Source organism: uncultured Psychrobacter sp., assembly GCF_947495825.1.
Taxonomy (GTDB): Bacteria; Pseudomonadota; Gammaproteobacteria; order Pseudomonadales; family Moraxellaceae; genus Psychrobacter.
Window position 1 is genome coordinate 56,577 of sequence record NZ_CANMAH010000002.1, and the last position, 115,343, is coordinate 171,919.

96 protein-coding genes, 6 tRNA genes and 1 pseudogene (2 of these 103 cut by a window edge) are annotated in these 115,343 nt (G+C 42.5%); 38 read left to right on the forward strand and 65 right to left on the reverse strand.

Annotated features, from left to right (window positions below):
- From rpsC to Q0895_RS03090, 13 genes are all read right to left on the reverse strand, one after another.
- Nucleotides 1-13, reverse strand: the beginning of a protein-coding gene (gene rpsC, locus Q0895_RS03030) for a 30S ribosomal protein S3 (RefSeq protein WP_299185429.1). The gene continues 710 nt to the left of window position 1, outside the view; the window shows 13 of its 723 coding nt (coding positions 1-13); its start codon is at nucleotides 11-13; its stop codon lies beyond the left edge, outside the window.
- Nucleotides 14-16: 3 nt separating this feature from the next.
- Nucleotides 17-346: a 50S ribosomal protein L22 gene (gene rplV / locus Q0895_RS03035; protein ID WP_021813373.1), complete on the reverse strand. Its 330-nt coding sequence runs from the start codon at nucleotides 344-346 to the stop codon at nucleotides 17-19.
- A 10-nt stretch (nucleotides 347-356) separates the two neighbouring features.
- The gene (gene rpsS, locus Q0895_RS03040) at nucleotides 357-632 is read right to left on the reverse strand and encodes a 30S ribosomal protein S19 (RefSeq protein WP_058368265.1); all 276 of its coding nucleotides are present in this window, start codon (nucleotides 630-632) and stop codon (nucleotides 357-359) included.
- Nucleotides 633-644: 12 nt separating this feature from the next.
- Nucleotides 645-1,475: a 50S ribosomal protein L2 gene (gene rplB, locus Q0895_RS03045; RefSeq protein ID WP_299185430.1), complete on the reverse strand. Its 831-nt coding sequence runs from the start codon at nucleotides 1,473-1,475 to the stop codon at nucleotides 645-647.
- An 11-nt stretch (nucleotides 1,476-1,486) separates the two neighbouring features.
- The gene (gene rplW, locus Q0895_RS03050; RefSeq protein WP_058368263.1) at nucleotides 1,487-1,837 is read right to left on the reverse strand and encodes a 50S ribosomal protein L23; all 351 of its coding nucleotides are present in this window, start codon (nucleotides 1,835-1,837) and stop codon (nucleotides 1,487-1,489) included.
- Nucleotides 1,834-2,436 carry a 50S ribosomal protein L4 gene (rplD, locus tag Q0895_RS03055; RefSeq protein WP_058368262.1) on the reverse strand — a complete coding sequence of 201 codons (603 nt, stop codon included), beginning with the start codon at nucleotides 2,434-2,436 and terminating at the stop codon, nucleotides 1,834-1,836. The genes rplW and rplD overlap by 4 nt, the downstream gene beginning before the upstream one ends.
- A gap of 14 nt (nucleotides 2,437-2,450) precedes the next feature.
- Complete coding sequence (gene rplC, locus Q0895_RS03060; RefSeq protein ID WP_058368261.1) at nucleotides 2,451-3,089, reverse strand: 50S ribosomal protein L3; 639 nt, start codon at nucleotides 3,087-3,089, stop codon at nucleotides 2,451-2,453.
- 49 nt (nucleotides 3,090-3,138) lie between these two features.
- Nucleotides 3,139-3,450 (reverse strand): 30S ribosomal protein S10, encoded by a 312-nt coding sequence (gene rpsJ / locus Q0895_RS03065; protein WP_010196670.1) that lies wholly within the window; start codon nucleotides 3,448-3,450, stop codon nucleotides 3,139-3,141.
- 388 nt (nucleotides 3,451-3,838) lie between these two features.
- Entirely contained in the window at nucleotides 3,839-5,434 is a 1,596-nt protein-coding gene (locus tag Q0895_RS03070; RefSeq protein WP_299185434.1) for an Rne/Rng family ribonuclease, read from the reverse strand.
- 167 nt (nucleotides 5,435-5,601) lie between these two features.
- Nucleotides 5,602-6,285, reverse strand: a complete 684-nt coding sequence (locus tag Q0895_RS03075; protein ID WP_299185436.1) for a Maf family protein — start codon at nucleotides 6,283-6,285, stop codon at nucleotides 5,602-5,604.
- Between the two features lie 59 nt (nucleotides 6,286-6,344).
- Entirely contained in the window at nucleotides 6,345-6,830 is a 486-nt protein-coding gene (mreD, locus tag Q0895_RS03080) for a rod shape-determining protein MreD (protein WP_299185437.1), read from the reverse strand.
- 22 nt (nucleotides 6,831-6,852) lie between these two features.
- The gene (gene mreC / locus Q0895_RS03085) at nucleotides 6,853-7,719 is read right to left on the reverse strand and encodes a rod shape-determining protein MreC (RefSeq protein ID WP_299185439.1); all 867 of its coding nucleotides are present in this window, start codon (nucleotides 7,717-7,719) and stop codon (nucleotides 6,853-6,855) included.
- 196 nt (nucleotides 7,720-7,915) lie between these two features.
- Nucleotides 7,916-8,944, reverse strand: coding sequence for a rod shape-determining protein (locus Q0895_RS03090; RefSeq protein WP_058368256.1), 1,029 nt, complete (start codon nucleotides 8,942-8,944; stop codon nucleotides 7,916-7,918).
- Between the two features lie 511 nt (nucleotides 8,945-9,455).
- On the opposite strand from Q0895_RS03090, the gene gatC reads away from it, so the two are divergent.
- From gatC to Q0895_RS03115, 5 genes are all read left to right on the forward strand, one after another.
- Complete coding sequence (gene gatC, locus Q0895_RS03095; protein ID WP_299185442.1) at nucleotides 9,456-9,770, forward strand: Asp-tRNA(Asn)/Glu-tRNA(Gln) amidotransferase subunit GatC; 315 nt, start codon at nucleotides 9,456-9,458, stop codon at nucleotides 9,768-9,770.
- A gap of 67 nt (nucleotides 9,771-9,837) precedes the next feature.
- On the forward strand, nucleotides 9,838-11,334 hold the full coding sequence (gene gatA / locus Q0895_RS03100; protein WP_299185444.1) for an Asp-tRNA(Asn)/Glu-tRNA(Gln) amidotransferase subunit GatA: 1,497 nt from the start codon (nucleotides 9,838-9,840) through the stop codon (nucleotides 11,332-11,334).
- Nucleotides 11,334-12,863, forward strand: a complete 1,530-nt coding sequence (gene gatB, locus Q0895_RS03105; RefSeq protein ID WP_299185446.1) for an Asp-tRNA(Asn)/Glu-tRNA(Gln) amidotransferase subunit GatB — start codon at nucleotides 11,334-11,336, stop codon at nucleotides 12,861-12,863. Before gatA ends, gatB begins: the two co-directional genes overlap by 1 nt.
- A 114-nt stretch (nucleotides 12,864-12,977) precedes the next feature.
- Nucleotides 12,978-13,054: transfer RNA gene (locus Q0895_RS03110), tRNA-Pro, on the forward strand.
- Nucleotides 13,055-13,641: 587 nt separating this feature from the next.
- Nucleotides 13,642-15,438 (forward strand): acyltransferase family protein, encoded by a 1,797-nt coding sequence (locus Q0895_RS03115; protein WP_299185447.1) that lies wholly within the window; start codon nucleotides 13,642-13,644, stop codon nucleotides 15,436-15,438.
- 80 nt (nucleotides 15,439-15,518) lie between these two features.
- Here the strand turns inward: Q0895_RS03115 and Q0895_RS03120 are convergent, their stop codons facing one another.
- A complete protein-coding gene (locus Q0895_RS03120; protein WP_299185448.1) occupies nucleotides 15,519-15,821 on the reverse strand; it encodes a monooxygenase in 303 nt (100 codons plus the stop codon).
- A 153-nt stretch (nucleotides 15,822-15,974) separates the two neighbouring features.
- On the opposite strand from Q0895_RS03120, the gene Q0895_RS03125 reads away from it, so the two are divergent.
- Complete coding sequence (locus Q0895_RS03125) at nucleotides 15,975-16,937, forward strand: DUF1853 family protein (protein ID WP_299185449.1); 963 nt, start codon at nucleotides 15,975-15,977, stop codon at nucleotides 16,935-16,937.
- A 7-nt stretch (nucleotides 16,938-16,944) separates the two neighbouring features.
- Here the strand turns inward: Q0895_RS03125 and Q0895_RS03130 are convergent, their stop codons facing one another.
- The 10 genes from Q0895_RS03130 to Q0895_RS03175 form a co-directional block, all read right to left on the reverse strand.
- On the reverse strand, nucleotides 16,945-18,252 hold the full coding sequence (locus Q0895_RS03130; RefSeq protein WP_299185450.1) for a hypothetical protein: 1,308 nt from the start codon (nucleotides 18,250-18,252) through the stop codon (nucleotides 16,945-16,947).
- Between the two features lie 91 nt (nucleotides 18,253-18,343).
- Nucleotides 18,344-19,864, reverse strand: coding sequence for a hypothetical protein (locus Q0895_RS03135; protein ID WP_299185451.1), 1,521 nt, complete (start codon nucleotides 19,862-19,864; stop codon nucleotides 18,344-18,346).
- A 288-nt stretch (nucleotides 19,865-20,152) separates the two neighbouring features.
- A complete protein-coding gene (locus Q0895_RS03140; protein ID WP_299185452.1) occupies nucleotides 20,153-20,698 on the reverse strand; it encodes a DUF2726 domain-containing protein in 546 nt (181 codons plus the stop codon).
- 286 nt (nucleotides 20,699-20,984) lie between these two features.
- Entirely contained in the window at nucleotides 20,985-22,157 is a 1,173-nt protein-coding gene (locus tag Q0895_RS03145; protein ID WP_299185454.1) for a LysM peptidoglycan-binding domain-containing protein, read from the reverse strand.
- A 193-nt stretch (nucleotides 22,158-22,350) separates the two neighbouring features.
- Nucleotides 22,351-23,709, reverse strand: a complete 1,359-nt coding sequence (locus Q0895_RS03150; protein WP_299185456.1) for a folylpolyglutamate synthase/dihydrofolate synthase family protein — start codon at nucleotides 23,707-23,709, stop codon at nucleotides 22,351-22,353.
- A 223-nt stretch (nucleotides 23,710-23,932) separates the two neighbouring features.
- On the reverse strand, nucleotides 23,933-24,883 hold the full coding sequence (accD, locus tag Q0895_RS03155; protein ID WP_299185775.1) for an acetyl-CoA carboxylase, carboxyltransferase subunit beta: 951 nt from the start codon (nucleotides 24,881-24,883) through the stop codon (nucleotides 23,933-23,935).
- A 254-nt stretch (nucleotides 24,884-25,137) separates the two neighbouring features.
- Nucleotides 25,138-25,962, reverse strand: a complete 825-nt coding sequence (gene trpA, locus Q0895_RS03160) for a tryptophan synthase subunit alpha (RefSeq protein ID WP_299185457.1) — start codon at nucleotides 25,960-25,962, stop codon at nucleotides 25,138-25,140.
- A 33-nt stretch (nucleotides 25,963-25,995) separates the two neighbouring features.
- Complete coding sequence (locus tag Q0895_RS03165; RefSeq protein ID WP_299185459.1) at nucleotides 25,996-26,961, reverse strand: hypothetical protein; 966 nt, start codon at nucleotides 26,959-26,961, stop codon at nucleotides 25,996-25,998.
- Nucleotides 26,951-28,225: a tryptophan synthase subunit beta gene (gene trpB / locus Q0895_RS03170; protein ID WP_299185461.1), complete on the reverse strand. Its 1,275-nt coding sequence runs from the start codon at nucleotides 28,223-28,225 to the stop codon at nucleotides 26,951-26,953. The genes Q0895_RS03165 and trpB overlap by 11 nt, the downstream gene beginning before the upstream one ends.
- A 139-nt stretch (nucleotides 28,226-28,364) precedes the next feature.
- Complete coding sequence (locus Q0895_RS03175) at nucleotides 28,365-29,036, reverse strand: phosphoribosylanthranilate isomerase (protein ID WP_299185462.1); 672 nt, start codon at nucleotides 29,034-29,036, stop codon at nucleotides 28,365-28,367.
- A 237-nt stretch (nucleotides 29,037-29,273) separates the two neighbouring features.
- On the opposite strand from Q0895_RS03175, the gene Q0895_RS03180 reads away from it, so the two are divergent.
- Nucleotides 29,274-30,878 carry an FAD-binding domain-containing protein gene (locus tag Q0895_RS03180; protein WP_299185464.1) on the forward strand — a complete coding sequence of 535 codons (1,605 nt, stop codon included), beginning with the start codon at nucleotides 29,274-29,276 and terminating at the stop codon, nucleotides 30,876-30,878.
- 156 nt (nucleotides 30,879-31,034) lie between these two features.
- Here Q0895_RS03180 and Q0895_RS03185 read toward each other — a convergent pair whose 3' ends face one another.
- A complete protein-coding gene (locus Q0895_RS03185; RefSeq protein ID WP_299185466.1) occupies nucleotides 31,035-31,802 on the reverse strand; it encodes a DUF4230 domain-containing protein in 768 nt (255 codons plus the stop codon).
- A 543-nt stretch (nucleotides 31,803-32,345) separates the two neighbouring features.
- On the opposite strand from Q0895_RS03185, the gene Q0895_RS03190 reads away from it, so the two are divergent.
- Complete coding sequence (locus Q0895_RS03190) at nucleotides 32,346-34,064, forward strand: proline--tRNA ligase (protein WP_299185468.1); 1,719 nt, start codon at nucleotides 32,346-32,348, stop codon at nucleotides 34,062-34,064.
- Nucleotides 34,065-34,274: 210 nt separating this feature from the next.
- Here Q0895_RS03190 and queF read toward each other — a convergent pair whose 3' ends face one another.
- The 4 genes from queF to Q0895_RS03210 form a co-directional block, all read right to left on the reverse strand.
- Complete coding sequence (queF, locus tag Q0895_RS03195) at nucleotides 34,275-35,126, reverse strand: NADPH-dependent 7-cyano-7-deazaguanine reductase QueF (RefSeq protein ID WP_299185469.1); 852 nt, start codon at nucleotides 35,124-35,126, stop codon at nucleotides 34,275-34,277.
- A gap of 120 nt (nucleotides 35,127-35,246) precedes the next feature.
- Nucleotides 35,247-36,020, reverse strand: a complete 774-nt coding sequence (locus Q0895_RS03200; protein WP_299185777.1) for an ABC transporter permease — start codon at nucleotides 36,018-36,020, stop codon at nucleotides 35,247-35,249.
- Nucleotides 36,021-36,049: 29 nt separating this feature from the next.
- Nucleotides 36,050-37,012, reverse strand: a complete 963-nt coding sequence (locus Q0895_RS03205) for an ABC transporter ATP-binding protein (RefSeq protein ID WP_299185471.1) — start codon at nucleotides 37,010-37,012, stop codon at nucleotides 36,050-36,052.
- Between the two features lie 237 nt (nucleotides 37,013-37,249).
- Nucleotides 37,250-37,927 (reverse strand): c-type cytochrome, encoded by a 678-nt coding sequence (locus Q0895_RS03210; protein ID WP_299185473.1) that lies wholly within the window; start codon nucleotides 37,925-37,927, stop codon nucleotides 37,250-37,252.
- Between the two features lie 372 nt (nucleotides 37,928-38,299).
- Between Q0895_RS03210 and Q0895_RS03215 the strand changes: the two genes are divergently transcribed.
- A tRNA-Arg gene (locus Q0895_RS03215) sits at nucleotides 38,300-38,376 on the forward strand.
- 570 nt (nucleotides 38,377-38,946) lie between these two features.
- Here the strand turns inward: Q0895_RS03215 and Q0895_RS03220 are convergent.
- A complete protein-coding gene (locus Q0895_RS03220; RefSeq protein ID WP_299185474.1) occupies nucleotides 38,947-39,315 on the reverse strand; it encodes a hypothetical protein in 369 nt (122 codons plus the stop codon).
- A 35-nt stretch (nucleotides 39,316-39,350) separates the two neighbouring features.
- Between Q0895_RS03220 and Q0895_RS03225 the strand changes: the two genes are divergently transcribed.
- Entirely contained in the window at nucleotides 39,351-40,154 is an 804-nt protein-coding gene (locus Q0895_RS03225) for an NAD-dependent deacylase (RefSeq protein ID WP_299185475.1), read from the forward strand.
- A gap of 109 nt (nucleotides 40,155-40,263) precedes the next feature.
- On the opposite strand, the gene Q0895_RS03230 is transcribed toward Q0895_RS03225, so the two are convergent.
- From Q0895_RS03230 to Q0895_RS03245, 4 genes are all read right to left on the reverse strand, one after another.
- Nucleotides 40,264-41,262 carry an adenosine deaminase gene (locus Q0895_RS03230; protein ID WP_299185476.1) on the reverse strand — a complete coding sequence of 333 codons (999 nt, stop codon included), beginning with the start codon at nucleotides 41,260-41,262 and terminating at the stop codon, nucleotides 40,264-40,266.
- 44 nt (nucleotides 41,263-41,306) lie between these two features.
- On the reverse strand, nucleotides 41,307-41,837 hold the full coding sequence (locus Q0895_RS03235; RefSeq protein WP_299185477.1) for a TPM domain-containing protein: 531 nt from the start codon (nucleotides 41,835-41,837) through the stop codon (nucleotides 41,307-41,309).
- 116 nt (nucleotides 41,838-41,953) lie between these two features.
- A complete protein-coding gene (locus tag Q0895_RS03240; RefSeq protein WP_299185478.1) occupies nucleotides 41,954-43,120 on the reverse strand; it encodes a YgcG family protein in 1,167 nt (388 codons plus the stop codon).
- 117 nt (nucleotides 43,121-43,237) lie between these two features.
- Entirely contained in the window at nucleotides 43,238-43,867 is a 630-nt protein-coding gene (locus Q0895_RS03245; protein ID WP_075103697.1) for a LemA family protein, read from the reverse strand.
- A 950-nt stretch (nucleotides 43,868-44,817) separates the two neighbouring features.
- Between Q0895_RS03245 and Q0895_RS03250 the strand changes: the two genes are divergently transcribed.
- Entirely contained in the window at nucleotides 44,818-46,365 is a 1,548-nt protein-coding gene (locus tag Q0895_RS03250) for an alanine/glycine:cation symporter family protein (RefSeq protein WP_299185480.1), read from the forward strand.
- Between the two features lie 233 nt (nucleotides 46,366-46,598).
- Here Q0895_RS03250 and Q0895_RS03255 read toward each other — a convergent pair whose 3' ends face one another.
- Both Q0895_RS03255 and Q0895_RS03260 read right to left on the reverse strand, forming a co-directional pair.
- Nucleotides 46,599-47,216 (reverse strand): fasciclin domain-containing protein, encoded by a 618-nt coding sequence (locus Q0895_RS03255; protein ID WP_299185481.1) that lies wholly within the window; start codon nucleotides 47,214-47,216, stop codon nucleotides 46,599-46,601.
- Between the two features lie 96 nt (nucleotides 47,217-47,312).
- A complete protein-coding gene (locus Q0895_RS03260) occupies nucleotides 47,313-47,897 on the reverse strand; it encodes a fasciclin domain-containing protein (protein ID WP_299185482.1) in 585 nt (194 codons plus the stop codon).
- Nucleotides 47,898-48,534: 637 nt separating this feature from the next.
- Between Q0895_RS03260 and metH the strand changes: the two genes are divergently transcribed.
- The gene (gene metH, locus Q0895_RS03265) at nucleotides 48,535-52,335 is read left to right on the forward strand and encodes a methionine synthase (protein WP_299185483.1); all 3,801 of its coding nucleotides are present in this window, start codon (nucleotides 48,535-48,537) and stop codon (nucleotides 52,333-52,335) included.
- A gap of 190 nt (nucleotides 52,336-52,525) precedes the next feature.
- On the opposite strand, the gene Q0895_RS03270 is transcribed toward metH, so the two are convergent.
- From Q0895_RS03270 to Q0895_RS03295, 7 genes and pseudogenes are all read right to left on the reverse strand, one after another.
- Entirely contained in the window at nucleotides 52,526-55,357 is a 2,832-nt protein-coding gene (locus Q0895_RS03270; RefSeq protein ID WP_299185484.1) for an SIR2 family protein, read from the reverse strand.
- 129 nt (nucleotides 55,358-55,486) lie between these two features.
- Nucleotides 55,487-55,552 (reverse strand): annotated as a pseudogene (locus tag Q0895_RS13450) (DUF2256 domain-containing protein); the annotation flags it as partial.
- 676 nt (nucleotides 55,553-56,228) lie between these two features.
- On the reverse strand, nucleotides 56,229-56,888 hold the full coding sequence (locus tag Q0895_RS03275) for a class I SAM-dependent methyltransferase (protein ID WP_299185486.1): 660 nt from the start codon (nucleotides 56,886-56,888) through the stop codon (nucleotides 56,229-56,231).
- Between the two features lie 40 nt (nucleotides 56,889-56,928).
- On the reverse strand, nucleotides 56,929-57,072 hold the full coding sequence (locus Q0895_RS03280; protein WP_299185488.1) for a DUF2256 domain-containing protein: 144 nt from the start codon (nucleotides 57,070-57,072) through the stop codon (nucleotides 56,929-56,931).
- Nucleotides 57,073-57,102: 30 nt separating this feature from the next.
- Nucleotides 57,103-58,044 carry a Xaa-Pro aminopeptidase gene (locus Q0895_RS03285; RefSeq protein WP_299185489.1) on the reverse strand — a complete coding sequence of 314 codons (942 nt, stop codon included), beginning with the start codon at nucleotides 58,042-58,044 and terminating at the stop codon, nucleotides 57,103-57,105.
- 360 nt (nucleotides 58,045-58,404) lie between these two features.
- Entirely contained in the window at nucleotides 58,405-58,893 is a 489-nt protein-coding gene (locus Q0895_RS03290) for an META domain-containing protein (protein ID WP_299185491.1), read from the reverse strand.
- Between the two features lie 428 nt (nucleotides 58,894-59,321).
- Nucleotides 59,322-59,444: a hypothetical protein gene (locus Q0895_RS03295; RefSeq protein WP_299185492.1), complete on the reverse strand. Its 123-nt coding sequence runs from the start codon at nucleotides 59,442-59,444 to the stop codon at nucleotides 59,322-59,324.
- Between the two features lie 314 nt (nucleotides 59,445-59,758).
- Here Q0895_RS03295 and map point away from each other — a divergent pair, with 314 nt between their 5' ends.
- Complete coding sequence (map, locus tag Q0895_RS03300; RefSeq protein WP_299185493.1) at nucleotides 59,759-60,553, forward strand: type I methionyl aminopeptidase; 795 nt, start codon at nucleotides 59,759-59,761, stop codon at nucleotides 60,551-60,553.
- 227 nt (nucleotides 60,554-60,780) lie between these two features.
- On the forward strand, nucleotides 60,781-63,510 hold the full coding sequence (glnD, locus tag Q0895_RS03305; protein WP_299185494.1) for a [protein-PII] uridylyltransferase: 2,730 nt from the start codon (nucleotides 60,781-60,783) through the stop codon (nucleotides 63,508-63,510).
- A gap of 59 nt (nucleotides 63,511-63,569) precedes the next feature.
- On the opposite strand, the gene Q0895_RS03310 is transcribed toward glnD, so the two are convergent.
- Nucleotides 63,570-64,271, reverse strand: coding sequence for a hypothetical protein (locus Q0895_RS03310; RefSeq protein WP_299185495.1), 702 nt, complete (start codon nucleotides 64,269-64,271; stop codon nucleotides 63,570-63,572).
- 248 nt (nucleotides 64,272-64,519) lie between these two features.
- Between Q0895_RS03310 and dapC the strand changes: the two genes are divergently transcribed.
- The 8 genes from dapC (at nucleotide 64,520) to Q0895_RS03350 (ending at nucleotide 73,606) form a co-directional block, all read left to right on the forward strand.
- On the forward strand, nucleotides 64,520-65,773 hold the full coding sequence (gene dapC, locus Q0895_RS03315; RefSeq protein WP_299185496.1) for a succinyldiaminopimelate transaminase: 1,254 nt from the start codon (nucleotides 64,520-64,522) through the stop codon (nucleotides 65,771-65,773).
- Nucleotides 65,774-66,025: 252 nt separating this feature from the next.
- Nucleotides 66,026-68,038, forward strand: a complete 2,013-nt coding sequence (locus Q0895_RS03320) for a DUF294 nucleotidyltransferase-like domain-containing protein (protein ID WP_299185498.1) — start codon at nucleotides 66,026-66,028, stop codon at nucleotides 68,036-68,038.
- Between the two features lie 30 nt (nucleotides 68,039-68,068).
- Nucleotides 68,069-68,674 carry a 3'-5' exonuclease gene (locus Q0895_RS03325; protein ID WP_299185499.1) on the forward strand — a complete coding sequence of 202 codons (606 nt, stop codon included), beginning with the start codon at nucleotides 68,069-68,071 and terminating at the stop codon, nucleotides 68,672-68,674.
- 59 nt (nucleotides 68,675-68,733) lie between these two features.
- Nucleotides 68,734-70,749 (forward strand): D-alanyl-D-alanine carboxypeptidase/D-alanyl-D-alanine-endopeptidase, encoded by a 2,016-nt coding sequence (gene dacB / locus Q0895_RS03330; RefSeq protein ID WP_299185500.1) that lies wholly within the window; start codon nucleotides 68,734-68,736, stop codon nucleotides 70,747-70,749.
- A gap of 116 nt (nucleotides 70,750-70,865) precedes the next feature.
- Nucleotides 70,866-71,381 carry an ABZJ_00895 family protein gene (locus tag Q0895_RS03335; protein WP_299185501.1) on the forward strand — a complete coding sequence of 172 codons (516 nt, stop codon included), beginning with the start codon at nucleotides 70,866-70,868 and terminating at the stop codon, nucleotides 71,379-71,381.
- Nucleotides 71,382-71,525: 144 nt separating this feature from the next.
- Complete coding sequence (locus tag Q0895_RS03340) at nucleotides 71,526-72,056, forward strand: YetF domain-containing protein (RefSeq protein ID WP_299185502.1); 531 nt, start codon at nucleotides 71,526-71,528, stop codon at nucleotides 72,054-72,056.
- A 71-nt stretch (nucleotides 72,057-72,127) separates the two neighbouring features.
- Complete coding sequence (rlmH, locus tag Q0895_RS03345; RefSeq protein WP_299185503.1) at nucleotides 72,128-72,616, forward strand: 23S rRNA (pseudouridine(1915)-N(3))-methyltransferase RlmH; 489 nt, start codon at nucleotides 72,128-72,130, stop codon at nucleotides 72,614-72,616.
- A 108-nt stretch (nucleotides 72,617-72,724) separates the two neighbouring features.
- Nucleotides 72,725-73,606, forward strand: a complete 882-nt coding sequence (locus tag Q0895_RS03350; RefSeq protein WP_299185504.1) for a class III extradiol ring-cleavage dioxygenase — start codon at nucleotides 72,725-72,727, stop codon at nucleotides 73,604-73,606.
- Nucleotides 73,607-73,637: 31 nt separating this feature from the next.
- Here the strand turns inward: Q0895_RS03350 and Q0895_RS03355 are convergent, their stop codons facing one another.
- Together Q0895_RS03355 and Q0895_RS03360 are read right to left on the reverse strand one after the other, a co-directional pair.
- Nucleotides 73,638-75,131 (reverse strand): amidase, encoded by a 1,494-nt coding sequence (locus tag Q0895_RS03355; protein WP_299185505.1) that lies wholly within the window; start codon nucleotides 75,129-75,131, stop codon nucleotides 73,638-73,640.
- 183 nt (nucleotides 75,132-75,314) lie between these two features.
- On the reverse strand, nucleotides 75,315-78,674 hold the full coding sequence (locus Q0895_RS03360) for a DNA translocase FtsK 4TM domain-containing protein (RefSeq protein WP_299185507.1): 3,360 nt from the start codon (nucleotides 78,672-78,674) through the stop codon (nucleotides 75,315-75,317).
- A 611-nt stretch (nucleotides 78,675-79,285) separates the two neighbouring features.
- On the opposite strand from Q0895_RS03360, the gene trxB reads away from it, so the two are divergent.
- The 3 genes from trxB to Q0895_RS03375 are packed head-to-tail and all read left to right on the forward strand — an operon-like array spanning nucleotide 79,286 to nucleotide 81,601.
- Complete coding sequence (gene trxB, locus Q0895_RS03365; RefSeq protein ID WP_299185509.1) at nucleotides 79,286-80,314, forward strand: thioredoxin-disulfide reductase; 1,029 nt, start codon at nucleotides 79,286-79,288, stop codon at nucleotides 80,312-80,314.
- Nucleotides 80,315-81,106 carry a leucyl/phenylalanyl-tRNA--protein transferase gene (aat, locus tag Q0895_RS03370; protein WP_299185511.1) on the forward strand — a complete coding sequence of 264 codons (792 nt, stop codon included), beginning with the start codon at nucleotides 80,315-80,317 and terminating at the stop codon, nucleotides 81,104-81,106.
- Between the two features lie 57 nt (nucleotides 81,107-81,163).
- Nucleotides 81,164-81,601, forward strand: a complete 438-nt coding sequence (locus tag Q0895_RS03375) for a MerR family transcriptional regulator (protein ID WP_299185512.1) — start codon at nucleotides 81,164-81,166, stop codon at nucleotides 81,599-81,601.
- A 64-nt stretch (nucleotides 81,602-81,665) separates the two neighbouring features.
- Here the strand turns inward: Q0895_RS03375 and rimI are convergent, their stop codons facing one another.
- From rimI to Q0895_RS03425, 10 genes are all read right to left on the reverse strand, one after another.
- Nucleotides 81,666-82,160 (reverse strand): ribosomal protein S18-alanine N-acetyltransferase, encoded by a 495-nt coding sequence (rimI, locus tag Q0895_RS03380; protein ID WP_299185513.1) that lies wholly within the window; start codon nucleotides 82,158-82,160, stop codon nucleotides 81,666-81,668.
- A 254-nt stretch (nucleotides 82,161-82,414) separates the two neighbouring features.
- Nucleotides 82,415-83,605 carry an elongation factor Tu gene (gene tuf, locus Q0895_RS03385; protein ID WP_299185514.1) on the reverse strand — a complete coding sequence of 397 codons (1,191 nt, stop codon included), beginning with the start codon at nucleotides 83,603-83,605 and terminating at the stop codon, nucleotides 82,415-82,417.
- A 415-nt stretch (nucleotides 83,606-84,020) separates the two neighbouring features.
- Nucleotides 84,021-84,095, reverse strand: a tRNA-Thr gene (locus Q0895_RS03390).
- A gap of 106 nt (nucleotides 84,096-84,201) precedes the next feature.
- Nucleotides 84,202-84,275 (reverse strand) — tRNA-Gly (locus Q0895_RS03395).
- A gap of 111 nt (nucleotides 84,276-84,386) precedes the next feature.
- A tRNA-Tyr gene (locus Q0895_RS03400) sits at nucleotides 84,387-84,470 on the reverse strand.
- A gap of 66 nt (nucleotides 84,471-84,536) precedes the next feature.
- Nucleotides 84,537-84,612 (reverse strand) — tRNA-Thr (locus Q0895_RS03405).
- Nucleotides 84,613-84,898: 286 nt separating this feature from the next.
- Entirely contained in the window at nucleotides 84,899-86,395 is a 1,497-nt protein-coding gene (trpE, locus tag Q0895_RS03410; protein WP_299185516.1) for an anthranilate synthase component I, read from the reverse strand.
- Between the two features lie 274 nt (nucleotides 86,396-86,669).
- Nucleotides 86,670-87,668, reverse strand: a complete 999-nt coding sequence (locus Q0895_RS03415) for an FHA domain-containing protein (RefSeq protein WP_299185518.1) — start codon at nucleotides 87,666-87,668, stop codon at nucleotides 86,670-86,672.
- A 64-nt stretch (nucleotides 87,669-87,732) separates the two neighbouring features.
- Nucleotides 87,733-88,605 carry an RsiV family protein gene (locus Q0895_RS03420; protein ID WP_299185519.1) on the reverse strand — a complete coding sequence of 291 codons (873 nt, stop codon included), beginning with the start codon at nucleotides 88,603-88,605 and terminating at the stop codon, nucleotides 87,733-87,735.
- A 201-nt stretch (nucleotides 88,606-88,806) separates the two neighbouring features.
- On the reverse strand, nucleotides 88,807-90,429 hold the full coding sequence (locus Q0895_RS03425) for a peptide chain release factor 3 (protein ID WP_299185520.1): 1,623 nt from the start codon (nucleotides 90,427-90,429) through the stop codon (nucleotides 88,807-88,809).
- A gap of 348 nt (nucleotides 90,430-90,777) precedes the next feature.
- Here Q0895_RS03425 and Q0895_RS03430 point away from each other — a divergent pair, with 348 nt between their 5' ends.
- Nucleotides 90,778-92,130 carry an MBL fold metallo-hydrolase gene (locus Q0895_RS03430; RefSeq protein ID WP_299185522.1) on the forward strand — a complete coding sequence of 451 codons (1,353 nt, stop codon included), beginning with the start codon at nucleotides 90,778-90,780 and terminating at the stop codon, nucleotides 92,128-92,130.
- 74 nt (nucleotides 92,131-92,204) lie between these two features.
- On the opposite strand, the gene Q0895_RS03435 is transcribed toward Q0895_RS03430, so the two are convergent.
- Entirely contained in the window at nucleotides 92,205-93,125 is a 921-nt protein-coding gene (locus Q0895_RS03435; RefSeq protein ID WP_299185523.1) for a hypothetical protein, read from the reverse strand.
- Between the two features lie 317 nt (nucleotides 93,126-93,442).
- On the opposite strand from Q0895_RS03435, the gene Q0895_RS03440 reads away from it, so the two are divergent.
- The 4 genes from Q0895_RS03440 (at nucleotide 93,443) to Q0895_RS03455 (ending at nucleotide 98,730) form a co-directional block, all read left to right on the forward strand.
- Nucleotides 93,443-93,859 carry an Ohr family peroxiredoxin gene (locus Q0895_RS03440; RefSeq protein WP_058368204.1) on the forward strand — a complete coding sequence of 139 codons (417 nt, stop codon included), beginning with the start codon at nucleotides 93,443-93,445 and terminating at the stop codon, nucleotides 93,857-93,859.
- Between the two features lie 198 nt (nucleotides 93,860-94,057).
- Nucleotides 94,058-97,012, forward strand: a complete 2,955-nt coding sequence (gene polA, locus Q0895_RS03445) for a DNA polymerase I (RefSeq protein WP_299185525.1) — start codon at nucleotides 94,058-94,060, stop codon at nucleotides 97,010-97,012.
- Nucleotides 97,013-97,188: 176 nt separating this feature from the next.
- Entirely contained in the window at nucleotides 97,189-97,722 is a 534-nt protein-coding gene (locus tag Q0895_RS03450) for a hypothetical protein (RefSeq protein WP_299185527.1), read from the forward strand.
- 219 nt (nucleotides 97,723-97,941) lie between these two features.
- Nucleotides 97,942-98,730 (forward strand): SDR family NAD(P)-dependent oxidoreductase, encoded by a 789-nt coding sequence (locus Q0895_RS03455; RefSeq protein ID WP_299185528.1) that lies wholly within the window; start codon nucleotides 97,942-97,944, stop codon nucleotides 98,728-98,730.
- A 43-nt stretch (nucleotides 98,731-98,773) separates the two neighbouring features.
- Here Q0895_RS03455 and Q0895_RS03460 read toward each other — a convergent pair whose 3' ends face one another.
- Entirely contained in the window at nucleotides 98,774-100,063 is a 1,290-nt protein-coding gene (locus Q0895_RS03460; protein WP_299185529.1) for a right-handed parallel beta-helix repeat-containing protein, read from the reverse strand.
- Nucleotides 100,064-100,336: 273 nt separating this feature from the next.
- On the opposite strand from Q0895_RS03460, the gene Q0895_RS03465 reads away from it, so the two are divergent.
- The gene (locus Q0895_RS03465) at nucleotides 100,337-100,654 is read left to right on the forward strand and encodes a hypothetical protein (protein ID WP_299185531.1); all 318 of its coding nucleotides are present in this window, start codon (nucleotides 100,337-100,339) and stop codon (nucleotides 100,652-100,654) included.
- A 101-nt stretch (nucleotides 100,655-100,755) separates the two neighbouring features.
- Here the strand turns inward: Q0895_RS03465 and hemH are convergent, their stop codons facing one another.
- A complete protein-coding gene (gene hemH / locus Q0895_RS03470) occupies nucleotides 100,756-101,775 on the reverse strand; it encodes a ferrochelatase (RefSeq protein WP_299185532.1) in 1,020 nt (339 codons plus the stop codon).
- 361 nt (nucleotides 101,776-102,136) lie between these two features.
- Between hemH and Q0895_RS03475 the strand changes: the two genes are divergently transcribed.
- The 3 genes from Q0895_RS03475 (at nucleotide 102,137) to Q0895_RS03485 (ending at nucleotide 105,017) form a co-directional block, all read left to right on the forward strand.
- Nucleotides 102,137-103,435 (forward strand): homoserine O-acetyltransferase, encoded by a 1,299-nt coding sequence (locus Q0895_RS03475; RefSeq protein ID WP_299185778.1) that lies wholly within the window; start codon nucleotides 102,137-102,139, stop codon nucleotides 103,433-103,435.
- Complete coding sequence (gene metW, locus Q0895_RS03480; RefSeq protein WP_299185534.1) at nucleotides 103,432-104,049, forward strand: methionine biosynthesis protein MetW; 618 nt, start codon at nucleotides 103,432-103,434, stop codon at nucleotides 104,047-104,049. Before Q0895_RS03475 ends, metW begins: the two co-directional genes overlap by 4 nt.
- Nucleotides 104,050-104,435: 386 nt before the next feature.
- On the forward strand, nucleotides 104,436-105,017 hold the full coding sequence (locus Q0895_RS03485) for a tetratricopeptide repeat protein (protein ID WP_299185536.1): 582 nt from the start codon (nucleotides 104,436-104,438) through the stop codon (nucleotides 105,015-105,017).
- 99 nt (nucleotides 105,018-105,116) lie between these two features.
- On the opposite strand, the gene Q0895_RS03490 is transcribed toward Q0895_RS03485, so the two are convergent.
- Nucleotides 105,117-105,737 carry a peroxidase-related enzyme gene (locus Q0895_RS03490; RefSeq protein ID WP_299185537.1) on the reverse strand — a complete coding sequence of 207 codons (621 nt, stop codon included), beginning with the start codon at nucleotides 105,735-105,737 and terminating at the stop codon, nucleotides 105,117-105,119.
- Between the two features lie 349 nt (nucleotides 105,738-106,086).
- Here Q0895_RS03490 and Q0895_RS03495 point away from each other — a divergent pair, with 349 nt between their 5' ends.
- Nucleotides 106,087-107,085 carry a rhodanese-related sulfurtransferase gene (locus Q0895_RS03495; RefSeq protein ID WP_299185780.1) on the forward strand — a complete coding sequence of 333 codons (999 nt, stop codon included), beginning with the start codon at nucleotides 106,087-106,089 and terminating at the stop codon, nucleotides 107,083-107,085.
- A gap of 73 nt (nucleotides 107,086-107,158) precedes the next feature.
- Here the strand turns inward: Q0895_RS03495 and uraH are convergent, their stop codons facing one another.
- Together uraH and serA are read right to left on the reverse strand one after the other, a co-directional pair.
- Nucleotides 107,159-107,587 (reverse strand): hydroxyisourate hydrolase, encoded by a 429-nt coding sequence (gene uraH, locus Q0895_RS03500; RefSeq protein ID WP_299185538.1) that lies wholly within the window; start codon nucleotides 107,585-107,587, stop codon nucleotides 107,159-107,161.
- Nucleotides 107,588-107,948: 361 nt separating this feature from the next.
- Nucleotides 107,949-109,175, reverse strand: a complete 1,227-nt coding sequence (gene serA, locus Q0895_RS03505) for a phosphoglycerate dehydrogenase (protein WP_299185539.1) — start codon at nucleotides 109,173-109,175, stop codon at nucleotides 107,949-107,951.
- Nucleotides 109,176-109,506: 331 nt separating this feature from the next.
- Between serA and Q0895_RS03510 the strand changes: the two genes are divergently transcribed.
- The gene (locus Q0895_RS03510; protein ID WP_299185540.1) at nucleotides 109,507-110,949 is read left to right on the forward strand and encodes an FAD-binding oxidoreductase; all 1,443 of its coding nucleotides are present in this window, start codon (nucleotides 109,507-109,509) and stop codon (nucleotides 110,947-110,949) included.
- A gap of 137 nt (nucleotides 110,950-111,086) precedes the next feature.
- Here the strand turns inward: Q0895_RS03510 and Q0895_RS03515 are convergent, their stop codons facing one another.
- Nucleotides 111,087-111,716 (reverse strand): BLUF domain-containing protein, encoded by a 630-nt coding sequence (locus tag Q0895_RS03515; protein WP_299185541.1) that lies wholly within the window; start codon nucleotides 111,714-111,716, stop codon nucleotides 111,087-111,089.
- A 370-nt stretch (nucleotides 111,717-112,086) separates the two neighbouring features.
- Here Q0895_RS03515 and Q0895_RS03520 point away from each other — a divergent pair, with 370 nt between their 5' ends.
- Together Q0895_RS03520 and Q0895_RS03525 are read left to right on the forward strand one after the other, a co-directional pair.
- Complete coding sequence (locus Q0895_RS03520; protein ID WP_299185542.1) at nucleotides 112,087-113,727, forward strand: bifunctional GNAT family N-acetyltransferase/carbon-nitrogen hydrolase family protein; 1,641 nt, start codon at nucleotides 112,087-112,089, stop codon at nucleotides 113,725-113,727.
- Between the two features lie 157 nt (nucleotides 113,728-113,884).
- Nucleotides 113,885-114,430 (forward strand): protein disulfide oxidoreductase, encoded by a 546-nt coding sequence (locus Q0895_RS03525; RefSeq protein ID WP_299185544.1) that lies wholly within the window; start codon nucleotides 113,885-113,887, stop codon nucleotides 114,428-114,430.
- A gap of 94 nt (nucleotides 114,431-114,524) precedes the next feature.
- On the opposite strand, the gene Q0895_RS03530 is transcribed toward Q0895_RS03525, so the two are convergent.
- Together Q0895_RS03530 and ald are read right to left on the reverse strand one after the other, a co-directional pair.
- Complete coding sequence (locus tag Q0895_RS03530) at nucleotides 114,525-115,118, reverse strand: glutathione S-transferase family protein (RefSeq protein ID WP_299185545.1); 594 nt, start codon at nucleotides 115,116-115,118, stop codon at nucleotides 114,525-114,527.
- Nucleotides 115,119-115,288: 170 nt separating this feature from the next.
- Nucleotides 115,289-115,343, reverse strand: partial view of an alanine dehydrogenase gene (ald, locus tag Q0895_RS03535; RefSeq protein ID WP_299185547.1) — the 3' end only. The gene runs 1,061 nt beyond the window's last position; 55 of the gene's 1,116 nt are visible here — the last part of the coding sequence; its start codon lies beyond the right edge, outside the window; it ends in the stop codon at nucleotides 115,289-115,291.

A 115,343-nucleotide genomic window follows, 5' to 3' on the forward strand; every position in this document is an offset into this window, starting at 1 on the left:
CTTTTTGACCCATAACTTATTCTCCTACCTTTATAGTGATGTGACAGGTACGCTTACTGATACGATCAGCACGACCTTTAGCACGTGGTAGGATACGCTTTAGCGTAATGCCTTCATCAACGTAGATAGTAGCGACTTTTAGGTCGTCAATATCTAAGCCATGATTATGTTCGGCATTGGCGATGGCTGAATTAAGGCATTTCTTAACAAACACAGCGCCTTTTTTATTGCTATACGTTAGGATATCCAAAGCACGCTCAATAGATTTGCCGCGAACTTCATCAGCAACGAGTCTAACTTTTTGTGCCGATATGGCGGCACCGCGTAATTTTGCAGTTACTTCCATGGTAAGCACCTTATCTCTTAGCTTTTTTGTCAATGCCATGACCACGATATGTACGAGTCGGGGCAAATTCACCTAGTTTATGACCAACCATCTGCTCACTTACGATAACCGGTACATGAGTACGGCCATTATGAACAGATAAAGTTAGGCCAACCATTTGTGGCAGAATCATCGAGCGGCGCGACCAAGTTTTAATGGGTTTGCGTGAGTTGGTGTCGATAGCATTTTCAACTTTAGCAAACAGATGCGCGTCTATGAATGGACCTTTTTTCAATGAACGAGGCATGAGATTCTTCCTTTATTTCTTCTTGGCGCGACGGCGACGGATGATCATATTGTCAGTACGCTTATTGTGACGCGTTTTAAGTCCTTTAGACTTCTGACCCCAAGGGCTAGTTGGATGGCGCCCTTTATTACGACCTTCACCACCACCATGTGGGTGATCAACTGGGTTCATCGCAACACCACGAACCGTAGGACGAACACCACGCCAACGTGAAGCACCGGCTTTACCAAGTGATTTTAGGTTGTTTTCGGTGTTAGAAACTTCACCGATAACTGCACGGCAGTTAACGTGTACACGACGAGTTTCGCCAGAACGCATACGAAGAATCGCATAAATGCCATCACGACCTAGTAACTGTACGCTTGCACCCGCAGAACGAGCCATCTGTGCACCTTTACCGATTTTAAGCTCGATATTGTGAATCACAGTACCCAATGGGATGTTTTTAAGCGGTAGGCAGTTACCTGGACGAATTGGTGAAGTTTCACCTGACATTACTGTGTCACCAACTGCTTGTTTTTTAGCAGCGATGATGTAACGACGTTCGCCATCAGCGTATTTAAGTAATGCAATATGTGCAGTACGGTTAGGATCGTATTCGATACGCTCAACCACAGCTGGAATATTGTCTTTAGTACGCTTAAAGTCAATAATACGATAATGATGCTTATGACCACCGCCAACGTGGCGAGTCGTTATGCGACCATTATTGTTACGACCACCTGACTTACTTTTTGATTCGACAAGTGCTGCATAAGGACGACCTTTGTAAAGGTGTGGATGCACCACTTTTTCAACAAAACGACGGCCTGGTGATGTTGGCTTTGCTTTTACGATAGGCATGATTGTAATCCTTATTCGTTGTTCGCTGTTTCACTAGTAGATTCAGTCGCGCTTGCAACTTCTTCACCAGCATCAGCCATTTGTACATCTTGACCAGCTTTTAAGGTAACATAGGCTTTTTTATAGTCATTACGACGGCCAATACTCTTACCAAAACGCTTTGTCTTACCTTTAACATTCAAAGTGTTCACTTTAGTAACTTCAACACCTTCAAACATCAACTCAACTGCTTTTTTGACTTCAAGCTTAGTAGCGTTAGAGTCAACTTTAAATACCTGTACACCAAGTGAGTCACCAAGCATTTGAGATTTTTCTGAGAAGACAGGCCCTCTTAAGACCTGATAAAGTCTTGCGTTATTCATGCTAGTGCTTCCTCAAATTGTTTCGCAGCTTCAACTGACATGACCACTTTATCAAATGCGATCAAACTCACTGGATCCACTTCAGATGTACCTAGTACATTGACATGTGGAATGTTGCGAGCGGCTAAGTATAAGTTTTCGTCAACTTCTTTAGTAACGATAAGTGCACGAGGTGCATTTAGTTCACTTAACTTTGCAATCAGCTCTTTGGTCTTAGGAGCAGAGATACTTAATTCTTCAACCAAGATCAGACGCTCTTGACGTACCAATTCGGCTAAGATGCACTGCATAGCACCGCGATACATTTTGCGGTTAACTTTTTGTGACCAGTCTTGTGGTTTTGCAGCAAATGCACGACCACCAGAACGCCAGATTGGACTACGAATAGAACCTGCACGAGCGCGACCAGTACCTTTTTGGCGCCATGGCTTGATGCCACCGCCAGAAACTTCGGCACGGGTCTTTTGCGCACGTGTACCTTGACGAGCACCTGCAAGATATGCAGTGACGACTTGATGCACTAATGCTTCGTTGAATTCACGACCAAAAGCCGTATCAGAAAGCTCAACCGCCGCACCTGTAACTGTTTTTAAATCCACGTTAATCCCCTTGCTTAGGCTTTGATTGACGGACGTACGATAACGTCGCCACCGGTGGCACCTGGGATAGCACCCTTGATGACAAGTAACCCTTTTTCGGCATCAACCGAAACCACTTCTAGGCCTTGAACGGTGACACGTTTGTTACCCATCTGACCTGGCATCTTCTTGCCTTTGAATACTTTACCTGGTGACTGGTTTTGACCAGTTGAACCAAGGGCGCGATGAGATACTGAGTTACCATGAGTGGCATCTTGCATGCTAAAGTTGTGACGCTTTACGCCGCCTTGAAAGCCTTTACCTTTACTCTGTCCTGTGACATCAACCATCTGACCTTGTTCAAACAAGTCAGCTAGGATCTCACCACCAATCTCACGACCTTCAAGATCGCTATCATTGGCACGAAATTCCCAAACACCACGACCAGCTTTAACGCCAGCCTTTGCGAAGTGACCTTTCTGTGCGGCTGTTACGCGGCTGTCACGACGGGTACCTGTGGTGATTTGAATGGCTTGATAGCCATCTACATCAGTATTTTTTAATTGAGTAATGCGGTTTGCACTAACCTCAATCACTGTTACAGGGATAGAGGCACCTGTTTCAGTGAAGATACGGGTCATGCCGCATTTTTTACCGACTAAACCGATCGCCATTTTAGACCTCTTTATATCTTATATTAATGAGTTGGGCGTTTAATATGCATTAACCCAAAGCAATTTGAACGTCAACGCCCGCCGCTAAGTCTAACTTCATTAACGCGTCCACAGTTTTGTCAGTAGGCTGAACAATATCAACCATACGCTTGTGAGTACGAATTTCGTACTGATCACGAGCATCTTTGTTGACGTGTGGCGAGGTTAGAACGTTGAAGCGCTCAATGCGAGTCGGCAACGGTACAGGACCACAAACTTGCGCACCGGTGCGCTTTGCAGTATCGACGATCTCTTGTGCAGATTGATCAATCAAACGATGATCAAAAGACTTAAGACGGATACGGATTCTCTGGTTAGCCATGCCAGCAAGCTCCTAATATGTGCCTTGATCATTCTTGCTTTGCAAGTAAATGAGCAAAAGCCGTTTGGTTAAATATTCACTTAAAGCGGCCTTCTGTTCTTAACCAGAATGAGTTCTTTAATGGAACTTATAGCGTGCTAAAAGCAAAATAGTTTAAAGCCCCGCCAATCCTCCTATTCGTATAGAGGTCAGCAAAGGCATAATGAAATAGTGCTAGAAACGATGCTCTAGCTGTCATAGCGCCAGCTGTTTTATGGGCTGCGCGTATATAATTCAGTGGTGTGTATTATACAGAGTATTTATCTGATTGCAAGCTCTTATAAAAACGTCTTTTATGAGAATAACGTTTTTAAATTATGGAAAGCTAAAATAATATTTTAGACAATGCTTAATCTAAAACAATGTCATATTGCTCTTGGGTATATAGGTTTTCTACTTCAAATGTAATCACTCTCCCTAGCAAATACTCAAGATCTGCAACAGTATCTGCTTCTGAGGTCAACAGTAAATCAATAACTGCTGCATGAGCGACGACGGTGAATTTCTTTGGTGAGTTATAAGTACGAGCGCAGCGCATCATCTCGCGAAATATCTCAAAACAAACGGTTTCAGCCGTTTTGACAAACCCGCGACCTTGACAAGTAGAGCAAGGCTCGCACAGTTGCTGTCCTAAAGATTCACGCGTACGCTTACGTGTCATCTCTACCAGTCCAAGCTCACTAACTTGGGTGATATTGGTTTTGGCATAATCTTCGGTCAATTGCTGCTGCAAGCTGCTTAGGACATCATCCTTATGCTCTTGCTCCAGCATATCGATAAAGTCGAGAATGATAATACCACCTAGGTTACGCAGGCGTAATTGGCGGGCGATGGCATGTGTGGCTTCAAGATTGGTCTTATAGACGGTATCTTCTAATGAGCGTCCCCCAACAAAAGAGCCTGTATTGACATCGATGGTGGTCATCGCTTCTGTCTGATCGATGATTAAATAGCCACCCGATTTAAGATCAACACGGCGTTTGAGGGCGTCGCGTAGATCGTCTTCGACACGGTGCACATCAAATAATGCTGGCTCAGCGGTATAATGTACAATACGATCATAAATAAAAGGCACAAACTCTTTAGCAAAGTACCGTACCTGCTCATAAACTTGGGCATTATCAATAATGACTTTTTCAGTATCAGCATGTACCAGGTCACGTATGGAGCGCAGCGGTAACGATAACTCTTGATAAATAAGCTCAGAGCTTTGATGATGATTTATCTCTTGGCGGCGCGCGCAAATAGTCCGCCACAACTGGACAAGATAATAAATATCTTCTTCGAGCTTATTTAAAGGTACGCGCTCAGCGGCGGTACGAGCAATTAACCCCCCTTTTAAACTGACTGTCTGCATTAAACTTGTCAGCTCAGTTTTTAAGCGAGTACGCTCGTCTTCGCTATCGATACGCTGAGAGATACCAACGTGATCGCTTGATGGCAGATATACAAGATAACGTGATGGTAGTGAGATATTGGTCGTTAAGCGGGCGCCTTTACTGCCTAGTTGATCTTTGGTCACTTGTACGAGGATACGCTGTCCTTCGTGTAGGCGATGTTGGATCAGAGTCTTATTAGATACGGGTACGATTTCGGTAGTCTGAGCACTGACAATAGGTGGCGTCATACCCAAACTATCAGCCGGAGTTGCGCTACTATCTGCGATGACTTCTGTCTCTACAAAAGATTGATTTTTGCTCTTTGGCGTAGGTTTTGGCTCACGCTGCATATCATTGACATGTAAGAACGCGGTTCGTGATTGACCGATATCAACGAATGCTGCTTGCATACCAGGTAATACGCGTACTACCGTTCCTAAGTAGATATTACCAACCAAACCCAATTTATGATGACGCTCTATATAAATCTCACCGAGCACACCGTTATCTAAGACAGCCACGCGGCATTCCATCGGACTGACATTAATTAGCAGCTCTTCAGACATATTTTTTCTCTTATTTATTACTTATGGTACTTATTAATCATAAATGGCTTTACAATAAAAAGCAGTCTTTTAAAATCACAGTCTAACAAATGTCCCATCCCCCTGCCCACTATCCTGCCGTGTCATTATGTGACTGCTCACTTTTTCGTTTATTTCATAAACAGTATTTATATTTGTTTGTGATTGTTTTCATAGGCTTTAGTTGCCTCCTCAATCAATGCTAGCGTTTGCGCTAATGGCAAGCCTACGACATTGGTATAGCTGCCATTGATACGTGTCACCCACGCAGCCGCTAAACCTTGAATAGCATAACCACCCGCTTTATCAGTTGGCTCACCACTGTCCCAGTAATCACGCATCATATCTTGTGTTAAAGGAACAAAGGTCACATCTGTAGACTCAATGATTTGCTTTTGCCAGACCGCTTTTAATGATCTGTCATATAGCTCTTTTCCTTTGTCAGTAAACGACACCAAAGTTGCTTGGACAGCAGTCCATACTTGATGAGTGCTATCAGACATTTGCTGCCACATGTGATAAGCATGAGCGCGATCTGCCGGCTTGACAAGAACTGTGTGACCATCTGGCAACACTCCAATAGTATCAGCCGTTAGAATAATAACCGATGTCGCAGATTGAGAAGATTCAAAAACCTTATTCTGATAGTCTGTCTTTAATTGCACAATAGCCGCATCGGCCTTAGCTGCAATCATGCGTTGAATATACTCTTTTGGAGACTCATTATCATCGGGAGTTTCATCAATATCAACACTCATGATATTGAGCTCAAGCTTAGCATTGGTTAGAAGCTTACGACGACGCGGTGAACCAGAAGCCAATATAATATTCATTACTACCCTCTTATTATTGTTAAGACTTTACTATGCTTGAGCTATAGGCTAACTAAAAATTAACGCGCAAATCCACGCAATATTAACAGTATGAGAGGCCAACTTAAGATACTCATTAATAAAGACAATCCTGATTGTGCAACGAATAAGCCTTGGGTCATTAGCTGCAACACCCATAGAGTAAGCTGAAATACAATCAAGCCTACAGCCGCTAAAAACCAAGCGCTAAGCGTATTCAATTGTTTGATTTGAAGACTACCGACTCTAAGTGCTAATACCATGACGACCGCTGCAAATGCTTGCTGCCCAAGATGAGTATCCATCAATAAGTCGGCAATGATTCCAATCGTAAAAGCGGTAAAAATACCAACATAACGTGGCTGAAACAACAACCAAAATATCAGCACCATCATCATGATCATGGGACGTAATGTTGCCATGCTTGGGCTTAATGGGTAAACACTAGGTGATGAGGCAACCACAAAGCTTAATACGATTGCAATAAGTATCTTGCTAGATGAATGCTCAGAATTCGAAAACGCCATGAATGCTTGCCTTAACGATTATTTAGCGACTGGCAGGTATTGGTAATTCAGTGTTAGGATGCACTACCTTATCTTGCAAGATGAGTACATAAGCATTATCAACAAAATTGGCAGTAGGTGACACCTCGATAATTCTAAAGTTGTCAGCTTGGGTGTCTTTAATGCGAGTAATACGGCCAACGCGGTAGCCTGCTGGTATACGGCCGCCCAAACCAGAGGATACTAGCTCGTCACCGATACGTACATCTGAGGTTTTGAACACGTAATTAAGACTCAGTGAAGTTGGGATGCCCGCACCTGTGACGATGGCACGTTGACCAGTACGCTTGATGGTGACAGCAACTGATTGCTGCTCGTCTGTGATAAGCAATAAGCGACTGGTATTGGGATAGGCATTGATAATTTGTCCCAAAATACCATTTTCATCAATCACCGTTTGGCCAACTTGAACACCGTCTTTGGCGCCTTTATTGAGCACTACGATTTGTTTGAGTAAATTGGTATCTGTGCCAATCACTTGTGCTAAGTTCAGGTCAAATAAGTCGGGCTTGGTCGTTGACAAAATACCTTGTAAGCGAGCGTTTTGCGCCAAAATATAATCTTGCTGCTGAAGCTTTGCTTTTGCATGAATCAGTTGCGACTTTAACTGTACGTTTTCGCGGCGTAAAGCTTCTTTTGATTGTATGCTACCGCGCGCCCAGTGTTCAGCATAGCTTGGTAATAAAGAAAACTCATAGATAGGCTGCATGGCAGCGTGACTGATACTACGGACAGGTTTAAACAACTCTGGATTTTTGCTATCAAACCACATGATGATTAGCGCCACTATTAATACAATAGCAGTCCTACGAAGTGCGAGTGGTTGGCGAGCAAAAATACTTGGAATCATAGGGCATCTAATTTGATCGGTACCCAGCGCGGGGTATAAAGCCATTATGCGTGAACACAATGGCATATGCTAGTTGTTGATGCGACAAAGGCAGCCATATTGACCGCCTTTGTTCAGTTATTTATTTTAGCTCAGATTTATCATCTACCAGTAACCAAAATTACTATTACAAGTAACTAAAGTTACTATAAAAGCTTTATACAAAAATCATGTTTAAGCTTTTGTTATTGATAAAATCGAGCGCAATACCGCCACCGCGACTGACACAGGTAAGTGGGTCTTCTGCAACAGTAACTGGTAGACCAGTCTCTTTTGAGATAAGTTTGTCCAAATCGCGTAGCAGTGCCCCACCACCAGTTAGGACGATACCGCGCTCAGCGATATCTGATGACAACTCAGGCGGGGTTTGTTCAAGTGCCGCTTTTACAGCGCTGACAATACCACTTAGCGGATCACTTAATGCTTTTTGGATCTCTTCTGAATTAATACTAAACGTCTTGGGTACGCCTTCTGCCATACTACGGCCTCGAACTTCCACCTCTAAGTTGCTCTCTTCGTTGAGCGCCGAGCCCACTTCTTGCTTGATACGTTCAGCAGTTGTTTCACCAATCACACAACCATGGGTACGGCGTACATGAGTAATAATCGCATCATCAAACATATCGCCGCCGATACGAATTGACTCAGCGTACACACAGCCAGATAGTGCGATAACAGCAATCTCAGTAGTACCGCCACCGATATCGACGACCATTGAACCACTGGCCTCGTGAACAGGCATTCCTGCGCCAATAGCCGCCGCCATTGGTTCTTCTAATAATAATACTTTATTAGCGCCCGCCGATGACACCGCTTCACGAATAGCTTTTCGCTCAACCAAAGTCGACTTGCAAGGTACGCAAACCACGACATTAGGCTGTGCCATAAAACGCTTGGCTTTTACTTTGGTAATAAAATGCTTTAGCATCTTTTGGGTTACTTCAAAGTCAGCGATAACCCCATCTTTTAATGGGCGAATGGCGGTAATGTTGGCAGGTGTGCGACCAAGCATTTGCTTGGCATCAATACCGACAGCCGCGACGGTCGGGTTTTGCGTACGGTTGCTACGTAAAGCGACCACTGTAGGCTCATCGAGCACTACGCCTTTATTAGGAATAAAGATTAAGGTATTCGCAGTACCAAGGTCGATAGCGATATTATTTGATAAAAATCCAAACGGGTTCATTAATATATCCAGCGGCTTACAAATGAGAGGACTGAGACGATGCTTGTCAGTATCGAGTAGATTATAATTAAAGACTCAGACGAGCAAAAACGTATCTTTGCGACAGATCTTAACCATACAATACTGACTAGAAACTAAAAGTGAGATAAATTATACCGATATAGTCTCAAAAAAAACATCGTTATTTACACTGTAAAGTAAGTATTCTTTAATCAAAAAATAGAATTTGATGGTTAGATATCAGTGGCTTTATAAATAGCACTTATCGCTATATTATACTTTTGCTAAACAATGTGGGGCTACTTTACCGTATTTAGCAAGTTAATTGTTAAGCAATTGAAAATAAATCAATAACTGTAACGTCACTGTGCTACTTGTTTGTGTTTGTGCAGCAATCTCACACCCTACTCTGTAAACTTAAGCCAGATGCTTTATAATAAGCCAACTCCACATACGATCTTATCTTAGTAATCACTTACTCCAACAAAAACTGTCCTTAACTGGAGAAACTATGTCACAGCAGCCATTAACGTCCGACAGCAATGTTAGTCGTGAAGAAATCCTAGAAGTTGCCAACCTTGCACGCTTAGGTGTGGATGAAAGTACGGCAAGTAGTTATGCCGACGATATCAGTAAGGTATTAACCCTTATGGAAACCCTTGGCAATGTCGATACGGAAGGTGTCAAACCACTATCAAATATTCATGAAGCTTGCCAAGAGTTGCGCGCTGACGTCGCCAAGCATGATATCAATCGTGCACGCAATCAGTCGGTTGCGCCTGCGGTCGAAGAAGGCCTATATTTGGTACCACAAGTAATTGAATAATTGGTTTTATTATTTGCGCTTATTTTATCTTATTTTATGCTATTAACATTTTGACGGACGACACCTTATGTCTGAGATTCATCTATTAAGTACCGAGCAGTTGATTACGGGCTTACAAGACAAACAATTTAGCAGCCTTGAGCTGACCGAACATTATCTTAAACGCATTGACGCGCTAGATGGCAAGATTAATAGTTTTATCACCCACACTTCTGAGACAGCGCGCGCACAAGCGCAAGCAGCTGACGAGATGCGAGCACAGGGCGATAAAAGACGCTTGCTTGGTGTGCCAATGGCTCATAAAGACATCTTTTGCACCCAAGGCGTGCTGACGACTTGTGGCTCAAAAATGCTACACAACTTTGTCTCACCTTATAACGCCACTATCGTCTCAAATATCGACAAAGCGGGTATGATTAGCTTAGGTAAGCTCAATATGGACGAGTTTGCAATGGGCTCAGACAACAGTAGCTCATACTACGGCACAGTACAAAACCCATGGAATTTAGAACGTGTACCTGGTGGCTCATCTGGTGGTAGTGCCGCCGCTGTCGCCGCAGGTTTTGTACCAGTTGCAACGGGTAGTGATACGGGCGGTTCAATTCGTCAGCCTGCATCATTTTGTGGCTTAACAGGTATCAAACCCACTTATGGCCGCGTATCACGCTTCGGTATGATCGCCTACGCCTCAAGCCTTGACCAAGCCGGTAGCATGGGCAAGAGTGCTAAAGACTGCGCGTATCTATTACAACCTATGATCGGTCATGATCCACGCGATGCAACCTCTATCAAGCATGACATACCCGATTACGTACAAGACCTTAATGACGCAGAAGCTGCTGCTGGTGACAAGCCATTTGAGGGTCTGCGTATCGGCGTCGCTAAAGAATACTTTAGTGAAGGACTTGATAGCGAGGTCGAACAAGCGGTCCGTACTGCTCTTAAACAGTATGAAGATTTGGGTGCCACCATCGTAGAGGTGAACATCACTGATCCTGAGATTACGCTTGCCACTTACTATATGCTAGCACCTGCAGAAGCATCATCTAACCTATCGCGCTTCGATGGCGTGCGCTTTGGTTATCGCTGTGAAAACCCAGCCGATCTAGTCGATCTATATACACGCTCACGCTCTGAAGGTTTTGGTCCTGAAGTACAACGTCGTATCTTGACCGGCACCTATGCACTGTCTGCTGGTTATTTTGATGCTTATTATACAAAAGCACAAAGAATACGCCGCCTAATCGTAAAAGACTTCGATGAAGCTTTTGCTGATTGTGATGTGATTGCTAGCCCAACTTCACCAACAGCAGCTTACAAACTTAGTGAAGACCTCGATCCTGCATCGATGTACTTAGGTGATGTCTATACCATTGCGGTCAATTTGGCCGGCTTGCCTGCGCTCAGTCAACCAGTTGGTCTGACATCAGATGGCCTACCTATTGGCTTACAACTGATTGGTCAGTATTGGCAAGAAAGCAAGCTGCTATCTACAGCGCATCTTTTCCAGCAGCACACAGATCATCATCTACAGCACTCACTCATCGCAAAGGAGACGGTATAATGAACACAGCAACGACTACTGATAACAATGCCGCTCACCAAGAGATTGTTCGTAAAGAGCTGTTCGTCGATGGCTATGAAGTGGTCATCGGGATTGAGATTCATTGTCAGCTAAATACTGAAAGTAAAATATTCTCAAGCGCGCCAACTGACTTTGGTCACGAACCTAATAGCCAAGCGAGTATCGTCGATTTAGGTCTTCCTGGTGTCCTACCTGTTCTTAATACTGGCGTGGTAGATCGTGCCTTAAAGTTTGGCATTGGCGTCAATGCTGAGCTTGGTTTATTTAACACCTTTGATCGTAAAAACTACTTTTACCCCGACTTACCTAAAGGTTATCAGATTACCCAGATGGTCAACCCTATCGTTGGTAAAGGTTATATCGATGTGGTGGTGAATGAAGGCGAGAAAAACGAATATCCCAAACGCATGGGCATCACCCGCGCGCATCTAGAAGAAGACGCTGGTAAGTCCGTACATGATGCCGTCGATGGCATGACTGGTGTCGATCTGAACCGTGCGGGTACGCCACTGATCGAAATCGTCTCCGAGCCAGACATGCGCTCAGCCCATGAGGCACTTGCCTATATCAAAGCCATTCATCAGCTGGTTACATGGCTTGGTATCTCAGATGCAGTCATGGCAGAAGGCTCCTTCCGCTGTGACTGCAACGTCTCTGTACGTAAGCCAGGCGACGAGCTGGGTACGCGCACTGAACTCAAAAACCTAAACTCATTCCGCTTTATCGAACGTGCCATCAACCGCGAAATCGAGCGTCAAATTGACATTATCGAAGACGGTGGTCAAGTTGTGCAAGCGACAATGCTCTACGATCCAGAGCGCGATGAAACTCGCACCATGCGCACCAAAGAGGATGCCAACGACTATCGCTACTTCCCTGACCCTGACTTGCTGCCAGTACGTATTGAGCAGCATACGATTGATGAGATTAAAGAGGCAATGCCTGAGCTACCTGTGGCTCGACGCGCGCGCTTTGAAGAGGCACTCGGTCTATCAGAGTACGATGCTCGTATCCTAACTGGTAGCCGTCAGCTTGCCGATTACTTTGAAGATGTTGTGTCTGAGATCGGACAGCAAGATGCGAAGATAGCAGCCAACTGGGTCATGGGAGAGTTGCTGGGTGCGCTCAACAAAGATGATAAAGACATCATAGACTCTCCTATCAGCGCCAAGCAATTGGCTGGCCTGCTATCGCGTATCAAAGACGATACGTTATCTGGAAAAATGGCTAAGAAAGTCTTTAGTGCTCTATACGAGCGCGAAGGCGGCAACGATGATGATGCAGCAGATAAAATTATCGAGGAAAAAGGACTCAAGCAAGAAACCGATACAGGAGCTATCAAGGCCATGGTCGAAGATGTCATCGCAAACAACCAAGCGATGGTAGATGAGTATAAAGGCGGTAAACAAAAAGCCTTCAATGGTCTGGTCGGGCAAGTGATGAAAGCCAGTCGCGGTAGTGCCAACCCGCAACAAGTCAATCAGATCTTAAAAGAGCTACTGGATTAAGGTGAATTGTATATTGATTATACTCACTACTATACGTAAAACTGGCTCATAAGCTTTGGACTAAACAAATAGCCCTTGCAATATACCTAATTTTGCGTAAAATAGTCAGTCATTCGGGGCGTAGCGCAGTCTGGTAGCGCACTACACTGGGGGTGTAGTGGTCGCAGGTTCAAATCCTGCCGTTCCGACCAAACATTATAGTAATACAGAAAAGCCAATCATTGTTTTCAATGGTTGGCTTTTTCTGTGTTTTAATTTCTAAAATAACAACGGGATTTGAAATACAATTTATTAAATAATACGATTGTTCCAATTCATAGTAGATTTACAAAATTATAAGTTGACTTTATCTCATGTATTTAAGTTAAAGAAAAAACACCACCTTTACTAAGTATTTAAGATGAAGCATATATGGTGAGATAGCTACATATTACTGCTAATAAACTCGTTGTCATCTTCAGCTAAATAATAATTGAGATAAATTTACCTTTCTCAAAGGTCAATACATAGTCAGTGCAATATATCTCATCATTATAAAAGATTATTTATAATGATTTATTCAGTTCTCATAGAATGACTAGCCAATACAATAGCTTCAAGTTTATCTTCATGCTATTGAACCCTTATCCAAATAACACCAAATTTTTGTTCCAAACTATAGTTTATTAGTATACAATATATTCGCATATGTGATTATATAGTAACTTTCGGTAAGCATTGATTACTACTTTCTAATTACTTACTCATCTTATCAATGACAACTTATCGGTAATTAATTATGAATTACAGAGCAGATATACAGATCCTTAGAGGTATTTCCGTTGTACTTGTTGTGTTATTCCATCTTGGCTTTAGCTCAATAAAAAGCGGCTTTCTAGGTGTTGATGTATTCTTTGTTATTAGCGGCTTTCTAATGGCTATCTTATATAAAAAGGATGATATAACAGGTTTTTATTTAAGAAGAGCTAAACGATTGCTACCAGCTTATTACGCTACAGTCTTTTTCACTTTAATATTTTCCTATTTTTTGACTACTCCAAATGAAACTGTTCAAGTCAGTAAACAGGCACTATATGCAGTTCCTTTTTTATCCAACATAGGTTTTTGGTTCCAAGACTCTTATTTTAGCAATTCTCATTTCAATCCTTTACTACACCTTTGGTCATTAGGGGTTGAGATACAGTTCTACTTAATAGTACCACTGCTGTACTGGTTCTTTACAAAGCTAAAAATTAACTATTGGCTCACGATGATAGTGAGCTTAGCTTTATGTTTTATTATGGTCGAATTTTCGCCTAAAACGTCGTTTTTTCTTGTTCCCTTTAGGCTTTGGGAGTTCTTAATTGGGTATGGCGCTGCTCACTTCCTAACCAACCAAGGCAATGTAAAGTATACACAATATAAGTGGTTGGGTCTTATAGGCTTGATTGTAATTTTTATAATTCCATTACTTTCTGTCAGTGGCGAAGCAAGAAGTGCAGTAAATGGTCATCCTGGTCTATACGCCCTATTTGTAAGTTTGGCAACGGCAACCGTTCTAGCTTTTGGAATACCATCTCTTATAGAGCGTTCATATATATCTAAGGTACTCGAAAAACTTGGTAAATACTCATACTCTATTTATTTAGCTCACTTTCCTGTGATAGTGATCTATCTGTCAAAACCTTTTGATGGAACAAACTTAACGATTCCAAGTCTCAAAAATGGTATTACGTTGTTCATACTTGTCTGTATAGCATCAACACTTCTGTACTACTTTTTTGAACATAAAAGATCTAAATACAATATAAAGAACTATGCTTTAACTGCGAGTGCCTTATTAATAGGCTTAGTATTAGTATTACCTTTTGTTCAAAAGGAATTTTATTCAGAAAAAGAATTGCTCATATTCAATGCATCTTCAGATAGAGGGCCTTTTCGTTGTGGCGTAGTAACACAAAAACTTGAGAAGTTCATTACATCTTGTGATTTGACTGGTGACATTGAGCAATCTGAAGAAAACATAATGTTTGTTGGCAATAGTCATAGTGATTCTGTAAAAGAACACTTCACTGAACTGGCTATTAAAAACGGTACTAAATTATTTATTCCAATTTCAAATACGTTCTTGTCAAAAGGTACGGCTCGTCCAAAAACGGTAGTTGATGATTCAATTGAGAACAAAGTTAGTAAAATCGTAATACATTCTTCACCTGATTCTATTTCGAATGACACTATAAACGAGGTCATCAAACTATCTAAGTCAGCTGGAATTAAAGTATATTTTATTGAACCAGTTCCAACATGGGATAAGAACATTCCAACTTATATGTACAAAAAAATGAAGGGCGAAAAACAGCCTTCAATTCAGAAAACAAAAAAGGATTACCTAAGTGAAAATGCTGATCAAATTCGCTTTGTCAGATCAATAGATGACGATAACTTTATATCATTCCCTGTAGTAGACTATTTTTGCGCGTCAGAATGTCGTTACGTATCCAAAGAGGGGAAACCTTTATATTTTGATAAACACCATTTGACCACCACTGGAAGCTACCAACTATCAGATGTTTTTACTAAAATACTTAAAGACTAGGTTTTCGAAAGCGCAATAAGAAAAAGCCAGCATTGAACCCAGTGACTGGCTTTTTTCATGCTGATTATTATTGCCTAGTACTACAAAGACGCCTTCGTAATCTTACTCAGCGCTTCGTTAATTTCAAAAGTTTTAGACTTAATATCAGTGAAGCCAAACGACTCTAGACGCTCAGTATGCTTGGCGAGATATCTATTAGCATCATCCAAGTTATCAAACACATAAATACCGCCCGCTTCTTGCGTCTCTTCGTTTTCTGTCCATAACTTATAGACCAGCCCGTTCTCGTTTGCGATATCTTCGGCAAGCTCTTGCATAGATTCAAAGAACTCACTGCCAAAAGGCCCGCTATAAGGAAAGTCGATTTGCAAAAGGTATTTCATAGCTTAATCCTCATTATTATTTGATCTCTTGTTTCATGATCGGCGAATCTGTGCTGCCAGATACTTTCAATCTTAACATACTACGATTGACTATAGACTTTTGCCAAGCGAGCAGTTAGGGTAAATGCTCTACAACTTACTTCGGTTTATTCTATGTCCGAGCCTATCGCTCATTCATTGTCCATACTTACTAATCATGCGCCTTGGGAAGCGTACCAGCGTCCTTATGTACGTGATTTGGCTTATGTGCTGGCGTGCCCCAATGTATTGACAGGATGGCTGGATTTTGCACCTTATCAGAACACACATACGGTATCGGTACACAGTGCCAGCTTTTGGCAACAGCAGTTTGATGCATATCAGCAGCGTTTAGAAGAGCTTGATACCACCAACGCTTATCAGGAGTTGACGCGCTATCTACTGACACGACCCAGTCCCAATCGTTTGGGTTTTCACTTTGAGGGATTATTATCTTTTTGGTTAGAAGATGGTTTTGCGCGCCAGTTGCATCCATATGAGACACTCGCTAGTAATGTACAGCTATTTAATGGCAAACAAACCTCTGGCGAGCTTGATTTGATTTTATACAACCACAAGGAGACAGTCACTGAACATTGGGAACTGGCCATTAAGTTTTTTATGGGATCAGCCCCTTTTGAGCCCGAAAATTGGGTTGGGATTAACTCAAACGACAATCTACAGCGCAAAATGACTCATATGCAGACCAAACAATTTCGTACTGTATGGGTAGACATCAAAGATCATGGACAAGTCAAAATTGATAAGCGTTATGGTGTTATAAAAGGACGATTCTTTTTGCCCATCAATACGACTGATTTTATTTATCCTGATTGGCTTTCACCAAGCTTTCCTATGCATGAATGGTGCGATAAATGGGATAAGGATAATCTAACGACAATTGATATGACGACCCTTCGACGCGCAAATTATATCGAATGGTTTACGAAACGCAGCTTTTATGACAGCTACGATGGACAGAAGCCCCAGATAGTGTGGCCAGACGATACGCTACCTAGAACAGGGCTATACTTTGAAGGTGATAAGCCGATAGTCATTTATCCCAAGCAGCGTGACCCTAAACTGGATGTTACTTAATGTTAGCCTACCATGAGTAACGTCCATATAAGCTAACCTCACTGCGCTGGGCTTTTTCTGAGTCAAGACTATCGGTGAGTAACTTGATACCACCATACTGACTATCTACAGCAAGTCCCAACGCTTGTGTTTGCGGCTCTATTAAACCAGTAATAGTGAGCGGATAGTAATCTTCATTGGTTTGATAGCCTGCTGACAACTGGTATAAGCCTTGGATATCATTCACTTGACCATGGACACCGAGCTGCCATTGAGGGTTTAGCTGATGTATGAGACTACCTTCCACGCGCCATGGCAATGTTTGCGTAATATCATCAGTATTGAGTTGACCTTCGGTCATATCTATGGGTCGTCTATTGGCATCATAATCTAGTACATATTGCGTACTAGGCGTGTCTTTCCAATGCATACGTCCCAAAATATCGTAACCACGGATAGATAACTGCGTGCGATTCGACAATGAACCTGTCAAATTCATATCTAACGAATAACCATAACCCGTTGGTTTGTTGGGATGCCAGTTTAGATCCTCCTCCCCAAGTGCTGGCTCATCGTAATAATAATCTACATAAGTATTCGTTCTATTTAGACGGTCTATATTTCTAACTGTTTCGCCAGCAGGGTATGCTTGTGATGTAATACTGCCGCTAGCTTCACCGTCAAGCAGATGTAATCCTTTCCAAATATTGGCATAAGTGGTCAGCTGCCAATTGGGCGTTAATTGCTGAGCAAAACCTACGTTTGCGCCAACACGTTCATTATGCTGTGCCTCTAACTCTAAAGCATAAGTTTGATTTTGATTGGGGAGCTGGTTGTTTTGATACTGCCAATATAAGTCTGCGGTTTCTTGATTAAATGTCATCAAATAGTCATAACGCCATGCCAAACCATAGCTGATCGGACTGTCAGCTGGGCGTACATTGAGTGACGCGCGCCCCTGCGCGTAAGCATGGGTACCAGACTCTAACGGCGCATCCCAATCCTTGATAAAAGCAGCGATAGGCTGCGCTGGACTATGAGCACTCGCCATCACTGACCAATCAATTTGTGTGCCTGGCTTCTTAGAAGTTATCAATGGCGTAGATACTAAAGAAGGTGTTGGGTTTTTCTCTAAAATCAAGTCATCACCGGTTAGTTGATAAGCCATCCATGACTCCTGCGCGATAGCAGGTATAGAGATCCCAAGGCTCACGATAACCAATACAGTACGTATGGTATAGGCCATCTGGTAGCGTGTCTTAGCAGACTGAATAGATAGTGGTACAAACAGAACCTGTGCAGATAACATATGCACGGACGAGCACAAAAAGGCCATGACATTCTTCCATAAATTAAAAGGCACAAAAAAGAGACAGGGCTAGCTGTCTCTTTTTATCCCTGATCAATATCTCAAATACATAACATCATTAGCCTAGAGGAATAAAGCTATTGTCTTTAAACTTAGCGCCTACTTTACCGTTGTTCTGTAATAGCTCACCAAAGACCTTACCGTTGACCTTAATATCAGCAAACTTACCAGTTTTGGTATCTTGTATGATGAATTTATTATCGACATCGAATTTTAGCTTAATGGCAGCATTGTTTTGGGTAATATCAAGTTGTGTACACTTGCAGCTAACGCTATATTGAGTATCTAAGATAGTTTTACCTGTTACATACAGACTTTTACCGTCTACGTTTGCTTTTAAACCTTGCAGCTCCACCATATCACGCGCTGTACGTTTTAGGTTCGCTTGGATATCTAAAGGTATGATCGCAGTCGAAGTCGCAGTCTCTTTTGTCACTTTACCTTTAAGAGACATGACAATCTCTATCCCAACGAACTTATCAGCAATCTCTTCAATATTACCTTCTTGGGTTACTTTGATAACGTTTTTGATATCGGTTTCATTAGCAACCGCGTTTAGCGAAATGGCGACATCTGTTGCAGGCTTTTCTTTGAGTAATTCACCCGTCAGCTTAATAGCGGTTGGCAAAGTTCTGACCACTAAGGTGCCATCAGCAAGCTTGCGACTCATGTCTAAAAATCCTAGCTCAACGTCACGGGCTTCAATGATACTGTCATTGGCTTTGAGTTTTACATTATCCAGTTTTATGACCGCTTTTTCTAAAGTAATGCCAGCTCTATTAACGTCATTTATATCAAACTCGTCATTAACCAAAACTTTATCACTGAACTGCGCATTAACCGTTGCGCCTTGTGAAGTTGAGCTCAAAATGACAGCGTCCGCTTCTGAACCGATGTTAAGACGATTAAAGCCATAACGGCCTGTAAAATTATCAGTACTGGTATTAGAAGCCAATGAGTTTTCAAATTTATCGTAGGTTATTTTAAAAGAATCTTTGATTACTGTTTGGTCTACGTTATTGGTTAGCGGATTATAGTTATATTCAAAACGTTCACTATTCACAAGCGTAGTGCCAGATAGTTCGAATTTGCCATTGGCATCAAGCGTTGCAAGAAAATCATCGCTTGGCTGTAGCTTATCATTATAGAATCTGTCCCAATAAAAGTCGCTCTCCAATCCTTTATCTATTACTTCTTGCAGATCACCTTGGTCTCTTAATAAAGCTACATCTACTGCATCCAGTTTTGTTATTGAATTCTCTTTCATGTACCCCTGTAAACCTTCAGCGATCTCAAAGGTTAGGTTTACTCGAGCTTGCTGCTGTTCGGTCAAAATCTCGCTAGCGTCTTCATAAGCATCTTCGATTGCTTTGTTATCTAAAATAAACTGCTTTGCAGTATTAATAATGCTTTTAGCTTGCTCAAGCTCAGACAGTTTATTGTTTACAGGAGGCTTAGAAGGTACAGCTGAACCATTATTGTTAGAAGCCGCCGTGCTAGTATTGTCACTATCGCTACCGCACCCTGCTAATGCTAAAGTGCTGGCAAATGCAAGCGCAGTCAGTTGAAAAAACTTCATAAAATAATCCTTTATTGATAAGACCTAGTTGAGGAAATAACAGTAGATGTGATTTGAATAGGTGGTTGTTCGACCTAACACTAACAAAACTTTAGTCAAAACTTATGTTCACTAATCAATAAAAGGATAATATATTTATTTACTGCTCGAGTCCATACAATAATCCGTTATATCGTAAAAGATATTCAAACGTTGGCATAGAAATCTACAGGTTTTATGATAAAAAGAAGCCAGATACAAGCAGTACCTGGCTATGATGAGCTGACAGTCAATGAATTAGCAATAATATTACGCTTCATAAGTTTCAATAACCTGCATCAGCTCGTATCTCAGTATGTCGGCACTTGGCAGGCGCTCAGCATGGAACCTTACAATCGGAATACCTGCACTTGCTAGCGCTTTATCCTTTTTATCATCAGCCTTTTGTCTTGATTTACTAGTATGCGTCCAGTCGTCAAGCTCGATGGCGACCAATGTCGTCTGTGCATCGACATCAGTGATAACATAATCGACACTTTGACGGCAGATACGATTGAACCAAAAGCTACGCTCAGAAGCCTCTTCACTATCAGCATTGATAATACGAGAGAGTTGAACTTGTACAAATATATGATATTCAGGCAATGCGTTTTTGAGCTTTTGAAAAAATATAACTTCGGTATCTGTCATGATAGGCATCGGTGCAAACGGCCAAATAGCTAAATCATCACCGCGTACAGGAGTGGGATCAGGCTCGATATTTTTATGAGTTTGATGTCTTGATAACAACTTTGGTAAGACAATGAGCCCCAAAAAACTGACAGCTAACACCAAAAACACAATGCCAAATGACATAATCACACCTTATAAGATTTTGAAGCGATTAATTTTAGAATCTTCTAAATAGTTAATCGCAACGTAGTAACCACTATTGGCTAACACGTTCTACAAAAAAGAGTAAATGAACCATAATTAGGGCTTATATTATCTGAGCAATACTATCTGAACTAATAATTATCTACAATTTACAAATCAAAAAACACGACAGCGAGTGTCGTGTTTGAAATAATATACAATCAAAAATGTCATCAAAATTTAGTATGTTAACTGGCTCTTATATGCAGTAAAATCCTCAGACAATTTAACGCCAATACAGCACCCAAGCTCCTGAGGTATCAACTTGAGGATCTGTGTTGATCTTGTCTTTTAATGCTAGTGCCGCAACTTTTCCGCGCTCAGGACCGACGATGACGCGTACACCGCGGCTGGTCACACTGGTTTTGACTTTATAGCCAGCGGATTTAAACTTTTCGGCCACCTCATCAGCTGAAGACTGATTGCTTGCCAAAGCTACTTGTACACCAAAGCTGCCTTTTGCATCAGTTTCTCTGACTTCTTTACGAGCTTCACGTAGTTTTTGTTGGGCTTCACGTCTGTCATCGGCAGACTTTTTGGCAGCGGCAGCCTCACGCTCTAAGCGCTCAATCTGCTTACGTGATGGAATGGTCAGCTCTTGTCCGACCTGTAATGAAGTGGATGAGGATATATCGTTAGCTTGAGCTAGAGCTTCAACTGGCACATTATACTGGCGAGCCAGCTTGATTAAACCATCACCTCTTTTGACAGTATAGTCTGCAGGAGCGGTCGGGGGCGCTGTTTTAGCAGCTTGTTCTTCTGCTTTTTTCTTAGCCTCAGCTTCTGCTTCTTTTTTAGCCTTAGCTTGAGCTTCAGCCTGTTCTTTTGCTTCTGCTTCTTTTCTAGCTTTAGCCTGAGCTTCAGCTCGCTCTTTTGCCTCAGCTTGCTTTTTATTATCTGCCAATCTTTTAGCTTCAGCTTGCTTAGCCGCTTGTTCGGCCGCTTGTCTTCTTTGCTTTTCATCACTCTCTGTGCTGGTAGTGGTATCAGTACGCGTTTGCACAGTTGGTGTTGTAACTGTTGAGCTACCTTCTACTTCTGTATCCTCACTCTCTGCTGGCATAGAGTTGGCAACATACTGCTGGTTTTCTGCACGGGATTTTGCCAGTGCCTTCGCTTCTGCACTCTCCTGCTCCGCCAAAAACTCCTGGGCGCGCCTTTCTTGTTCTGCGACGCGGGCAGCACGCTCTTTTTGCTTTTGTGCCAAGATACGTTTTTCAGTTTCGATATCTGTAGTTAATGGCTCTACAGTTGTTTGTTCAGTTGATGATTTCTCGACGATAGCAGTAGGCGCTGCTGGCTTATCATTAGTACCGATCTGTTGCACCATAGCGTATAGCATCACGCTGCCGCCTATAATCATCCCGATGCCCAATAAGGCTTGTCTCGAAAAATTCATCCGTTTACGTCTCTTAGTTGGTAGTAAGGTTGATTGCTAGGCATGACTACTCTATATTGCCATCTCATCGCAAAAGTTATGTCGTTTTTGTAAAACGCTTTGATTATAAAACATATTTTTCACGCTGTCTGCTATCACACATCTGTTAATACGATGTTTGGGCAATTTTTGGACGTCAATCAGCTCTAAAAGATCATAAGCATTCGTTGACATCAAGAGCAGTAAGCGCCTCACCAATGGTATGAAAAGAGCCACTAACGACGAGCAAGTCTTGTGGCTTACTGTCTTTAATTATTGCTTGCGTAGCCTGCTGCAGATCAGTACAAACATGTATAGCAGCATCTTTTACGTATACAGCCAGTGCTGTTTGTAGCTCATCAATACTTGCCGCGCGAGGATGATCAATCTCTGCAATGTACCAATCTGTAATCGGCAAACCAGCATCGCTCAAGCGCTGTGCAACCATAGCAATATCTTTGTCACCGAGCATAGAGAATAGTATCTTAATAGACGCCGATGAGGGGCTTGACTGGCGACTAACATGCTCTTGCCATAAGGGTAATAGCTGCGCCAATAAAAACTCAACCCCTTGCTCGTTGTGCGCTACGTCAAATAACCAATGACGCGTAGCTATCTTGCGATAATCAAACCGCCCTGCTAGCTTAACAGTACGTAAGGCTTGCGCAATACCCTCTGCATCGACTGTTAATGGACTTGCCAACACTGCAGATAGCGCATTGGCAGTGTTGGTAAGGGATAATGCAGGACGCGGCAGCTCCAGCGTGGCAGCAGCATTACTGTATTGCCAACTCTGGGTATCTACTACGCGATAGCTAAAGTCTTGCTCTGCTTGATAGCAGGTGGCGTTGTGGCTTTTAATAAGGCGCTGCACACTATCTGGCATGGTAGCAGCACCATAAATAAGAGTAATGTCATCACGTAAAATACCCGCTTTTTCGCTACCAATATCCTCAATATTATCACCTAACCAATCCACATGATCGATACCAATATTGGTAATCACCGCCATATCTGGATCAATAATATTGACTACATCTAAGCGCCCACCTAATCCTACTTCCAATACCCATACATCACAGTCTGCTTCAGCAAATATCAATAACGCAGCAAGTGTCGTCATCTCAAAAAATGATAATGTTAAATCGCATGCAAGCCGTGCACTCTCTACCTTACTAAAAGCATCGATTAACGTCTCATCACTGACCATCTCACCATTAATGCGCACACGCTCATTAAAAACGCTTAAATGCGGTGATTGATACAATGCAGTCTTGTAGCCTCCCGCTTGACACATCTGGGCAATGACTGCTGTCGTTGAGCCTTTACCATTGGTACCTGCTACCGTAAATACGTACGCATCATCTTTGGCCGATTGTACTAAACCCAAACTCTCAGCGACAGGCAGCACTCGCGTAAGACCCATGTCTATCGCCGATACATGTATCTGCTGCATATAATCTAACCATTCAGTTAAACTCGATTGGCTGTTAGGACTATCAGTGTTAACCGTATTAGCTATAGATGCAGACATAAACAGAACCTATTAAAAACTCAAACTAAAAAAAGAGAAAACAAAATTAAAAGTAGTGTATAACAACCTACTAAAAAACCAAACCTAAAAACTAAAAATAGCACTTATCGTTAAATAACGACAAATGCTATTAAAAATATTATAACCTTGTTGCACTAATATCATATCCATACTAAAGATAGTAACCGTAACAAGTTAGGTCATTTAACTAAACAATAATAAACTAAGCGTCAACGTTTGGCTTGTGGCTCAACTTCGCTAATAGACGATAAATTGTATCAATCATCTGATGACGATGTACCACTTCATCAACCACGCCATGCTCTAACAAAAACTCCGCACGCTGGAACGGCTCTTCTAACGTCTCGCGTACCGTTTGCTCGATCACGCGCTTACCTGCAAAACCAATCATGGCTTTTGGTTCGGCCAGATGAATATCGCCGAGCATGGCAAGAGAGGCCGTCACCCCGCCGTAAACTGGATTGGTCAGTACCACGATATAAGGAATGCCAGCAATTCTTAGGCGTTCAACAGCGGCGGCAGTACGTGCCATCTGCATTAAAGACAGCAAACCCTCTTGCATGCGCGCGCCACCTGAAGCAGCAAAACATACCAAAGGCTTTTTGTCTTCAAGTGCTTTTTCAGCCGCCTGTACAAACCGGTCACCGACAACCGATCCCATAGAACCACCCATAAAGCGAAAATCAAAAGCACAAGCAACCACATCAAGGTTGCGTAGCTTACCATGCAGAACGATTAAGGCTTCTGTCTCGCCAGTCTTAGTCTTAGCCTCAGTCATGCGCTGGGGGTATGGTTTGCTATCTACAAACCTGAGAGGGTCTTTGGCGCTAAATTCTTGTCCAAGCTCTCCATCTACTTGATCCAAAAACCACTGTAGACGTTCACGCGCGGTCATTGGTAGATGATGATCACAGTGCGGGCAAACATAACAGTTGAAAATTAGTGCCGTATTGGTAATCATTGAATGACAGTTAGTACATTCTGTAGATGGCTCGGTTTCAACTGCAGTTAGCGTAGCAGTTAGTTGCTGCTTGATACCCGGTACTGGACGATTGAACCATGATTGACCAGCTTGAGAGTTATCTGTAGCAGGGCTAGCATCATCACTTTGAGTTTCGGGTTTTTTTATAGTATCAGTCATATTATTCGCCATTGTTGAAGGCTTATCGGCAAGCTTGCTCATTTACTTGTCCTTAAGAATTTGATTGTTGTCTAGTCTAAGAAGCAAATACAGTCATAACATGAGCAGTTATGACTAACACGGTAGCTTATTCGCATTACTATTATCTATGTCATGATAAACAATAAGCTGAATAAATCGAGTAATTGTAACAAATTATACATCATGTTAGTTTACACACGTAAACTAAATATAGCAAAGTGATTTACTACTCGCATTATCATCGTTTAGGCATTTAAACTATCTAGTGCACCGCGCAGCTCGTCCATCTTGTCCATGATTTTTTGCTGGGCTGCCGCCACAGCGTTGGCATCATTGGCATCGATATCCGCAAAGTTTTGCACCAGCGCACTACCTACAATAACACCATCGGCATGCTGACCGATTGCTTTGGCTGAAGCACCATCACGAATACCAAAGCCTACGCAAACCGGCAAGTCTGTCTCTGCTTTAATCGCTTGCACTTGAGTCGCAACATCATCGGTATCAAGCGTCGCCGAGCCCGTCACGCCTTTGAGCGATACATAATAAATATAACCGCCGCAGTGAGTCAGTACTTGCTCGCGGCGTTCAGGCAAAGTGGTCGGTGACAATAAGAAAATCTCATTCATCGCATGCTCAGTCAAATGCTGAGTGAAGCTACCCGCCTCGCTTGGCGGTAAATCAACCATCAAGATACCATCAACACCTGACTGCTCGCATAAAGCGACGAAGTTATCATAGCCGATGATTTCAACAGGGTTAAGATAGCCCATCAGTACAACTGGTGTCTGCGTGTCTTGTTTACGGAACTCTGCGACCATATTTAGCGCATCACGCGTACTCGTTCCAGCTGCTAAGGCACGCTCACCAGCCAAAGCAACCGTTGGGCCATCGGCCATAGGATCAGAAAACGGTAAACCTACTTCGATCATATCTGCGCCATGCTTGACTAAGTCATGTAGTAAGTCTACAAAATTGCTAGGATTGGGATCGCCTGCCATCACATAAGGAATGAGGGCTTTTTTGTTTTGTGATTTTAAAGTCTCAAAGGTGCTTTCAATTCTGGTCATAGTGGTCTCTTAATTTCTGTTAAAAAGTGAACATTAAAATTTATTATCAATAATATGCACTTTATCTTTTGGTATGATAACTTTAACCTTTTTGTTCTTATTGTTTTTTATTTTTTTTGGAATACTCAATACTACATTACTCCCCAATCCCTGCATTAATACGTCAACATTTTCAGCCTTAACATAATCATCACCAAAACTGCTTTCATTAGCCCTAATGCCATATTCGACTAAGTACTGATCGTACGGATGTTGTATATGAGCTGAAACATTATTATCAGCAAGGTTTAGTACTTGCATAGAAGAGTCAATATAATTTTTTGAAACCATACCTGATACTATTGGAATCAGTAAAGCAAACATGAGAACAATTGTAATTATAAAATTTTTTCTGTTCGTAAACTCTATTCTATTAATACCTTCTCCGCCAAGCACTGCATCTACCTTACGTTCGAAATGCTCGAATAATGACCTCTCATAAAGCATTGAAGCTGCAAAAATAACTGCAAATATTGATAAAATCTCAATCCAGCCAATCATTCTAGATAAAAGTAACGACAGTAACCAAAATGTAGAAAATATTAAATGGAAAAAAGTGTCTAAATTTGGCTTGTACTTACGATAGCAGTATTTGGTAAGCTCTCGATAGTTAATAGAATGATTTCCTCTACAGTTCTCAGGCTCGTTTTTAAAAAATTTATTAAAAAGGAGTAGTAGAAACCAAAATACCAAATTAGAGTAGGCTTTCAAAGCTAACAATGTGAAGCAATATAGTAAACCAAAAATAAAAGCTAGTGCTATTAAGATGAAAGTATCACTAATAGACAGATCTGTAGGAAAATAACCTATATTAAAACAATAAAATACCATTACCCCTCCACCAATTAAGGTGGAGAGCTTAAACGCAGTAGTTAAGAAGCTACTTATTAACTTTTCAAAACCTTCGCTTCTAGCATAAACTGTCGTAAGAAATGTTTCTTGACCAAGATTAGGCTTCAATCCCTTCTGCCTTCATCACTGAATGCAAATCTTTGTCACCGCGACCTGACATATTGACGATAATCGTCTGATCAGGTGTCATGGTCTTAGCCAGCTTCAATGCATAGGCGACCGCATGGGCAGACTCTAGGGCTGGGATAATGCCTTCTTTACGTGTGGTTTCATGAAAGCCTTCTAACGATTCTTTATCGGTACAACCCACATATTCAACGCGATTCATGTCTTTTAAGAAGCTGTGCTCAGGACCAACACCAGGATAATCGAGGCCAGCCGAGATAGAGTGTGTCTCTTGAATTTGCCCTTCATCATCTGCCATCAGGTAGGTACGGTTGCCATGTAGCACACCGATGCGACCAGCGGCCAATGGCGCTGAATGGCGACCAGACTCAATACCATCGCCTGTTGCCTCGACACCGTACATCTTGACATCAGTATCGTTGAGGAAGTCAAAGAATAGACCAATCGCGTTTGAGCCACCGCCAACACAGGCGACCAAGGCATCAGGCAGTTTGCCTGTTTTTTCTAAATGCTGAATGCGCGCTTCTTTACCGATGATCGCTTGAAAATCGCGTACGAGTAGCGGATATGGATGCGGCCCTGCAACCGTACCGATGATGTAATAAGTGGTGTCGACATTGGTCACCCAGTCGCGCATCGCTTCGTTCATCGCGTCTTTTAGGGTGCGCGAGCCTGAGGACACTGGAACTACAGTCGCACCAAGCAAACGCATACGATAAACGTTCATCTTTTGGCGCTCGACATCATCAGCGCCCATATAGACGATACACTCTAGACCTAAGCGCGCAGCAATCGTTGCCGTCGCGACACCATGTTGACCTGCGCCCGTTTCAGCAATAATGCGTTTTTTACCACACATCTTGGCAAGTAGTGCTTGCCCGATGGTGTTGTTTACTTTATGTGCGCCCGTGTGATTTAGATCCTCACGCTTAAAGTAAATTTGCGCGCCGCCGATTTCATCACTCAGGCGTTTGGCATGATATAGCGGTGTTGGGCGACCGACATAATTGACCAAATCGTTGTGATACTCTTCCCAAAATGCAGGGTCAGCTTTTACTTTGGTATATAAGGTTTCAAGCTCTTCTAATGCAGCCATCAAGGTTTCAGAGACAAAACGGCCGCCATGGACACCAAAATGTCCGCGGGCATCGGGATATTGGTTAAAATCTTGGACATCTGCTGGATTGGTAAAGGTATTGATAGATTTTGCAGCTTCAGATAAATCTTTGTTTATGGCATGACTCATGATAATTCCTACGATAAGTGGTATCTTTTAGTATAAGTATTGGTGATATAAGGATTGAAGCAATTATTAAGCTTATGAAAATAAAGCTTAATCAGAAAGTCGGAATAACGAGTAAATAAGAATAAATATAGCAATTATCTTAGATCACGTCAGTGACCGTCTCGTTTTGCCATCGGTCACGCTTGACAGCTTTCATAAAGGCGCGCATTTTAGCGGTGTCTTTTTTGCCTTTGTCATATTCAATGCCGCCGCTGACATCAACGCCATAAACAGGCAAATCAAGAGTATCAGCGACATTGTCAGCATCCAGTCCACCTGCTAAGACAATCGGTAGCGAGCTGTCTTTTGGTATCAAGTCCCAATCAAAACCTGCCCCCGTACCGCCATATTTTTGGGGATGATAGGCATCTAATAAAATACTACTGGCTCCTGCTGCGGCAAAGCTAGCAATACGAGCACGAACGCTATCTGCCGTGTCTTGCTCGGCATTGATACGTAGCGCCTTGATCCAGCGCTTATTGATGACACTCGCCAGCTGCTGGCATTGCTCAGGCGTTTCATCACCATGGAATTGAATGATATCAAAAGGGACATTATTTGCCAGTTCGAGCAGCTCAGCTTTAGGCATATTGACCACCAACGCTACCACGCTGACAAAGGCCGGCACAGTAGCGCTCAACGTCTGCGCTTGTATCAACGTTACAGCGCGCGGACTTGGTGGATAAAACACCAAACCAATTGCATCAACACCCAACTTCACAGCAGTATCGATATCACTAAGCTGGGTAAACCCACAAAACTTCACGTGCATTTTATAACCTTTTTTATGACCTCAATAAAAACTTGAGTAAATGCTATGTATCAAAGACTGTAAGCGAAAACTGCTATAAATCTAATAAACAGTGATATTACGCTAAATTTCCATCATAAGAAATGATGATAATTTGTTAAACGATGGGCAAATCAATTGCATCAAAAAACTTATCCTAGCATACTTTTATTCATAGTTTTGTTTATGATTACGATTGATTGGTATAAGGATAATTGAATGTCTAAGACTGCGTCTGTCAATGACGACAACGATGATAATACGGATGTAAATATGCCGCATTATCTAATGTGGTTTCGCCGAGATTTACGACTGCATGACAATACAGCGCTGACGGCACTTTGCGAGCGCGCGCAGACAGATCATGCCTCAGTCAGTGCTATATTCTTACTTACACCAGAGCAGTGGCAAACGCACGATACCTCGCTTGCTCAAGTTGATCATATCGCTCGTACATTACCTATACTAGCAAAAGCGCTACAAGAGCAGCTTAACATTGCTTTGAGCGTGCAGCTTTGCCCCAGTTTTGCTGATTGCGTGAGTACGCTTAGCGCATTGTGTAAGGACAATGACATCAGCTGCATTATGGCCAATCATGAGTATGAAGGCAATGAGATTGAGCGTGATGAGCAGCTTACTGAGCAGCTGGCGAAGGACGATATCGAGTTTGTTCGCTGGCATGATCAGTGTATCTTGCCACCGCAAAGCATCACTACCAACGATGGCGACAGCATGTATCAAGTATTTACCCCATTTTATAAAAAATGGCGACATACTTTGGACGTGAGCAGCATCCAATTACATGAAGCACCAGCCCTAAATAATAATAAAACCAAGCTAAAATTGCCAAAAGACAGCGCGACTACTATCAAAGACATCGAAGCGTTAAGTAGCAAGGTGGTTGATGATTATCAAAAAACACAGCAAAAAGCTGATTTATCACAGCATATTGATATGGACGCTCAGTTAGAAAAAGCCCGTACAGCCTACCCTGCTGGCGAAGATGCCGCTTGCCAACGTTTAAAAGAGTTTATCGCTGAGGATATCGATAGCTACGATATCAGCCGTGATGTCCCCAGTCTACATGCAACCAGTCAACTATCCGCCTACCTCACTATTGGAGCGATCAGTCCAAGGCTTTGCTACTTACAAGCAAGCAGGGCGCAAGAAAAACTGCACGGTAATGATGGCGACAATGATGACATCAATCGCTGGATAAGTGAGCTGGCATGGCGAGATTTTTATCGTCATGTGTTAGTGGACAAGCCTGCCCTTATCCGTCACAAGGCTTATAAAGAAAAGACAGACACCAAGATTAATTGGTCATATGACAAGGATGACTTTGAGGCGTGGTGTGCAGGTAAGACAGGCGTGCCATTGGTCGATGCAGCAATGCGCTGTCTTAATGCGACGGGCTTTATGCACAATCTTCTGCGTATGGTCACGGCGATGTTTTTGACCAAGGACTTACTGATTGATTGGCGCTTAGGTGAGCGTTATTTTATGCAGCAGCTGATAGACGGTGATTTTGCTTCTAATAACGGCGGCTGGCAGTGGAGCGCCTCAACCGGTACGGACTCTGCGCCTTACTTTCGTATTATGAATCCCTTTAGCCAAGCCAAAACGCATGACAAAGACGGTGTGTTTATCAAAACTTGGCTACCTGAATTAAAAGATATTCCTGCCAGCATCTTGCATAGTGAGGACAAAATGCGTAAGGAGCTGGCAAAGGACGGTAAGTTTGCTGATATTGACTACCCGGTGCCTATGGTCGAGCATAAAGCTGTGCGCCAACTTGCAATTGCTGAATTTAAAAAAGACTAGCGCTATCTATTATATTAGATAACGCTACTCTCAACTTCTAGGCGTAAGCTGCGGCTTTAGCCCGGCATTATAAGCGTTTTCTGAGTCTAGCTGTGCTAAAAGCACGAGCCTACCACAGTTTATGTTAAGTTGAGAATGGTGTTTGAATAAGCAATACTAGGCCGCTTTAACCGGCATCTGACAAGCCCCTGCTCCTTGCGTAGTCACGGTCACCGCCGCGCCAGTCATCGCAAACAATTGCTGCAGCTGCGTTTGGGCGTTTTGTAGCGCCATATTCATCACATCACCGCGACAAGCACGTTCAAGGACTTCCTTTTTTGCCATTATCTGTGCTTGCTCAAGTATCTTAGGATCAACTTGCATCAAACCAAAAGCGCCTGTCTGCCAGTCATAAATCTCCAAGTCATCTAAATACACTGAAAATATCTCTGATGGCGGTAAAGTAATATTGATTTGCGGCATCATGGCAGCAGCATTGGCATTCGTCGTCTGTGTTTCATCTTTATCTACATTAGACTCTTCAATCTGTACGACTTGTACCATCTCAGGTGTCAACGCGCTCAAATCGATGCCAGCATCTACTCGACCACGAGCGATAAACAAGCCTTTTTGTTCATCTTGCCAAAGCTTCATCCAGCTGCCCTGTCGCTCACTGGTAATCACCGTATCGACGCTAAAGGCCACCGTCTGTAGCCGGTTTAACTGCTGAATCTGCGTTACCACCCCTTCACGAGTGATGGTCTCTATGGGTGCCTCTTCATCTTGATTTTTAATGGTATAAACAGCGAAGGCCAAAGCCGCAAAACTTACAATTAGTAGTAACCACATAGCCATGCCAAGAGGCTGCGGTGTTGGCTTCGACCTAGGACTTTTACCATTAACGTTATGATCGTTAGAAGATGAACGATTATCAGAAGTTGTCATGTGAACTACCCTTTATGTTGTCAACGACACTTATAAAACCTATATTTACAAATAATAGATAAACACTGCGATATAAGATAAATGACGCTTTTTAGCACGACTTCAAGTAGCCACTACTAATCCACTACACAATTGCTTAGTCCGCAATTCTACAATCCTAGCCGCTTTTAGACTGACTACAACTCTCACCATCGATGAACACTAAAACTATCAGATATAGGCCTTATTTTTTGTCCTATTTTGAAGTTTGTACAGAGTTCTCTTGCAAAAGACAAAAAGTCATTGCGTATAAGGCAAACTTTACCTAACATAGTCTGATTGCATCGATAAAATGTCAACGTATATAGGTTACCTGACATTAGCTTACTGTTAGCTGGTTTTTGAACAAAAAGCTTGACTATAAATTGCTAATTTATACACTGTCACGTCGATCAAATCATTAGTTATATCAGGTTATATATAAAGGCAAGCTTGTAGCGTTTATTTAATGCTCAGTGCCTTATTTATTATTTATTTTATCGTTGATAAGGTTCCGCTTTATTTATGAAAGCCAGTCAATTCTTGTTCGCCACTCTAAAAGAAACCCCAAGTGACGCTGATATCGCCTCAAGCCAATTGATGGTGCGTGCCGGCCTTATTCGTAAAATTGCTTCTGGATTATATATCTGGTTGCCGATGGGGCTGCGCATTTTACAAAAGGTTGAACGTATCGTCCGTGAAGAGATGCAAAATATTGGGGCTCAAGAGGTACTTATGCCCATGACCCAGCCAGCTGAGTTATGGGAAACTACGGGTCGCTTCGACGACTATGGACCAGAGCTATTACGTTTTAAAGACCGTCATGAGCGTGACTTTGTATTGGGTCCTACTCATGAAGAGGTCATCACCAACCTTGCTCAAGGTGAACTACGTAGTTACAAACAGCTGCCAATCACATTTTTTCAAATCCAAAGCAAGTTTCGTGATGAGATTCGTCCCCGCTTTGGTGTGATGCGCGCGCGTGAATTTACGATGAAAGATGCGTATTCATTTCATGTCGACCAAGCATCACTCGCTAAGACCTACCATGATATGTTCCATGCTTATACGCGTATCTTTACTCGTTTGGGTTTAGACTTTCGTGCGGTACAAGCAGATACTGGTTCTATCGGTGGTTTTGCTTCACACGAGTTTCATGTACTCGCTGATAGCGGCGAAGATGATATTGCATTTTCAGACTCCTCTGATTATGCAGCCAATATAGAGCTGGCTGAATCTGTAAGTACCGCTGAGCGTCAAGCCCCTAAAGTGGCACGCGAAGACGTATTAACAGAAGAGATGACCTCTTGTAAAATGGTGGCTGAACACTTAGACATTCCTTTAGCAACTACGGTCAAAACCTTGATTGTACATGGTCATACAGAAACCGGTGAGCCACAGCTAATCGCACTTGTATTACGCGGTGACCATCAGCTAAATACCATTAAAGCGGAAAAAATCGAAGAAGCTAACGTGCCGCTGACGATGGCTTCTGATGAAGAGCTAAAAGCTGCTGGCCTACACAAAGGCTATATCGGTGTTGATTTAGACATGCCTGTGTTTGTCGATCGTTCGGCTGCAGCGTTGTCGGACTTTGTGACTGGTGCTAATGAGGTGAACAAACATACCATCGGTATGAACTGGGCACGCGATGCTCGTATCACACGCATCGTCGATATACGCAACGTACAAGAGGGCGACCCTTCTCCAGACGGCAAAGGTACCCTAAAGATTAAGCGCGGTATTGAAGTCGGTCATATTTTCCAGTTGGGTGACAAGTACTCCCAAGCGATGAATGCCACCGTATCTGGCGAAGATGGTAAGCCAGTTACCTTGATGATGGGTTGCTATGGTATTGGCGTCAGCCGAATCATCGCTGCTGCTATTGAGCAAAATAACGACGAAAATGGCATCATGTGGCCAAAAACGCCATCAGTTGATGACTCGATTGCACCTTTTGAGGTTGCTATCATTCCGATGAAGTCAAAAGAAGAAACCGTCATGCAAACGGCAACAGCTCTGTATGACGAATTAAAGGCTCAAGGCGTTAATGTGTTACTTGATGACCGCAACGAGCGTCCAGGGGTCAAATTCGCTGACCTTGAACTGATTGGTATCCCGCATCGTATCGTGGTCTCTGACCGTAACTTGGCTGAAGGTAAGTTTGAGTACGTCAATCGCCGCGAGACAGAAAAGCAAATGCTCAGTCGTGAAGAAGTTATTGCAAAAGTAAGTAGCAAGTAGCTTTTCTGATAAAAAACGTGCAATAAAAGGCGCCTATTTCATCGAATGAAATAGGCGCTTTTTTTTGTATAAGCGCGCTACTAAGATAATTTTTCTTTACTTGCTGTGCCTATGCAGACAGAGCTGCGCAAAATTTATCTCAGTGACGCTGTATTTATTTTATAGTAGATCGACTATGTAATCTAAATGATACCAAACAAACCCTATCAACTACTGACGAATTAAGCGACTTGGCTTTGGCAATAAACTCATATCACTGACTCGGCAAGGATTGATATCAATACCGCCGCGGCGTGTATACCAAGCGCGAACCATGAGCGCACTTGGCTTATAATACTCGCTCAAATCCGCAAAAATCTGCTCAACGCACTGCTCATGAAAGCCGTTATGCTTTTGATAGCTCAAAATATAGCGCAGCATATTAGCGTCATTAAAAGGCTTAGCAGTCGTCATTGAAACCGCCAATGTGCCCCAATCTGGCTGATTGGTCACCGGACAGTTACTACGCAGCAAGTTAGAATAGAATCTATAAGGCTTGTGCTCATCACTAAACTGCGACGTATTTTCTAATAATGATGCATCAGGATGTTCGCTTAGCCCTACTTTGTTTGGGCTATCTGCCAATGCATTATCAATACAGACACCATCAGGCTGCACAATCAAAAGCTCTGACCCATCATTGTCTAAACCAAATAACTCAACCTGCACCTTAGCTTGTACGCAGGCTGATAAATCTTTAGCAATCAGCGCTTGCACATCATCCCAACTGGTAAACTCAGTAAAGTTAATGCTATTTAAATATAACTTAAGTGATTTTGATTCGACAATGAATGGCGAGCTGGCAGGAATACTAAAACGCGCTATAGCAACTTGGGAGATACCTTGGGCGTTGAGCCAAGACATCTCAAAAGCATGCCACCAATCTACACCGACTGCCAACTTATCATCATGCCAGCCAATCGCATCACGGCCCATACGACGCGCAATGGGATACAGCGTCTCTGGGCTATACTCGGTTGGATAATCAGTGGTTTGCTCACCCAAGATACCGTGAATACTCATTTAACTTCCTAATATCAAACCGTTGAAAACTTATTTCTAATAGGTCAATTTTTAATACGCCAACGTATCAACGTGTCAAAAAACTGGCCAGTAATGACGCTAACTTTTAGATAGTCAGGGCTACAAGCGCACGCGTGAGCCGTTACTTAGTAAGCGATAAGCAATAATATAAAATATTGCACAGAATACAAAAATAGCAGCCATCGAATACCAGACATTCACATCAGAATATCCCAAAATACCGTAGCGGAACGAGTTCACCATATAGACAATGGGATTTAATAACGAGACGTTTTGCCAAAACGGTGACAAATTTTCCATCGAATAAAACACGCCGCCAAGATAAGTAAGCGGTGTCAGTACAAAGCTTGGAATGATAGAGATATCATCAAACGAGCGCGCAAATACGGCATTGATAAAGCCGCCAAGAGAAAACAAGATAGATGTGCCTAATACCGTAAATACTGTAACAAATAAATGCTCAATACCAAGATCGGTAAAAAATAGCGCTACTATTGAGACAATAATCCCGATTGCCAATCCGCGAAAGATACCCCCGCTAATATAACCCATCAAAATAGCATGCTTGGACACTGGTGAAACGAGTAGTTCTTCGATACTGGCCGTAAATTTGGCACTAAAAAAGCTTGAGACAACATTAGAGTAGCTGTTGGTAATAATCGACATCATAATCAAGCCAGGGACGATAAATTGCATGTACGGCACACCGCCCATCTCCCCCACACGTGAGCCAATCATCTTACCAAAAATGACAAAATATAGGCTCATCGTGATGACTGGCGGCAGCAATGTCTGAGGCCAAATTCGCAAAATGCGGCGTACCTCTTTCAACCAAATGGTACGAAAAGAGATCCACTTTTTGCTCCATGACATTGTTCTATTATGATCTAAGGCTCCTTGACTCATAACCCTGCCTCCTTCATGCTATCTGCACTCTGAATATTTTTGTCAACTAAACGCATGAATAACTCTTCTAAGCGATTGGCTTTAGTACGCATACTAGCGACAGTGACGCCTTGGTCTGACAACTGACGAAAGACACCGTTTAGTGACTCACCTTCGGTCAGCGTAACTTCAAGTGTCTGATTATCAGGTTGTGTTACACCTGTTACCTCAGTTAATTTTAATTCACGAGTAAGGGGCGTATCTAAATCAAACACAAAGGTTTCAACTGACAACTGCGCTAGTAAGTTTTTCATTTCTGTATTAATACGAATTTCACCATGATCTAAGATGGCAATACGCTTACACAACTGTTCAGCTTCTTCGAGATAATGCGTGGTCAAAATGATGGTCGTGTTTTCTTCAACATTGATCTGCTGCATAAACTCCCACATAGAGCGGCGCAGCTCGATATCTACCCCAGCGGTTGGCTCATCAAGAATCAGCAGTTTTGGTTTATGAATCAACGCGCGTGCAATCATCAAACGACGCTTCATACCACCTGATAGCTCACGTGACTTATTGTCGCGCTTATCCCATAAGCCAAGTGCCGTCAGCAATCGTTTTGCCCGTGGTCTTGCTTCTTTAGCTGGAATACCAAAATAACCGGCCTGAGTAATCAAAATGTCTTGTACTTTTTCAAACTGATTAAAATTGAACTCTTGCGGTACTACGCCAAGATATTGTTTGGCAACTGAAGGATTGGTTAATAGATCCGTACCAAAAATATTGACGCTACCAGTTGTAGGTTTAAATAGTGAGCTAATAATGCCAATCATCGTTGACTTGCCAGCACCATTTGGGCCAAGCAAAGCAAAGAATCCGCCTTGTGGCACCGTTAGGCTGACATCTTTTAGCGCCGAAAACCCATTATCATAGGTTTTGGATAGATTTTGGATAGAAAGCGCTGGTACCTCAGACATGAATACCTCTTTATAAATTTATAAAATAAATGTTGTAATGCCTTGATGTGAGGTTGCTATAGATGGATTTCAACTTTAGCAATATATAACGACACTATTGATTTCATCAATCATTAATCATAAAAAAACGTCTATCTCAATCATCGAAATAGACGTCTTATGATCACACATAACATGTATCAAAACAGTAGTTACAGAGCTACTCTCTACAGCATAACCCTATCTTTTCTTTGTAGACTAGCTTGCTTCATCAATCATATAATCTACAGCGTTTTGGACTTCTTCATCAGGAATATTAGCACCGCCTTTTGCTGGCATAGCATTAAAGCCATTGATAGCATGCGTATATAACGTGTCTGAACCTTTTGCTATACGTGGTCCCCAAGCACCTGCATCACCCAGCATAGGTGAACCAAGCAACCCTGAAGCATGGCAAGTCTGACATACTGCATTATATACCGCTTTACCGTCACGAGGGCCATCACCAGCTGCTGGGCCGGCAGCACGCGCTGTCACATCACAAACTTCATCATCTTCAAAACAGACTTTAGCAACTGGTTGAATGCGAGCTATCAGATTAGGATATAGCGCAATAAGCTTTTGCACTTGCGGTGTATCCTCGGGAATTGGCTCTTCGTTAGTTACCGGAGCCGCTTGCGCTGTTTCTTCTGTTGCCGCTTCTTCTGTCGTAGCGTCCGCAGGCAAAGCCCCGTCGACAGAAGCCGTATCACTTGTCGTATCAGCGGCAGCTTTTGGTTCATCGCCTAGCTGTTGAGGAACATTGTCAACCACTTCTTGTGCTTCTGTTACATCAGATATAGTTACAGGTGTATCTGCAATATCTTCGGCTTGGCTCACTGCGATACTAGCGATTCCTAGAATGGCAGCTGCCGATAACATAACTACTTTTCTCATTCGTCACGTTCTCTTATTTACGTATACAAGCGCTGACACGACTTGGACTTTCTGTCTATCTTCTTTTGACAGTATCTAGTTATCAATAGCAAACAGCCATCCCAGATGCAAGCGTACTTGTAATCGGTGATTATGAATATGAATTTTCCCTAACATTATAAGGGAAAAGGTATGTAAATTGCCATGCCTGTTTACTGACTATCTGAGTATTTATCAAATAATCCTAAGAGCTTGTTTCATTTATTGGCTTTGTCGCTTTTATTTGTTAGACTAAGCGGTCTTTATTTTTCGACGACTTATAATTTATACTTCAAGTCTGGTTTTTACATACAATGAGTTGATTCACTTTACGTAGCAGTCCACTCATCTTATGCGCTCGTAGCTCAGTTGGATAGAGTATCGGTTTCCGAAGCCGAGGGTCGTGGGTTCGATTCCCGCCGAGCGCACCAATCATCACATCCAATCTAATTTTCTAAATTTTATTTTATCTAGCCAACTGATCTGTTCCGGCTTGACTGTAGTACTGTGCCTAACATTTTTGAAGACTCTCTCAACCAATACCTCTCCGTTCTCAGTCTAATTGTATCTTTTATAACTTCTAATACGCTTTTCTGATCAAGCTACTTCCCACAAAAACGTCTATCTTCGCCCTCTTTATGCAATGTTTACAAAAAAAACCTTTTTATTAAAAATAATACTTACATTTTAAAAGCAACCTAAGTAATATTACTTCTTAAGGTATTTATGTAACTATATGTATCCAAACGAATATTGTAGCAATATTCTGGCAACTAAATATAATCTCAAATATAGAAATTTTATTTGGCCTGTTAATTGCATGTTTAAGGCAGGTTTGCGACGAACCTATAGTTTGTAACTTCTAATATTGTATGAGTTGAGTCTAGGAGACGTAATGAGTGTATTTTATATGGCAGCATTATCAGTTGGGTCTGTATTTTGGGGAATGGTCATTGTTTGGTTAATGGCAACACGATAGATAGCTCGCCTATATATGGAACTCAACATACTTCTTGCAAATCAGTACTGAGCTGCGCCCGACTCGGTACTCGATGATAATTGATAATAGGTACTTCTCCTAAGCGGCGTTGACCGACCGCTATACTATTATCTATGGTAATCATCGCAATCTTTTTATCCCCTTTGACGATTAGTAAATGCTTAGCTCTCCTACTTGTCTGGTAATTAGGAAAGTGCTTGTTAAGTAACATAGCCGTCTTTTGTAAGCTATCGTTTGATAAAGACTTTTTATCTGCTAGTGCGCGCGATTCGTTTTTAGAACTAGCTGTATTACTGCGTAAATGTGCTACAAGCCATAGTGCTACAATGACTGCTAGTAATATGACAAGCCACCAAATTCCGTCTATCATAGAAAGATATATCCATTATTGGCAAAGGTTAGGTCATGGTAGCAGAATTATCACCAAAACTAATAGCAGAAGTGCAGCGAGCTGCTGAGTTATTAGCGGTTCAATCACGGATTTGTATTTTAACTGGTGCAGGTGTATCAGCAGAAAGCGGCATTCCAACTTTTCGTGACAAGCAAACTGGGCTTTGGGAGCAATATCGTGCCGAAGATTTGGCAAGCCCCAATGCCTTTGCTCGGGACCCACGCTTGGTATGGTCATGGTATCAATGGCGCAGACAACTGGTCCATGACAAAAAACCCAATCCCGCTCACCATACGCTTGCCCAGTGGCAACAAGATGCCATTGAAAATAAAAAGAGCTTTACGTTGATTACCCAAAATGTCGATGATTTACATGAACAAGCAGGCAGTATGACCACTCATCTTCATGGCCATCTGTGGCGTAATCGTTGTCATGATTGTGGTACGCCCTACCCGAATAAAGCAGAGACTTTAGATAGTAATAAGAAGTCTATTAATTTTGATGATAGCCTAATATCTTGCCAACAGTGCAGTGGTTATATCAGACCTGATATTGTCTGGTTTGGTGAAGCACTACCCGTACAAGCGTGGCAAACAGCTGAGAACGCTGCTGCCAGTTGCGATGTGTTCATCAGTATTGGTACATCAAGCTTGGTATACCCTGCAGCGGGTTTGGCACAATTGGCCCAGCAAAATGGCGCAAAAGTCATCGAGATAAACCCCAATCCAACCCCTAATACCATCGTCGATATTACCCTGGCTGCAAACGCTGGCGTAGTACTGCCTTTATTGATGCAAAAAATGGCTGCGCTAACTTAACTACTGTATAAAAGACAATGCCTGTACTTACCGACAAGACAAAGATGCAAAGTATTGATAATAGCCACATGCTCTATAAGTGATTAAGTCTCTAACGCCTCCTAACCAGTTAGTGCAATGCGCGATCCACTTTAGCCAAGTATGCTTTTTTTAGGTCATCATCTATGAATGATGATCTAAAAGAGTTTTTTACCAAAGTGACAATATCGTTTTCTGTTAGTGGCAAATTTTCGTGCAGGTTGATAAAGTTTTGGTTGATATAGCCTTTAAAGTAGGCTGGATCATCTGAGTTGACACTCACATTTAGGCCATAATCTAAAAGCTCTTTTATATTATGTGCTTTGTAGTCTTCAAACACCTTTAACTCAATATTTGAGTTTGGACAAACCGTAAGCGGTATTTGCTCTTTTTTTAGCCGCTGCATAAGCGCATCACTATGGATTGACTGTACGCCGTGGTCTATTCTATCGATACCCAATAAATCTAAAGCTTCATTGATATAAGAAAAGTCGCCTTCTTCGCCTGCATGAGCGACCAATCTAAACCCAGCTTCTTTTGCCTTTTTAAATACCTCTGTAAACTTTGATGGCGGGTTGCCAAGCTCTGAAGAGTCAAGACCAACGCCGATAATATCGTCCTTAAATGCCATGGCCTCGTCCAACGTATCAAAAGCATCTTGCTGTGACAAATGACGTAAAAAACACATGATAATTCCAGAAGTAATGCCGTACTGTTCTTTGGCATCAGCCAGCGCTTCTTTTATCCCAGTTATCACTGTTTCAAAAGCAATACCTCTAGCAGTATGCGTCTGAGGGTCAAAAAATATTTCAGTATGAACAACATTGTCCGCCACGCACTTTAAAATATATTCCCAAGTCAAATCATAGAAGTCGTCTTTTGTGATAAGTACATTAGCACCAGCGTAATAAATATCCAAAAAGGTCTGTAGATTGGTAAAATTATAAGCGTTACGTACGTCTTCTATATCTTTATAGTGAATATCTATGTTGTTTTTTTTGGCCAGTCTAAACATAAGCTCAGGCTCTAACGAACCTTCGATATGTAAATGCAGCTCAGCTTTTGGTAATTTTTTTATCAGATCGATCATAATATGCCCTTATCTTTAATTACCTATCTATAATTTTGTAGACACTACTTTAAAAAGACTACTGAATCAGACAGCTCATTACCCGCTGGATCACGCTCTAAATGGTAATATTGACGCAGCAGTTGTCCTATCTCATCTAATAGATCACTTAAGCTTTCTTCTGGTTTTTTGTTAGCAATACCAGTCACCGCTTTATCACACATCGCACGCCATACTGTGGGACTGACATGAGCACTAATACCGCGATCTGCGATAATCTCTAACTTATGTTCGCAGATATTGACATAGACCAAAACACCCGTGTTTTCTTCAGTATCCCACACACGGTATTCGCTAAACAAATCAATAGCACGCTCACGGCAGTTAGTATTATAAGCTTCTGGGATAGGCAAATGGTTTTCTATAACCAAAAAAACCTCACCGCGATGACCTTGCTCCGCTTCTGTCACCTTTGCTGTCAGGCGGGCCTTAACCTCTGCTGTTAGCCATTTGCTATTTAGCATCGGAACAAACAAGACTTGACGCCACCAGCGAGCAAAACTTGCCTCTGATGAAGGTAAGTTGTTTTGTGCCATAATTTTTCCTCAAGTAGGCGATTGCTCATTGTCATCTAATACATCATCAAACAAATTATAAAAGCAACGTTCTTAATATTTAGTTCTACAAATCGATTTTTAAGATGTTAGTCGGCTTACCAAGATCCACCAGCACCGCCGCCGCCGAAGCCGCCGCCACCACCGCCGAAGCCGCCGCCACCAAAACCACCGCCGCCAAAGCCGCCACCACTGCCACCGCCAAGTCCAGGTAAGAAAATCAAACCGCCGCCGCCGCGTCCACCGCCACCTGAACCTCTAGCGATTAAGAACATCCAGATAAAGATGGCCATAATAACAGTCATAAAGAATCCGCCGCCCAAAGCTAAAGAGCCGGCAAAGAAACCACCAGCCGTCAGGATAGAACCAAATACTCGTCCAAAAATACTAGTGATAAACTTACCAAAAATCATCGCCATGATGAACAAAAAGACAGGAGTTGATGGCTCATCTGAACTTTGCTGAGCAGCACGTTCTGCAGCTTGAGCATCAGCGCGAGCCAGCACTTCAGGGTCAGCATTGAGTCGAGCCTCAAGCGCACTAACACCTGCTAATAACCCAGACCCATAGTTGTTTTGCTTAAATAGTGGCGTAATGTCCTCACGGATAATACGATTGACCGCAGCATCCGGCAACACGCCTTCTAACCCATAGCCAGTTAAGATATACATATCACGATCATTGACTGCTACTACAATCAATAAACCGTCATCCGTGTCCTCTTCTCCAAGCTCCCACTTATTGGCAATCTGTAAGGCATAATCAAATATCGGCAAGCCATTTGTGCTAGGCACAATGACGACTGCTGCTTGGGCTAGACCTTGCTGATAGATGTTTCTAAGTTGGGTCTCTAAACGCTGCTTTTCTTGTGGGTTTAGTATATTTGCTTGATCGACGACCGGTTGGTTTAATATAAGTTTATCAGCATCAACACTAGCCGCATCAGATTGTATCGGTGGCTGGGCAGTGCTCTGAGACGGTGCTACCGCTTCATCACTGGCGGCATTTGGATTGATAGCATCATTGCCAAGTATCGCACCCCCAACAGCATCGTTGCCAAGTACCGCATCATTGATAGCTTCATTCGCCTCGCCAGCTTTAGCAATCGCCACTAGCTCCTCAACGCTACGGCTCTGCATCTGCGCATCAGTAGCGTTCTCAGTTGTCGCAGCACTAGCATCATCTGGCGCAGCATACAGCAACGTCGTACTGCTCGCGCTGAGTGTCAATAGTAATGCCGAGACGATTGCTTTTGAATTCTTCATCTAATCTATACCACCTTTAGTGACATGCTTGCTGAACGAAATTATGACTTACTATAAATAGGCATGTACTCTTTTTCACACCTTTAGCCGCTTTATTTTAACAATAAAAAGCCAATCTTATTGAGCAGTAGCTTCATCATCACCAAAGTCGACAGTAGGAGCGGTCGAGATCTCGTCTTCATTAGCAACGGTAAAGTTCGGCTTGGTATCCATACCGAACACCTTGGCTGTGATATTAGTTGGGAACTGACGTACCGTGGTGTTATAGCCTTGGACTTCTTGAATATAACGATTACGGGCTACTGTAATACGGTTTTCAGTACCTTCTAGCTGTGCTTGCAGATCTTGAAACAAAGCATCGGATTTGAGCTCAGGATAACGTTCAGATACCGCCATCAGACGTGACAACGCACCTCCCATTTGAGCTTGGGCTTCAGCATAACGTTCCATTGCTTGTGGGTCGTTCAGCACTTCTGGCGTTATATTAATGCTACCTGCACGCGAACGCGCTTCTGCTACCTGAGTGAAGACTTCTTGCTCTTGATCTGCATATTGTTGTACAACTTTTACTAAGTTTGGCACTAAGTCCGAACGGCGCTGATACTGGTTGACTACTTCTGACCAAGCCGCTGTGACTTGCTCATCTTGCGATTGTAAATTGTTATAACCACAGCCTGTTAAGCCAACGGTTGATGTCGCCAATACTGCTGATAACAACATAGGTTTTACGATAGATTTACGCGTCATAACTGTTTCTCCTAATGATACTTAGCCACTTAGCTATTTATAATAGATAATAATTTGTAATATCACCAATAAACGATTGCCTTTAATTGTGCTGCTAATAATGGCGCTATAGTCGCTCTTTTACAATTCATCGTTACTAAAACACAACCGCAAAAGAGACCAACTGACTTTCTTATTTCTCAATAAATTACTATTCTACTCTTCCTTTTACTATGACCTAGTCGACTTCTAAATAACAATAACAGTTTATAGCAGACTATCAAAAGCTCGTAAAATACAGACTTTGCACTATTTAACAATGAATTTGATAGTCCCATACCAATTAAGTAAACAATTATTGAAAAATATAAACACGGACAATTCAAAAAAAAATCTAGTAATTATAAAGAAATTGTGGCAAATTGCAGTTACTTAACCGTATGGTTTGCATACATTCGGTAGTGGAGTTGTTATTTATTTGATATTAGCTCGTGACAAAACGATAAATATTGTTTTTGTTCTATTGACACATATTATAGATAATAAGCCAATTACTCACTGTTCTCGTCTAGTATTCATTAAAATATCTAGCAATAACATTAGGTTAGAGTTTGTATACTATATACCTGTAAGCTATTAGCAAGTAAAAACAACGTAAACGGTTGAATACTATCAGTATATTGATGGGTATTTGATGATAATAATTACTTGTTTTATCCGCTGGTCTATTTTTTATCTACCTGTTCTGACTGTGTTATGTCATTATAATATTGCGACAACCAGAAAGGCAAAAGGACTTGCGACCGCAGCTAAGATTGTATTAACCCTAATTGTGTTAATTGATAAGCCAAGCGGATAAATACAGACATTTACAATCCATCCTAAGTGGTTAAAAAGATATTAGGCTTTATTTTAGTAAGATGTTTAATATCCTTTATCGCTACTTTAAGGACGTTTGAGGAAGACATAATATGGAAGGTTTAGTCAGTTTAGTAAACGGAATTATTTGGAGCCCCGCTCTGATCTACCTGTGTTTAGGCGCAGGTCTGTTTTATTCTATTATGACGCGCTTTGTACAAGTGCGTTTGTTCGGTGAAATGGTAAAGCTACTGTTTACAGGTAAATCTAGTGAACAAGGTATTTCATCATTTCAGGCGTTAGCCGTCTCGCTCGCAGGACGCGTGGGTATGGGTAACATCGCAGGTGTTGCTGCTGCCATTGGCTTTGGTGGACCAGGCGCCGTATTTTGGATGTGGATTGTAGCTTTTTTAGGGGCATCTACTGCCTACGTTGAGTCTACGCTTGCACAGATTTATAAAGAAAAAGACGTGGTCACAGGCGAGTATCGTGGTGGCCCTGCGTATTACTTTGAGCGCGCTCTTGGCCAAAAATGGTACGGGATCCTTTTTGCAATCTCCTCTATCTTAGCTTGCGGTATGTTCTTACCAGGTGTACAAGCAAACGGTGTTATCAGTGCGTTTGCACAGGTAATGGGTGAAGGCACGGTTATGAACATCGGGAGCCTAGAAGTTGGCTCTATGCGTTTGGTGGCCTTAGTAATCATCCTAGTTGTGCTAGGTATTATTATCTTCGGTGGTATTAAACGTATTGCAACCTTTACTGAGTTCGCAGTCCCTTTTATGGCACTAGGTTATATTGTCTTAGCCTTGATTATCATGTTTACAAACTTCGATATGATCCCTCAAGTCTTTGGTATGATCGTCGGTGATGCCTTTACTGCTCAAGCAGGCTTTGGTGCGGCAATCGGTTGGGGTGTTAAGCGTGGTATTTACTCAAACGAAGCGGGTCAAGGTACAGGTCCTCATGCGGCGGCTGCAGCTGAGGTTCAGCATCCATCACAGCAAGGTTTGGTACAAGCATTCTCAGTCTATGTCGATACTATCTTAGTATGTTCTGCTACTGCCTTCATGATTCTAACGATGGGTACTTATAACATCCAAGGTACGCTACCTGATGGTCAGTTCATCGTTCAAAACGTAGCAGCGACTACTGAAATTAACGCACCTGCCTTTACACAATTGGCAATGGAATCAGTATACGGCTCATTCGGTGATACCTTTATCGCTGTTGCAGTATTCTTCTTCGCCTTTACCACTATTTTGGCTTACTATTATATCGCTGAAGTAAACGTGGCTTATTTGACACGCTTTATCGGTCGCGGTGCGAATAGAACGGGTTTATTCTTAGTTAAAGTACTTATCATGGCGATGGTTGCTTACGGCGGTCTAAATTCAGCTGGTTATATTTGGGCTATCGGTGATATCGGTGTTGGTCTGATGGCATGGCTTAATATCGTTGGTATTCTTGTTATCTTTATCGTTGCACGCCCAACGCTTACGATGCTTAAAGACTACGAAGCACAGCGTAAAGCTGGTGTTAAACGCTATAGCTTTGATCCTGCAAAATTCGGTATTAAGAATGCGCCATATTGGGAAGCACGTCATTTACAAGAGCAAGAGAGAATGGCTCAAAGCCCACTACACAAAGAGCATAAATAACGCTTTTTGAAGTAGCTAGCAGCTATTAGTGTCACATAACATTAAAAAGCTTGAGACTATGTTCTCAGGCTTTTTTTATACTCTGCGTTAGACATTATCTTTTGCTATCAGATACCCTCATCTACAGCACGTGCAGACAAATTTTTTGATCCAATAAAAAACCCAGTACACTTAACTGGGCTTAGTCTTAAAATTATGCATGTCTCAAATCAACTGGTTTTAGTAGCGTCCTATTATTTAGGCATCAATACGGTATCGATCACATGTACCACACCGTTGGTTGCCATCATATCTGGTTGAGTAATATTAGATGTGTTGCCGCTTGCATCTGTAATAACATTAGCTTCACTAATAGAAAACACCTGACCGTTGACTGTCTCGATATCTGTACCATAAGGGATATCGGTAGATCTTACTATCATACTTGGAATAACATGATAGGACAGTACATTAGTCAACATGTCTTTATCGGCCAACAGCTCTTCTTGCGTGACGTCAAGTTTCGTTAATGCATCAGCAAATGCAGCGTCCGTAGGCGCAAATACAGTGAACTCACTGCCTGAATCCATAAGAGTTTGATCCATACCAGATGCTTCTAGTGCTGCTGTCAAAATGGTCAAATCGTCGTTTTCAGAAGCAAGTTCGGCGATATTTTGCGTAGCAGTGGTTTCTTCTGCCATTACTTCAGGTTCTGCAACAACTTCTGGCTCTTCCATTGGTTCAGTTTCGACCATCGGTTCAGTAGTTGCTTCAGCTTCGGTAGGCTCAGCAACCGTCTCTGCGTCATTACAAGCTACCAAAGATACCGCTGATGTAGCAATTGCTAGAGATAATAAAGTCTTTTTTAACATGGGTCTATCCTTATAAAAATTAATCAAGTAGCTTCTTACTCACTGCTATATAAACTATATTCAAAGCACGAATAAGAAGTACCATATATGTCTTATTTATTGTGGCAATAGCACTTTATCGATAACATGTACGACACCGTTGGTAGCAGCAATGTCTGTTTGTAAGATATTAGCAGTACGTCCACTTTCATCCATCAATTTACCTTCAGGCGTTATCATCAATGTATCTTTGCTAAGCATCATAACGTTGCCTGGCTGCACATCTTTAGCGTATACAGGGGCTGGGCCATTGATTACGTGATAACCTAAAATCTTAGTTAAAGCTGGTTTGTTTGCAAAAAGCTGCTCTTTAGTCATGCCAGTCTCTTGCAAAGCTTCAGCAAAAGCTGCATTGGTTGGCGCAAGGATAGTGAAGTTTGCATTAGGATTAGATAACGGTCCTGCTATACCAGCAGCTTGTACCGCTTCAACAAGCGTTGAAAATTCTGCATTGCTTTGAGCAACTTGTACCACATTCATCTTAGCTATATTTTCGCTCTGGGCAGGCGCTTTTTGAGCTTGTGTAGGCGCCTGTTTCGCTGGCATTGGGGTCTTTTCAGCTGGCATCATATTGTTACAAGCGCTTAAGCCTGCGATTGATACAGCCAATGTGCCGATAGTAGCAAGTTTGGTAAGTTTCATATTCATATCCTTGATTTTGATGTATATTCTAGGTGCAAATTTAGAAGGTGAATGGTGCTTTTGTTAAGGCAAAATTCCAAAAATTAACTTATATGTGGTGACCTACTACTTATATAATCACTGCCTCTATGTAATTACCTGCGCACTGACACTACTTAAAAACAGTGCTTATAGGATATAAATACAAAGTGCATATCCAGTATTTAACCATCAGTATTTGAGAACTTATAAGCCATACTTACGAGCAATCGAGCCTTACCACGTCAAACTAACATGGTCAGCAAAGTTAACTATTTGCATTTGCGCTATTTTTTGTCACCGCCTTGTAAGTTTTGTCTGCTTTCTAACACGAACTATTTTTTGTATTTGTAAGAAAAATTTCACTATGGTGCATGACAATTACGATAAGAATATATTCACTTATAAGAATATAAAGTGACCTTAGAGTACGATTTTATTACGGTAGCAACTGATATGGTTATCAACTCCATCTGTGTCCTTGATAGTTAAAACCGAATAAAAACATACCAATAAGCACTGTATTTTTCATGCTAGAATATTGCAGATTTGTGCCTTCTAATGACGCTATGACTTTCTCTTTTCTAATTACAGTATTGACAATATAAGCAGTATATCTATGACTCAACAGACGACTTCACAGACCCCTACTCCAGCCAATCATTCTCCGAAAGCAGCGGACGACTTTGTCCTAACGCCGCCTGCGATCTTTCCTTTTAAAGAGCAGCAGCTAACCGCTCGCGTGCGTATCACTGAGCAAATGAAGTCGCGTATTTTGATGTTAGATGGCGCGATGGGGACACAGATTCAGACCTATAAGCTCGAGGAAGCCGACTATCGCGGTGAGCGCTTCGCTGATATCGAGCAAGACGTGCGCGGTAATAACGATCTGCTCGTGCTGAGTCAGCCGCAGATGATTACCGATATCCATCATGACCACCTAGCCGCTGGCGCTGATATTATCGAGACCAATAGCTTTAATGGTACGCGGCTATCGATGTCTGACTACGACATGGAATATCTGGTACCAGAATTAAACAAGACCGCAGCGCAGATAGCACGGGCGGCAGCTGACGAATTTACCGCGAAAACCCCTGAGAAGCCGCGCTTTGTCGCTGGGGTCATCGGCCCAACCTCACGTACCTGTTCGATCTCTCCCGATGTCAACGACCCTGCCTTTCGCAATATCACCTTTGATGAGTTGGTGCTCAATTACCGCGAGGCGACACTGGCGCTGATCGAAGGCGGCGTCGATATTATCTTGATCGAGACTATCTTTGATACGCTAAACGCTAAAGCGGCGATATTTGCCATCACCGGCGTATTTGATGATATTGGTTTTGAGCTGCCGATTATGATCTCAGGCACCATCACCGATGCTTCAGGACGGACGCTATCGGGTCAGACGGCGGAAGCGTTTTATAACTCTATCCGTCACGCCAAGCCTTTATCAGTTGGCTTTAACTGCGCGCTCGGTGCCGATGCGCTGCGTCCGCATATTCAGACACTCTCAAACATCGCTGACACTTATGTCTCAGCCCACCCTAATGCTGGCTTGCCCAATGAGTTTGGGGAGTACGATGAGACCGCCGAGCAAACGGCTGCCCTGCTTGAAGGCTTTGCCAAAGCGGGCATCCTAAATATCGTGGGCGGCTGCTGTGGTACTACTCCTGAGCATATCCGCCACATTGCAGATATGGTGGCGAACTATCCGCCGCGCGTGATACCAGAGATTGACCCTGCTTGTCGTCTGTCTGGGCTTGAGCCATTTAACATCACCGCCGACAGTCTGTTTGTCAACGTTGGTGAGCGTACCAACGTCACAGGCTCGAAGAAGTTTTTGCGACTAATCAAAACCGAAGCTTATACCGAAGCCCTCGATGTGGCGCGCGATCAGGTCGAAGGCGGCGCGCAAATCGTCGATATCAACATGGACGAGGGCATGCTTGACTCCAAACAAGCGATGATTCACTTTGTCAATTTGGTCTCAGGTGAGCCAGATATCAGCCGTGTGCCGCTTATGATGGACTCCTCTAAGTGGGACATCATCGAAGAAGGGCTTAAACGTATTCAAGGCAAGTCAGTCGTCAACTCCATCTCGTTAAAAGAAGGCTACGATGAGTTTGTCAAGCATGCTAAGCTCTGTATGCGCTACGGCGCCGCGGTCATCGTCATGGCCTTTGATGAAGACGGGCAAGCGGATACTTACGAGCGCAAAATCGAGATCTGCCAGCGCAGCTATGACGTGTTGGTCAATGAAATTGGCTTCCCATCTGAAGACATCATCTTTGACCCCAATATCTTTGCGGTCGCAACTGGTATCACCGAGCACAACAATTACGGCGCTGACTTTATCAATGCGACGAAATGGATCACGGACAACCTGCCCAATGCGATGGTATCAGGCGGCGTGTCCAATGTCTCATTTAGCTTCCGTGGTAACCCCATTCGTGAAGCCATCAACTCGGTATTTCTTTATCATGCGATCAAAAACGGGTTGACCATGGGTATCGTCAACCCGTCGATGCTAGAAGTCTATGACGACATCCCTGTCGAGGCACGCGAGGCGATTGAGGATGTCATGCTCAATCGCAATCAAGGCGAGAGTGGTCAAGATGCCACCGAACGCTTGATGACCATTGCTGAGAGCTATCAAGATGGTGGCAAGAAAAAAGACAGCACCGTCGATATGAGCTGGCGTGAAGGTACGGTAGAAGAGCGCATCGCCCATGCACTGGTCAAAGGTATCACCACCTTTATCGAAGCTGATACCAAAGAAGCATGGGAGAAATATCCCAAACCGCTTGACGTTATCGAAGGACCACTGATGGATGGCATGAATATCGTCGGTGACTTATTTGGCTCGGGTAAAATGTTTTTGCCACAGGTTGTGAAATCTGCGCGCGTCATGAAACAATCGGTCGCTTGGCTCAACCCATATATCGAAGCAGAAAAAGTCGAGGGCGAAGTCAAAGGTAAGATCCTGATGGCAACGGTCAAGGGTGACGTCCATGATATCGGCAAAAACATCGTCGGTGTGGTGCTCGGCTGTAACGGCTATGACATTCTTGATCTGGGCGTGATGGTGCCATGCGAAAAAATCCTCGATACCGCTATTAGCGAGAAAGTCGATATCATCGGCCTATCAGGACTGATTACCCCGAGCCTCGATGAGATGGTCTATGTCGCCAAGCAAATGCAAGAGCGCGGCATGACCTTGCCACTGATGATCGGCGGTGCCACGACCTCTAAAGCCCATACCGCGGTAAAGGTCGAACCGCAATACCAAAACGATGCGGTCATCTATGTATCGGATGCCTCGCGCTCGGTCGGCGTGGTGACCAAGCTGTTGTCGAAAGAGCACCGTCAAGGCCTGATCGATGAAACCCGCGAAGAATATATCAAGGTACGCGAGCGTCTGGCCAAGCGCCAGCCTAAAGCGGCCAAGATATCGTACGCTGACGCCGTCAAGCTTGGCTTTGACTATGACTGGGATAACTATGTGCCACCTAAGCCTAATACACTCGGCCAAGTGATACTTGACGACTATCCGATCGCAACCTTGCTGCCTTATATCGACTGGACGCCGTTCTTTATCTCGTGGGGATTGACAGGTAAATATCCCAAAATCTTGCAAGATGATGTGGTTGGTGAAGCGGCGCGTGATTTGTTTAACAATGCGCAAAACCTGCTACAAAAAATGATCGATGAAAAGTTAGTCGTCGCTAAAGGGGTGTTTAAAATCATGCCCGCGCGGCGCACAGGTAGCGATACCCTCACCGTTTATGATAAAGCGCTGGAAGACGGCGGACAGCCAACCCATACCTTTGAGCATCTGCGCCAGCAATCGGATAAAGCCAGCGGTAAGCCAAACTTTAGCTTAGCCGACTTTATCTCACCATCAGACACGCACACTGATTATCTAGGCGGCTTTACCGTCTCCATCGTCGGTACAGAAGATCTCGCTGAAAAGTATAAAGCGGCAGGCGATGATTATAATGCCATCATGGTACAAGCGCTGTCTGATCGCTTGGCCGAAGCCTTTGCTGAGCACTTGCACGAGCGGATCCGTAAAGACTATTGGGGCTATCAGGCTGATGAGACGCTCAGTAATGAGGAGCTGATTAAAGAAAAATACGTTGGTATCCGTCCTGCTCCCGGCTATCCTGCCTGTCCTGAGCATACCGAAAAAGGCAAACTGTTTGATTGGCTGGGTACAGTGGACGCTATCGGCACAACGCTAACTGAAAGCTTTGCAATGTGGCCTGCTTCCTCGGTCAGTGGCTTTTATTACTCGCATCCTGATAGTGAGTACTTTAACGTCGGTAAAATAGGCCGCGACCAGTTGGAGGATTATGCCAAACGTAAGGATTGGGATATAAAGACGGCTGAGAAGTGGTTAAATCCGAATTTGTCTTAGGGATAGTTTTGGGTAGTATGAGCTGTTCCTGCTATCCGCTTCTATCTGGGCTATCGCAAGGGCGGTCGCTAAAAGCCAGTATCGTTCCTGACCAGCGATAACGCTACTGGCTGAGCGTCCGCAACCCTGCGCTTTGCCAAGTATATCCGCTACTATCAGGGCTAAAAAACCTCGCTATGGCAAGGTTTTTCTATTTTCTAACCTCTAAATTATTTTCTTTTCTAATTTTTATTTCTTTTTCTCTTAACTTATGATGAATGGTTCCAAAAACAGATAAATCTTTTACTTTATATAATTCATTCAGACGTTTTAGCAATTCCTGTGTACCACCACAATTTATAAAATTACCATCTGAAATCACATCCAAACTATAATGATTGTCTACCCAATTATTCAAAAAATTTACAAAATCTATATTTATTTCACAATCAAAGATATTGAACAATAATTCAAGAAATATTTCTTGATATTGATTGTTATTCCAATCATTATTTCTTATTGTATTTAGAAATAATTTTATTTTAGTAACGATTTTATCATTTGAAACAAATATATACTTTAAAATCATATCATTGCAAACAATCCTTTTTTGTCTATTGTCTTTGATTAAGTTAATGTGGAATAAAACTTTGTCCACTAATATTTCATTTGAGTACTGAATATTATTGTCTTTCATATAATAAATAATACTATTAAATTCACTTTTGAAAGCTAGTGATTCATAAAAACCAGAACCCTCCCTAGATATTATCTTATACAAAGGTACATCTAACAAACTAGAAACGCTATCATACTTATTATGATATAAATTATTATTTAATAAAATATGGTAGTCGATAGATTTATATAAATCATACGGTACTTTGTTGTTTAATAAATATTTAGTTAGGTTGTCTACTATTATCGTATACTCATCTTCTGACCAATCGACTAAAGACAATACCATTATTAAATTTGACAAAGACTTTGATATAGTCGTTTGGTTAAATACGTCGTCTATTTCTTCATTGAGTTTTAGTAAATTATTAAGAACTTCATTTAAATATTCTTTTTCACTACTATTAAAAACCAACTTTAAGGATTCTTTTATACTTTCTTTTTTTAGAAAGCTCTGTGTTAACAGATATCTTAAATCTTTTCCATCAAAATATTTTATAAGTATAAATAGGTCATGCTCTTCAACTTCAATTCTACCTTTTATAATTTGAATCTCAAATTTACTTTTTACATATGACTGCATAAGAAATCTAAATTCAGAATAATTATCAATCATAATTTCATTATTCACACAGAAGTTTAAAATCTGTATGCACATATCGTTTGATTTATAATAACTACTTGTAAAACCAAAGCCTCCATTAAGAATAATATTTTCTAGCTTGATTATTTTATCTGAATCAACTATAGACTCAGAGTGAAACTTATAAATAGTTTTGAAGTTTAAGAAGTCCTGTAATGGTTGGACATACTTTTTTATTTCAGTAGGATAATAAGGTATCTTACTCTCCCACTCAGTTTTTTCCAACAATAAGATAGCATCTTTATTATTTTTGCCAGTAATAGACGACTGCATTCTATAAAGATACGTATTCACTAAATCTATATTTAACATATTAATAACTGCTTTGTAATACTCTTTATTTTCCAAGCTACTATTAAGTTTATTATTGAAATTATTTACTATTTCTTCATATTTGTTGGTACTTATATTAATATTATCTAATAGTGAAATATCTAACAAGTATGTATCTATATGCTTATATGAGAATCTAATGAAGCTATTAAATCTATCTTCGCAGGTAACTTCTTCTTTATTATTACAGTCTATATCTGATAGGTAAGAAGTAATATCTATCCAATCATCACTATCTCCTTTCTGTATATAATTGCAGTTAGCCATTAAGAATATTCTAAGTACGAAAACCACTTTATCCTTTATTTCACTATACTCTAAAATTTCAAATTTTATTTTCAACTGTTCTATTATCATAAACATGAAGTTATAAATATTACTTGAATTTCTATTATGACTGTAAAACCTTAATCCAAAACAATTTATATGATATTCTAGCCTAGAGTCGGTTAATACACTTGTAATTTGTTCTGGAAGTAAGGCTTTAAACTCTGATAAATGAATTAATTTCATATAAATATAGTTCATTATGTATAGATACTCTTCCTTTTTTAAAGTATCAAAGTCTTTTCCTAGTATCGAACCAAGTTTATTAGATATATTTTCTTCGCTAATTATAGTATCTAGAAACTTACTATAAACTTCTTTATAGTCGTATTTTTCATCTTCTAAAGGATTTATCACTTTAATTCCATGGTTACTGAGATAAAGCTCTTCTATACTATTCTTTCTTATACTAAGCAAAAATCGAGGTGGTGATATTTTAGACTGCCTTTCAATCCATTTAGAAATTATTTTTAAATTGTAATCATTATAAGAATAACCTAAAAATATAACAGTTTTGGTAGATAAAATATTTCTCAGAAAATTTTCAATTAATGGACTACTAAGGCTAAAGTTTAAATAATCATCTTCTTTAAAAACTATATTATGAGTGTCTAAATCTCCGTGAATCTTTATAACTTTTCTAGGTAGAGTAGACTTTACCAAATCAGAATCACTTTTGATGCAATCATATATCATACCTTTACTTCTATAAGTACTCTCTAATAGGTTATCCCAATTAGTTGTTATGACTAAACTTGGATTTAATGCAAATATTTTTTCATGTATCTCTGATGGCTTAGCATGTAATGGTATTAATTTCTTTAGCTTTTCATAAAGTCTATATTCACCGAATTGCAAGTAATACAACTGAGCTACTTTTGGATAATCATTTTCGTTAGTTTGTAATTCTTCTTGTAGATTATTTATCAGTTGTTCCCAATTTGGAAACTTTATTGTTCCTATCTCAGAAAACTTTGAAACTCCTGCTCCAACAAATACTACTAAGTTATCATTTTTACTAGCTTCTATTATTGAGTTAATGTCTGCTTGATTAAATTTCACTACACAGTCTCCAATACAAATGCTCTATTAATCACTTCTTTAATAACTATAAAATTTCCACACTAGCGCCATGCGATATTACACTCTTTACCCTTCGCAATACATTACATTGTCCCAATCCTTCTCTCATTTTTTGCGCCATGTAAAGGGGCGCTGGCAGACGGGGCATATTTTTTGCGGTAGCTTTTATTCTTGTGTATTATAATTTCCTTATACCCAATATAGCGCTAGGCTAAAACCACAGCTTACTGTAGATATAAGGTATTATAGCCTGCTTCATGGACCTTTAAACAAACGATTTATAAATTGGTGCTTGATTTGGCTTTTTTAAGATGGTATCTACGCTAAATTTTGTAGTGCATGTGCTATTTAAAGATTTGGTTTTTTGTAGGTTGGTGTCGAGGCACGAGACCCAACAATTAAGAACCAAAAATGTTGGGGGTCGCAAGCTCCGCCCAACCTACCCGAACCTCTTCTATAGCAAAGCTCATTCATTAATTAATGGTTGCCTTGAGGTGCGGTTTAGCCCTGAGACCCGTTAAAAAATTGCACTGCAATTTTAGGGGCGCAAGAGAAAATCCCTTAAAGGGGATTTTCTAATAGCGGTTATCCTTGTCTACTCACTGGGCTGCGGGGGCTTGGCTAGAGGGGGTCGCTCGAATGTTGGAACGCCTCTCGCCTTAGCCACCGCCCCAGTGAGTAGGCAAGATATGAGCGAAAAGCAGGATTGGCTGCTTATTATTCTTTAGGTTTGAATAAGAAATATGGCAGTCTTGATTTCAGCTCAAGTTACGTAGAATTATTAACAACGGTTACGCCTTGTCTGCACTCTCTACGAGAATTTGACAAGTCTAACACCACCCTACTTCAATTATGAACTCAAGTCGCGCGGCATCGCCTCGCCCCAATAGTGATAACCAACGATATTGACGCCCTGAGTGAATCCTTGCTGACCCGATACCTCAAACCCCGCCTGCGCGATCAGCTGCTCGATATCTCTATTTAGATGACAGCCGCCCGCTACCGGCTTCCATGCTGGAGTGATGAGCTGTTGGATTTTGCCCACCCATTTGGGCTGCGGCGCTAAACCGTGCTCGGCATAATAGAGGGTGCCAGTCGGTTTTAGCACGCGTCTCATTTCAGTTAGCGCTTGGATAGGATTAGAGATAGAGCATAGAGTAAACGTCATGACGACACTGTCCACGCTGTTGTCCTCAAGAGGTAGCGTCTCAGCGGACAGCGGCTCTGAGATAAAGTCGATACCTGCACTAGCAAAGCGCTCCCCTGCCAATGGATGCAGGTGCGGATCGACGCCTATCACTTGTTTGACAGTTTGTGAGTTATAAAACTCAGCATTGAGCCCACTGCCAACACCAACTTCTAGTACGATGCCATGCGCTTTTGGGACGACCAGTGCTCTTTGCTCACTTACAATCTCTAACGCACAGACTTTGTCGATTAGTACTGGTAAGACTTTATTATCATAGATGCTTTTGAGATTGCTGATTTTGGAGGTCGGCTTTGATTTCATGATGACTCCTTTATAATTAAAATATGGACATCTTTGTATTCTACTCACTCTTTTTACTTCGCCGACACCGCTCGGAACAATAAATCACCTGCTCCCAATCCTTCTCCCACTTTTTGCGCCATGTAAAGGGGCGCTGGCAGACGGGGCATATTTTTTGCGGTAGATTGACCTTTTTGTGTGCCATAGTCCTTTTCCTAAAGTTAACGATAGATGATTACTGACCCCAGATAGGTGAGCGTACAACCCCGCCTGTCTTACTGCTAATGGCGTAGCTTGTCCGACCCGCTAGCGAATGTATGACTATGCTGCCGCCGCTTTGTCCACCCACTCGTGAGGTCCGCGTAGGATAAACAGTATATTGTCCAGAGGGTGAAAAACGTGCTGGCTCGTCTATACCCGTCTCTGCAAGTTTGACAGTCTTTCCTGTTGCTAGCGACATAATCGCTGCTTGACGATCGTTTAGGTAGGCTAAGTGTTTGCCATCACGGCTGAGCTGCGGACTGGCAGCATAATCTTTCATCGTTATTTGGGTAGCGTTACGAGTCGCAAAGTCGTAGCGATATATTCTCGGTCGTCCAGCGTTTTTCTTATCACTGGTGTAAACGAAGCTTTGGCCATCACTAGCATAGCTTGGCTGCACCTCGGTGCTAGGCAGTGTGGTGAGCTGTTTGGTTTTACCGCTATTTAGATGCATCTCATAGATATCTGCATCACCGCCAACGGTTGAGCTATAGAGCAGCTTTTGACCATCTGGTGAGAATGACGGTGATAGGTTGCTGCCCTCAGTACCCACCACCAGATTGTGCGTTTGGCGACTCACATCATATATATAGATTTTCGGGTTTTGTCGCGGAGTTTGCTTACTATAAGCCAATAGCTGCCCATCAGCTGACCATGCTGGCGCATATATATAGCCGCTTAGCTCATCGATGAGCTGTCTATCGCTACCATCAGGACGAATGCTATACAAACTAGAGACTTTTGTAGACCCTGCGCCTTGCTCTTCCACGTAGGCAATGCGACCCGTACGATCTACCGCTGGCATGGTAGCTGTCAGTGGACTTGTCATCGTACTGCTAATAGGCGTGTGAGTGCCTTTGTCTATCGGCAACGTGCTACAAGCCGTTAAAAAAACACTGAGTGCAATACCCGCCATAATATTGCAAATGATATTCGTCTGAGTTATAGAAAGGTATTTTGTGTGTAGAAGTTGAGAGATACTAGAGGTAGGCATAAAGAGGTACTCAGTTAGGTTCTGGCTAGAAGCAATAAATTAGAAGACGAAAAGCGCGTTTGAGTAGCTAAGCATGTCATTTATCTTTTATTAAAAATACCCATTGATGAGATAATAAGACAATAGGTAAAATAATTAGGACATATAATCAAGTCATAAAAAAACGCCTCACTACATTACATAGTGAGGCGCTCTATAGTTAGCAACTATCTGTCTTTTTTTATAGTAATAACAATAATTTATAAAAATCATTCCAAACCACTTTAACTACATAATCTTTGATTATTTGGCAATTGCTTTAAAATGAGCAACTTGGTTTGCATTGCGAATAGTCAAGATAGGTACATTGTTTACGTTATTATTGATGCTATATTTGCCTTGTACCGTCGCCATCGTTGCCGTATCAAAGCTCGCTTGTGGCTCAGGACATGCCATCATAGTGGCTAGGACATTGTTTAGTACCACATTACCATTTACGACACTATATTCAGCGCCCATGTTATTACAGGTATTCATAAAAGTAACGCGATCGCTACCATTGGATTCAGAGAAGCTAAGTGTTAACGGTTTAGATGGGTTATAAAATAGCTGAGAGACCTGCTCACCATTGCTACGTTTGGCCTCAACGAGCTGCCAGTCATGAGCCTGTAAGGCATCTGAAGTAATAGGCTGCGTAACTGGGGCGGTGACATTTGAAGTGGTTTGACAACCAGCAGCAAGTGTACCTACTGTAAGGGTTGCAGCCAGCATTACTTTGGTCATATTTTTCATAAAAACTCCTATAATAGATAAATTTAAATCTTTAAATAATAGACATGTTTTTCGCTTATTATTTAGCATCATAACTTTTATAATGATTGTTTATTTTTATTTAATTTTTTGAAAAACTATTCTAAACAACAGTGCTATTATGCCTGACTAGCAGATTATTGTCATGAAAGTTTACGTACACCCTTACCGCTAGATTTGTTCAACTATATAGGTGTTTTGCTAATCCTTCTTGTCAAAGTGTAGGTTACCTGCTAACTGTTAATCTAAATCCAATCGCTCTGATCTATCCAGCGCTCGCTACCTTTAATCACTCAACACTCTTAATCACTCGCTATTTTTAATCACTCATTGCTTATCTAAAACCAACATAAAAAATACCCCACTTATCAGCGAGGTCTTTTGCAAAGATTATTGTTATATAATTTTGATCAAATAACATCTGTACCAGTAATATCAGGCTGGCTGGTTGGCTGTGGTTTTAGTGACTGACAGCCTACTAGTACGCTTAACATTACAAGGCTAGTCACTACTGCTTTGGTCATATTTTTCATTGGTACTCCTCGTGTAGATTGATTAAGTATCATCAGTGATAAGTTTTTTATTACGTGAGACTTACGATACCAGCTTGCATTCTCACTATTAACATTAGCTTGTTTGAGCTTTAATAACAACTCTCATCTACTTTGCTATCAGTTATTTAATGTTAATCAAAAATATTTATGACTATCCTTGCTGTTATATAACAGTATAGCCAGCCAAGCATTCATCAAACAACACCATGACTGCTAGCATTTATGGCAGAGCCGTTAACTGTGCATTTATGTTATAATGTACCTACATTAATTCTATAACTATAAGTACGACAATGATGACTAAAAAATCTCTTATCCAATCTCCTGAAGCCATAGAAAAAATGCGTGTTGCTGGTAAGCTTGCCAGCGATGTACTTGTGATGCTTGATGAGTACGTTAAAGTTGGTGTTAGTACCGAGGCGCTCAATCAGATTGCTCACGATTATATCGTTAATGAGCAAGGGGCCATTCCAGCACCGCTTAACTATAATGGTTTTCCAAAATCAATCTGCACCTCAGTGAATCATGTGGTGTGCCACGGTATCCCGACCGAAAATAAACTGCTCAAGGACGGTGATATTATCAATATCGATGTGACCGTGATTAAAGATGGCTATTATGGCGATACCTCAAAAATGTGGATCGTTGGTAATGGTTCCATCATGGCGCAGCGTATCTGTAAAGTTGCGCAAGACGCGCTGTATGCTGGCATGAGTGTCGTCAAAGATGGCGCACGCTTAGGTGATATCGGCGCCGCTATCCAAGAAGTAGTCGAGCCTGAACGCTTTAGTATCGTGCGTGAGTTCTGTGGTCACGGTATTAGTAATGAGTTTCACCATGAGCCGCAAGTTATGCATTACGGCAAAAAAGGCACAGGGTTCGAGCTTAAGACTGGCATGACCTTTACTATTGAACCAATGATTAACCAAGGCACGTGGCAGACCAAGATTCTACCGGATGAATGGACAGCGATTACTAAAGATCGTAAGCTGTCAGCGCAGTGGGAGCACACGATGGTTGTGACTGATAACGGCTGTGAGGTATTTACCACTCGCCCTGAAGAAGACTTGAGCTTTTTGACCCAATGATATAAAAAAGATCGCTTAGGCGGTCTTTTTTTTGGCTATTATTATGATTATTGATTGTTGGTTACAGGTTGAGCATTATATTTGCTGATTTTTTACCTTTATACTCTTATTTGCTTTTTATTTTTAATAATCTTTTGTTTTAATGGTCTTTTATAATCATGCTTTATTGTTGATGGCATTTTGCCTTTGGTCATTTCTACTCTGAAATTTTTGCTTGGATAACGCTCATGTTCTCATTCGATGCTGCTTCTATTAACCTCACTCCGCTACCCTCTTTTCCTGCGTCAGATACAATCTCATCATCTGATACAGAGAAGTCTTTACTTGGTATACCCAAATGGTTGGCCCAAATCAATACTGATATTAATCGTGCCCTTGAGCGTGGAGCGAATATTCGTCAATTGGTGGGCGCTCGTAGCGATGCCATTGATGATTTACTCATCGCATTGTTTACGTGGTTTGAGTTGGACGAGACGGATTTGGCATTATTTGCAACTGGCGGCTATGGGCGTAATGAGCTGTCATTATACTCAGATATTGATATCTTGCTATTAGCACCTGATGAGTTAAAGCCGGGCGTTAGCAGTAAGATTGATAAATTGGTAGCGATGCTATGGGATATTGGACTAGAGCCTGCGCTATCGGTACGTAGTGTCGATGACTGCTTGGAAGCTGCAACAGATCATACGGTTGCCAGTGCCTTACTAGAAGCACGATTATTAATCGGCAATGAAGCGCTAAAGAACATTCCTGTAGATGTCGTCAACAAGCTATGGTCACAAAAAGATTTTTATGAAGTAAAAATCAATGAAGCCAAGGCGCGTTATATTCGGCATAATGCTACTGAATACAATCTTGAGCCCAATATCAAGACAGCGCCAGGCGGACTACGCGATATTCATATCGTCGGTTGGGTAACCAAACGCTACTTTCGAGTCAGCAAGCTTTATGACTTGGTACAGCAAGGCTTTGTGACCGAAAAGGAGTTCGATGAGCTAAGCTTTGCTGAAAGCTTCTTATGGCAGATACGTCATTATTTGCATGAGATGACTGGTCGCAACGAAAATAAGCTACTGTTTGATTATCAGCGTGATATTGCGCAGCGGATGGGTTATGAGACGCAGCCAGATGATCAGCCCAATGCCGCCGTTGAGCGTTTTATGCGCGACTACTATCGCTGTGCAATGCAAATATCAACGCTGTCTGAGATGCTCATCAACCATTATTATGAAACCATCATAGAACCGCATTTACCAGAACACGAGCAGCCAACTAAGCGCCCTCTAAACGCCCTATTCAATCAGGTCGGTGAGCAGATTGCCATCTCTCATCATCGCGTGTTCTCTCAGCATCCTGAAGCGATTTTAGAGATGTTTTTACTCATGGGACAGTATGGGATAAAAAGTATTCGAACTCGAACTCTGCGCGCATTAAAAATTGCCGCGCGTGGTATCGATCAGACTTACCGTGACAATCCTGAGCATCAAGCGTTGTTTTTGGAAAATATAAAAGAGCAAAATTATCTGTTTCATCGTTTGCGTGCGATGAACCGCTATGGGGTACTGGGTAATTACATTCCTGCCTTTGCGCAAGTGACCGGTCTTATGCAGTACGACTTATTTCATCGTTATACAGTCGATGCGCACACACTATTTTTGATTCGAATCTTGCACCGCTTTACCGATGCGCGTTTTTATGAAGATTTCCCATTGGTTAGTGCGATTTATCAGCGCATTGAGCGTAAAGAGATTTTAGTATTGGCAGCGATGTTCCATGATATTGCAAAAGGTCGCGGCGGTAATCACAGTCAGCTTGGAGAGACCGAGTCGATTGAGTTTTGTTTGGCGCATGGTATGAGTAAAGCCGACTCCCATCTGGTAGGCTGGCTTACGCGCTATCATTTACTCATGTCTATGACTGCGCAAAAAAAGGACATATCAGATCCTGAGGTGGTGACTGTCTTTGCTGATTTGGTCGGCAATGTCACTCATCTAAATCATCTATATGTACTAACAGTGGCGGATATGAACGCTACCAATCCGCAGCTTTGGAACAGCTGGCGGGCGACTTTGATGAAACAATTATACTCACAAACGCGGCGTATTTTACGCGCTGATATTGACGCACCGACCAACCGTCAAGATATGATTCGCGCGACACGCAAGCAAGCGCTAACGATGCTTGATAACGTTAATAATCAGCATATGAACCGTGATGAGGTGCTCAGATTATGGAATGAATTGGGGGATGAGTATTTTTTGCGCGAGATTGCAGAAGATATCTTATGGCATACCGAAGCCATCTTAAATCATCCTCCTATCGGCTATGCTTCTAATGCTGATAGCACGCCGTTAGTGGTATTGCGTGAGCATCGAGAGTTGGCTTTAGATGCTGTGCAAGTGTTTGTATATACTCAAGATCAAGCCAACCTATTTGCCGTTACCATGGCAGTATTTGATCAGATGAATCTTGACGTACTAGACGCCCGCATCATTACCGCAACCCGTAACTTTGCTTTGGACTCTTATGTATTACTTGATCGTAGCGGTACATTACTAAAAGATGAGGACAGTCAACAAGAGCTAAAGCAGCGTTTGGTTAATGCTTTTAAAAACCCTACCACCCCCAAGCTTGCGCAAAAACGTATCCCGCGCCAGCTCAGACATTTTGATGTGCCAACCACTATTGACTTTGAGTTTAATGAGGCTTCAGGTCAGCATATTATGAGCTTACAGACGCTTGATCAGCCAGGACTTTTGGCACGAGTGGGACAGGTGTTTTTACAGCAAGGTATTGAAGTACATGCGGCCCGTATCACAACCTTAGGTGAGCGCGCAGAAGATATGTTCTATCTTAGTGATCAAAACGATGCGCCATTATCTATCGAAAAACTTGATACTCTAAAAGCCGCTTTGATTGCTAGTATTAGTGTTCTACCAGATAGCAGTCATGTTTAACTTTGCATGACTGCTATCAATCGATTTAAACGGTACAGTTCTAATTAAGTAGCATGGTTCTAAGACATATGAATCAGGCTTTTATAGATCATTTTATCAGCATAAGGTGACAGCTCTTCGTCAGCAATCTCTGGTGGCAGTACTTCTGCTTCTATTTGATACTCACCTAATATCAATCGTCCCGCTTCGACTTCTTTTTGGAGCAGTCGTTGCAGGCTCGCCAGTTTCAAATGTAATTTATAACGCTCATAAATCGTTTGTAAAGAGATAGGCGCGCTGGCATGAATAGCGGGTAAAATGACATCTGATGCTAGTATATACATCTCATTCAACGCTTGTTCGCGTACCATATCTGCACTATCAATTCGATTTTGCAAACGATTTGCCAAACGCCCTTTAGACGATAACATCACTACAAACAATGCAGTCTGTACACCAAATACAGCCATATACATCCAAAAATACAGCTCTACGTTTAATAGACTGCTAAGTAGCATAAGAACGATGGCCACAACGAAATAGCTGACCAATTGCCATAATAGCCACATAATTAGACTATTATCTCCAAACCAAAACATCCAACGCTCTTCTAGGGCTATAAGGCTCTGACGCGCTTCCCACCATTGCTGTTCACGTTGTTCTAGCTGTTCGCAAAAGCTGATGTTTTGTAAATTGATATCATCAATTGTTTTAACGTTGTTGGTAGGAAGGTTATCGACAATCTCGATATCAAGAGGGGTAGTTCTAGAAGCTTTAAGCATATCAATCATCCTAACAATGGCTTACCAAAACAAACGGCAGACATTGTATTTATTGTTGTTATTTATAAGCTACGAGTGATAAGACCAACAGCTAAGTTATTGAACGTCTTAACAAATAATTGCTCAGACAATGACCGCGACTGTAAGATAAGAAGGAAAAGACAAAAAATAAGAGAAGTGCTACACTGTCTAAATGTAATTTTTCTTTATAATTTTATTATCAATGGCCTATTATAGTTACCTAATCTATGAATAACAACTTAATGCGTTTACATCCATATCCGTTTGCCAAAATGGCGACTCTTTTAGCAAACAGCGCCCCAGCCCCTGCCTACACAGAGATTAAGCTTGGCATAGGTGAACCAAAACACAAGCCACCAACATTTGTACTGGACGCGTTACAAGAAAACTTAGACAAACTATGTCGATATCCGACTACTAATGGTACTTTTGAGCTGCGTCAAACCATTGCGCATTGGCTCGAAAAGCGGTTTTTTTTGCATCACGTCGATGCCAATACCGAAGTACTGCCGGTCATGGGCACACGCGAAGCTATTTTTAGTTTTGTACAAGCGGTGATAAGTCACGACGAAAAAACAGCTAAGCTAGAAGACAAGACAGATAATAGGCCATGTGATCCTATAGTCGTCATGCCCAATCCTTTTTATCAAATTTATGAAGGAGCTGCGATACTTGCGCAAGCGGCGCCATACTTTGTACCTTGCACATTGGACAATGACTTTAAAGGCAATTATCGCACTGTGCCGAAAGATATCTGGCAACAAACGCAGCTTTTATTCGTCTGTAGTCCAAACAACCCGACCGGCTCTGTGATGACCATGGATGACTGGGAGTTTCTTATTCGTCTGTCAGATAAATACGGCTTTATTATCGCCAGCGACGAGTGCTATAGCGAACTGTACTTTGACAAAGCGCCTATTGGTCTGCTACAAGCTTGCGCCGAACTTGGTCGTAATGATTTTAAAAACTGCGTCGTATTTCACTCATTATCGAAGCGCTCAAACCTCCCCGGTCTACGCTCAGGCTTTATCGCAGGCGACGAGACTATTTTAAAATCTTATTTACAATATCGTACCTATCAAGGCTGTGCGATGCCTATACCGCATCAGATTGCCTCTATCGCGGCTTGGCAAGATGAGAAACATGTGGCGCATAATCGGGCGCTATACCAAGAAAAATTTGCGTTGTGGATGGCAGAATTAGGCGAGCTACTAGATTTACGTATGCCTGAGGCTGGATTTTATTTTTGGGTAAAAGTCCCTGAACAGTTCGATGGTGATGACGAAGTCTTTGTTAAAGTACTGTATGAGCAAGCCAATATCCATGCGCTTGCTGGGCGTTACTTGTCACGTGAAGTCAATGGTAAAAATCCCGGTCAAGGTTATGTCCGTATCGCTCTAGTTGCTAGTGTTGAAGAGAGCCGTGAGGCAATTGAGCGTATTCGTAAATTGTTAACGGAGCATACCAAGTCATCTGTATAATCAGTAAATGGCTAAGCAACTGCCGGATGAGTTTTTGTAGTTTTCAATTATCATCATAGCGTCGCTCTTATCTTTAGTCGCTCTCATATCCCTATTAACAATAATGTTATAAAGGGCAAGATAGTGCTATAGTAAGACAATATCGTTTTACTATAGTCGCCTATGCAGCTCAGCTTTTTTATGACTTTGTCTTAGTCATTGAGTTTGCGATGATAAACTGCTTGTGTGGACGACGCTATCAAGGATGATGCCATGCCCCATCTTGATTTTACCCAGCCCCCATTTGACGTCCTGCGTCTCACTGAACGACAAAGTCTCAAAAAAAACACCCAAGTTCGTTATCTTGGCGCCAATGAATCCTTATCTTGCGACGACTTACACAACTTTTTTGTGGTATTAAAAGGGCAGATTGACCAAACATTGGCGGACGAGTTAGTCGCTTCTTATTTTGGTAGTAATCACTCCGATCTACTCAACAGTAATGACTGGTTTGATGGTCGCCGCACACCTGAATCGCATCACCATATCAAAAAAACTCTAGACAACGATCCTTACCCTGATACTTATCGGTATACTGCTCATGAAGACACTTTGTTGCTCCAAATCAATGGCACTGCTATCGATAAAATCAGCGCGCAAAATCATCTGGTCCGCCAACTACTATCAGACAAATTGCCCGAGCGTCTAAAGGCACTACGGCAACGGCGTAGTACACCAGCTCAAGGACTGGGTCTGAATGCCGGAAGCTATACGGCGCAGCAAGAAGTACAGCAAATCATGCTACAACCAGTCACCGATGTCATGCTATTGCCTGTACATATTATTGACGCTGACCATAGCCTACATGAAGCTGCGCGTATCATGACCGAGGCTGGACTAAAGCATGTGCTAGTACGTCCAACCAATCATTTATTAGAGCCACCAATAGATACACTTAACAATACCAAAAACACCTCTAAGCCTGAAGCTGAACATAGCATGACTCACCGTTCAGATCGTGAGCTTGGTATCTTAACTGATACGGACATCTGCCGCGCTGTCAGCGAACAGAAAGACCCTGCCACCACTCCCTGTCAGTATTTTGCCAGCTTTAACCTACGCACCATCAACGCTCAAAGTGAGATTGGTGATGCGCTAATGACCATGACCCGCTACCGTATTCACCGCTTACCTGTCATCGATAATAAAGATCAAGTCATCGGTGTATTGGGTCAAAGCGATGTACTGGCTTATCTTGGTCACCACTCACAGCTCATTAGTGTTCAAATTGAACAAGCAAAGGACTTAAACAGCCTAGATACGGCGGTCGAACTCATCGGACGCTACATTCGCACGCAGCATCAAAACGGTGTCAAAATTGGTATTGTCAGTCGTATGGTGCAAACGCTAAATGCGCAAGTCTTTACTAAGCTTTGGAAACTGATCGTTCCTGATGAAGTTGTAGCAAATACCTGCGTTATCGTGATGGGCTCAGAGGGTCGCGGTGAGCAAATCATGCGTACTGACCAAGATAACGCGCTCATCATTCGTGATGGCTTTACTCATCCTGATTTGGCGCAGTTTGCAGACACCTTTAATAATCACTTAGCAGATCTTGGTTATCCGTTATGCGATGGCAAGATTATGATGAATAACCCAATGTGGCGACAACCACTAAAACAGTTTAAAGCCCAAATCAGCTTGTGGTTTAAAGACACCGAGCCGATGCACAGTATCTACTTATCCGCCATACTCGATGGCGAGTACGTCTGCGGTGATGAATCACTGCTAAAGGATGTACGAGAACATTTGCAAACAGCTCACAGGCAATCAGATCGGATGTTCGTACGGCAGTTTGTACGAGCAGCGCTCCAGTTCGGTGACGTCAATCAATGGTGGCAAAAGTTTGTGCCGTTATTAAGCGGTAAACCTAGCTCGCATGATATTGATCTTAAAAAAGCTGGTATCTTTCCACTGGTGCATGGTATTCGCGCCTTGGCATTAGAAAATGATATTTTAGAAGTACCCAGCACTAAAGGTCGCCTTAAAGGTTTGGTGCAAGCTGGCGCTTTAAACCAAGAGCGGGCTGACACCTTATCAGAAGCTTTAGAGTTTTTTATGGCGCAGCGTTTATCGGTCGCACTCTCTACAGATGATAAGTATGCACGGCACGTTGACCCAACTACCTTATCAGCGCTGGAGCGTGACTTATTAAAAGAGTGTCTGGCCGTGGTAAAAAGCTTTAAAACGCAGCTGCGGCAGCACTATCAACTAGAGGTATCATAAAGGAATATTATAAAGGAATATTATACTGATATGAGCTGGTTAAAGCAGTTGTCTTCTACATGGCAAAAGTCGCAATTACAGCGTCCAGAGCTGGCATCGATGTTTGATAAGCCTTTGGCTGAGCAATGGGTCACGATAGACTGTGAGATGACAGGACTTAATCCTAAAAAGCATCACTTATTATCGGTAGCAGCCATTCATATCAATGGCAATACTATCGATACAGGTAATGGCATGCACCTAGTTTGCAAACCGCCTGTGATGCCTGACCGTGATACCATTGTGATTCATGGCCTGCGTACCGCTGATGTCGAAAACGGGATGAGCTACGATGAGATGCTCGAGTTACTATTACCCTTTATTGATAATCGTCCGATAGTGGGATTCTGTCCAAAGATAGATACAGGCTTTTTAAACCCTCTAGTAAAACGCTATATGGGCACTACTTTACCCAATGATGTCATTGATGTGCGTCATCTATATAGCCGGCGTGTGAGCGGTCAAACCCAAGGCCTCTCCGGTCAATCACAGCATCTGACCAGTATCTTAGCGCATTATGATATTCCTGAGCTTGGCACTCATGATGCTTATAACGATGCCATCATGACAGCGATGGCATTTTTGCATGTACGCTAAGACTTGCCACCGATTCATGTTAATATATGCGGTTTTTGCCACCTGATGGTAGACTGCCCATGCAACCCACCTCCAAACTTTATATCTCTCCTAAAACGATTGCCAAATTGCAGCTTTTTTGTCCTTATCTGCGACCATCTAAACAATCTAGCAAAAGCCTATCAGCGCTTGCACTGCTAACTACCGCTATCGTAACGCCACTTTACGCGCAGGCAGCTCTACCAGACGCGATCCAAGCGGCACTATCGCGAGCAGATTTAACCGCCGCCGATATTAGTATTATCATTACTCCAGTGGGTGACAAAAACGCCAGCCGTCTGCCTCCTCCGATTCAGGTTATTGACAGCAATATTGATGACAATAGTGAACCCAAGCTTGTTACTCAGACTAAGCTTGCAAGCACCACTTCTGAGACTAATAGCACCAGCCAAAAAACGGCGCAAACCAATAACAATAATGTCAAAAATGACGCAAGCCAGCAGATTACCTTGACTACTATTGAAAAACGTACGATTAAAAAACATGAGCAAAAACTGCACGCTTATACTGATGATCCCTATACTTATCAAAGTCTAGAGAGCATTCCAACAGTACTCTCAGAGAGTGTAAGCTCAACGTCTATTAATAATGCTAAAAGTAATGAAGTTGCCAATGCCAACGAAGTAGGTAACGCTAACGCTGCTACGCCCGCGATCAAAATCTCCTTCTCACCTTTATTGAGTCATCAACCAGATATCGCGCGCACGCCAGCTAGCACGATGAAACTGGTGCCCAGCTTTATTGCTTTAGATACATTAGGCGCTGACTTTGTCTGGCAGACACGCGTCTATCATACGGGTATTGTTATCGGTGATCGTCTCCTTGGTGACTTGATTATTCAAGGGAGTGGCGATCCCAAAATGACCCATGAGCGTTTAGAGCAGCTACTCTATAAAGTGCAAACAACAAGTATCCGTCATATTAACGGTGATATTATTGTCGATAGCACCGTCTTTGAAAATGTTGGCAAAGATCCTGCCGCCTTCGACAATTCACCCCTGCGACCTTATAACGCCAGTCCTGATGGGTTTTTGGTGAACTTTAGCACGGTCGGCATCAAAAGCTATCCCTTAGCTAACGGACAAGCACAGCTGACTTATAAACCGCAATTAGCAAATTACCAATTGCCTAACACGATAAATACGCGTTCAGCTACCTGTGGTCAAGCTCGTTATAGCCTGTCACCTCAGTGGCAACCAACACAGCTAATCTTAAATACCAACCTACCAGATAGCTGTAAAGAACATGTTTTTTATGTCGCGTATCCTGATGCCAAAGATTTCGGTGCACGCGTCATTGCAGCCAAATGGCAGGAGCTGGGCAACACGTTAAGCGGAAACGTTATCACTCAAGAGATCCCATATGCTGCGGCAAAAAACACAAAACCAATACGTGGTCTGGCAACGCTTCCTATGTCACCGCTTCCTCTTGTCAGCTATCCGTCATTAAATCTAACTCAGCAAATTTATGACATCAATCACTTCTCTAACAATGTCATGACCGAGCAAGTGGCGCTGTCGATTGGGGCTTACAACAAAGCAAGTGCCTTTGAATCAAAGACTGCTAAAGCAAACAGCTTATATCAATTTGGTAAACCTACTACTACAAGCTACCCTGCTGCCTTACAGACCATCAACCAGTGGTGGCAAACCCATCTAAGCACACCGCCGCCGTACTTGACGAACGGCTCAGGGCTCTGTCGCGACTGTACAATTACAGCGGCCAACTTAAGCGAGCTGTTAACATACGCTTATAGTCATCCAAGCTTTGATGCGTACGTTAATTCTTTGGGCATAGCCGGTGTCAGTGGTACCATCGCCGCTCATGGCGAGCGTTTACCTGAGTCGGCAGCGATTGGTCGTGCATGGATAAAAACAGGTACGTTAAATAATGTCACCTCGATGGCAGGCTATGTCAAAGGTGAGTCTGGACAGGATTATGTCGTTGTCGGTCTTATTAATACCGAGCAAGCGCTAAACGCTTATACCGCCAGACCAGTATTAGACGCAATGCTAAACTGGACCGCACAGCACTGATTTTTATTAAAAGAAGCAGGGCTACACTATCAGTCTTCTAGCTTTTGTTCCGCTTTTATTGACTACTTACTACATTTATATTAACTGTATGTTTCTACCTTTATAAAGGTCATCTTATGTCACGCAAAACAACCAATCTTAGCAAGTCTACTGCCAAGACAGCCCATAATAGTCAGCTGCAAAACTCTCAGTTGAACCAACCTAAGATGGCTCAATATATTGGTTTTTTTGCGGTTGGCTATATTCTTACCAGCACAATATTTATGATGATTCAAACCCAAATTGCGCTAAATTCACAAATAGTGACGGTGATTTCTATCATCATCGGCGCTTATATCGCTGTGAATAAATTTATCAAGCATCATAAGCGTGCGCTAAATAGAGATGAGATCAACCGCTTAATGTTTGGCGGAGTGACTAGCGTCTGGCTGCTTACTGCCATTTATTTTTTGGGAATATGGTTCTTATTGTTTGACGCAGTAAGCCGTGAGGTATTACTGGAGATGACCATGCAGCAGCCTCTGCCTCTACTCTCTGCGTTAGTCATGATACTGGTGCTCACTTTTATCAGTGCGCGAATCAGTATATTACTTATAAACCGTCTACTTGATCCAAAACGAAAAGTATCCTAAAGAGCGACAGTCTATCTACAACGCACTACAAAAATTTTGCACTATTAATACGTAAATTCCGTTACGCTGGTTTTAGTTAGATTAAACTACTTTTTCCAAACTAAGAATTTGAAATACTTTGTATTATTAATAGGAGTAAATACGATGGACATGCTCTTTTTCGACAGTATAGATAAGCTTGGACGTATTGTCCTGACCACAGTTATGGTTTATGTATTGGTGGTGATAACCACAAAAGTCTCTGGTAAACGTTCTACCTCACAACTAAATAACTTTGATTGGATCGTCACCGTGATGATCGGCTCGCTGGGTGCGAGTACTATTTTACTCAAAGAGATTCCGCTTATCGAAGGCTTTAGCTCAATCTTGGTACTTTACTTGTTGCAGTTTTTGGTGACCAAATATGCAGCGATTTCACCGCAATTTAGCAGCGTTATATTATCTGATCCGCGCATCGTTTTTTATCAAGGGCAATATTTACCAGATGCCATGCGAGCTGAACGCTTGACTCGCCAAGAGCTTGAGTGTGCTATGCGCTCTGAAGGTGTAAGGAGCTTGGATGATGTTGAAGCGATTGTCTTTGAGTCTGATGCCAAGTTGACTGTCATCACTAAAGATAATAATAAACAAGATTCAGATACTATCTCCGAGACACTTTCGCCTTTGACGGATTAACAAGAATCGATTGAATAAATTATTTTTAGTCGTTATAAGGTAAATCAAACAAAACTAAGGAACAAGCGGCAATGAAAGCAAGACTCTTAACCGTTGGTAATAAAATGCCCAAGTGGGTGCAAAGCGGCTTCGATGAATACTATAAACGTATCCAGCCTATGCTTAGCACCGAGATTGTTGAGCTTGCCGCAGCCAAACGCGCCAAGAACCCTTCTGATGCCAATCTAGCCCAGTATCGCGAGCAAGAAGGCCAGACAATTTTGGCAGCTCATGCAGCTGCTGCCCGTGAACAGCTTTGGGTGCTGGACGTCAAAGGCAAAATGTTATCGACAGAGAGTCTAGCAGAAAAACTGGCAGATGCTATGCAGCAAGGCGATGATATCGCGTTTGTAATCGGTGGTGCAGATGGCGTCTCGCAAGACGTGCTGGCGCAGGCAGATGTAAAATGGTCATTGTCAGCGCTGACGTTACCGCACCCTTTGGTACGAGTGGTATTGATGGAGCAGTTGTATCGGGCGATGAGCATTAACCACAATCATCCTTATCACCGTGGTAATTAAAAACGCTGATACAAATATTGTAGAGTAAACCTGTCATAAAATTAAGCGTAATAAAATATGAATAGCTCAATAGATTGAAAAACCCATACGTGCCCTAATAAACGGTACATGAGCTATTCGAAATTTGCGAAACCTACGCCATTTAACCATCTTTATGATCATGCTAAGACGATTGAGCCAATCAGTGGCGCTATCGCTTGGGCAGATGCGCCTGCAGGACTCAAGAATGCAGCAAGACTGCCAGCATTATTTATATCTCACGGTGCACCGACGCTTGCTATTGAGCAGTCTGCGACCACGAATGCCCTTGCGCGAATAGGACAGAACTTACCTAAGCCTCGTGCTATCGTTATTATGTCTGCGCATTGGTTATCAGCCAAGCTTGAGATTAGCAGTAACCCTAGACCCAAGACTTGGCATGATTTTTCTGGGTTTGATCCTAAATTATACGAATTGCAGTATCCTGCTCAAGGTCATGTCGAGCTTGCTGAGTCTTTAGCGCAGCAGCTGACAGCACGCGGTATCATTTGTAGCGCCAATCCGATGCGAGTCTGTGACCATGGTGTCTGGGCGCCGCTCAAACATCTATATCCAGAAGCGGACGTTCCTATCGTACAGATATCACTGCCCCAGCACTATGATAGTGTGTCTCTTTACCAGCTAGGCGCACAGCTTGCCCATCTGCGTGATGAGCAGATACTTATCATCGGCTCAGGTAACATCACTCATAATTTGCAAGCGCTACGCTGGCAGGCCGATAGCATTGATCCTGCCGCCAAAGACTTTAAGTTATGGTTGCTAAAACAACTCAAAACAGACATTCCATCCGCGCTAGATTGGCACCAGTACCCTGATTATAAAAATATCCATCCAAGCGATGAGCATCTGTTACCTCTGTTTTTTGCACTAGGGACAGCGCAGCGCGTGTCTGTCGTTCATGAAAGCATGGCGCATCACAGCCTTGGGATGGATATCTATCGCTTTGACTAGATCAATTCTAAAATCTTAGTACTTGATGTAGTTACTTTTCAAAAGGCGGCTTAGTAAATAAACCTGCGCGCTCTATCTCTCCTGCTAAACTTAATAACGTCGTCTCATCATTCATACGACCGATCAATTGCATGCCAATTGGTAGGCCTTTTTTACTCATCCCAAGTGGCAGTGACATAGCGGGTAAACCTGTAACATTACCTAGCAAAGTAAACGCCATTTTGCTCAATACAGGGTGGCTAAGCTTCTCAATCATCCCTGAACTAAAGGTATATTTACCCATATTAATACCTTTATTTAACAAACCTGAGGTGCCCATTAGCATCTCTTCCACTCGGCTTGGTGGTAGTACTCCATGCTTCACCGCTGTCGTCGGTACCGTAGGGCACAAGATCATGTCGTATTGCTCAAGTAGCTTACCGGTCTGGTATTGGCTATTATGCCAGCCGTGCTTTGCATGTACTAAGTCAACAGCAGATAATGAGCGGCCAAGCATCGCCATATTATAAGTTTGTGGCTCAAGGTTTTGCACATGCTTCTTGCCATGACAGCGCTCAATATCGTCTATAGTAAAGGCCGTATGGGCACAGACCACTACGATAAAATCATGCCAAAATTTTTCGACATCAATGTTTGGCTCAGCTGGTACAACGCGATGTCCCATAGCCTCCAATTGCTTAGCAGTTTTTTCAAGGACTGCCAATACTTCTTTATCGACTACGGTATTAGCAATGAGGGGCTGCTGGTGTAAAGCAATCGTTAGCGGACGTGGTGCACGCATCGCTGCTTGCAAAAATGTTCCATTAGGCGGTGCAATCACATAAGGCGCGCCAACCTCAGCGCCGCTAGTCGCATCTAGCATCGCTGCACTATCGCGCACCGTACGCGTAATGACGTGATCAGCGATCGCGCCATCCCAGCCTTCGCCAAATGCAGGGCCGATTGGATTGCGCCCACGGCTAGGTTTGAGGCCAAATGCACCGCACCATGCAGCAGGAAAGCGTATCGAGCCACCACCATCTCCTGCCCCTGCCATTGGTACAATGCCGCTGGCGACTGCTGCTGCACTACCGCCCGATGAGCCACCAGAGCTATAGCCTTTTTTAAACGGATTATGAGTAGCACCATGCGCCTTTGGTTCAGTGGTAATGATTAATCCAAACTCTGGGGTATTGGTCTTCCCAAAGGTATTGACGCCACTGGCTTTCATACGTTTGACAATTTCACTATCGTAATCGGTCACGACATTGACACTACGACTTCCCATGGTTAGGGGTTCATCGGCAAAATAAAAAGACAAATCTTTTAGAAGATAAGGGACGCCAGTAAATGCGCCTTTTGGCAAACCTTTTTGCGCGGCATCATAAGCACGCTCATCAAAGCGATGGATAATGGCGTTAAGCTTGGGATTGAGCTTGTTGGCTTGGTTTACGGCCGCATCTAACAATTCTTTGGCACTGACTTGACCTGAATTGACCAATCCTGCTAATCCTAGTGCATCGTACTGAGTATATTCTTTAAACATTTTTGCATCCTTGCTTAGAGATAATTTTATTTATAATCATCAGTCCTATCAAGTATATCGCTTTAGATAACAGACGAATAGATACCTTATCAGCACTGCTCTGTTCATTTCTCTCTTTATTTAACCAAAAAGCGAGCCACTCTCGCGACTCGCTTTTTCTCTTATTAATCAAATCTATTGGCTTTACATAAGTAGTTCACGCTTACCGCTTTTTCCCATGGAGCTGACCAGTCCAGCCTCCTCCATAGAGTCGACGATGCGCGCTGCGCGGTTATAACCAATACTAAATTTGCGCTGAATACTAGAAGCAGATACTTTACGAGTTTCCATAATAAAGGCGACTGCATCGTTATAAAGATCATCGTCTTCGCCAGTCGCACTAGCTCCGCTACTACCACCAGGACTCGTTAACTCAAAGTTACCCGCCATATTATCGATATAGTCCGGTGCGCCGCGCTCACGCCATGCATCACATACACGGTTGACCTCTTCGTCACTGACATAGGCACCATGGACGCGATCTGGTTCAATCTGTCCTGGCCCTAAAAACAACATATCACCGTTGCCGAGCATATCTTCTGCACCGCCACTATCCAAAATCGTTCGTGAATCGACTTTTGAGTTAACTCGTAGCGCTGCTCGTACTGGAATGTTGGCTTTGATCAAGCCAGTAATGACATCGACCGATGGACGCTGAGTGGCAAGCATCAAATGAATACCTGCCGCCCGCGATTTTTGTGCCAAACGAGTGATAAGCTCTTCTGCTTGCTTACCTACCTGCATAATCATATCAGCAAACTCATCCGCGACAATGACAATCATCGGTAAAGTTTTTAGCTTAGGTGCTTGGTCAATGCTTACATTGTCATTAGGCCGCCATAATGGATCAAGCATTGGCTTGCCCGCTTTTTCAGCAGCTATTACTTTTTTGTTGAACTCATTGAGTTTACGCACTTTTAGTAGGCTCATTAGCTGGTAGCGGCGCTCCATCTCAGCCACGCACCAAGATAAGCTACTAGCAGCCTCTGTCATATCGGTCACCACAGGCGTTAATAGATGCGGAATATCGTTATAGTTAGCAAGCTCCAGCTGCTTTGGATCTATGAGAATTAAGCGCAGATCATTTGGTGTATATTTAAGTAGCATTGATAGTAGCATCGAGTTTACCAATACCGATTTACCAGAGCCTGTCGTACCTGCGACTAGCATATGCGGTGCACGGGCAAGATCAGTAATAATAGGATTGCCACCGATATCCTTACCCATTGCCATACTAATTTGCGCTTTAGGATCTTTGTATTTTTCGGTATTTAAAAGCTCAATCAGACGCACCATTTCGCGTTTTTTATTTGGGACTTCGATACCGATATAAGGCTTACCCGGAATTACCTCGACCACACGTAATGAAGCCATAGATAATGAGCGCGCCAAATCACGTGAGATACCCGTAACCTTGCTGGCTTTTACCCCAGCGGCTAGATCTACTTCAAAGCGCGTAACGACTGGCCCTGGAATCGCATTCACAACCGAAGCTTTGACATTAAACTCTTGCAGTTTGATCTCTAATAACTCTGATAATTGCTCAAGCTCTTGGATGGTATAGCTTGGTTTACGATCAGGATCTGGTTCATCCAAGATCGATAGCTCTGGAATGGGTGTCAGCTGCGCACGATATTGGGCGGTTTGCATTGCACGCGACTTTTGACTAAACGCTGCATCATCACTGATATCGGGCATGACTGGCGCATTTGCATCGTCTAAACGACTATCGTCTTCTGGCATCATATCAGTGATATGGTTACTACTATCACCTTCAGGAACAGCAAAGCTCATCGTTGGTTTGGACGCTGCCAACGGTTCAGCTTTTTCGCTTGAATTAACGCTCTCTACCGTTGGCTCAGCTTTTGGCGCTGTCTTTGGATTGGCAGGCGGCGTATTAGTTGGAGTCATATCTTGCGATATCACCGGCTCTTGCACGTTTAGCTGTCGTTTAGCGTCAACGTTGTCAGTTTCTGTTGCTCTCTCTTCTACTATAGGCTCTTCAACTATCAGCTTTTTAGATGTAGGGTTTTTCTCTACAGCCTCATTAGCGACAGACTCTTTAACTTTAGGCTGATCTTCGATGACTGGTGAAGCTTGATGTTCGGTTATCTTGGTAGTTTCGTTTATGGGTTCGAGATGATCGGTAGCGACATTGTCAGAAGAAGTCAGATGCTCAAACGAAGATGCTATATCTGCCTTTGTAGGATCGTTCTCAGCCAGCCAATTAGTTGCCAGTTCATCTAAATTGGGCGTTTGCTCATTAGCGACAGTCGTATCTGTTTGTTCAGATTGGGTTACGTTAGATTTGTTATCTTCAAACGCTATATCGTCATATTTTGCCGCTTGCTCAAAATCTACATGAGCCTCTGCAGGTGCAGATACGACAGGATCTACAGCGGGCGACGGCGCTGATACATATTGATCTTTTTCAGCTTCAGTCGCCAGTAGGTCGTTGACCATACTCGCATCATTCCATGCAAAGCTAGGCTCAACTTTACGAGCAGGCATAGTAGGTGCTACTGCTTGTGTTTTATTATTAGTATTTTCAGTATGATTATTCGATACAGAAGCTGACGTCTGGTGGCTGTCATACATGGTAGCCTGACTTGCAACAGATTCAGCAGCAGCATCGGCTGCAACAGTTGCTTTCACACTAGCCCTAAGACCTGACTTGGTCAAAAAATCTGTCAGTGCATGACTAAAGCGACTACTATTATCTGGTGACTGGCTTACGCCAGCCGTTTGTAGCTCAAGGGGTAGCTGCTCATAGTCATTGGTATTTTGTTCAGCTTTATGTTCAGCGCTTTTAGTGTTGTTAGTAGTGGCCGTTAAGGTTTGAGCTGGGTCGCTTTCTTCATTATTGGATACTAGATTATGAGAGCTTTGTTGATTATAGTCATGCTGGTCACTATTATCTTTGACACCTGAGCCAAGCCATGACAAATCAGTAAGCCTACGATACATCTTATGCCAATGAATATTGAAAGCAAAGGTGGCAGTAATACCGACGAAACCTGCCAAAAACAATACACTTCCCCACTGTGATAACAGCTGTGTCAGGCGTGCTTGCAACTCAATCCCGATAATACCACCTGCAACGCCTTCAAGGCCTGAGGCGATAGGGTCTGTCACTTGCTGTACTAAAGCGATGATTTGCGCAAACAAGGCACTACTACTTAGGATTAAAAAAACATAAGCCACCAGTCGCAGCAACCAGAAAGTCGGCTTATTATCCCACCAAATTAGGATAGATTCGTAGATCAAAAAAGCCAGCAGCCACCAGGCGCCAAAGCCAAAAAAGCTATAGAACAGATCAGACAACCATGCACCTGTTGATCCGCCCATATTATTAATCGTCGTCATATCACTGCTGATATGTGACCAGCTAGGATCATTACCGGTATAGGTCGATAAAATAACGAACAAATAAACGGCCAAAATTATCCCAAGAAAGGTAAATATCCCTTTTTTTAAATATTCAATAAGCGGTGCTGATATCACGTAGAATCTGCCTTGTTATCCATACTAAATAGTCGTCAATTCATGATTAAGCTTAATCATGTTGACATAAAGTGCTGACATAGATTTATGTAGCTAAATGTCTATAAACAGCTTCTATAAAAAGCGTCTATAATAGAACAGCTATTATAAGGTATCTCATTGCTATACATAACGTAAAAGTCGTCATTTATGATCTAAAATAGGCGCTTGGTGGTCTATGTCGATGATATGCCTGCCCGTTAATCACAGATGTCACTCAAAATCTAAGCGTTTAGCATAACTTCTTATAATAACAAATACATAGCTCAATTGGGGACGATGTTATTAATAAAGCGGCCTAAAAAACACATCGATAACGGATTTATAAGTAAGCAGATACATCAAGAAAATAACGAAAGCCATACCACTGAAGAATAAAGCCCCAAACGCTTTGATTGACTATATTTAGGTCGGCAGCAAGCATGCTTTAGTTCTAATAATACCCATATTAGTTTTAGCAAACTTGCACTTTTTAGTGATGGCCCTTATGTTAGTATCACATATAATTAAAAGCACACTATTCTCTTTAATCTTTTATCATTATTGTTTATCAAATTTAGCAAGGAAAAAACATGTCAATTGAAAATAATACACAAGAAACACGTCACGAAAAACTCATCATTTTAGGCTCAGGCCCTGCAGGATATGCTGCAGCTGTTTATGCTGCACGTGCCAATCTAAAGCCAGTTATGGTCACTGGTATGGAAGTAGGCGGACAACTAACCACTACCACTGAAGTCGATAATTGGCCAGGCGATGCTTATGACTTGACAGGCCCTGTGCTTATGGATCGTATGAAAGCACACGCTGAGCGCTTCGGTACAGAGCTGGTCTATGATCATATCAATGACGTCAATCTAAACGAACGTCCGTTTCAATTGATGGGCAACAATGGCAGCTACACGTGTGATGCGCTTATTATCTCAACGGGCGCTTCGGCGCAGTATTTAGGTTTAGAGTCCGAAACCAAGTTTAGAGGCCTTGGCGTATCTGCTTGTGCCACCTGTGATGGTTTCTTTTATAAAGACCAAAAAGTTGCGGTGATTGGCGGTGGTAATACCGCTGTTGAAGAAGCCTTATACCTATCTAACATTGCCTCTGAAGTTACGTTGGTACATCGCCGTGATAGCCTGCGTTCTGAAAAAATTCTACAAGATAAGCTATTTGAAAAAGCTAAAAATGGCAATATCAAAATAGAATGGAACCACCAAGTCCGCGAAGTCGTCGGTGATGATATGGGCGTCAATGGCGTGGTTATCGAATCAACTACCGATGACAGTACCAAGACGTTAGATGTCATGGGTATGTTTGTCGCGATTGGTCATAAGCCAAATACAGACTTATTTAAAGGTCAGCTAGACATGAAGGACGGCTATCTTATCGTCAATAGCGGCCTGAACGGTAATGCGACGCAAACCAGTGTCGAAGGGGTGTTTGCCGCAGGTGACGTCGCCGATCACGTCTATCGCCAAGCCATTACCTCAGCAGGTACCGGCTGTATGGCCGCTCTTGATGCCGAAAAATACCTCGATGCCATCGGTGAGGCAGATGCTTCTGACCATACCTATGCCTCGACATTGACCGCTGATAAAGAAGCCTAAATGGGTAGCTTTTTTCAACAAAGTAATAGCCATATCACGCCTGAGACTTTAAAAAGTCTTGGGCGTTATGACTTTCCCGATCCTATTTCTATTGACCCAGATGGTATCGGTATCGTGGCTGTGGGTGGCGACTTAGCACCCCAAACGCTGATTTCTGCTTATGCGCAGGGTTTATTTCCTTGGTTTAATGAAGATGAGCCTATCGCTTGGTGGTGTCCGGAACCTCGCTGCGTGATGATACCGACTGATTACAAACCTAGCAAATCGCTACGTAAACAAGCAAGCCGTACTCGTTGGCAACTGACGCTCGATCAAGCTTTTGATGACGTTATCCACGCCTGTAGTTTACCGCGCAGCAATGGCTTGCCCGAGGGCGAGCATACTTGGATACACGAGGAGATGATTGAAGCTTACACAAAGCTTCATATGCATGGGTTTGCACATAGTATCGAAGTTTGGGACGAGAAAGGCGCACTTATTGGCGGGCTTTATGGGTTAAAAATAGGCAGTATATATTTTGGTGAATCTATGTTTCACCGGGCCTCTAATGCCTCGAAAATGGCATTTTGGGGCTTGATGCGCTTGTGCGAACAAAGTAATGTCGCACTTGTGGACTGTCAGTTGCCAAACGATCATTTAATGAGCTTAGGCGCAACGACTTTACCGCGCCCTGATTTTTTAGCGCAGTTAGACACACTGATTGGCAGTGGTTCTGTCAAATGGCAAAAGAATTCTCATAAGTCCTTAGCGGTATCGCTACTTGATACGGTAGCGCCTTGGCAACTTAGGTGAGAAACAGTACCGCCCTAATAACGAACCATCTCACGACTACCGACTGACGAGGCTAGTATGGCATCCGATACATCGTTTTTACTGATTGGAAGTTTGGCAACTCAAGCCAATACTACCAAAGACACAATACGCCATTACGATCAATTAGGGCTGCTAAGATCCCGTAAGCGTCAAGCTGGATCTCGTCTCTATACTGAGTTTCATCCAGATTGTATTGAACGTATCGAGCTGATTAAAAGCGCTCAGGCCATCGGTTTTACACTTACTGAAATCAAAACCAGTCTTGATGATTATTATGATGGCAATTTAGGACTGGATGAACAACTGAGTCTCACTCGACAAAAACTAGAACAAGTCAGCAAACAGCAAGCCAATATCCAACTGATGGCAGAGATGTTAACCGAGCGTATTGAAATGCTTGAACGTATGAAAGCAGATAGTAACTATAAACTTACAATCGACGATTGTAAGAAGCAACTGCCTTTACAACCATAAAAGGTTCGTTTGCAAACGTGTTAACTTCAATGTTGGTTAATAGCAACGGACTCTTTTATGATAATTAATTATAAACACGTTGCATAATGAGCGCATCAATCGCTGGCTGATTCGGTATATGATAATAGCCTTGCCGCTTATGGATATTTATAAACTTCTGCTGCTTATATAAAGCTATTGCTGGCGCATTGTCTGCGCGTACCTCCAACAATAAACTCTCTACTTGCTTATCTAGCAACTCTGTCTCCAGTGTAGCAAAAATTCGTGAAGCGATACCTTGGCGCTGATAATCAGGATGAGTACCGATACGTAAAATTTCTGCTTGTTCAAACATAACTTGGTACAAACAATACCCAACTACCTTTTTATGATCAGTCTTTTTTTCTTGTAGCTCATCATAAACGACAATTATATCAATACTGTCTTGCTCAAATAGCTCAACCAATGTCTTATACGTCCATGCATCTTGCGATTGGACCTGAGTTTCGATCGTAGCTATAGCCTGAATGACTTGCTCGATAAAGGCTTGGCTATCTGATAGCTTTTGTATAGTAAACACGGCTTAACCTTTTATGTTATCACTTTAATTATGTCTATAATATATCAACAACTAAGTGGCATGGTCTAAAATAACCCTCAAAATAATGACATATTCTAAGTGAATTAAACTTTATCTTAACGTGAATACCAGCGTTTATGCACTGCTTCTACATACATAGTGCTTTTATTTATTCCATAAAAAAAGCCACCCTATAAAGGATGGCTTTTCACTACTTAATACTTTTCGTCAGCATGCGCTGAGATCAATAGCGCTTAGTTTTTAACGTTAGCTACCACACCAGCACCTACTGTACGGCCACCTTCACGGATAGCGAAACGTAGGCCTTTGTCCATAGCGATTGGGTGGATAAGCTCAACACTCATCTCAACGTTGTCGCCAGGCATAACCATCTCAGTACCGTCTTGTAATTGGATTGCGCCAGTTACGTCAGTGGTACGGAAGTAGAACTGTGGACGATAGCCGTTTAGGAATGGTGTGTGACGACCACCCTCTTCTTTTGACAGTACGTATACTTCAGCGTCAAAGTTGGTGTGCGGGGTGATTGAACCTGGCTTAGCTAGTACTTGGCCACGTTGTACGTCTTCACGCTTGGTACCACGTAGTAGTACGCCACAGTTTTCACCAGCACGACCTTCGTCTAGTAGTTTGCGGAACATCTCAACACCAGTACAGGTGGTTTTTTGTGTGTCACGGATACCAACGATTTCGATCTCGTCACCAACTTTTACGATGCCTGATTCGACACGGCCAGTTACGACGGTACCACGACCTGAGATTGAGAATACGTCTTCGATTGGCATTAGGAATGCTTTGTCGACGTCACGCTCAGGCTCTGGGATGTAGGTGTCTAGGGTTTCTAGTAGTTCTACAACTGCTGGTTCGCCGTATTTGCCGTCGTCGCCTTTTAGGGCTTGGGTGGCACTACCTTTCATGATTGGGGTGTCGTCACCTGGGAAGTCGTAGTCGTTTAGTAGTTCACGTACTTCCATTTCGACAAGCTCTAGTAGCTCTTCGTCGTCAACAAGGTCGCATTTGTTCATGAATACGATGATGTACGGTACGCCAACCTGACGTGATAGCAAGATGTGCTCACGAGTCTGTGGCATTGGGCCGTCAGTGGCTGATACAACTAGGATTGCGCCGTCCATTTGAGCGGCACCAGTGATCATGTTTTTGACATAATCGGCGTGACCTGGGCAGTCAACGTGCGCGTAGTGACGAGTTTCGGTGTCGTATTCTACGTGTGAGGTGTTGATGGTAATGCCACGTGCTTTTTCTTCTGGCGCTGAGTCAATGGCTGCGTAGTCTTTGGCTTCGCCGCCTGAGGTTTTTGCTGCTACGGTTGCGATAGCGGCAGTTAGGGTTGTTTTACCATGGTCAACGTGTCCGATGGTGCCGACGTTGACGTGTGGCTTGTTGCGTTCAAACTTGGCCTTTGCCATGGGTATTTCCTCTTTATTGATGAATCTTTATGCTTAAAAAATAATAAACAGCAAGATCGGTAAATAGCTATTTGACGGTTTATGACAGAGTTAAAACCATCAAACCGTTGACGCTAGGATAAATCTAACAAAATTTTGCTACTAGCATAGGTATGTTATCCGAACACTATACTAACATTTTCAGTCTACTCAGTACACGTCATCAATCGATGCAAAATAACTAATATATTCATAGCATTATCAATGTACTGACAGCACTAAAAGGCAACACCTCAGTGTCACCTTTGAATCATAATCTGCCACACTAATTTTACAGTTTTCAACAGTTTATTAGTTTTCAACATTTTATATTGTTGCTATCAACGTAACGTTGTTTAAAAATAGCGAAGCAAACACAAAAGATATAATCAATAAATGGAGCTCATATCGAGAATTGAACTCGAGACCTCTCCCTTACCAAGGGAGTGCTCTACCGCTGAGCTATATGAGCGTATTTTAGACAATCTATAAGTTGTACTAAAAAAAATATCACGATACAGTAATAATATACTGCTTGTCGTGATGATTTATTGATGGTTTTTGCGTTAGTGTATATATGGAGCGGGTGGCGGGAATCGAACCCGCGTCATTAGCTTGGAAGGCTAAGGTGTTACCATTATACCACACCCGCAATGACTCTTATGCAAAGTCACTCTTATTAATATAAATGTAATATTATTATATATAAAGAGTAGTTATTTACAACGAGTATGCTTGGCGTTATGACAAACTATAGAAAATATGGTGGTGGGAGAAGGATTCGAACCTTCGAAGCTTTCGCGACAGATTTACAGTCTGTTGGGTTTGACCGCTCCCCAATCCCACCTTAGGTTGCTTTGAATAAAAAGACTTTAATGTAAAGCAAATTTATAAAAAGCTACTTTGAAAGAGATGGTGCCGACTGCCGGGATCGAACTGGCGACCTACTGATTACAAGTCAGTTGCTCTACCAACTGAGCTAAGTCGGCTTGTTCTCTCAAAGTGGTGGCTATTCTATCAAATATTTTGACAGACGCAAGCCCTTTTTCATTTTTTTTACGCTTATTTTAATAAAAACTTTCAAGCGGTTGATTGCATTAGATTTTTTTATGCAAAAAAAATACTGCCTTCATTCCTACTTCTGTTTCTATTATCGTTATAACACGTAACTACTATCTTCGTGTGATTAGTATCTTCACAAAGTATTGATTAAGAAGTACCAATTAAACAGTATAGCCAAATAATAACAGACAGAGAGTCTTTAGCCAAACCGTACTAGCGAATACGCAATCCGTCACAAGCCATCTTTACTGCTTTAACCAGGGCTAGTGCTTTTTTATTGGTTTCGTCCCACTCCGCTTCTGGCATCGAGTCAGCAACCACGCCTGCTCCTGCTTGGATATGTATCTTGCCTCGACGCATCACAGCCGTACGTATGGCAATCGCTGTATCCATGTTGCCATGCCAGCCTAAATAACCCACTGAGCCACCAAATACGGTTCGTCGTACTGGCTCAACCTCATCAATGATCTGCATGGCACGGATTTTGGGTGCACCTGATAGTGTACCTGCTGGAAAAGTCGCACAAAATACATCAAGCGCATCTTTGTCAGCTAGTATTCTACCTTCAACATTAGAGGCGATATGCATCACCTGCGAATAGCGCTCTATAAACATCTTTTCGGTAACTTTGACACTGCCATACTCGCAGACACGGCCGATATCGTTACGGCCAAGGTCAATTAGCATCAAGTGCTCAGCGATTTCTTTTTTATCAGCAAGTAACTCTGTCTCAAGCGCCAAATCTTCTGCTTCATCTTGACCGCGTTTACGTGTACCTGCCAATGGGCGCACAGTCACTGTGCCATTTTCGATACGTGATAGGATTTCAGGAGAAGCACCGATAATGTCAAAACGTTTGTGATCGTCAAGTGTGTAACCATGCACTAAGAACAAATAAGGTGACGGATTTAAAAATCTTAGCGCTCGATATACTGCTAGAGAGTCTCCTTTATAATCTGCGGTTAAACGCTGAGCAGGAACGACCTGCATCACGTCTCCTTTTAATATATAATCTTTTATTTTGTTGACGTCATCGCAGTACTTATCTTGTCCAGTTTGCGATTTGAACTTTGGCGTGGGCATGATTGGAGTGCTTAAGTCTGGCATCTCAGCCAGCTTGTCTTCAATTTTTTCAAGCTCTCTTATCGCAGCACCGTAGCCATCTTCATCATTACAATCTGCATAAACGATAATTGACAACGTGTTTTCAAGATTATCAAAGACAATCACACTCATCGATAGCATCAGCCACATATCAGGTAGCGACATTGGATTTGGTGCATCTGATAAGCCAACGCTTGGTTCAATAACGCGTACCATGTCGTAACCAAAGTAGCCCACCAACCCGCCACTAAAGCTTGGCAATGCCTTGACCTCATCTGGCGTTGGCATTTTATACTGTGCCATTAGTTTGCGAATATAATCGAATGGATCATCAACCGCATCACTATCAATCTGATCATCTCTTTTAATGGTCATATAACCGTCTGTGTACTGTAAGATCAAATCGCTACCCAGACCAATCATAGAATATCGCGCCCAGCGCTCACCGCCTACGACTGACTCAAACAAATAAGCCGAGCCGCTCAAATCGCGTACTTTAGAAAACACAGAAACAGGCGTCTGGGCGTCCATTAAGCGCTTTTTGACAAGGGGAGCGTGGCTATAGCCTTGTGTTTTAAACGCGTTATACTCTTCAAAGGTCATCATAATAAAAAGTCTCTTAGCACCAAACAGGCAGAAGATAAAAATAACAAAAACGGCAATAATAACAAGATGGTATATGCTCAATATTGGATTGAATAGAGCACAAACCTATCGAGAAATGAGAATAGAGCAAATTCAATTACAGTATAGCCAGCCAGTATAACAAAACTGGCTGGCGTTCGTATTATTTAGAACAACTGTACAGTTCGGTGCACCCCTCTAGTGATAAGGCATCTCATATAACTCATCGGTGCCGATTAGCAAACTATACAAGCGATTAAACGCCGCCCATATTGAACAACCATAAAGCGACTCCGATAATAATGATGACAATAAATACCCAAATGAACCAGCTACCGCTTGGTTTTTTCTCCGGCTGACCTGTATTAGCTGGATTGTTGATAGCTTGATCCATTGCATTATTGCCTTCAGTACCCAAATCGCGCCCTTGTCCTAGATTGGCAGTACCAGAGAACTGAGCTGCGGCGGCTTGCTTGGCACGTAGTACATCTGGATCTGCTTCTTCTTGTAAGGTAGTTTTAGTTGTCTTATCATGCTCTGGAGCGACATCTGGCTTTGGATGTGCAGTTGGCTGTTTTGCTACTGGCTCATCTACTGTCGGTTCGCGGTTTAGTGTCTCTTTAGACTTATCATTAGACATTACTGTCTCCTTAGCTGCGGCCGTACTTGGCGCTGAAGTTGGTTGAGTCGTAGGTTCTGTTACAGTATTAGTTGGCATATCTTTTGTTTCGCTAACGGTAGATGAAAGCACTTCTGTAACTATGGTATCTTTGACCACTGGCTCATCAGCCGTCTCATCTACTCTGCTTTCAGTCGGTATGCTGTCTTTGTTGTCTACCGCCATACTTTGTTCGGTAGCAGGTTCGACTGGTGCAGCCGCTACCGACGTAACCGAATCAGTACTTACATGCGGCGTGGCAACCTTAAAGACAAAACTTGCAAAACCAACCGTATCATCTACATTGAGATGGGTAGACTTGTTGCTCTCTATGCGCTCATCATTGATAAATGTACCGTTTGATGAGTCCAAATCTTTGATATACAAATCCCCATTTAAGACACTAAGTAACGCATGATTGCGCGATACTGCCTTACTACCCAGTACGACATCGTTGTCGTTACCGCGTCCGATAGACAAGCTGTCATCAATCGTTAGCGTTAAATTGCCAAGCGCTTCTGTCATTGCATTTAACTGCCAAGTTGTCGTCTCTTCTTTACTCTTTAACACGTTATTGTCATCTAAATTGTTTGTCATCTTGCGTCTCCTTATTATAAATTTTGAAAATATGACTAAATACTATCTTTAGTCACACCTTAAGTTATTGTCTATAGTTATTTTGCTGTGGAATAAAATAAGGCTTAATAATAGTGTTTAGCTTATCATACGGAATACTCAGTACCGGCATACCGTAAGCATAAGGCCCAATAGAGTAATGCTGATAACGAATATCAATGCCTTTATCAGTCAAGGTTATGTTGTCACTTAAACTAAACGGCCAGCTTTGCTCATAATCATGATCGTCGCTAGCAACCGTATCGACCCACTCCCTATAAGCATCATACGCCAACGCTTCAAAATCCGACTTTTTACCCTTTTGCAACATATCTGCTAGCTGCACCTGCTGCTTCGTTGCAGAATCAAATATGAGATATTCGCTATACGGCATTCCATGAGCCCCACCTGTAAATACATAGGAATTTATCTCAAATAATTCAAAGCTATCTACATGTCCTAGATATTTAGGCTCTATCGTTAAATGATAAATAAAAACACTATCTTCAGGCAAATCAGCAAATTGTGAGGCTGCAAAGTCGTCAATAGCCGCTTCAACATCGGCTTGATTGCTTTTATTTTTGATAGATGCTGACTCAGACAATTTACTGTTTACAACTAGATTGTTAATCCGTCCATTGACTACCCCATTTATCCAGTCGTGATTGGTTTTTAGATATTTGATCTCAATTGTTGGACAGTTTTTACGTTCGATACAGCGTTCTTGTAAGTGTTTTGGCAAATTATAATCAAGATATTCTGTCGCACTAACCAGAGTAGTCGCATTGGCAGATACGCTAAAAGCACTTAATAAGACAGCAACACTTAAGGTAGTAAGCGGATTTATGCCATTGTTTTTATTAGTATTCTGCTTATGTGGTAAATGATTTATCGCATAAAACTGAGTCATTATCGACATATATCCTCTTCGATTAATAGACGACATTTATAGATATTCTACCGTAATCATCATTTGTTATTGTAGGAACACTGTTTTAGCGATTAGTTTTGGCAGTATGGTTTGCTATCTTTAATAAACCATACAAACAAAAAAGACACGGCCAGCGTGTCTTTTAAAATAGATTATCGGACTAAATATTGACTTTTAGCATCGTTGATCTTAGTGCTCGCGCGTATTGCTAAAGGTCACTTCTGGATAGCGATCTTGCATCAGCTGTAAATTAACACGTGATGGTGCCAAATATGTCAAATAGCCACCGCCATCTATCGACAACTGGTCATGCGCTTTTTTCTTAAATTTCGCTAGCGCTACTTCATCGTCACAGTGAATCCAGCGTACTGTGGCGATGGAGACTGGTTCAAAAGTACACTGCACTTTATACTCTTCTTTTAGTCGATGCGCGACCACTTCAAACTGGAGCACACCCACAGCACCCAAGATTAAATCGTTATTAATCTGCGGCATAAATACCTGCGTCGCACCTTCTTCGCTAAGCTGCTGCAAACCCTTTTGTAAGGCTTTGGATTTTAGTGGGTCTTTTAGCACCACGCGACGAAACAATTCGGGCGCAAAATGCGGAATACCAGTAAAGTTCAGCGCCTCTCCTTCGGTAAAGCTATCGCCGATAGAGATTGTGCCATGATTATGCAAGCCGATGATATCACCCGGATACGCCTCTTCTAATGCTTCACGGTCACCTGCTAAAAAGGTTAAGGCGTCAGCAATGCGTACATCTTTACCCAGACGCACATGCTTCATCTTCATGCCCTTCTCGTACTTACCTGAGCAGACCCGTAAAAACGCAATGCGGTCACGATGACGTGGATCCATATTGGCTTGGATTTTAAAAACAAAGCCGCTAAAGTCGGTTTCGGTCGCTGCCACTTCGCGCTCATTGGTCGGATGCGCTTGGGGTGGCGGCGCGTACTGGACTAAGGTATCAAGTACCATATTGACCCCAAAGTTACCTAGCGCTGTACCGAATAATACTGGTGTCATCTCGCCTGCCAAGAACTCTTCAACACTAAAGTCTTCTAGCGCCATTTGCACCAGCTCAAGCGACTCCTCAAAAGAGGCAAACATCAGCTCGCCCAAGCGCTCACGTATATCAGGATAGTCATAACCATCCCGCGTTTCAGCGACGCTCATATCGCCGCCATGGCCTTTTTCATAAAGATAGGTCTTGTTTTCAGTTAAGTGATATACCCCAACGAAATCTTGACCCATACCGATAGGCCACGTCACAGGTACACACTTGATCTTTAGTACGCTTTCAATCTCGCTGAGTAGATCAAGGGGCTCACGAATCTGACGATCCAGCTTATTGACAAACGATATAATCGGCGTATCGCGCATCCGGCAAACTTCCATCAGCTTGATGGTACGCTCCTCGACACCCTTAGCGCCATCGACCATCATCAGCGCACTATCGACAGCGGTCAAGGTACGGTAAGTATCCTCTGAGAAGTCCGCGTGACCTGGGGTATCTAGTAAATTGACCATATGATCTTTGTAAGGGAACTGCATGACTGAGGTAGTAATAGAGATACCGCGCTCTTGTTCCATACTCATCCAATCAGAGGTTGCATGACGGTCGGTTTTGCGGCCTTTAACTTCGCCCACCACCTGAATCGCTTGACCCCACAACAGTAGCTTTTCGGTCATAGTAGTCTTACCCGCATCAGGATGCGAGATGATAGCAAAGGTGCGGCGTTTAGCGACTTCACGAGCAAGCTTAGCGGGAGATAACTTGGTTGCTGAAGGTTTAGAATCTGCGCTCATAATGAATAACTTATCGTTAAATTTTGGAAAGGAAAAACAGAAGATAATAAAGATAGAGGTGATAATTTGGTGCGCTTATTGTAGCCGATTTATAGTTTGGATGCTATTTTTGCTTAAAGCCGCTTGAGGCTCTGAAACAATATATATACTTATAATATATAACTTAATACTGTCTCGATAATAGTTATTTGCTATTATTTTAAAAATACAAAATATAAAACTTAATATAGATGTTAAATCTAGATATTGAACATAGCTATTAAAGTGAACATAGCTATTAAAGATAGTTATGAAACACAGTTACTTTAATTATATTTAGCCAACATCAATATTTATAAGGGAATAATTATGCTACTTGAGAAAATCAAGACCCTAGGGCTCTCGCACTTATCTTATCTGGTCGGCTCAGACGGAAAAGCAGCAGTCATCGACCCTCGCCGCGACTGTGACATTTATGTCGAAAAGGCGCGTGCTGCTGGGCTTAAAATTACCCATATCTTTGAAACACACCGCAATGAAGACTTGGTTTCTGGTGCACCAATTTTAGCAGAATTGACTGGTGCGACAGTATTGCATGGGCCAAACCCTGAAAAACCTATCGCTTATGCTCAAACAACCCATGAGAACGACTGCTTCGCTATCGGTCAGCTTGAGATTCGCGTCTTAGAGACACCTGGTCATACTGATGATCATATTAGCTTTGCATTATTTGATACCGCCTATCCAGAAAAGGCTGTCGGGGTTTTTACTGGTGATGCGCTATTCGTGGGCGATGTTGGACGTACGGACTTTTATCCCAATCGCCGTAAGGAAGTGGCAGGTCTACTCTATGACTCATTGCAAAAGATCTTAGCGCTTGGCGATCAAGCCATCATTTATCCTGCTCATGGGGCTGGATCAGTATGCGGCTCAGGTATGGCTGCGCGCGAGTTCTCAAGTATTGGCCATGAAAGATTAAATAACCCGCGCCTGCAGATTGAGAGCCGTGAAGAATTTATCGATGTCAAAATCAACGAAAACCACTATCAACCGCCTTATTTTCGTTTGATGGAGCGCCTCAATATGGAAGGCGGTGATGCCGCGCCGCGCGTTATGCGTCCACGTAATCTATCGCTTGATGAGCTTAAAAATTGTGACGCGGATCATCTCATCGATATTCGAGAACCGATGGCTTATGCTGCCGGTCATCTGCCTGGTGCTATGAGCCTGCCGGTGGGGATGATCTCTGCTTTTGCTGGTTGGTTTATCTCTGAAGAAGAGAGCATCGCCCTAGTTGCATCTAATGAAGAGCAGCTCGCTACCGCTATGGAACATCTGGTACGCATTGCTCTTGATAATGTAAAGGGCGGTTATGTTGGTGTTATCCCTGCTGCGGCTGGGGGCGAGAAGATGCAGTCAACACCTATGATCGATACCGCTGAGGTTGAAGAAAGGCTTAACGCTAACACAGACAACTGGACACTACTTGACGTTCGTGATGCTGATGAAAGAGCAGATGCTGCCATCGAGCAATCACAGCATATCTACGTCGGTCATCTCAATGAGGAGTGGCGTAAACTTGATAAAGACCAGCACTATACTTTAATGTGTGCCAGCGGCGCACGGGCTACGGTTGCAGCAGGCTGGCTTGCAAGTCAAGGGTTTAAGAATCTCGATATTTACCTAGGCTCAATGGGTGCGTGGCAACAAGCACACAACTAGGATAATATTTAATAATCTGTAATTAATAACCAAGGCTTATATAAGCTCTAAAGCAATCATTAATAGTACAGATATTAATAGTAGCGTCTGATTTGATTTTCTAAAAAGTCAGCCGCTACCTCATTGACTAAAGTACAATCAACTACCCCGCGAATGCTGTTTTCGTTAGGACGCGGAGCATTACTATCTATATAGTCGGCTTCATAAACACGGTCGTCATAATCGACAGCTCTGAATATATATTCTGGTTCATTGTCAAAGGCAAAATATCTGATCTGCGCAGTTTTTAGTTGATTGTTGATACCGGTATTTGAGCGAGTGGTACTAAAATTTCGATTATCGCTAAAACGATTTTCGCTCATATCAACCCAGTCATCGATGTTGTCATAACGGGTTCTGTTTTTATCATTGAAAACAAAGAACGATCGATCACTCGTTGTCACAGGGATATAACATACGGAACCTATCGGAAATTCTACGTTTAGGGGAATGTTTGGATAATTATTTAAATCGGTGAGAATCCCTCGGCTACTAGCCAAATTATTGCCAAGACTATAACTACCAGCGCTGACTCCAGACAGATCTAGTGTTCTATAAGTGGTTTCATAATTAAAACTATTACTACTATTCAACTCATAAATTGGCTGTCTGATAGTACGTCCATTGACCTTAATATAACGATCTTCAAGCGTGCCCTCAAAGTTGTTTGATAACACTATCGATCGTTCCAAGTCATTAATATTTTGCGCATTAAAACTTCCTATAATGTTGGTTACATCAATATCACGCTCGCCCTCACTATACTCGGTATCAATACGTGCCACAGCTTCTCTACCAGTCTGACGATCAATGCCTTTATCAAAACTTGTCAGTGTCAGCTCATCGTTGTTGCCTGAACCAAAAATGCCATTGTCTTCTTCGTTACAACCAGTAAGCCCAATCGCTAATAAACTAAGAACAAGCGGTGCAAAGAGTCGTTTATATGTTTTTTTCATCGCTAGGCATCCTTATTCGTCAGTCATGAAACGTTATTAAATACTATTTTACTAAATGTGCTATTTCACTAAATGTATAGTGAGTGGCTCCCACCTAATCGATCCTCATTTAACAGCTACTATTAGCTTACACTAATCACCAAGCTGCGACCACATGAAGCGAGTACTTTACTTACTAACCTAAAAGACTTACTTACAAATTGATAGTATAGGTTTACCACCGCTATATAGAGTCGTGTTAGAGATTTGCTATGCTGGACAAGTTGTATAGCTGTTACGATACATTTACTATAAAAACCAAGGGAAAAAGGACAATTATGAAAACTCTATATTCTACCAAAGCAACCGTTACTGGCGGCCGTATGGGTACAGCCAAGCTCAGCGATAGCGATCTTGAAATAAATATGGCGCCTCCTGGCGGTAATAAAGAAGGCAATAATCCTGAGCAACTACTGGCAATGGGCTATGCTGCCTGTTTTGACAGTGCTCTAGGGGTAGTCAAAAAGATGGAAGAAGCGAGCTTTTCTTCAACGACTCAAACCTCAGTAGACTTATTACAAGGCGACAATCACGACTATAAACTGGCAGTTAAGATCCATGTTATCGCTGATAGTACTGACTTATCCGCTGATGAGATTCAAAAGCTGGTGCAAAAGGCCAATGAAGTCTGCCCTTACTCAAAAGCTACCAAAGGTAATATCGACATCGAAGTGACATCAGAAGTAAAAAGCTAAGCCGTATTATGAGTTGATAAACGGATCTGTTATTACCAAAGCCCAGCAAGTCTGGGCTTTGTTGCCTGTAACCTTTATAGTTAAATAATCCTTATAGTCATATACATTTTAACTTTTAAGCCATTCGGCACGCGCTGATTTTATCGTTATAATGGTTGATATTTTTTGATTTTATCCAATAGCTGATAAGTGACCTCTATGACCGATAATGACCACAATTCGCACTCACCTATTAATCCCAATACGCTACCAAACTTTGACAACATGCCCAATGTGGCGACCATGAATACCAGCCATGTAGACAAAGAGCAGCCACCATTTATCTTAGTAGATGGCTCATACTATCTGTTTCGTACCTATCATGCGCTGCCAAAAACCATGCAAAACTCGCAAGGCCTAATCACCAATGCCATACGCGGCACCCTAAACGCCTTATTAAAACTCATGCGCCGCTATCATCCAACGCATATGGCCGTTTGTTTTGATACCAAATCTCCAACATTTCGCCATGCTATGTCTTCTGAATATAAAGCTGCGCGTCCGCCCATCGATGTTGAGTTGGTCAACCAAATTCCTTATATCCATCGATTGGTCGCAGCGTTAGGTATTCCATTATTACGTATCGAGGGCGCAGAAGCCGATGATATTATCGGTACCCTTGCTCAGCGCGCGGTGGCTGAAGGCCATCATGTGGTCATCTCAACTGGCGATAAAGATATGGCGCAATTAGTCAATGACTGCGTGATACTAGAAGATAGCTTTACTGGCAAAATTACTGATAGTGCAGGCGTGGTCGAAAAATTTGGGATTGAGCCTCACCAGATGATCGACTTTTTGACGCTTATGGGCGACTCGTCTGATGGCATCAAAGGGGTGCCCGGTATCGGTAAAAAAACTGCCAAAGACTTGCTCAATAAATACGGCAATATTGACACAATGCTCAAAAACGTTGCTGATATTAAAGGCCGCGCTGGTAAGAACTTGGTTGAATATGCTGACGATATTCCGTTCAATGCAAAGCTTGCGACCATTGTCACTGACTTAGCCATCGGTCAAGATTGGACAGACCTTAAAATAAATACCGATCCTTGCGCCCATATCGATGAGCTACGAGATCTGTATACTGAACTTGAATTTAAAAATGAGCTTGCATCACTTGATCACCCAAACCATCCTGCAAATGGTAGTACAAGCGTTGCTGACAGCCAAGCCAATGCTGAGTCACAATCTCAAGTCGCAAAATCACTGCAATCAAGCGTGATTGAAAATATCAAAGACAGTAAAAGTCATGATAAAGCATGGCATACGGTGCTTGATAAGCCTGCTTTTGATAGCTTAATTGCCTTGCTAAAAAGCGCACCGCATTTCGTTATCGATACCGAGACGACTAGTATTTATTGGCGACAAGCACAAATCGTTGGCCTGTCTTTTGCTGTGCAGGCACATGAGGCATATTATGTACCGCTTACGCATAGCTTGGAAGGGGATGAGCTGATCGAAAAGCAGCTTGATCGCGATACGGTACTTAACGAGCTTAAACCCATTTTAGAAAACCCAAACATTGGCAAGATTGGTCAGCATCTAAAATACGACGCACATATCCTCAGCCATTATGGTATTGATTTGGTCGGCGCTATACATACCAGCCCTAATAACTGGGCGATGGATACCATGTTGGCAAGCTACGTTATCAACGCGGCCATTACTCGCCACGGTATGGATGATCTTGCACGTCACTATCTGCAAACGCAAACGATCAGCTATGAAGATGTCGCTGGCAAGGGCGCAAAGCAAGTTACCTTTGATCAAGTGGCCATTGATATTGCTAGCGACTACGCTTGCGAAGATGCCGATATCACTTATCAGCTATTTGATATCTTTAGCCAAAAGCTTAATGAAGACGAAAACAACGTTAAATTGCTCCACCAGCTTGAGATACCGACAGCCGAAATACTGTGCCAAATGGAAGCGGATGGCATTTTAATCAAGCGCTCCTTTTTAAATGAGTTATCAAAACGTTTTGATGAAGAAATCATCGCGCTCGAAAAACGTGCTTATGAAGTGGCTGGAGAGGCGTTCAATCTTGGCTCACCAAAGCAGTTCGGTGAGATGTTATTTGATAAGCTTGGCGTCCCTGGTGGCAAAAAAACCAAGTCAGGCCAATACTCTACTGGTGAAGCCATATTGTCAAAAATCGATCATCCATTAGTAGAAATCGTACTAGAATATCGCGGCTTGTCCAAACTTAAAAGCACTTATACTGATGCGCTTGATACCGTTGCAGACGCTGAAACTGATCGCGTCCATACCAGCTACCATCAGGCATTGACCAGTACTGGACGCTTGTCATCGACTGATCCCAACTTGCAGAATATTCCGATTCGTACGGCTACTGGACGTCTGATTCGCCAAGCGTTTATCGCGCCAGAAGGTCGTGTCATCTTGGCAGCGGATTACTCACAAATCGAGCTGCGCCTTATGGCACATTTTTCTGGCGACAAAAACCTGACGCATGCCTTTAACGAAGGGCTCGATATTCACGCAGCTACCGCAGCTGAGGTGCTAGGCAAACAGGTCGCTGATGTCAGCTCGACCGAGCGCCGTAATGCCAAAGCCATTAACTTCGGTCTGCTTTATGGTATGAGTGCGTTTGGGCTTGCCAAGCAACTACAAATGAGCCGCGGTGAAGCGCAAGACTATATCGATATGTACTTTGAGCGTTATCCGGGTGTCAAACAATATATGGTTGATACTCGTGCTAGCGCCTATGAGCGCGGCTATGTTGAGACGATATTGAACCGCAAGCTTTACACACCAGATATTAATCATAGCAATCGTATGGTGAAGCAAGGAGCTGAACGTGCCGCTATCAACGCCCCACTCCAGGGCTCCGCTGCTGACTTGATTAAACTTGCTATGATTGCTGTCGATAAGGTACTGCCTAAAGAACATGCCAAAATGCTGCTACAAGTCCATGATGAATTGGTTTTTGAAGTGGATACTGACAAAGTCAGTGAGATTAGTCAGCTTATTACTGATGCCATGCAAGATGTCTTAACGACCACTGCTGTTGAAAAGGGTTGGAATATAGACTTTGCGGTGCCATTACTGGTTGAGACAGACAGCGGTAGCAATTGGGATGAAGCGCATTAAATTATCAATTTTAACAATGGGTTATGACTAATTAGTAAAATTAAATGAAGACGTGATAGTAGAATTAGCGTTATAATAATATCACGTTAATTAGTTTTGCTTTATCAGATTATTTACGATTTAAAAGTGAGCCTTTGGGTTCACTTTTTTTGTTTCAAAATTAGGAGCCCACTATTTTGGCTACAGATGGCATTATTGAAGTCCCCGGTCTTATACTTATTATTATGTGCTTGCTACGCTCTGCTCAATACGTAGTACAAAGTCAGAGCAAGCAAAGCCGTTATTTTTGGCTTGCATCAGTGTTAGTATTTTTTGCAGTGATTCGTCGCGAGTTGAATTACTTACCAGATCTGCTTATTCCAAGCGACTTCTCGCTACTTGGACATTCTTATGACTGGTGGGAAGACAGCGTCCTGACCGTTATCTACCTTCTCATCGTTGGTTTACTCATCTATTCTTGGCGCTATCTCAAAGCTGTCTTAAAAGATGTCGATGTATCACTATATGTCATCGTAGTCCTACTGGCGATAATACAGTATATGGGCGAGAATGCGATTGTGTTCCCTTACGCTGCTGGCGGCATTATTGAAGAGTTAGCAGAAACTGCTATTTATGGTATTGCTTTGCTTTATTTATGGAAATTTAAGTTGGCGGCTTTTGAGAATTCATCAGTAAAACCAAATTTTGATACACAGCGCAAGAGTACATAAGAGCGTAAGATTGGCAGTTTGTAGCATTGCCCAGTGTATATATCTTAATAATTATCTTTTCTGTTTAATTTGCTATACTAAATATAAGTTCGAGGGACAATTGCGATGTTTGTAACGGCGTTGACTTTATTAATGCCCATGCTAAAAGTATCGCTAAATATTGCTACTTAGCGTTGTACCTCGCTTTACTCATTACTGCTTATTATTAAGTCACTCATTATGAATATATTAATTACTGGTGCATCGCGTGGTATTGGTTTGGCTACTGCTAAAAAACTGGCGGCAAAGGGACATAGTGTTGGCCTATTTGCAACCAATACTGATACGCTTGAAGACGCAACTAAAGATAAAGCTTTTAAAAAAGCAATGAAACAAAAACGTATCATAACCGGTCAGCTTGACGTTATCCAGCCTGACTCATGGGAAGATGCCATCAGTCAAATGATTGATAATTTTGGCAGTATCGACGCGTTAATCAACAACGCAGGTGTGCTGGTCAGTGGTGCTTTGCCCGCGACTGATTTGCAGCAGCAGCTGTCTTTAATCGACGTCAACTGTAAAGGCGTACTTATCGGCTGTCACAAACTTGCACCTTATTTGGCTGATAGCGAAAACGGTAAAATCGTCAATGTGTCCTCAGCGTCTGCTATCTATGGTCAGCCTGAAGTTGCCAATTATGCGGCCAGTAAGTTTTTTGTTCGCGGTCTCACCGAAGGTCTTAATATTGAATATCAAAAGCTCGGTATCAAAGTCATAGATGTTATGCCGCTTTGGGTTAAGTCTGATATGACAAAAGATATTGAGGTGACAAGCATTGAGCGCTTGGGTATCAATTTGACTGTCAATGATGTGGCAAAGACTCTGTGCAAACTGACCACCCGCCCCAATCGTAAACTAAAAAGCACGCACTACTCGGTCGGCATGCCAGCCAAAGTCTTTCAAACTCTTTCACAAGTCACGCCCGATCCTGTGATCCGCTGGGTAAATACCAAAGTGGGTGCCAAATAAAGCACAGCCCATTTACCCATAGCTTATCGTATTATCCTGACGGCTACTCAATCTGAGTGGCCGTTTTGCTTGCCGCTCGAATGTCAATTGCTTGCTCTATGGTTTTATCGATGAAGGTATTGTTGTTAATAAGCGTGTTTTTGATTGGTCCTGCGGCAGTGTCTTCGCGAATTTTTGAACCAACCTGAATGGGCAAACGAACGTCGGCGGCAAATGTATTACCCCTAATCAGTGTGCCATCATCTTCCACAATAACGCCCTGCTCGACTTGGGTAAACTGATTATCAATGATTTGATTGTCTTTAGCACTGTCTAAGTGATAGCTGGCAAACAGCGTTTGCTTGACCAAATACGCGCCGCATTCAAACCCTTTTAGGTTGCGCGATTGCCTTGACGCTACCCACACGCCCACTGGTTCATTTTGAAAGACATTACCACGAATGATATTGTCACGACTCGACTCAGTACGTTTGAAATAATTGCTGCGCGACGGGTCATCAGCATGCTCAAAGCAGTTGCGATAGAGCAAGATACTGCCTGCGCCATTGTGTATAAATTGATTATTCTCAATACGATTGTTGTTTGATGAGTCCACCGCGATGGCTTCACGATTGGGCTTAAACGTGCGAAAACCATTACCGACAAACACAGAGTCTTTAATCACGTTATCGCGACTACCAAACTCCAGATATAACCCAACAGTGCCAGCGTTTTGAATACGCACGTGTTCAAAGCTCACACCGTGTACGTGGTCGCCGACGAACATGCCGCTGTTGATACTATTCTGACTGCTGACATTGATGACGCGGATATCTCTTGGTGCCAGCGCGCGATTGGCAGCAGGGTCGATAACGCCGCGCGTATGACGCTGATTGGGATTGCTATATTGGCGAATATGCAGCGCATGGCCGTAGCCTGTTATATGACAATTGGCAACGGTAATATTCTCAATAGCAGCATCCGCCTTTGGTTTAATCACGATAGCACTGGCCTTTGATGAATCATCAGCACTGGTGCTAAGCTGCGCCCCTTGACAGTCAAGCGAGCTGTGAGAGTCACTGAGCTCAAAGCGTATCGACTGCCCTGCTAAGTCGCAGTTTTTACTCAGGGTGTTATGACCTTTTATCGTCACAGCTTGCTTGGGCGTCAGCTGCGCGCACTCTATTACGGCCGCGGTACTTGGTAGCTTAGCATCCATGACCAACGGCTTTTTTATAGTGTCCGTTTGACTGACGGCTGGCTGATTGTCACAAGCGCTTAAGCTCATAGCGATTATCAGGCCGACCATGATCGATAGTACATTGACATATTTTAGGCGAGAAACAAGGGCCATATAGTCAATTCACTCTAAAAATGACATAGCGCTGCTGGGATGAATTTTGTGCAGCCTCTGTGATAACAGCACGCAAGTAAAATTTATACCAGTAGCGCGTTTAGATTTATAACAATTTTCATTTGAACTGACTATAAATAACGCTCACTGCGGGTTGTCTTACATTTTTTGAACATCCTGTGACACCTTACTACTAGTCGAGCTCGAGCTAACACGGCACACTGATTCTCATCATACAGATAAAAATCAATCATAATATAAAAGGAATGAAAGATGGATAATACAAAAACCCCGCTCCCAGAGGCGCAAGACCGTATCGATGGCGATGACAACCAGCGAGTCGATTTAGACAATCCAATGCTGCATACGATTGATGACGATGACGTCATTGACAATAGCGTAGGGTTCGACAACTCACAAGCAGGCAGCGAGGCCACGCAAGGCCTCACACCGATGCATCGCCAAAATATCGATGAAGCCCGTGTCGATGAGGTATTGGTCGAGGACAATCTAGATGACAAAGATTATCCAGACATCGTCGATATCGCTGATACCGACGCTGCTGAACGTAGTAATGACGATAATTTTTAAGTAAGTTTTTTGATTATAAAGTATGTGTATTACTATAAATAAAAAACACCGAACATCATGTTCGGTGTTTTTTTATCATTCATTAAGATCAAAAGGCTTAACTACGCCCAGCCATCAAGCGTGCCTGCCCAGCCCTTAACCAAAGGTTTGCTAAGCGCTTCAAGTAAATCAATGTGCGCCTCATCAAGATTTAGAGCAGGTATATAATGATACTCTTGCCCGCCAGCGTTTAAGAAATTATCACGATTTTCAATCGCCAGCTCTTCTAGCGTCTCCAGACAATCGGCAGAAAATGCAGGACTGATAACCTGCACCGAACGCACGCCAGACTGACCCCACTCCTCTAGTACCACATCGGTATAAGGCTTAACCCATTCTTGTTTGCCAAAACGCGACTGGAAGCTGATGATCCATTCATCATCTCTTAGACCAAGCGCGTGTGCGACTTGGGCGGCGGTACACTTGCAGCGGCTCGGATACGGATCGCCTTTGTCCGCATACGGCTGCGGGATACCGTGAAAGCTAAACATCAGCTTTTCAGGCTTGCCATGCTCTGCCTGAAAGCGGCGAATCGAGTCCGCTAGTGCCTGAATGTACAGCGGATGAGCGAAATAATCCTTCACGATGGTATAGTTGGGCAAATTGCGCTGCGTCAGTGTCCACTTGGTCAGCGCATCATAGACAGCGCCGCCCGAGGTGGCAGAATACTGCGGGAATAATGGTAGGATGACAAAATGATCCACACCTTCGCTGCGCAAACTGTCCATCACATCGGGCAAGCCAGGATTGCCATAGCTCATCGCCGCATGTACCGACACGCGAAACGGAGCAACGCTGTCGGCCAAACGCGGTGACAACTGCTCGACTTGGCTATTTAATATCTTACGGATGGGTGAGTCACCTTCCCAGATACTAGCGTAAGCCTTTGCTACACGTTTAGGCCGGCTTGGCAGTACAAACAAGTTTAGAATGATGGCCCACAGAAACTGAGGAATTTCAATCACGCGTGGGTCTGATAAAAACTGTTTCAGATAACGACGGACGGCAGGCGCTGTCGGCTCATCAGGTGTCCCAAGGTTGACCAATAAGACGGCGATACGGGGCGGCAGTTTAGGTTTCATAAAAGTCGTGTGTTATTCATAAGTGGTAAAAGAGGACTGTTAAGACAATGTTCATTTAATAGCTGATTAGTGTAGCATTTTATCGCTAAAAAACGCATGGTAAAGGCGCTCTTTATACAATTTGCTACGCGTGTCAAATAAAGACGGCGTATGGAGGTTGTACTCCTACGCCCATCGCCATACAATAGGCAAGCTCATTTTAAAAACAGTATAGAAAATAGTTTTTATCTTGTCTTTTTTTTATTGATGATCGTTGTCTTGCGAGGTAGCTTTGAACGCACGCCCTGATAGTACCAGTGACCAACTCCCAAAAGATACATTCGATTCACAAGGCTTAGCCGATAAGGCTGGCTCAGTAGGAATCGTCACGCCCGAAAAAATCCATTTTGCCGAACCGCTGACTCTAGAATGCAATCGTACTTTGCCATCTTTTGACTTAATGGTAGAGACCTATGGCACGCTTAACCAAGACAAATCAAATGCCATTTTGATTTGCCATGCCTTGTCTGGCAGTCATCATGCGGCAGGGTACTATAGTCATGATGACAAAAAAGCGGGCTGGTGGGACAATATGATCGGACCCAACAAAGCCATCGATACCAATCGGTTTTTTGTGGTATGTGTCAACAATATCGGTAGCTGCTTTGGCTCGACAGGCCCAACGACCATCAACCCTGATACCATCAATCAAGCTGATGGCAGCGAGCCTCAAGTCTATGGCCCTGACTTTCCACTGATCACCATCAAAGACTGGGTAAAAACCCAAGCTATGCTCTCAGATCGCCTAGGCATTGATGTTTGGCATGCTATCGTCGGCGGCTCTATGGGCGGGATGCAGGCGCTACAATGGTCAGTTGATTATCCAGACAGACTAAAGCGCTGCGTCGTTATTGCCAGTACACCAAAGCTATCTGCGCAAAATATCGCCTTTAATGAAGTCGCTCGTCAGTCTATTCTCTCTGACCCTGATTTTAATGACGGCCGCTATATACAAGCTGGCACCTATCCTCGTCGCGGGCTTATCCTTGCGCGAATGGTGGGTCATATTACTTATCTGACTGAAGATGCAATGAAAGCCAAGTTTGGCCGCGACCTAAAATCAGGTAAATTTATGTACGGCTATGATGTCGAGTTCCAAGTCGAGAGCTATCTGCGCTATCAAGGTGAACGTTTTAGCAAAAACTTCGATGCCAACACCTATTTGCTGATGACCAAAGCCTTAGATTATTTTGATCCAACGCGCGACTATCCATCAACACAATCGCCAGACTCGGCAGCATCAGTGCAGCTTGAAGACTCGATTGCTGCATCAATCAACACCCCTGAGAGCACACTTGAAGACAACCTTGTGACTCAAGATGATAGCGAGAACGACAATCATCAAGAACTGACCGCGCTCAAAGCAGCATTTGCTCATACCAAATGTCAGTACTTAGTCGTATCATTTACTACCGATTGGCGCTTTGCTCCCGAGCGCTCGCAAGAAATCGTAGATGCACTCATGGCCACGGGCAAACCAGTCAGTTATATCGATGTTGATGCGCCGCACGGTCATGATTCGTTTTTATTTAATATTCCACGTTACATGGGCGCGGTCAAAGGCTTTTTAACGGCACCCTTTATGACGAGCAACTCAATAACCCAAGGAGAGCGCTCATGAGAATGGATCATCAGCTGGCCGAGCGCTGGATTGCGCCGCAATCGCACGTATTGGATTTGGGTTGTGGTAATGGCGATCTGCTCGCACATTTACAGCAAAAACTGGGCGTAACAGGTTATGGGCTTGAAATCGATGAAGACAAAATCAACGAAGCCATCGGTAAAGGCTTATCTATCGTCGAGCAAGACCTCAATGATGGGCTGGCACGTTTCGCTGACAACAGCTTTGACACCGTCGTCATGGCGCGCGCCCTACAGGCGGTCAAAGCCCCTGACTTACTGCTACTTGATATGCTACGTGTTGCTCGCGAAGCCGTCATCACCTTTCCGAACTTTGCCCATTGGCAAAACCGTATTCATCTAGGGTTTAAAGGTCTGATGCCAGTATCAGAAGCCCTACCTTATGAATGGTACGATACACCAAACATTCATCTATGCACGTTCAAAGATTTTGAGCAGTTATGTGCCAAACACGATATTCATATTCTTAGTCGTTTTGCTGTCAGTGACTCTGATAAAGGGCCCTCTCCTTTACTATCAACTTTAATAAGACAAGCACCCAACTTATTAGCAGACGTTGCTATTTATAGAGTAACCAAACAAAAATCCATTTGAATTCATTATATTAAGTAGCTGTCTAAGTATTGTGTTTTGTATATTCATTCTTACGGTTTAATAACTGTATGATTTTGTTACATACTACGATGTTTAAAACGACGTTAAAACGAGTAATTAGTATTTGAGTTTCGTAACTTTGGGTGGTAAGCTAGCAAAATAGTGTCGATGACACCCTCATTACAATTACTTATCTGTTGAGTTAGCGTAAACGAAGAGACTTATGTTCATAAGTTTGCTATTCATTCATAGTTAATATGATGTTGCTAATAACTAGGTAAGTTCATACTGCAAAGTGTAATGTCTGCGATAGTGTCGCTTGATGATATAAATTTTGGCGGCAAACTTTATCCATTGCTTATCAACTGCCTAATTTTGGAGCTGCTATGAAACTACTAAAAGCCGCCTTGTTTACTGCTTTATTCTCCTGTGCTGGCCTGGCTAACGCTGAGTTAATCTCAAACGTACCACTTGATACGTCGCGTTTTGAGCTGATGCCTGTTAGCGAGCTATCTAATCGTGCCGCCCAAGGTAACGATCATGCTCAGTTTTACCTAGCCAAGCGCTTGCAAAAAGGGGAAGGCGTTGCTCAAAACACCCAGCAAGCTATCCAGTGGTACACTAGAGCGGCTCAGCAAGGCGTTGCCCCTGCTCAGTTGAACTTAGCTATCATGTATTTGCGCGGTGAAGGCGTGAAGCCTAACCTCCAACAAGCTCGCGTTTGGTTAGAAAAAGCGGCGATGCGTGGTGATAATCGTGCCAGTTATACGCTTGCATTGTTAGATGAGAAGCAAAAAAACCTGGTTGATGCTTATAAATGGTATGACTTAGCTGCTCGTGATGGCATGCTGGATGAAAAAGTACGTAATAAAGCACGTGGTAAAATCGGCCAATTAGCATTGAACTTATCAAGCTCAGATATCGCAAGCGCTCGTAACCAAGCGGATCGTTGGTTCCAGAGTAAGTAAGATTTAAGCTTTTAGTCCATAAAAAATCCAGCCTATAAGCTGGATTTTTTGTGTCTGTATTCTGTATAACGATAAATGATTAAATAAATTAGATAGCTGCTACTCTTTTGGCTCGCGTGCCATCGTATAGAACTCCGTATTTGACTGCATGTTCATTACAATTGCCATTCTATTCGACAAGCCAAAAAACGCGGTAATACCTGTGATATCTAAAATATCCTCGTCATCATAGCCATGCTCTTTGAGTGCTGCATAATCCGAATCTTGGATGAGCTCTGGTGTACGACAGAGCTTGACTGAAAACGCCAGCATGGCTTTTTGTTTAGGGCTGATGGGTGCATGTAAATAGTTGATTGCTATTTGATCTGCCAGTAGTGGTTCTTTAGAAAACACACGCAGTAACGCACCGTGAGCGATGACACAATATTGGCAGCCATTGGCGGCACTCGTCGCAACCACGATCATCTCTTTTTCAGCTGGGCTTAGCGTACTACCTTCTCGCTCCATAATCGCATCGTAATAGGCAAAAAAACCTCTGAACTCTGCTGGGCGGTACGCTAACGCTAAAAACACATTAGGAATGAATTTGGCCTTTTCTTGTACCGCAAGAATACGTTTTAGAATATCATCAGGCAAGCTATCTAAAGATGGTACAGGGTATCGACTAATAGGCGCGCTCGTGGAAGGATTGTTAGCAGAATTAATAGACAGATTACTCATGTGTCATCTCCATTGACATTAATTGATGGTTATACCTAATTAGTCTACCTTTATAAATGAGTAATAAGTAGTTAAAAAGGTGCTTAATTTATATCGTTTGCCTTTATAAAACGTTCAAAATACGCACCAAATTTGCTACACTACGCGCGCACTAGTCAATTCCACAATCATGTTAGTGTGATTAGCTTTACTCATTAGATCTACCAAACAACTCAAACCCAATGCACTAGGTTTGCGACCTAGCCAGCAGGAGAAAACCATGAGTACCACTCAAGATAGCAATACCAAACACAGTACTATCCAAGACACTACTACAGACAATAATAAGTCAGCGCCCACCTACGATAGCGTGACTAACAATATTGTCGTAGCTGCTCTTTATAAGTTCACACGCTTTAATGACTTTGAGCAATACCGTGAGCCAATTTTAAATACCATGCTCGACCATGATGTCAAAGGCACACTATTACTCGCAAGTGAGGGTATTAACGGTACGATTTCTGGCACCCGCCAAGGTATCGATACTGTCCTAGACTATTTGCGTAGTATCGATGCCATCGGCAGCTTTACTTTTAAAGAGTCTTATACCGATGCGCAGCCTTTTTATCGTACTAAGGTGAAGTTAAAAAAAGAAATCGTGACGATGGGCGTTGAGAATATCGACCCATTACAATCAGTTGGTCGCTACGTGAAGCCAAGTGAATGGAATGCCCTAATCTCGGACCCCGATGTTATCCTGATCGATACCCGTAACGACTATGAAGTAAAAATCGGTACGTTCCAAAATGCGGTTAACCCGAACACTGAAACCTTCCGTGAGTTCCCAGAATATGTGGCAAAAGAGCTAGACCCAACCAAACATAAAAAAGTGGCGATGTTCTGTACTGGCGGCATTCGCTGCGAAAAATCCACTGCCTATATGCGCGAGCAAGGGTTTGAAGAAGTCTATCATTTAGAAGGTGGCATTTTAAAATATTTAGAAGAAGTACCTGCCAGCGACTCTATGTGGCAAGGTGATTGCTTTGTGTTTGATAACCGCGTCTCGGTCAATCATAACTTAGAAAAAGGTGAATATGAGCAATGCTTTGCTTGCCGTATGCCGATTACTCAAGATGATATGCAAAGCATCGCTTATGTAAAAGGTGAGTCCTGCCCGCACTGCATAGATAAAGCAACTGACGAGCAAAGAGCACGTTTTCGTGAGCGTGAGCATCAGATGCAGTTAGCGAAACAACGCGGTGAAGCTCATATTGGTAGTGATGTCACTGAGGTAATAGAAAAACGTAAAGTGGCTAAAACTGAAGCGCGTTATCAAACAGACTTTGTTGACAAAGCTAAGTCAGATTAAATTCGTTATCGGTTAAATTTAGATCAAAAAAAAGAGGCTCAATTGGCCTCTTTTTTTATTGTTAGTATTTTTATTAGCTACCACGATAAGTGCTGTAACCATAGGCCGATAACGTGATTGGCACATGATAATGATTATTATCTTCAATATTAAAATTGACTTCAACATAAGGATAGAAAGTCTCTAAACCTTGATTCATAAAGTAAGGCTTAGTTTCAAAAAGCAGTTTATACGTTCCTTTATGATCGGCATTATCTGCGTTAGGCAAGAAATTACCAATACGACCATTATTATCCGTTTTTTGCTCATTGAGCACTTTCCATTTACCACCATCTTGCATCATCAATTTTACATTAACGTTTGGTGCAGGCTTACCAGTGCTGACATCTAAAATGTGACTTGATAGCTGATAACTCTCTTGGTCAGCTGCAGCGTAACTTGCCGTCGCTGACATGGCTAATACGCCACCTAATGCTGCTGCTTTTACCATTTTGGTTTTCATACCCTCTCCTTCATTTATAAAGTAATTACGATATTAATTGAATAAAACTTCCATTTCTTTTACTACTTTGACCACGATGTGTAATGAATCGATCTTATAAATAACTTCATTGATCTTAAAATAATAAGTTCAATTACGATTTCAGCTGTATAGTATAAATTTTCAGATTAAAACTATTGTAAAGAAAAATTTAATTTTCAAGTAAACATGTATGTTGGATGTAATCTCACCAAACAAATAAAAAAAATAGCAAACAACTTCAAAAGAGTTATTTGCTATTTGCTACAGTGCTAACCAACAAGATTAGATACGAAGTTAGTCTATATAAGCGGTATAACCTTATATCTAAAAAGCACCAATATTAAAATAGGATTCGGATACGAATGGTCTCTTCTACATCTTTTAGCTGATCAAGCGCTGCACTAGAGTCATTGTAATCAACGTCCATCACCAAGTAGCCTACGTCACCTTCAGTCATCAGGCTTTGCGCTAAGATGTTGATGTGTGCCTCTGCGAATAGACGGTTAATTTGCGATAGGACACCTGGCACGTTTTTATGAATATGTAGCAAACGATGCGTGCCTTCTTTGAATGGAATAGAAACCTCTGGGAAGTTTACAGCCGTGATGGTATCGCCTTGGTCAGAATATCGTACAAACTTTTCTGCCACTTCTAGGCCAATATTGGCTTGTGCTTCTTGCGTTGAGCCGCCAATATGCGGCGTCAAAATGACGTTATCAAATTTACGCAGTGGCGACTCAAACTCCTCATCAGCAGACTTCGGCTCTTTTGGGAATACATCGATGGCAGCGCCCAAGACTTTACCAGACTCAATTACTGCAGCCAGATCGTCAATCTCAACGCAGGTGCCACGCGCCGCATTGATAAAGTAACTGCCGTCTTTCATCTGCGCAAACTGCTCAGCTTTCATCATATAGCGTGTGCTTGGCTCATCAGGCACATGCAAAGTTACGATATCAGCAGTAGATAGTAGCTCGTTTAGGCTACCTACTTGATGCGCATTACCCAATGGTAATTTGGTCACCACGTCATGATAGATAACTTTCATACCAAAGCTTTCGGCCAGTACAGATAGCTGTGAGCCGATAGAGCCATAGCCGACGATACCGATGGTCTTACCGCGCACTTCATGTGAGTTGGTAGCAGACTTGCCCCAGCCGCCGCGATGGACGGTGGCGTTTTTCTCAGGGATACCGCGATATAGCATGATGGCTTCTGCCAATACCAATTCAGCCACTGAGCGAGTATTCGAGTATGGCGCATTAAATACTGGGATACCAAACTCACGAGCCGCATCAAGATCGACTTGGTTGGTACCGATACAAAAACAGCCAATACCGATCAGCTTCTCTGCATGCTCAAGGACTTCACGAGTCAGCTGCGTACGTGAACGAATCCCAATAAAATGCGCGTCTTTGATTTTCTCAATCAGCTCATCTTTATCGAGTGCATGACTAAGATATTCAATATTTTTATAACCAGCATTGTCTAAAACCTTTAAGGCGTTCTCGTGTACACCTTCGAGTAATAAAAACCGGATTTTGTCTTTTTGTAATGATAATGCCATATGAGGACTGTCCTATAGTTGTCTTATTAAAAATAATCTATGCTAGAGTAAACGAAAACAGTCCGGTTATCTTACACAAAATTTAACGGTGATGTTAGCAGATTAGATGAATTATTGCTTATCAAGCCTGAAAACTTTTTATGCTATAGTGAGCGTTACTCGTTAAACTTTATTTAAACTGCTCTATTTACTACTTACTGCCTTTAAGCGCCCATGATGTTGCCTATCTATTCTTAGCCAATCTATCTAAAGAGTTTATGGTCCAACCGACCTTTACGTAGACTGGTTAAGAAAAGAGGTGTAGCGCTAATGTTTATACAGAGACTTAACTATGACGCCATTTGCATCTCAGACCACCACTGCTACCGATATTAATACACTCAAAACACTTTTAGATAGCTTGGTCAATGAGCACAACTTTGATAATACTCAAATCAAAACCGATAGCGAAAGCTTGGAGCATTGGGGTAAAGACTGGACCAAGCATTTTGCGCCCGCGCCGACTGCTATTGTCTTTCCAAAAACCACCGAACAAGTACAAGCCGTCGTACTACTTGCCAATAAGCACAATGTGGTGCTAACGCCAAGTGGCGGACGTACGGGCTTGTCTGCTGGCGCGGTCGCGGCCAATGGCGAGATTGTCGTCAGTATGGATAAGATGAACCAGATCGGACAGTTCTATCCTGCTGATCGTCTGGTCGAAATCGAAGCCGGCGTGGTAACTCAGCAGCTGCAACAATTCGCAGAATCAAAAGATTTATACTACCCTGTCGACTTCGCTTCAGCTGGCTCTAGTCAAATGGGTGGTAACATCGGTACCAATGCTGGCGGTATCAAAGTCATTCGTTATGGTATGACCCGTCAATGGATTATGGGCCTGACTGTCGTCACGGGCAAAGGCGATATCTTACAATTGAACCGCGGTATGATTAAAAACGCCACTGGCTATGACTTGCGCCAGCTGTTTATTGGTAGTGAGGGCACACTAGGCTTAGTCACTCACGCACAAATCAAGCTTGAGCGCCTACCGCAAGAGTTAAACGTCATGGTACTTGGCATGGATACGTTTAATGATGTGATGAATGTATTGTCTGCCTTTCAAGCGCAGATTGATTTGACTGCTTTTGAGTTCTTTGATGATGTGGCAGTGGATAAATTGATGGCGCATGGCCAGGTCCAAGAGCCGTTTGAGTCGCGTACCAAGTTTTATACGTTGCTTGAATTTGAAGCGCCTTATGAGCCGATTATGGATAAGGCAATGGCGATATTTGAGCATTGTATGGAACAAGGCTGGGTCGTTGATGGGGTGATGAGTCAAAGCATCGCACAAGCGACAGAGCTATGGAAGCTGCGTGAATATATTTCTGAGACCATCTCAGTATTTACGCCATACAAGAACGATGTGTCGGTACTCATCAGCCATGTGCCTGAGTTTATTGCTGAGATTGATCATATTGTCAGCAGCAATTATCCTGACTTTGAAGTGTGCTGGTTCGGTCACATTGGCGATGGCAACTTGCATCTCAACATTCTAAAGCCTGAACATATGACCAAAGATGACTTCTTTAACGAGTGTCAAATTGTCAATAAATACGTGTTTGAGACTGTACAAAAATATGGCGGCTCGGTATCGGCTGAACATGGGGTCGGCATGACTAAAAAGCCTTACTTACACTATAGTCGCAGCGAGACTGAGATTACGTATTTGCGTGAGATTAAGAAGGTGTTTGATCCAAACAATATTATGAATCGCGGAAAGATTTTTGATATGTGAATGGATGGTTTTAAGACATTTTTTAGTTAATATCATAAGTTAATGACGCTAGGAAAGAATACTTAGCGTCATTTTCATTCAGCTGCAACTGCATGACTTATATGTAAGATATATGTTTGAAAACTAGGTGCTAGAGCTTATAAATATAATAGAATCAGAGCGACAATAATTAATAAGCTTAAGAAACCTTGTACCATTAAAAATGCTTGATGAGGCGCTGCAATGTGCTGAACCATATTGCCCAGCGCATTATAAGTAATGCCTGCCGCTTTGATATGAGGCGGGGTATCAAAATTTCTGATAATTTGTAGGAATTGCTCGGTACGTTTGGGTGACCAACCATGCGGACTAAAAGGCAAATATGGTGCCAACTGCGCAGCTTGTTGCTTGGTTGCTGGCGACCATAGCCAGCGCTCCAAAAACAATAAGCGCATACGCCAATCCATAAAACTACGCTCATCGATAGCATGGACTAAGAGTATTTTGACGTTTTTATGACGCGGATCTGCAAAAATACGCTTTTGTAAGCTAAGTACTTCTTTCTTACTACCTTCAATGCATTGTAAAAACTGACCATTGCCATAACATAAGATACCAGTAATACCATGATCTTTGTTGTGATCGCGAGCGTGCTTTTCTACTTCATCAAATATGAGGGTATTTATACGGCTTTTAAAAGTAATGCTACTTACGTACACCAGCTGAATCAGAGCTGAGTCTTTTATATTTTCTAATAAATCAGTTGTATCATCATGTTGCAAAGGCATGAAAAATCCTAAAAATAGCGCTTTTGTAGAGATAATAAAAGACTCGAAACTTCTCTCTAAACGAGCCGAATAATACAATTCACAAAAACGTAGTAAATGTTTACCATGCCAGACTGTCATTAGTTATCTTAGTTGATAAAATAACACCCCTTATGGAACATGCTATCGTAAAAAAGCATACCAAATAACCATTCTAGTTATGATAACTCGTTGTAAATACGACAATAAAATATTGTAACGACTAAGCGAAGTGATTGATATATTTTTCTGAGTTTTGTTACACAAAAATTCGGTATTATCAATACTCTATCGTCTTATTCAAGCGTAAAGCCCATTATCTGACATCCCAAATATCCAAAGCAGGAATATTATGAGCAAGATTGAAAAAATAGACGACTTCCATTTAACGATTGCCGAGATTAAGAAAAAAGATTATGCCCAATTAAAAGCCCTAATGGATCGCGTCTATGCAAGCTTAGGCGGCGCATGGTCAAAGACCACGATTCACACCTTGATTGATGCTTTTCCAGAAGGACAGATTGCGTTATTCGATCATGACCAACTAATTGGTATCGTATTATCTATGCGTGTTGATTATGCCAAGTTTTCTAATCCGCATACTTATGATGATTTGATTGGTCACAAAGAAATCATCAAAGACAACCCTGAAGGCGATGCTATCTATGGTTTAGATGCCCTAATCGACCCTGACTATCGCGGTTATCGTTTGGGCCGTAGACTATATGATGCCCGTAAAGAGCTGTGCCGTCAGCTTAACTTTCGTGCCATTTTGGCGGGTGGTCGTATACCAAAATATCATGACCATCAAGACCTCACTCCTGGCGAATATATCGATGCTGTTGAATCACGTGAGATACACGATCCAGCCCTATCGTTTCAGTTGTCCAACGGCTTTATCGTCAAGCGTATTTTGACTGCCTATCTACCAGATGATAAGCAATCTAAAGGCTTTGCAACCTTGCTTGAATGGGCAAATATTTATTATGAGCCTAAAGACTACAAGCCTAATACGCGCAAATCTGAGGTGCGTATTGGTGGTATTCAATGGCAGATGCGCGAAGTTGAGTCGCCAGAAGAGCTACTACAACAGGTTGAGTTCTTCGTCGATATAATGGCAGATTACAATTCTGACTTTGCTTGCTTGCCAGAGTTCTTTAACGCGCCATTGATGGGTTTGTGCGAATCAACAGATCAAAATGTCGCCATTCGGTTTTTGGCCGGTTACACTGAATGGTTTAGAAATGAGATCTCACATTTAGCTGTCAGCTATAACGTCAATGTCATTAGCGGCTCTATGCCATTGCTCGATGAAAACGACACTTTATACAATGTCAGCTACTTATGTCGCCGTGATGGCACCGTCGAAGAACAACGAAAAATTCATATTACGCCGCATGAGCGCAGTGCGTGGGTTATAGAAGGTGGTGACGAGGTCAAAGTGTTCGATACCGATGCAGGCCGCATTGGCATCTTGGTATGTTACGATGTCGAATTCCCTGAGCTTGCCCGTTTAATGGCGCTTGATGATATGGATATTTTGTTCGTGCCGTTCTGGACAGATACGCAAAACGGATATCTACGAGTGCGTCATTGTGCCCAAGCGCGCGCTATCGAAAACGAATGTTACGTTATGATTTGCGGCTCAGTTGGTAACTTGCCGCAAGTTGAAAGTCTAGATATTCAGTATGCCCAGTCGTCTATCTTTTCGCCATCAGATTTTGCGTTCCCTCACGATGCGATTATGGCAGAGACTACCCCAAACACAGAAATGGTATTCTTTTCGGATTTGAATTTAGATAAGCTCATTCATGTACGTCATGAAGGCTCAGTACATAACTTGAACGATCGCCGTGATGATTTATTTAGCTTAAGATGGAAGAAAAAATCAAAAGTTTCTGCCAGTAAACTGAGCGATGAAGAGCGCCGTGAAAATTCTGGTAGCGTATTGTTGGGTGATGCATTGCAAGGACGTGCCAAAAAATCTCGATAGTGCCAATTAGTGGTCAAGTTGCTACTTTATTCGTCACTACTATTAATAATACGGCTGATCATTCAGCCGTTTATTTTTATCTAAATCCTTATTTAACAAGCTTACTATCCAAGCAACTGGCTTAAATAGTTATGTTACAGGCAGAAAAACAAAAGCTATGACTACCGATATTGAAAAGAAAACATCTAACAAGACGCCAAAACAGAAGCTATTATCGGTACTCAAAACCGTACTTCTATATGGCATTGTCTTTTTAGCCGTGTACACTGCGATCAATTGGTGGCGACAGCCCGTTATGCCCGCCAGCCCGCAGCTACAGTTAACTGACTATCAAGGTCAACCCGTTGACTTGGCCGCTATGAGTGCAGATAAGCCAGCATTGGTGTACTTTTGGGGTACATGGTGTCCGATTTGTAGTATGACCTCGCCAACGATAGACAAACTTGCAGCGTCTAATGACTATCCAGTAGTCACTATCGCGATTAAATCGGGTTCTGATCAAGAACTTGATAGCTACCTTAATGAAAACAACTTTAGCTTTACTACGGTCAATGATCAAGACGGTAACATATTTGCCGATTGGCAGGGGCAAGTGACACCCTCTTATGTGGTCTTAAAAGATGGCGAGATGACACAAGGATTGACAGGCATTCAGCCGCTCTGGTCACTTAAATTAAGATTATGGCTTAGCGATAACTTTTAATCAAAGCTGCATGCGCTTATCTATACTTAATCAATTTACTTATTTTTGTAGTACGCTAAGTTAAATATACTTTTTTATTATAAAAAATATGGCCTTATATACCGGGCATAGCTACAAAGTCTGGTAGCGCTTTTATACGCTCTATCCAGTCTGTTATCGCTGGATAAGGCTCTAAAGATACGCCGCCTTCGTGGCTAAGTGCCACATAAGGAAAGCAAGCTAGATCTGCTAGCGTTGGCCGATCAAGCTCTAACCAATCACGCTCTGATAGATGCTCGTTTAAAATATCTAAGATACGAGTTGACTTATTCCGAGCCAGATCAATATCAAGCTCATAACCAAATTTATCATGCAACCGAGCGTCGTTTGGTCCTCTTGCAATCTCGCTTTCAGCGACCATCAACCACTGCACGACTTTGGCTTCTTCAGTAGGCGTTGCTGGATACCAGTCTGTTCTATCAAATTTTCTGGCAAGATAAACCAAGATGGCTTGTGAGTCTCTAAGAGTCAAATCGCCATCAATCAGCACAGGCACTTCACCAAACGCATTTCTTTCAATAGACGCCGCGTTTTTATGTTCACCCCCCAAAAAATCCACTGGTCGCAACGTGTAGGGTTGTTTGATCAATGCTAAAAACAATCGAACTTTATAGCAATTCCCTGATACTTCTAAATCGTAAAGCTCCATGCCTATTATCCCTATAAAGGTTGGTGTGATTGATTGGTGTCTATTATCTACAATATAATAACGAATATTTAACGTCAATTTAAATTGTTGAAAACATTATTAAAAAACTGTGTTTTTATATTGAAAGATGGCTCATAAATAGCACACCAGTTGCTACGTTCTCCAAAAAACTAACCTATCAGCTCATCCAACGCTTTGTACTCATAATCTAGCGCCTTAGCAACG

Coding starts and splice junctions, on each gene's coding strand:
- rplV (WP_021813373.1), bottom strand. CDS start 346: ATGGAAGTAACTGCAAAATTACGCGGTGCCGCCATATCGGCACAAAAA.
- rpsS (WP_058368265.1), bottom strand. CDS start 632: ATGCCTCGTTCATTGAAAAAAGGTCCATTCATAGACGCGCATCTGTTT.
- rplB (WP_299185430.1), bottom strand. CDS start 1,475: ATGCCTATCGTAAAAGCAAAGCCAACATCACCAGGCCGTCGTTTTGTT.
- rplW (WP_058368263.1), bottom strand. CDS start 1,837: ATGAATAACGCAAGACTTTATCAGGTCTTAAGAGGGCCTGTCTTCTCA.
- rplC (WP_058368261.1), bottom strand. CDS start 3,089: ATGGCGATCGGTTTAGTCGGTAAAAAATGCGGCATGACCCGTATCTTC.
- rpsJ (WP_010196670.1), bottom strand. CDS start 3,450: ATGGCTAACCAGAGAATCCGTATCCGTCTTAAGTCTTTTGATCATCGT.
- Q0895_RS03070 (WP_299185434.1), bottom strand. CDS start 5,434: ATGTCTGAAGAGCTGCTAATTAATGTCAGTCCGATGGAATGCCGCGTG.
- Q0895_RS03075 (WP_299185436.1), bottom strand. CDS start 6,285: ATGAATATTATATTGGCTTCTGGTTCACCGCGTCGTCGTAAGCTTCTA.
- mreD (WP_299185437.1), bottom strand. CDS start 6,830: ATGGCGTTTTCGAATTCTGAGCATTCATCTAGCAAGATACTTATTGCA.
- mreC (WP_299185439.1), bottom strand. CDS start 7,719: ATGATTCCAAGTATTTTTGCTCGCCAACCACTCGCACTTCGTAGGACT.
- Q0895_RS03090 (WP_058368256.1), bottom strand. CDS start 8,944: ATGAACCCGTTTGGATTTTTATCAAATAATATCGCTATCGACCTTGGT.
- gatC (WP_299185442.1), top strand. CDS start 9,456: ATGTCACAGCAGCCATTAACGTCCGACAGCAATGTTAGTCGTGAAGAA.
- gatA (WP_299185444.1), top strand. CDS start 9,838: ATGTCTGAGATTCATCTATTAAGTACCGAGCAGTTGATTACGGGCTTA.
- gatB (WP_299185446.1), top strand. CDS start 11,334: ATGAACACAGCAACGACTACTGATAACAATGCCGCTCACCAAGAGATT.
- Q0895_RS03115 (WP_299185447.1), top strand. CDS start 13,642: ATGAATTACAGAGCAGATATACAGATCCTTAGAGGTATTTCCGTTGTA.
- Q0895_RS03120 (WP_299185448.1), bottom strand. CDS start 15,821: ATGAAATACCTTTTGCAAATCGACTTTCCTTATAGCGGGCCTTTTGGC.
- Q0895_RS03125 (WP_299185449.1), top strand. CDS start 15,975: ATGTCCGAGCCTATCGCTCATTCATTGTCCATACTTACTAATCATGCG.
- Q0895_RS03130 (WP_299185450.1), bottom strand. CDS start 18,252: ATGGCCTTTTTGTGCTCGTCCGTGCATATGTTATCTGCACAGGTTCTG.
- Q0895_RS03135 (WP_299185451.1), bottom strand. CDS start 19,864: ATGAAGTTTTTTCAACTGACTGCGCTTGCATTTGCCAGCACTTTAGCA.
- Q0895_RS03140 (WP_299185452.1), bottom strand. CDS start 20,698: ATGTCATTTGGCATTGTGTTTTTGGTGTTAGCTGTCAGTTTTTTGGGG.
- Q0895_RS03145 (WP_299185454.1), bottom strand. CDS start 22,157: ATGAATTTTTCGAGACAAGCCTTATTGGGCATCGGGATGATTATAGGC.
- Q0895_RS03150 (WP_299185456.1), bottom strand. CDS start 23,709: ATGTCTGCATCTATAGCTAATACGGTTAACACTGATAGTCCTAACAGC.
- accD (WP_299185775.1), bottom strand. CDS start 24,883: ATGGCGAATAATATGACTGATACTATAAAAAAACCCGAAACTCAAAGT.
- trpA (WP_299185457.1), bottom strand. CDS start 25,962: ATGACCAGAATTGAAAGCACCTTTGAGACTTTAAAATCACAAAACAAA.
- trpB (WP_299185461.1), bottom strand. CDS start 28,225: ATGAGTCATGCCATAAACAAAGATTTATCTGAAGCTGCAAAATCTATC.
- Q0895_RS03175 (WP_299185462.1), bottom strand. CDS start 29,036: ATGCACGTGAAGTTTTGTGGGTTTACCCAGCTTAGTGATATCGATACT.
- Q0895_RS03180 (WP_299185464.1), top strand. CDS start 29,274: ATGTCTAAGACTGCGTCTGTCAATGACGACAACGATGATAATACGGAT.
- Q0895_RS03185 (WP_299185466.1), bottom strand. CDS start 31,802: ATGACAACTTCTGATAATCGTTCATCTTCTAACGATCATAACGTTAAT.
- Q0895_RS03190 (WP_299185468.1), top strand. CDS start 32,346: ATGAAAGCCAGTCAATTCTTGTTCGCCACTCTAAAAGAAACCCCAAGT.
- queF (WP_299185469.1), bottom strand. CDS start 35,126: ATGAGTATTCACGGTATCTTGGGTGAGCAAACCACTGATTATCCAACC.
- Q0895_RS03200 (WP_299185777.1), bottom strand. CDS start 36,020: ATGTCATGGAGCAAAAAGTGGATCTCTTTTCGTACCATTTGGTTGAAA.
- Q0895_RS03205 (WP_299185471.1), bottom strand. CDS start 37,012: ATGTCTGAGGTACCAGCGCTTTCTATCCAAAATCTATCCAAAACCTAT.
- Q0895_RS03210 (WP_299185473.1), bottom strand. CDS start 37,927: ATGAGAAAAGTAGTTATGTTATCGGCAGCTGCCATTCTAGGAATCGCT.
- Q0895_RS03220 (WP_299185474.1), bottom strand. CDS start 39,315: ATGATAGACGGAATTTGGTGGCTTGTCATATTACTAGCAGTCATTGTA.
- Q0895_RS03225 (WP_299185475.1), top strand. CDS start 39,351: ATGGTAGCAGAATTATCACCAAAACTAATAGCAGAAGTGCAGCGAGCT.
- Q0895_RS03230 (WP_299185476.1), bottom strand. CDS start 41,262: ATGATCGATCTGATAAAAAAATTACCAAAAGCTGAGCTGCATTTACAT.
- Q0895_RS03235 (WP_299185477.1), bottom strand. CDS start 41,837: ATGGCACAAAACAACTTACCTTCATCAGAGGCAAGTTTTGCTCGCTGG.
- Q0895_RS03240 (WP_299185478.1), bottom strand. CDS start 43,120: ATGAAGAATTCAAAAGCAATCGTCTCGGCATTACTATTGACACTCAGC.
- Q0895_RS03245 (WP_075103697.1), bottom strand. CDS start 43,867: ATGACGCGTAAATCTATCGTAAAACCTATGTTGTTATCAGCAGTATTG.
- Q0895_RS03250 (WP_299185480.1), top strand. CDS start 44,818: ATGGAAGGTTTAGTCAGTTTAGTAAACGGAATTATTTGGAGCCCCGCT.
- Q0895_RS03255 (WP_299185481.1), bottom strand. CDS start 47,216: ATGTTAAAAAAGACTTTATTATCTCTAGCAATTGCTACATCAGCGGTA.
- Q0895_RS03260 (WP_299185482.1), bottom strand. CDS start 47,897: ATGAAACTTACCAAACTTGCTACTATCGGCACATTGGCTGTATCAATC.
- metH (WP_299185483.1), top strand. CDS start 48,535: ATGACTCAACAGACGACTTCACAGACCCCTACTCCAGCCAATCATTCT.
- Q0895_RS03275 (WP_299185486.1), bottom strand. CDS start 56,888: ATGAAATCAAAGCCGACCTCCAAAATCAGCAATCTCAAAAGCATCTAT.
- Q0895_RS03280 (WP_299185488.1), bottom strand. CDS start 57,072: ATGGCACACAAAAAGGTCAATCTACCGCAAAAAATATGCCCCGTCTGC.
- Q0895_RS03285 (WP_299185489.1), bottom strand. CDS start 58,044: ATGGCGGGTATTGCACTCAGTGTTTTTTTAACGGCTTGTAGCACGTTG.
- Q0895_RS03290 (WP_299185491.1), bottom strand. CDS start 58,893: ATGAAAAATATGACCAAAGTAATGCTGGCTGCAACCCTTACAGTAGGT.
- Q0895_RS03295 (WP_299185492.1), bottom strand. CDS start 59,444: ATGAAAAATATGACCAAAGCAGTAGTGACTAGCCTTGTAATGTTAAGC.
- map (WP_299185493.1), top strand. CDS start 59,759: ATGATGACTAAAAAATCTCTTATCCAATCTCCTGAAGCCATAGAAAAA.
- glnD (WP_299185494.1), top strand. CDS start 60,781: ATGTTCTCATTCGATGCTGCTTCTATTAACCTCACTCCGCTACCCTCT.
- Q0895_RS03310 (WP_299185495.1), bottom strand. CDS start 64,271: ATGCTTAAAGCTTCTAGAACTACCCCTCTTGATATCGAGATTGTCGAT.
- dapC (WP_299185496.1), top strand. CDS start 64,520: ATGAATAACAACTTAATGCGTTTACATCCATATCCGTTTGCCAAAATG.
- Q0895_RS03320 (WP_299185498.1), top strand. CDS start 66,026: ATGCCCCATCTTGATTTTACCCAGCCCCCATTTGACGTCCTGCGTCTC.
- Q0895_RS03325 (WP_299185499.1), top strand. CDS start 68,069: ATGAGCTGGTTAAAGCAGTTGTCTTCTACATGGCAAAAGTCGCAATTA.
- dacB (WP_299185500.1), top strand. CDS start 68,734: ATGCAACCCACCTCCAAACTTTATATCTCTCCTAAAACGATTGCCAAA.
- Q0895_RS03335 (WP_299185501.1), top strand. CDS start 70,866: ATGTCACGCAAAACAACCAATCTTAGCAAGTCTACTGCCAAGACAGCC.
- Q0895_RS03340 (WP_299185502.1), top strand. CDS start 71,526: ATGGACATGCTCTTTTTCGACAGTATAGATAAGCTTGGACGTATTGTC.
- rlmH (WP_299185503.1), top strand. CDS start 72,128: ATGAAAGCAAGACTCTTAACCGTTGGTAATAAAATGCCCAAGTGGGTG.
- Q0895_RS03350 (WP_299185504.1), top strand. CDS start 72,725: ATGAGCTATTCGAAATTTGCGAAACCTACGCCATTTAACCATCTTTAT.
- Q0895_RS03355 (WP_299185505.1), bottom strand. CDS start 75,131: ATGTTTAAAGAATATACTCAGTACGATGCACTAGGATTAGCAGGATTG.
- trxB (WP_299185509.1), top strand. CDS start 79,286: ATGTCAATTGAAAATAATACACAAGAAACACGTCACGAAAAACTCATC.
- aat (WP_299185511.1), top strand. CDS start 80,315: ATGGGTAGCTTTTTTCAACAAAGTAATAGCCATATCACGCCTGAGACT.
- Q0895_RS03375 (WP_299185512.1), top strand. CDS start 81,164: ATGGCATCCGATACATCGTTTTTACTGATTGGAAGTTTGGCAACTCAA.
- tuf (WP_299185514.1), bottom strand. CDS start 83,605: ATGGCAAAGGCCAAGTTTGAACGCAACAAGCCACACGTCAACGTCGGC.
- trpE (WP_299185516.1), bottom strand. CDS start 86,395: ATGATGACCTTTGAAGAGTATAACGCGTTTAAAACACAAGGCTATAGC.
- Q0895_RS03415 (WP_299185518.1), bottom strand. CDS start 87,668: ATGACAAACAATTTAGATGACAATAACGTGTTAAAGAGTAAAGAAGAG.
- Q0895_RS03420 (WP_299185519.1), bottom strand. CDS start 88,605: ATGTCGATAATGACTCAGTTTTATGCGATAAATCATTTACCACATAAG.
- Q0895_RS03425 (WP_299185520.1), bottom strand. CDS start 90,429: ATGAGCGCAGATTCTAAACCTTCAGCAACCAAGTTATCTCCCGCTAAG.
- Q0895_RS03430 (WP_299185522.1), top strand. CDS start 90,778: ATGCTACTTGAGAAAATCAAGACCCTAGGGCTCTCGCACTTATCTTAT.
- Q0895_RS03435 (WP_299185523.1), bottom strand. CDS start 93,125: ATGAAAAAAACATATAAACGACTCTTTGCACCGCTTGTTCTTAGTTTA.
- Q0895_RS03440 (WP_058368204.1), top strand. CDS start 93,443: ATGAAAACTCTATATTCTACCAAAGCAACCGTTACTGGCGGCCGTATG.
- polA (WP_299185525.1), top strand. CDS start 94,058: ATGACCGATAATGACCACAATTCGCACTCACCTATTAATCCCAATACG.
- Q0895_RS03455 (WP_299185528.1), top strand. CDS start 97,942: ATGAATATATTAATTACTGGTGCATCGCGTGGTATTGGTTTGGCTACT.
- Q0895_RS03460 (WP_299185529.1), bottom strand. CDS start 100,063: ATGGCCCTTGTTTCTCGCCTAAAATATGTCAATGTACTATCGATCATG.
- Q0895_RS03465 (WP_299185531.1), top strand. CDS start 100,337: ATGGATAATACAAAAACCCCGCTCCCAGAGGCGCAAGACCGTATCGAT.
- hemH (WP_299185532.1), bottom strand. CDS start 101,775: ATGAAACCTAAACTGCCGCCCCGTATCGCCGTCTTATTGGTCAACCTT.
- metW (WP_299185534.1), top strand. CDS start 103,432: ATGAGAATGGATCATCAGCTGGCCGAGCGCTGGATTGCGCCGCAATCG.
- Q0895_RS03485 (WP_299185536.1), top strand. CDS start 104,436: ATGAAACTACTAAAAGCCGCCTTGTTTACTGCTTTATTCTCCTGTGCT.
- Q0895_RS03490 (WP_299185537.1), bottom strand. CDS start 105,737: ATGAGTAATCTGTCTATTAATTCTGCTAACAATCCTTCCACGAGCGCG.
- uraH (WP_299185538.1), bottom strand. CDS start 107,587: ATGAAAACCAAAATGGTAAAAGCAGCAGCATTAGGTGGCGTATTAGCC.
- serA (WP_299185539.1), bottom strand. CDS start 109,175: ATGGCATTATCATTACAAAAAGACAAAATCCGGTTTTTATTACTCGAA.
- Q0895_RS03510 (WP_299185540.1), top strand. CDS start 109,507: ATGACGCCATTTGCATCTCAGACCACCACTGCTACCGATATTAATACA.
- Q0895_RS03515 (WP_299185541.1), bottom strand. CDS start 111,716: ATGCCTTTGCAACATGATGATACAACTGATTTATTAGAAAATATAAAA.
- Q0895_RS03520 (WP_299185542.1), top strand. CDS start 112,087: ATGAGCAAGATTGAAAAAATAGACGACTTCCATTTAACGATTGCCGAG.
- Q0895_RS03525 (WP_299185544.1), top strand. CDS start 113,885: ATGACTACCGATATTGAAAAGAAAACATCTAACAAGACGCCAAAACAG.
- Q0895_RS03530 (WP_299185545.1), bottom strand. CDS start 115,118: ATGGAGCTTTACGATTTAGAAGTATCAGGGAATTGCTATAAAGTTCGA.